Origin of the sequence: Paenibacillus sp. FSL P4-0081 (genome assembly GCF_000758565.1) — a bacterium.
In the GTDB taxonomy this organism is placed as follows: Bacteria; Bacillota; Bacilli; order Paenibacillales; family Paenibacillaceae; genus Paenibacillus_AQ; species Paenibacillus_AQ phytohabitans.
The window spans coordinates 3,918,989-4,034,331 of sequence record NZ_CP009280.1; the positions used below are offsets into that span (position 1 = coordinate 3,918,989).

Annotated in this window: 95 protein-coding genes and 3 pseudogenes (1 of these 98 cut by a window edge); 79 read left to right on the plus strand and 19 right to left on the minus strand. The window is 51.2% G+C overall.

Annotated elements, in window-relative coordinates; all coding sequences use genetic code 11:
* Positions 1–804: 804 nt before the first annotated feature.
* The 10 genes and pseudogenes from P40081_RS38545 to P40081_RS16815 form a co-directional block, all read left to right on the plus strand.
* A pseudogene (locus P40081_RS38545) lies at positions 805–2,118 on the plus strand (right-handed parallel beta-helix repeat-containing protein); the annotation flags it as partial.
* Positions 2,119–2,215: 97 nt separating this feature from the next.
* Positions 2,216–3,193 carry an aldo/keto reductase gene (locus P40081_RS16775; RefSeq protein WP_042141158.1) on the plus strand — a complete coding sequence of 326 codons (978 nt, stop codon included), beginning with the start codon at positions 2,216–2,218 and terminating at the stop codon, positions 3,191–3,193.
* A gap of 184 nt (positions 3,194–3,377) precedes the next feature.
* Complete coding sequence (locus P40081_RS16780) at positions 3,378–4,826, plus strand: spore germination protein (RefSeq protein WP_042137001.1); 1,449 nt, start codon at positions 3,378–3,380, stop codon at positions 4,824–4,826.
* The gene (locus P40081_RS16785) at positions 4,823–5,971 is read left to right on the plus strand and encodes a Ger(x)C family spore germination protein (protein WP_042137003.1); all 1,149 of its coding nucleotides are present in this window, start codon (positions 4,823–4,825) and stop codon (positions 5,969–5,971) included. Before P40081_RS16780 ends, P40081_RS16785 begins: the two co-directional genes overlap by 4 nt.
* Positions 5,972–5,989: 18 nt before the next feature.
* Positions 5,990–7,081 (plus strand): GerAB/ArcD/ProY family transporter, encoded by a 1,092-nt coding sequence (locus P40081_RS16790; protein WP_042137005.1) that lies wholly within the window; start codon positions 5,990–5,992, stop codon positions 7,079–7,081.
* Between the two features lie 94 nt (positions 7,082–7,175).
* The gene (locus P40081_RS16795; RefSeq protein ID WP_042137008.1) at positions 7,176–8,153 is read left to right on the plus strand and encodes an AAA family ATPase; all 978 of its coding nucleotides are present in this window, start codon (positions 7,176–7,178) and stop codon (positions 8,151–8,153) included.
* A 3-nt stretch (positions 8,154–8,156) separates the two neighbouring features.
* A complete protein-coding gene (locus P40081_RS16800; RefSeq protein WP_042137010.1) occupies positions 8,157–9,245 on the plus strand; it encodes a DUF58 domain-containing protein in 1,089 nt (362 codons plus the stop codon).
* A complete protein-coding gene (locus P40081_RS16805) occupies positions 9,242–10,585 on the plus strand; it encodes a hypothetical protein (protein ID WP_042137012.1) in 1,344 nt (447 codons plus the stop codon). Before P40081_RS16800 ends, P40081_RS16805 begins: the two co-directional genes overlap by 4 nt.
* Before the next feature lie 27 nt (positions 10,586–10,612).
* On the plus strand, positions 10,613–11,020 hold the full coding sequence (locus tag P40081_RS16810; RefSeq protein WP_042137014.1) for a MerR family transcriptional regulator: 408 nt from the start codon (positions 10,613–10,615) through the stop codon (positions 11,018–11,020).
* A gap of 98 nt (positions 11,021–11,118) precedes the next feature.
* The gene (locus tag P40081_RS16815; protein WP_052421861.1) at positions 11,119–12,060 is read left to right on the plus strand and encodes an alpha/beta hydrolase; all 942 of its coding nucleotides are present in this window, start codon (positions 11,119–11,121) and stop codon (positions 12,058–12,060) included.
* A 4-nt stretch (positions 12,061–12,064) separates the two neighbouring features.
* On the opposite strand, the gene P40081_RS16820 is transcribed toward P40081_RS16815, so the two are convergent.
* The 3 genes from P40081_RS16820 to P40081_RS16835 all read right to left on the minus strand — a co-directional run bounded on the left by P40081_RS16820 (position 12,065) and on the right by P40081_RS16835 (position 15,760).
* Entirely contained in the window at positions 12,065–12,391 is a 327-nt protein-coding gene (locus P40081_RS16820) for an AzlD domain-containing protein (protein ID WP_042137016.1), read from the minus strand.
* The gene (locus P40081_RS16825; protein WP_042141160.1) at positions 12,382–13,101 is read right to left on the minus strand and encodes an AzlC family ABC transporter permease; all 720 of its coding nucleotides are present in this window, start codon (positions 13,099–13,101) and stop codon (positions 12,382–12,384) included. The genes P40081_RS16820 and P40081_RS16825 overlap by 10 nt, the downstream gene beginning before the upstream one ends.
* A gap of 595 nt (positions 13,102–13,696) precedes the next feature.
* A complete protein-coding gene (locus tag P40081_RS16835; RefSeq protein ID WP_042137021.1) occupies positions 13,697–15,760 on the minus strand; it encodes a beta-galactosidase in 2,064 nt (687 codons plus the stop codon).
* Between the two features lie 144 nt (positions 15,761–15,904).
* On the opposite strand from P40081_RS16835, the gene P40081_RS16840 reads away from it, so the two are divergent.
* The 5 genes and pseudogenes from P40081_RS16840 (at position 15,905) to P40081_RS16860 (ending at position 23,154) form a co-directional block, all read left to right on the plus strand.
* On the plus strand, positions 15,905–16,738 hold the full coding sequence (locus P40081_RS16840; RefSeq protein ID WP_042137023.1) for a helix-turn-helix transcriptional regulator: 834 nt from the start codon (positions 15,905–15,907) through the stop codon (positions 16,736–16,738).
* A 183-nt stretch (positions 16,739–16,921) separates the two neighbouring features.
* Positions 16,922–19,534 (plus strand): hypothetical protein, encoded by a 2,613-nt coding sequence (locus tag P40081_RS16845; protein WP_042137024.1) that lies wholly within the window; start codon positions 16,922–16,924, stop codon positions 19,532–19,534.
* A 48-nt stretch (positions 19,535–19,582) separates the two neighbouring features.
* Positions 19,583–20,272, plus strand: a pseudogene (locus P40081_RS16850) (ABC transporter ATP-binding protein); the annotation flags it as partial.
* A gap of 362 nt (positions 20,273–20,634) precedes the next feature.
* Complete coding sequence (locus P40081_RS16855) at positions 20,635–22,026, plus strand: ABC transporter permease (RefSeq protein ID WP_171719390.1); 1,392 nt, start codon at positions 20,635–20,637, stop codon at positions 22,024–22,026.
* Positions 22,027–22,050: 24 nt separating this feature from the next.
* Complete coding sequence (locus P40081_RS16860; RefSeq protein WP_331281722.1) at positions 22,051–23,154, plus strand: efflux RND transporter periplasmic adaptor subunit; 1,104 nt, start codon at positions 22,051–22,053, stop codon at positions 23,152–23,154.
* Between the two features lie 371 nt (positions 23,155–23,525).
* Here P40081_RS16860 and nagZ read toward each other — a convergent pair whose 3' ends face one another.
* Positions 23,526–24,899, minus strand: a complete 1,374-nt coding sequence (gene nagZ, locus P40081_RS16865; protein WP_042137027.1) for a beta-N-acetylhexosaminidase — start codon at positions 24,897–24,899, stop codon at positions 23,526–23,528.
* Between the two features lie 116 nt (positions 24,900–25,015).
* Here nagZ and P40081_RS16870 point away from each other — a divergent pair, with 116 nt between their 5' ends.
* The 5 genes from P40081_RS16870 to P40081_RS16890 all read left to right on the plus strand — a co-directional run bounded on the left by P40081_RS16870 (position 25,016) and on the right by P40081_RS16890 (position 29,012).
* Complete coding sequence (locus P40081_RS16870) at positions 25,016–25,519, plus strand: ferritin (protein ID WP_039292730.1); 504 nt, start codon at positions 25,016–25,018, stop codon at positions 25,517–25,519.
* Positions 25,520–25,845: 326 nt separating this feature from the next.
* Positions 25,846–26,709: a cation diffusion facilitator family transporter gene (locus P40081_RS16875; protein WP_042137029.1), complete on the plus strand. Its 864-nt coding sequence runs from the start codon at positions 25,846–25,848 to the stop codon at positions 26,707–26,709.
* 160 nt (positions 26,710–26,869) lie between these two features.
* Positions 26,870–27,781, plus strand: a complete 912-nt coding sequence (locus tag P40081_RS16880) for an NUDIX hydrolase (RefSeq protein ID WP_042137032.1) — start codon at positions 26,870–26,872, stop codon at positions 27,779–27,781.
* Positions 27,782–28,114: 333 nt separating this feature from the next.
* Positions 28,115–28,528, plus strand: coding sequence for a bacteriohemerythrin (locus P40081_RS16885; RefSeq protein WP_081969990.1), 414 nt, complete (start codon positions 28,115–28,117; stop codon positions 28,526–28,528).
* Positions 28,529–28,595: 67 nt separating this feature from the next.
* Positions 28,596–29,012 carry an HIT family protein gene (locus P40081_RS16890; RefSeq protein ID WP_042137034.1) on the plus strand — a complete coding sequence of 139 codons (417 nt, stop codon included), beginning with the start codon at positions 28,596–28,598 and terminating at the stop codon, positions 29,010–29,012.
* Between the two features lie 40 nt (positions 29,013–29,052).
* Here the strand turns inward: P40081_RS16890 and P40081_RS38550 are convergent, their stop codons facing one another.
* Entirely contained in the window at positions 29,053–29,682 is a 630-nt protein-coding gene (locus P40081_RS38550) for a hypothetical protein (protein ID WP_197074368.1), read from the minus strand.
* A gap of 207 nt (positions 29,683–29,889) precedes the next feature.
* Between P40081_RS38550 and P40081_RS16900 the strand changes: the two genes are divergently transcribed.
* The 7 genes from P40081_RS16900 to P40081_RS16930 all read left to right on the plus strand — a co-directional run bounded on the left by P40081_RS16900 (position 29,890) and on the right by P40081_RS16930 (position 37,503).
* Positions 29,890–31,080 carry a metallophosphoesterase gene (locus P40081_RS16900; RefSeq protein ID WP_042137037.1) on the plus strand — a complete coding sequence of 397 codons (1,191 nt, stop codon included), beginning with the start codon at positions 29,890–29,892 and terminating at the stop codon, positions 31,078–31,080.
* Between the two features lie 866 nt (positions 31,081–31,946).
* Complete coding sequence (locus P40081_RS16905; RefSeq protein WP_231575377.1) at positions 31,947–32,549, plus strand: MarR family winged helix-turn-helix transcriptional regulator; 603 nt, start codon at positions 31,947–31,949, stop codon at positions 32,547–32,549.
* A 2-nt stretch (positions 32,550–32,551) separates the two neighbouring features.
* A complete protein-coding gene (locus P40081_RS16910; protein ID WP_042137039.1) occupies positions 32,552–33,388 on the plus strand; it encodes an SDR family oxidoreductase in 837 nt (278 codons plus the stop codon).
* 84 nt (positions 33,389–33,472) lie between these two features.
* Entirely contained in the window at positions 33,473–34,150 is a 678-nt protein-coding gene (locus tag P40081_RS16915) for a response regulator transcription factor (protein WP_042137042.1), read from the plus strand.
* On the plus strand, positions 34,147–35,532 hold the full coding sequence (locus P40081_RS16920; protein ID WP_042137043.1) for a sensor histidine kinase: 1,386 nt from the start codon (positions 34,147–34,149) through the stop codon (positions 35,530–35,532). The genes P40081_RS16915 and P40081_RS16920 overlap by 4 nt, the downstream gene beginning before the upstream one ends.
* A 172-nt stretch (positions 35,533–35,704) precedes the next feature.
* Positions 35,705–36,829 carry an ABC transporter permease gene (locus P40081_RS16925; RefSeq protein WP_042137045.1) on the plus strand — a complete coding sequence of 375 codons (1,125 nt, stop codon included), beginning with the start codon at positions 35,705–35,707 and terminating at the stop codon, positions 36,827–36,829.
* Positions 36,826–37,503 (plus strand): ABC transporter ATP-binding protein, encoded by a 678-nt coding sequence (locus P40081_RS16930; protein WP_042137046.1) that lies wholly within the window; start codon positions 36,826–36,828, stop codon positions 37,501–37,503. The genes P40081_RS16925 and P40081_RS16930 overlap by 4 nt, the downstream gene beginning before the upstream one ends.
* 122 nt (positions 37,504–37,625) lie before the next feature.
* Here the strand turns inward: P40081_RS16930 and P40081_RS16935 are convergent, their stop codons facing one another.
* Positions 37,626–38,048: a VOC family protein gene (locus P40081_RS16935; protein WP_042137047.1), complete on the minus strand. Its 423-nt coding sequence runs from the start codon at positions 38,046–38,048 to the stop codon at positions 37,626–37,628.
* Positions 38,049–38,342: 294 nt separating this feature from the next.
* Positions 38,343–39,497 (minus strand): YARHG domain-containing protein, encoded by a 1,155-nt coding sequence (locus P40081_RS36435; RefSeq protein ID WP_052421862.1) that lies wholly within the window; start codon positions 39,495–39,497, stop codon positions 38,343–38,345.
* Positions 39,498–39,907: 410 nt separating this feature from the next.
* Between P40081_RS36435 and P40081_RS16945 the strand changes: the two are divergent.
* Together P40081_RS16945 and P40081_RS16950 are read left to right on the plus strand one after the other, a co-directional pair.
* Positions 39,908–41,117: pseudogene (locus tag P40081_RS16945) on the plus strand (IS110 family transposase).
* A 589-nt stretch (positions 41,118–41,706) separates the two neighbouring features.
* The gene (locus P40081_RS16950) at positions 41,707–42,378 is read left to right on the plus strand and encodes a WD40/YVTN/BNR-like repeat-containing protein (protein ID WP_156118634.1); all 672 of its coding nucleotides are present in this window, start codon (positions 41,707–41,709) and stop codon (positions 42,376–42,378) included.
* Positions 42,379–42,430: 52 nt separating this feature from the next.
* Here the strand turns inward: P40081_RS16950 and P40081_RS38555 are convergent, their stop codons facing one another.
* The gene (locus P40081_RS38555; protein ID WP_156118635.1) at positions 42,431–42,583 is read right to left on the minus strand and encodes a hypothetical protein; all 153 of its coding nucleotides are present in this window, start codon (positions 42,581–42,583) and stop codon (positions 42,431–42,433) included.
* A gap of 42 nt (positions 42,584–42,625) precedes the next feature.
* Between P40081_RS38555 and P40081_RS16955 the strand changes: the two genes are divergently transcribed.
* The 8 genes from P40081_RS16955 (at position 42,626) to P40081_RS16990 (ending at position 56,169) form a co-directional block, all read left to right on the plus strand.
* A complete protein-coding gene (locus P40081_RS16955) occupies positions 42,626–43,960 on the plus strand; it encodes a WD40/YVTN/BNR-like repeat-containing protein (RefSeq protein WP_042137051.1) in 1,335 nt (444 codons plus the stop codon).
* A gap of 158 nt (positions 43,961–44,118) precedes the next feature.
* Positions 44,119–47,121, plus strand: a complete 3,003-nt coding sequence (locus tag P40081_RS36440; RefSeq protein WP_052421863.1) for a glycosyl hydrolase — start codon at positions 44,119–44,121, stop codon at positions 47,119–47,121.
* Positions 47,122–47,263: 142 nt separating this feature from the next.
* Positions 47,264–48,226 carry an ABC transporter permease gene (locus tag P40081_RS16965; protein ID WP_042137054.1) on the plus strand — a complete coding sequence of 321 codons (963 nt, stop codon included), beginning with the start codon at positions 47,264–47,266 and terminating at the stop codon, positions 48,224–48,226.
* A 76-nt stretch (positions 48,227–48,302) separates the two neighbouring features.
* A complete protein-coding gene (locus tag P40081_RS16970; protein WP_042137056.1) occupies positions 48,303–49,202 on the plus strand; it encodes a carbohydrate ABC transporter permease in 900 nt (299 codons plus the stop codon).
* A gap of 72 nt (positions 49,203–49,274) precedes the next feature.
* On the plus strand, positions 49,275–50,918 hold the full coding sequence (locus P40081_RS16975) for an extracellular solute-binding protein (protein WP_042137058.1): 1,644 nt from the start codon (positions 49,275–49,277) through the stop codon (positions 50,916–50,918).
* A 138-nt stretch (positions 50,919–51,056) separates the two neighbouring features.
* Positions 51,057–52,622, plus strand: a complete 1,566-nt coding sequence (locus P40081_RS16980; protein ID WP_042137060.1) for a response regulator — start codon at positions 51,057–51,059, stop codon at positions 52,620–52,622.
* Position 52,623: 1 nt separating this feature from the next.
* Positions 52,624–54,342 carry a cache domain-containing sensor histidine kinase gene (locus P40081_RS16985; RefSeq protein WP_042137061.1) on the plus strand — a complete coding sequence of 573 codons (1,719 nt, stop codon included), beginning with the start codon at positions 52,624–52,626 and terminating at the stop codon, positions 54,340–54,342.
* Between the two features lie 42 nt (positions 54,343–54,384).
* Positions 54,385–56,169 (plus strand): glycoside hydrolase family 36 protein, encoded by a 1,785-nt coding sequence (locus P40081_RS16990; RefSeq protein WP_052421864.1) that lies wholly within the window; start codon positions 54,385–54,387, stop codon positions 56,167–56,169.
* Between the two features lie 117 nt (positions 56,170–56,286).
* On the opposite strand, the gene P40081_RS16995 is transcribed toward P40081_RS16990, so the two are convergent.
* Positions 56,287–57,162 (minus strand): LysR family transcriptional regulator, encoded by an 876-nt coding sequence (locus P40081_RS16995; RefSeq protein ID WP_042137063.1) that lies wholly within the window; start codon positions 57,160–57,162, stop codon positions 56,287–56,289.
* Between the two features lie 197 nt (positions 57,163–57,359).
* Between P40081_RS16995 and P40081_RS17000 the strand changes: the two genes are divergently transcribed.
* Positions 57,360–58,457 carry a YeiH family protein gene (locus P40081_RS17000; protein ID WP_042137064.1) on the plus strand — a complete coding sequence of 366 codons (1,098 nt, stop codon included), beginning with the start codon at positions 57,360–57,362 and terminating at the stop codon, positions 58,455–58,457.
* Between the two features lie 37 nt (positions 58,458–58,494).
* Here P40081_RS17000 and P40081_RS17005 read toward each other — a convergent pair whose 3' ends face one another.
* Together P40081_RS17005 and P40081_RS17010 are read right to left on the minus strand one after the other, a co-directional pair.
* A complete protein-coding gene (locus P40081_RS17005; protein WP_042137066.1) occupies positions 58,495–59,349 on the minus strand; it encodes an SDR family oxidoreductase in 855 nt (284 codons plus the stop codon).
* A gap of 138 nt (positions 59,350–59,487) precedes the next feature.
* Positions 59,488–60,165 (minus strand): GntR family transcriptional regulator, encoded by a 678-nt coding sequence (locus P40081_RS17010; protein WP_039292670.1) that lies wholly within the window; start codon positions 60,163–60,165, stop codon positions 59,488–59,490.
* Between the two features lie 210 nt (positions 60,166–60,375).
* Here P40081_RS17010 and uxaC point away from each other — a divergent pair, with 210 nt between their 5' ends.
* Positions 60,376–61,785, plus strand: a complete 1,410-nt coding sequence (gene uxaC / locus P40081_RS17015; protein WP_042137067.1) for a glucuronate isomerase — start codon at positions 60,376–60,378, stop codon at positions 61,783–61,785.
* Between the two features lie 428 nt (positions 61,786–62,213).
* Here the strand turns inward: uxaC and P40081_RS17020 are convergent, their stop codons facing one another.
* Positions 62,214–63,047, minus strand: a complete 834-nt coding sequence (locus P40081_RS17020; RefSeq protein WP_305954236.1) for a helix-turn-helix domain-containing protein — start codon at positions 63,045–63,047, stop codon at positions 62,214–62,216.
* A gap of 159 nt (positions 63,048–63,206) precedes the next feature.
* Here P40081_RS17020 and P40081_RS17025 point away from each other — a divergent pair, with 159 nt between their 5' ends.
* The 11 genes from P40081_RS17025 to P40081_RS17075 all read left to right on the plus strand — a co-directional run bounded on the left by P40081_RS17025 (position 63,207) and on the right by P40081_RS17075 (position 74,373).
* Positions 63,207–64,370 (plus strand): Gfo/Idh/MocA family protein, encoded by a 1,164-nt coding sequence (locus P40081_RS17025; protein ID WP_042137069.1) that lies wholly within the window; start codon positions 63,207–63,209, stop codon positions 64,368–64,370.
* A gap of 70 nt (positions 64,371–64,440) precedes the next feature.
* Entirely contained in the window at positions 64,441–65,217 is a 777-nt protein-coding gene (locus P40081_RS17030) for a sugar phosphate isomerase/epimerase family protein (protein WP_042137071.1), read from the plus strand.
* Complete coding sequence (locus P40081_RS17035) at positions 65,214–66,302, plus strand: Gfo/Idh/MocA family protein (protein WP_042137072.1); 1,089 nt, start codon at positions 65,214–65,216, stop codon at positions 66,300–66,302. Before P40081_RS17030 ends, P40081_RS17035 begins: the two co-directional genes overlap by 4 nt.
* Positions 66,303–66,340: 38 nt before the next feature.
* Complete coding sequence (locus P40081_RS17040; RefSeq protein WP_042137074.1) at positions 66,341–67,366, plus strand: Gfo/Idh/MocA family protein; 1,026 nt, start codon at positions 66,341–66,343, stop codon at positions 67,364–67,366.
* Between the two features lie 171 nt (positions 67,367–67,537).
* The gene (locus tag P40081_RS36445; protein WP_052421865.1) at positions 67,538–68,119 is read left to right on the plus strand and encodes a TetR/AcrR family transcriptional regulator; all 582 of its coding nucleotides are present in this window, start codon (positions 67,538–67,540) and stop codon (positions 68,117–68,119) included.
* Positions 68,120–68,141: 22 nt separating this feature from the next.
* On the plus strand, positions 68,142–68,576 hold the full coding sequence (locus P40081_RS17050; protein ID WP_042137076.1) for a GNAT family N-acetyltransferase: 435 nt from the start codon (positions 68,142–68,144) through the stop codon (positions 68,574–68,576).
* A gap of 95 nt (positions 68,577–68,671) precedes the next feature.
* Positions 68,672–69,184 carry a peptide-methionine (S)-S-oxide reductase MsrA gene (gene msrA, locus P40081_RS17055; RefSeq protein WP_039292646.1) on the plus strand — a complete coding sequence of 171 codons (513 nt, stop codon included), beginning with the start codon at positions 68,672–68,674 and terminating at the stop codon, positions 69,182–69,184.
* A 343-nt stretch (positions 69,185–69,527) separates the two neighbouring features.
* Positions 69,528–70,886: a glycoside hydrolase family 64 protein gene (locus tag P40081_RS17060; RefSeq protein ID WP_042137078.1), complete on the plus strand. Its 1,359-nt coding sequence runs from the start codon at positions 69,528–69,530 to the stop codon at positions 70,884–70,886.
* Between the two features lie 77 nt (positions 70,887–70,963).
* Positions 70,964–72,154 (plus strand): cell wall-binding repeat-containing protein, encoded by a 1,191-nt coding sequence (locus P40081_RS17065; protein ID WP_042137080.1) that lies wholly within the window; start codon positions 70,964–70,966, stop codon positions 72,152–72,154.
* Between the two features lie 130 nt (positions 72,155–72,284).
* Positions 72,285–72,998 carry a response regulator transcription factor gene (locus P40081_RS17070; protein WP_231575378.1) on the plus strand — a complete coding sequence of 238 codons (714 nt, stop codon included), beginning with the start codon at positions 72,285–72,287 and terminating at the stop codon, positions 72,996–72,998.
* Positions 72,988–74,373 carry a sensor histidine kinase gene (locus P40081_RS17075; protein WP_042137084.1) on the plus strand — a complete coding sequence of 462 codons (1,386 nt, stop codon included), beginning with the start codon at positions 72,988–72,990 and terminating at the stop codon, positions 74,371–74,373. The genes P40081_RS17070 and P40081_RS17075 overlap by 11 nt, the downstream gene beginning before the upstream one ends.
* Here the strand turns inward: P40081_RS17075 and P40081_RS17080 are convergent, their stop codons facing one another.
* Together P40081_RS17080 and P40081_RS17085 are read right to left on the minus strand one after the other, a co-directional pair.
* On the minus strand, positions 74,374–75,051 hold the full coding sequence (locus tag P40081_RS17080; RefSeq protein ID WP_042141169.1) for a DUF1796 family putative cysteine peptidase: 678 nt from the start codon (positions 75,049–75,051) through the stop codon (positions 74,374–74,376).
* 231 nt (positions 75,052–75,282) lie between these two features.
* A complete protein-coding gene (locus P40081_RS17085; protein ID WP_042137086.1) occupies positions 75,283–75,768 on the minus strand; it encodes a DUF6803 family protein in 486 nt (161 codons plus the stop codon).
* 120 nt (positions 75,769–75,888) lie between these two features.
* On the opposite strand from P40081_RS17085, the gene P40081_RS17090 reads away from it, so the two are divergent.
* The 9 genes from P40081_RS17090 (at position 75,889) to P40081_RS17130 (ending at position 90,808) form a co-directional block, all read left to right on the plus strand.
* On the plus strand, positions 75,889–76,554 hold the full coding sequence (locus P40081_RS17090) for an HAD family hydrolase (protein ID WP_042137088.1): 666 nt from the start codon (positions 75,889–75,891) through the stop codon (positions 76,552–76,554).
* Positions 76,555–77,008: 454 nt separating this feature from the next.
* A complete protein-coding gene (thrS, locus tag P40081_RS17095; protein ID WP_042137090.1) occupies positions 77,009–78,922 on the plus strand; it encodes a threonine--tRNA ligase in 1,914 nt (637 codons plus the stop codon).
* A 44-nt stretch (positions 78,923–78,966) separates the two neighbouring features.
* Positions 78,967–79,563 (plus strand): GNAT family N-acetyltransferase, encoded by a 597-nt coding sequence (locus P40081_RS17100; RefSeq protein WP_042137091.1) that lies wholly within the window; start codon positions 78,967–78,969, stop codon positions 79,561–79,563.
* 243 nt (positions 79,564–79,806) lie between these two features.
* Positions 79,807–81,312 carry a hypothetical protein gene (locus P40081_RS17105; RefSeq protein WP_042137094.1) on the plus strand — a complete coding sequence of 502 codons (1,506 nt, stop codon included), beginning with the start codon at positions 79,807–79,809 and terminating at the stop codon, positions 81,310–81,312.
* A gap of 11 nt (positions 81,313–81,323) precedes the next feature.
* Entirely contained in the window at positions 81,324–82,082 is a 759-nt protein-coding gene (locus P40081_RS17110) for a DUF6063 family protein (RefSeq protein ID WP_042137096.1), read from the plus strand.
* Positions 82,069–86,559: a coiled-coil domain-containing protein gene (locus P40081_RS17115; protein ID WP_042137097.1), complete on the plus strand. Its 4,491-nt coding sequence runs from the start codon at positions 82,069–82,071 to the stop codon at positions 86,557–86,559. Before P40081_RS17110 ends, P40081_RS17115 begins: the two co-directional genes overlap by 14 nt.
* 35 nt (positions 86,560–86,594) lie before the next feature.
* A complete protein-coding gene (locus P40081_RS17120) occupies positions 86,595–87,428 on the plus strand; it encodes an aldo/keto reductase (RefSeq protein WP_156118783.1) in 834 nt (277 codons plus the stop codon).
* A 126-nt stretch (positions 87,429–87,554) separates the two neighbouring features.
* A complete protein-coding gene (locus P40081_RS17125; protein ID WP_042137100.1) occupies positions 87,555–89,144 on the plus strand; it encodes a TPM domain-containing protein in 1,590 nt (529 codons plus the stop codon).
* A 194-nt stretch (positions 89,145–89,338) separates the two neighbouring features.
* Positions 89,339–90,808, plus strand: coding sequence for a TPM domain-containing protein (locus P40081_RS17130; protein ID WP_042137101.1), 1,470 nt, complete (start codon positions 89,339–89,341; stop codon positions 90,806–90,808).
* A gap of 117 nt (positions 90,809–90,925) precedes the next feature.
* Here the strand turns inward: P40081_RS17130 and P40081_RS17135 are convergent, their stop codons facing one another.
* On the minus strand, positions 90,926–91,777 hold the full coding sequence (locus P40081_RS17135) for an aldo/keto reductase (RefSeq protein ID WP_042137103.1): 852 nt from the start codon (positions 91,775–91,777) through the stop codon (positions 90,926–90,928).
* Between the two features lie 168 nt (positions 91,778–91,945).
* Between P40081_RS17135 and P40081_RS17140 the strand changes: the two genes are divergently transcribed.
* Positions 91,946–92,395: a MerR family transcriptional regulator gene (locus P40081_RS17140; RefSeq protein WP_042137105.1), complete on the plus strand. Its 450-nt coding sequence runs from the start codon at positions 91,946–91,948 to the stop codon at positions 92,393–92,395.
* Positions 92,396–92,468: 73 nt separating this feature from the next.
* A complete protein-coding gene (locus P40081_RS17145) occupies positions 92,469–93,038 on the plus strand; it encodes a dihydrofolate reductase family protein (RefSeq protein WP_042137106.1) in 570 nt (189 codons plus the stop codon).
* Between the two features lie 141 nt (positions 93,039–93,179).
* Here P40081_RS17145 and P40081_RS17150 read toward each other — a convergent pair whose 3' ends face one another.
* The 3 genes from P40081_RS17150 to P40081_RS17160 all read right to left on the minus strand — a co-directional run bounded on the left by P40081_RS17150 (position 93,180) and on the right by P40081_RS17160 (position 95,419).
* Positions 93,180–93,548 (minus strand): VOC family protein, encoded by a 369-nt coding sequence (locus P40081_RS17150; RefSeq protein ID WP_042137108.1) that lies wholly within the window; start codon positions 93,546–93,548, stop codon positions 93,180–93,182.
* Between the two features lie 131 nt (positions 93,549–93,679).
* Positions 93,680–94,630, minus strand: coding sequence for a helix-turn-helix transcriptional regulator (locus P40081_RS17155; RefSeq protein ID WP_042137110.1), 951 nt, complete (start codon positions 94,628–94,630; stop codon positions 93,680–93,682).
* A gap of 27 nt (positions 94,631–94,657) precedes the next feature.
* Positions 94,658–95,419: a DNA/RNA nuclease SfsA gene (locus tag P40081_RS17160; RefSeq protein WP_042137112.1), complete on the minus strand. Its 762-nt coding sequence runs from the start codon at positions 95,417–95,419 to the stop codon at positions 94,658–94,660.
* 214 nt (positions 95,420–95,633) lie between these two features.
* On the opposite strand from P40081_RS17160, the gene P40081_RS17165 reads away from it, so the two are divergent.
* From P40081_RS17165 to P40081_RS17240, 15 genes are all read left to right on the plus strand, one after another.
* The gene (locus P40081_RS17165) at positions 95,634–96,755 is read left to right on the plus strand and encodes a phosphodiester glycosidase family protein (RefSeq protein WP_042137114.1); all 1,122 of its coding nucleotides are present in this window, start codon (positions 95,634–95,636) and stop codon (positions 96,753–96,755) included.
* A gap of 117 nt (positions 96,756–96,872) precedes the next feature.
* Positions 96,873–97,805 carry a LysR family transcriptional regulator gene (locus P40081_RS17170; RefSeq protein ID WP_039291538.1) on the plus strand — a complete coding sequence of 311 codons (933 nt, stop codon included), beginning with the start codon at positions 96,873–96,875 and terminating at the stop codon, positions 97,803–97,805.
* Positions 97,806–97,820: 15 nt separating this feature from the next.
* Positions 97,821–98,936 carry a 5-methyltetrahydropteroyltriglutamate--homocysteine S-methyltransferase gene (locus P40081_RS17175; RefSeq protein WP_042137117.1) on the plus strand — a complete coding sequence of 372 codons (1,116 nt, stop codon included), beginning with the start codon at positions 97,821–97,823 and terminating at the stop codon, positions 98,934–98,936.
* A gap of 852 nt (positions 98,937–99,788) precedes the next feature.
* On the plus strand, positions 99,789–101,342 hold the full coding sequence (gene lysS / locus P40081_RS17185; protein WP_042137121.1) for a lysine--tRNA ligase: 1,554 nt from the start codon (positions 99,789–99,791) through the stop codon (positions 101,340–101,342).
* A gap of 94 nt (positions 101,343–101,436) precedes the next feature.
* On the plus strand, positions 101,437–102,156 hold the full coding sequence (locus tag P40081_RS17190) for a YebC/PmpR family DNA-binding transcriptional regulator (protein WP_039291545.1): 720 nt from the start codon (positions 101,437–101,439) through the stop codon (positions 102,154–102,156).
* 139 nt (positions 102,157–102,295) lie between these two features.
* Positions 102,296–102,475, plus strand: a complete 180-nt coding sequence (locus P40081_RS17195) for a hypothetical protein (RefSeq protein ID WP_042137123.1) — start codon at positions 102,296–102,298, stop codon at positions 102,473–102,475.
* Positions 102,476–102,665: 190 nt separating this feature from the next.
* Complete coding sequence (locus P40081_RS17200; RefSeq protein WP_042137125.1) at positions 102,666–103,100, plus strand: NUDIX hydrolase; 435 nt, start codon at positions 102,666–102,668, stop codon at positions 103,098–103,100.
* 122 nt (positions 103,101–103,222) lie between these two features.
* Positions 103,223–103,987 carry a TSUP family transporter gene (locus P40081_RS17205; protein WP_042137127.1) on the plus strand — a complete coding sequence of 255 codons (765 nt, stop codon included), beginning with the start codon at positions 103,223–103,225 and terminating at the stop codon, positions 103,985–103,987.
* A 23-nt stretch (positions 103,988–104,010) separates the two neighbouring features.
* A complete protein-coding gene (locus P40081_RS17210) occupies positions 104,011–104,454 on the plus strand; it encodes a GNAT family N-acetyltransferase (protein WP_179093642.1) in 444 nt (147 codons plus the stop codon).
* Entirely contained in the window at positions 104,451–105,623 is a 1,173-nt protein-coding gene (locus tag P40081_RS17215) for an alanyl-tRNA editing protein (RefSeq protein ID WP_042137129.1), read from the plus strand. Before P40081_RS17210 ends, P40081_RS17215 begins: the two co-directional genes overlap by 4 nt.
* 130 nt (positions 105,624–105,753) lie before the next feature.
* Positions 105,754–107,325 carry an ABC-F family ATP-binding cassette domain-containing protein gene (locus P40081_RS17220; protein ID WP_042137130.1) on the plus strand — a complete coding sequence of 524 codons (1,572 nt, stop codon included), beginning with the start codon at positions 105,754–105,756 and terminating at the stop codon, positions 107,323–107,325.
* Positions 107,326–107,461: 136 nt separating this feature from the next.
* On the plus strand, positions 107,462–109,813 hold the full coding sequence (locus P40081_RS17225; protein WP_042137132.1) for an ABC transporter permease: 2,352 nt from the start codon (positions 107,462–107,464) through the stop codon (positions 109,811–109,813).
* 47 nt (positions 109,814–109,860) lie between these two features.
* Positions 109,861–110,637: an ABC transporter ATP-binding protein gene (locus tag P40081_RS17230; RefSeq protein WP_042137133.1), complete on the plus strand. Its 777-nt coding sequence runs from the start codon at positions 109,861–109,863 to the stop codon at positions 110,635–110,637.
* A gap of 22 nt (positions 110,638–110,659) precedes the next feature.
* Positions 110,660–111,340, plus strand: a complete 681-nt coding sequence (locus P40081_RS17235) for a response regulator transcription factor (protein WP_042137134.1) — start codon at positions 110,660–110,662, stop codon at positions 111,338–111,340.
* Positions 111,327–112,613, plus strand: coding sequence for a HAMP domain-containing sensor histidine kinase (locus P40081_RS17240; protein WP_052421867.1), 1,287 nt, complete (start codon positions 111,327–111,329; stop codon positions 112,611–112,613). Before P40081_RS17235 ends, P40081_RS17240 begins: the two co-directional genes overlap by 14 nt.
* Before the next feature lie 98 nt (positions 112,614–112,711).
* Here the strand turns inward: P40081_RS17240 and P40081_RS39780 are convergent, their stop codons facing one another.
* Positions 112,712–112,816 (minus strand): TOBE domain-containing protein, encoded by a 105-nt coding sequence (locus P40081_RS39780; protein ID WP_144026215.1) that lies wholly within the window; start codon positions 112,814–112,816, stop codon positions 112,712–112,714.
* 134 nt (positions 112,817–112,950) lie between these two features.
* On the opposite strand from P40081_RS39780, the gene P40081_RS17245 reads away from it, so the two are divergent.
* The 3 genes from P40081_RS17245 to P40081_RS17255 all read left to right on the plus strand — a co-directional run.
* Positions 112,951–113,793 (plus strand): GNAT family N-acetyltransferase, encoded by an 843-nt coding sequence (locus P40081_RS17245; protein WP_042137136.1) that lies wholly within the window; start codon positions 112,951–112,953, stop codon positions 113,791–113,793.
* 35 nt (positions 113,794–113,828) lie between these two features.
* Positions 113,829–114,008: a hypothetical protein gene (locus P40081_RS17250; RefSeq protein WP_042137137.1), complete on the plus strand. Its 180-nt coding sequence runs from the start codon at positions 113,829–113,831 to the stop codon at positions 114,006–114,008.
* A gap of 390 nt (positions 114,009–114,398) precedes the next feature.
* Positions 114,399–115,343 carry the 5' portion of an aldo/keto reductase gene (locus tag P40081_RS17255; protein WP_042137139.1) on the plus strand. The gene runs 39 nt beyond the window's last position, so the window shows 945 of its 984 coding nt (coding positions 1–945); the start codon lies at positions 114,399–114,401; its stop codon lies off the right edge, out of view.

The window sequence follows — 115,343 nt, forward strand, 5'->3', positions numbered from 1 at the left end:
CAAAGGGAGGAACGCCATGGCGTATAGCTGCTGCACTTAGACAGACAAGTTTTCGTTGGAATTGCAACCGTAATGCAAACGCTGCAAATGGTTATTAAATAATCCAATACTTTGGAGGTTAATGTTAACGTGAAAATAAAAAAGCGATTTACTTATGCTTTAATGATTGCGCTTTCTTCAGTGCTCGTCTTGGGCGGGCTGCAATGGGGCATACCTTCAGCTGCTGCGGCAAGTCTGTTCAATGATGATTTTGAATCCGGCAGTGCAGGCAGCTGGACCAGTACCACAGGTACATGGTCTGTGATTCAGGATGGCAGCTCCAAGGTATATTATCAATCTGCCAGTACAGAAGGCCGCACCTCCGCAGGCAGCAGCACATGGACTGATTATAGCGTGCAAGCGGATGTGAAGGTGGATAACTTCAACGGAAGCAACCGGACTTATGTGTGCGGGCGGTATACGGACGGGAACAACTACTACGCAGCTTCTTTGTCGAACAGCAATGGCGGCACACTCGAAATCCGCAAAAAAGTCTCGGGTTCGAGCACAACGCTGGCCTCCAAAGACTTCGCGGTTTCTACAGGCACTGTGTACACAGTGAAGCTTGAGCTGAGTGGAGATTCAATAAATATGTATGTGAATAATGTGCTGCAATTAAATGCACACGATAACAATTTGACTGCCGGAGGCATTGGCCTTGTTGCTTACAAGACTTCAGTCAAATTCGACAATGTCGTAGTCAACGGGGCAGGTTCCACGGTTCCGACCGCTGCACCATCCGCAACACCAGCAGCGACAGCAACCGCAAGTCCAACTACCGCCCCCACAGCTACTGCGACTTCAGCACCTACGGCAACCCCAGTAAGTACACCAACAGCAACAGTAACACCGAGCACAGCACCAACTCCAGTTCCTACGGTCGCCCCGACGCCAACGGTAACACCGGTATCAGGAAGCCTGTATGTTGCACCCAACGGGGCAGCCGGTAATCCGGGTACAATTGGCAGTCCGACGACACTCTCTTCGGCACTTACCAGAGTGGCTGCCGGAGGAACAATTTACATGCGCGGAGGTACCTACTCCTTCACAGCTCCGGTAACGGTTGAGCGGGAGAACAGCGGAAGCTCCGGGCTGCGCAAGAACCTGGTGGCCTATGGAAGTGAGAAGCCGGTACTGGATTTCTCAGGAGAGACCTTTGCTTCTACTGAGCGCGGCCTGCAGATATTCGGACACTACTGGAATGTAAAGGGCCTTGAAGTGAAAGGGGCAGGAGATAACGGTATCTTCATCGGCGGTAACTACAACATTATCCAGAATGTTGAGGTTCATCATAACCGGGACTCCGGGCTGCAAATCAGCCGCTATTCCTCTACCTTGTCTAACATGGCCGATTGGCCCAGCTATAACCAGATCATCGGCGTGTATTCCCATGACAACTTCGATCCGGATAATGGCGAGGATGCCGACGGATTTGCCGCCAAGCTGACGATTGGACCCGGGAATGTGTTCGACTATTGCATCTCGGCCTGGAACACAGATGACGGCTGGGATCTCTATACCAAATCGGATACCGGCCCTATTGGGGTGGTCACGATCAAGAACAGCATTGCATATAAGAACGGCCAGACCTCGGACGGAAACAGCACAGCGAACAGTGACGGCAACGGCTTCAAGCTTGGCGGTGAAAAGATTGCTGTCAATCACATCGTGTTGAACAGCATCGCTTTTCAGAACAAAAAACACGGGTTCACCTACAATAGCAATCCAGGTTCCATTCAAATGACCAATAATACCTCGTGGAGCAATGGTCAGAGCAATTTTGCCTTTGATACAGGAACTCATCAATTTACGAATAATCTGAGTTTTGCCGGCGCTTCCAGCGATAAGACCAGCGGAACGGACATCCTCAGCACCAATGTATGGTGGAAAAGCAATGCCAGCACCAATGCCAAAGGCCTAAGCGCAAGCAGTAGTGATTTTGTCAGTCTTACACCTTCGGTCGTGAGAAATGCGGACGGTTCGTTCAGCCTCGGCAGCTTTCTGAAGCTGGCCGCCGGAAGTGATCTGATCGGATCAGGTACGCCAAGCGGTACGAACATCGGCGCTACGTTTCAATAAGCCGGATAACAGGACGGATTTCCATTTCCGGCCGGCAGCGGTATACTATAATCGGTTTCATAGGATCTAATTTGCTATAGGGAGGATGCTGCCGATTATGGAATATGTGAAGCTGGGAACAACGGGACTGGATGTATCACGGATTTGTCTGGGGTGTATGAGCTACGGGGTGCCGGAACGCGGAACTCATCCCTGGTCACTGAATGAGCAGGAGAGCCGGCCGTTTATCCGCAAAGCGCTGGAGCTGGGCATCAACTTCTTCGATACGGCCAACATTTATTCTGACGGTACCAGCGAAGAGATTGTCGGACGTGCGCTCAAGGATTTCACCTCCCGTGATGAGGTAGTCATTGCTACTAAGGTGCATGGTAAAATGCGCCCGGGCCCCAATGGCGGAGGCCTGTCGCGTAAGGCTATTATGAGCGAGATCGACCATAGCCTGAAGCGGCTGGGGACGGATTATGTGGATTTGTACCAGATTCACCGCTGGGATCCGTCGACACCGGTTGAAGAAACGATGGAAGCGCTGCATGATGTGGTGAAGGCGGGCAAAGCACGCTACATCGGAGCATCCTCGATGTCTGCCTGGCAGTTTCTGAAGGCACTGCATGTGGCGGAGCGGCACGGCTGGACACGATTCGTATCGATGCAGAATTATGTAAATCTGCTGTATCGTGAGGAAGAACGGGAAATGCTGCCGCTGTGCAAAGCGGAAGGGATCGGAGTGATTCCCTGGAGTCCGCTGGCCCGCGGGCGGCTGACCCGGGACTGGCAGGAGACGAGTACCCGATCGGAAAGTGACCAATTTGCTAAGCTGCTGTACTCCCGGACGGAGGAAGCCGACCGCCTTGTGGCGCTGAGAGTGAAGGAGATTGCTGAAGAACGGGGTCTTCCGCGTGCCCAGGTTGCACTAGCCTGGGTCCTCCAGAAGAAGCCGGTCACAGCACCGATTGTCGGAGCGACCAGCATGAGCCATCTGGAGGATGCTGCTGCAGCGGTATCGGTCACGCTCAGTCCGGAAGATGTACTCCGTTTGGAGGAGCCTTATATTCCTCATCCTGTGATGGGCTACTAAGGACAGATACAGCAACGATAATACACCGTTTAATGAAGGAGCCGGGATGATCCGGCTCCTTTTTTAATGAAATTTATATATTTTGGGGCCCGCATAGTGGGGCTATTTGCGCTTAGGGGGCATAAATTCAGGGTGTTCTGGCACACTAAGGAAGATTCTCTATAACCGGAAGGAGGCAGGCAGGGTGCCGGACAAGAATATACTGGAGCTCATCAAAGAACAGCTCACGGATTGCAGCGATGCTGTATACCAGTCGATACATGTGTACGGACACGCCTGCATGCTGATCTATATACCTGCCATCGTGGACATGCTCAGCCTGCAGGAGTTTGTTGCCAGCCCGCTGAAATCAGAGGCTAACAGTGAACCGGACTGGCCGCAATTCATGGAGCGTCTGGACCGCGGCTCAGCCTTTGCCATTCCTTATATGAAGGCTTTTCATCCGGACAGGGCCGTGGAGCTGATTGTCAGCGGGAATCCGGTTCTCTGTATTGAAGGACTGCCGTATGTCTATTATTTCGAAATTACCCAGTATCAGAAGAGGGCAGTGTCCGAATCGCAGAACGAGCTGGTGGTCATTGGACCCCAGGAGGCTTTTATCGAGGATGTTCAGACGAATCTGTCCTTGCTGCGGCACAAGATCAAGCATGCCGATCTGAAGACCAAACATTTCTCGATCGGCAGATACACCAAAACCGATGTATATCTGGTTTATATCGAAGGGCTCTGTAAGCCGGAAATCCTGGCTGAAATGGAAGAGAAACTAAATAATCTCTCAGTCGACGGAATTCTGGGCATCAGCTATTTGGCTGAGCATATGCGCCAGGGGCATTTTTCACCTTTTCCAATCTATCAATATACAGAACGTCCCGACTCTGTAGCCGCATCGTTGATGGAGGGCAGAATCAGCATATTGCAGGACGGTACCCCGTCGGCATTACTGGCACCTGTAACTTTCTTTGCGCTCCTGCAATCCTCTGAGGATTATTACCAGAACTTCTATGCCGGCAGCTGGATCCGGCTGGTCCGCTTCTTTTTCTCGCTGATATCGATGATTCTGCCTTCTTTATATGTGGCGATCACAACCTTCCACGCACAGATTATTCCGTCCAACCTGCTGATCACCATTGCTGCCGCCCGTGAGAATATCCCTTTCTCCGCACTGACGGAAGCTTTGCTCATGGAACTTACTTTCGAAGCACTGAGAGAAGCAGGGACCCGCATTCCGAAGCCGGTTGGCCAGACTGTCTCTATTATCGGCGGTATTGTCATAGGGCAGGCTGCGGTACAGGCGGGAATTGTCTCAGCACCCATGGTCATTGTAGTTTCCATTACGGGTATCGCCTCCTACATCATCCCCCATCTTGAGCTTGGATTGACCTTCAGGCTGCTGCGTTTCGTGCTCCTGATTCTGGGGGGGACGATGGGACTGATTGGTGTCTTCATCGCCGTTTTTATCATATATGGCCATCTGGCTAATCTAAAATCGTTTGGCACTCCCTTTCTCCAACCGGTGGCTCCGCTGGTTCTGGAAGACTGGAAGGATACCGTGGTCCGTGTTCCGTCCCAGTATATGACGGAGCGCAGCTCCTCCTATACCGACAGGAAGAATAAAAGGAGACAGAAGCAATGAAGCCCCTCAAGCTGATCCTTGTGTTAGTGCTGCTTTTGAATCTGACCGGCTGCTGGTCCAAGCTGGAACTCGACGAATTGACCTTTGTATTTGGCTTGTTTATTGATGTTGGTGAGGAACCCGGAACGGTTGAGGTGACTATCAGTTCGCCGCTCCCGAACCGTCTGGATTCAGGCGCACAAGGGGGCGCGGCTGGAGACGGAAAGAGCTACTCTATGGTATCCAAGACTGCACCGACCATTCCGGAAGCTATCCTGCTGATTCAGAAGGATTTGTCACGCAAAATGGAGGCTTCACATCTCAAGATTATTGTACTGGGCAAACAATATGCCAAGCAGGGGATAGGAGATATGCTGGAATGGTTCCAGCGGCAGCCTGAGAATTCTCTCGGAACCTATATTATGGCTGCTCCAGGCAAGGCTAAGGAGATCCCGATGCTGACACCGGTCTTCGAGCAATTGCCCGATCAGGTGCTTAATAATATGGCCAGGCAAAAGATTCTGTTCAGCACAACAATCAGAGACTGCATACTGTCGGAATCCTACCATATGGGCTATGCCATGAATTATTTATCTTTCGGCAAAAAAAGTGAAACTTCCGAGCAGGGGAAAACGGAATATTGGTGCGGGGTAGACGGTGTGATGCTGTTTCAGGATAAGAAGATGAAGGCCATACTGAAGGTGAAAGAGGGTAGAGCCTTGGCTTGGGCAGCAGATCATTATGTTCAATCTGTAAATTCGTTTGCTTGGGATGATGACGGCAAGGGGACTGCCACTGCGTATTTTCTGAATGACAAAACCTCCTCCTCTGTCAAGATGACTCCTGAAGGGCCAGAATTCCATGTGAAGCTAAAAGGCCGGGCGAGTATAACCTCCTTCAAGGATTCCAAACAACGTAAAGCGGACCAGCTCAGCCATCTGCTTAAGACCAAACTTCAGGAGAAAGCGGTAAAGGAAGTTTCGGAGACGCTGGAAAATGTGCAGAAGGCGGGAATAGATGTACTTCAGCTCGGTATGCTGCTGGAATGGAATTATCCGGAAGAATGGAAACGTCTGCGTGATCACTGGGAGGATTATTACAGCAGGGAGGCCCGGATCAAGGTGACAGCTGATTTTAAAATTGCGGATTTTGGTTCGGAGAAATAAGGGGGCGAAGGAGGAAATATGCGGACATCTAAATGGCAAATGACTCGGTTCTCGATTGTATACCTTGGCTCTCAAAGTACGATGTTTCTGATTCCCGGTCTCATTGAAACCTCATCCTATCAAGGATGGATAAGCCTGATTCTTGGCGGTTTCCTTGGGCTGATTCTGTTATATTTCACGATCATGGTGGGAAAGCTCAAGCCGGGAATAGGCTGGGTTGAGTTCGGGGCAGAAATTATGGGGAAGTGGCTGCATGGAATCATAGTGATTCTGCTCTTGTGCTGGTGTATTTATTACGTATCATATGATATACACAATTTCGCACTGTTCTTCGGAGGCAATTATTTGCGCGGAACTCCCCCGCTTTTTATTATACTTGTTGTAGGTCTGGTCATTATGTACACCGCTCATCTGGGTTTTGCCTCTATGGTGTATATGTCGGAAGGCATTGCTCTGATCTGCATTGTCTTCGCCATTCTAAGTACGTATTTATTCATCCAGCATGCAGAATATTCTATGCTTCCGGCATTTATCCATTATCATGACCCGCGCATCGTCATTAAGGATTCGATTACGGTGATGTCCTGGTTTGGCGAATGGGTTGTGTTTCTTTTTGTTGCCCCGGAGCTTAAGATCAGCAATAAGATCATGAAGCCACTAAGTTTGGGGGGGATCACTGTGATACTGATTGTTCTGATAGTATGGCTTATGACCATGCTGAATTTCGGCCCGTATCTCGGGAAGGAACTGCAGTTTCCCTTCCTGCAGATGATCCGCAGTTCCTCGAATGATGATCTCCTGGGAAACTCTGATCCGATTCTGATTGGCATATGGTCGTCCTCAATGTTCATTCACAGCTCTTTTATGATCTATGTTGCTTATAAATGCGCCTTGTATCTTACCAGACAAAAAGCAAAAAAAATTATGATTCCGCTCCTGACGGTCTGTTCCATTACAATTGCATTTGTATACTCGATGAATGTGGCCGTATATTACCACAATTATTATTCTTTCAATACGAGTATTTTTTGGCTGATTGTGGAGTTTATACCGGTGTACTATTTTATCGTAGCATGGGTACGCTCGAAGTCCGGCAAGCAGCTGAAATGACTGTTGATTCTCCCAATTATATAATGTAGACGCTTTCTGGTATGATTAAGCTATAGTACATACCTTTTTTTGGAATAGGATGGTGTCATTATACATGAATCTTCAAGAAGCATCTGCTCTAATTGAATCGATAAGGGGAAATTTGGCTAAGGTTATTGTCGGAAAAGAAGATGGTGTAAACCTGCTGCTGACAGCTTTGCTCGCAAATGGTCATGTACTCCTGGAGGATGTGCCCGGAACAGGCAAAACGCTGCTTGCCAAAACACTCGCCCGCTCGCTGGACTGCACATTCAAGCGGATTCAATTCACGCCCGACCTGCTGCCTTCTGACTTAAGCGGCATCAACTACTACAACCAGAAAAGCGGGGAATTTCAATTCCGTCCAGGTCCGGTATTCGCCAGTATTCTGCTCGCTGATGAGATTAACCGGGCCACTCCGCGTACCCAGTCAAGCCTGCTGGAATGTATGGAGGAGCGGCAGATTACCATCGACGGTGTGACTCATGAGCTGCAGCGGCCGTTTCTGGTCATCGCCACGCAGAATCCGATTGACAGCCAGGGGACGTTCCCGTTGCCGGAGGCACAGCTCGACCGGTTCTTAATGCGGATTACAACAGGGTACCCCACATTTAATGAAGGGGTTCATATTCTGCAGCGGTTCCGCCAGAACAACCCGCTGGAGGATACCGGTGCGGTTGCAGGTGCAGAGGAAATTCAAGAGATGCAGCGGCTTACCGCTGGTATTAATGTAAGTGATGAACTGCTGGCGTATATGATCAGTGTGGTCGAGGCTACACGTAAATCTCCTGCTGTCCGGCTGGGTGCGAGCCCCCGGGCAGGCTTCGCCCTCCTGCGCGCTTCGCAGGGATATGCTCTGATTCAAGGGCGGAATTATGTACTTCCGGATGATATTAAGGCCGTGGCCGTTCCGGTGCTTGCACACCGGCTAATCCTTCAGCGCGGACCCGGAGTCCGCGAGGGGCAATCGGCTGAGGTCGTGCTTCAGGTGCTGCGCGAGGTGGAGGTTCCGGCGGAGGCTGCTGTCCTGTCCAGAGGCGGAAGGGTGGAATGAGCCATGTCGCTGCCGTGGTTCATTGCAAGCACGCTGTTTCTGCTGTTATTCGTCTCTGCTATATACGACCGTAACGCGCTTAAGAAGGTCACCTATACCCGCTATTTCTCGGCCAAGGCCGTATATGCAGGAGAACAGGTGGAGATGGTCGAGGAGATCATGAATAAGAAGCTGCTTCCGCTGCCTTGGCTGCGTCTGGAATCCAGTATCGCCCGGGGGCTTGAGTTCGGCTCCCAGGAGAATCTGGGCATCAGCAGCGGCGAGATCTCACAGAATCATGTCAGCCTGTTCTTTCTCAGGTCTTACCGCCACATCAAACGCCGGCATAACGTGATTTGCCGGGAGCGCGGATTGTTTCTTCTGGAGACCGCAACCATGACCACGGGGGATCTCTTCGGGATGAGCCGCAAATCGAAGACCTTCCCGCTGCAGCTGGAGCTCCTTGTCTACCCGGGGCTGCTTCAATTTCATGAGCTTCCGCTGCCGGTGCACAGCTGGCTCGGCGAGCTGCCCGTCAAGCGCTGGATTGTAGAAGATCCGTTCCTTACCGCAGGTACCCGCGAGTACAGTGCAGGGGATTCCCTGGCTTCGATCAACTGGAAAGCGACAGCCCGGACAGGAAGCATGCAGGTGCATCAGAAGGATTACACGGCCGATTCACGGCTTGTAATCTGCCTGAACGTGGAGATCAGCGATTCCATGTGGCGGACCGTAACCGATGTGGAGCGGATCGAGCTAGGCATCCGGTATGCGGCGACCGTGGCTGAATATGCCATCAGCCATGGCATTGAGACCCGGCTGCTCAGCAACGGAAGGCTGGACGGCGGCGGGGCAAGAGATCCGGTGGATACCTGGCCGATATCACATGCTGAAGAATTCCTTGGCATGCTGGCCAGACTGAATCTGGACAGAACATTGCCAATGAGCAGGCTGATGGAGATTGAAGCAGAGAAGGATGAAGGCGATACGGATTATCTGATCATTACCTGTCACCGGGGGCCGGAACTGCAGGATGCCGCTGCGGTATTGAGCTTCATGGGGAATGGAGTAGAATGGCTGGATATTCCGGAAGAAGGCGGTGCAGCGCTATGAAACTCCGTTTCTCATCTTCATTCCAGGCCAACCTTGCGCTATGGATTACTGCCTTCATAGACTGGCTGCTGCTTCTGCCCCTCTGGCTGGCGCTGCAGACTTATCTGCAATCCGGTGAAGCAGCGGTTCGGTGGATTTACCTATTACCGCTGCTGGTTGCAGGCGGTGTACTGCTGCGGCATAGATGCAGCCGGTTATGGCAGCAGCTGCTGGCGGCGCTGCTGCTGGGTCTCTTGACCGGACTGATAAGCAGCACACTGACACTCCTGGGCATACCGCTGGTAGCGGGTGCCGCAGTCTGTGCGTATCTTGGCATGACTACAGCTTCACGGGTGAACCGGTTCAGAATCTATCTGGCCGGAATCACAATCTATTTCATTGGTTCAATAGCCTTCTCCCAGATTCCGGAGCTTCAGGCTAATGTGACTATATTAACCTGGAGCGGAAGCTTATGCCTGGTGCTGGCACTGATTGACTCCAACAGCAGCCATCTGCGCTACAGCTCCTTAAACAGTGATTCTGCACGTCTGCCTGAAGGCCTGCGGCGGCATAACCGCCTGTATCTGGCGGGATTCATTGTCCTGGCGGCAGTCCTGGCGGCGGGCGGCGGCAAAACGGTGGGTATGCTGCTGTGGAATGCGGTGAGGCTCTTCTTCACCTGGCTCAGCCGGCTATCCTCCGGTGCAGAGGAACCTCCGCCGGAGGAGGCTCCTCCACAAGCCATTCAGGAATTCCCGGCAGCGGAAGCCGGTGAACCTGGCATTCTGGCCGCAATTCTTAACATTGGCTTCTATATTATAGGTGCAGCTGCAATAGTTGTGGTGCTGTATTACGGAGTACGCTGGCTATACAGAAATACCGGTGGACTGCTCCGCAGAGCAATGGACTGGCTGTTGACAGTGCTGCGCAGAGAATCGCCTGCAGCTGCTGCCGGTTATCAGGATGAAGAGACCAGCCTGTTCACTTGGGAGCAGACCGTTCAGGGCTTCAGGGATTACTTTCGTACCAGGCTTACACCATCCAGCCGCCGGGACCGGTGGGAGACGATGGACGGAAGCCGGGCACGCATCCGCTGGCTCTATCGTCATTGGCTCCGCGCCAAGCATACTGACGGGTATGAGGTGAAGGCATATCTGACCCCTCAGGAGACGGCTGCCGATGTGGCAGCATGGTCGGAAGGACAGAAGCGGCAGCGCAAAAACCCGGTTAGCGAAGGGGAAGCCTATAACCGCCTGCTTGCATTTTATAATAGAGCCAGATATGCAGATGAGGAACAGTCAGACCTCACTGAGCTCTCTGCTGAAGAGATTACGGCACTTAAAGAACAGTTGAAGCTGTAGCTAATCCTGCAGGAAGGAGAAATAGGGATGACCCCATATTTACGAGGCGAGCTGGCCAAAGAGGCCGGAGTAAACATAGAAACGCTCAGGTATTATGAGAAATACGGGCTGATTCCGCAGCCTCAGCGCACGTCCAGCGGATACCGGATGTATCCGGAGGAAGCGCTGGAAAGGATCGCTTTTATTCAGAATGCGAAAGCTTGCGGTTTCACTCTGCGTGAGATCAAGAAAGCTTTGGTCAAATCTGCAGACGGCAGTATCGGAATACCGGATTTTATTACAGTTATTGAGAGTAAAATGGCTGCTGTTGATCTGGAGATTGCCAAACGGCACAAGACCCGCACAAAGCTGGAAGAATTGAAGAGCAGCCTCCTTACACAGGACAGGCATCCGGGTGTTCAGGAGACTCTTGATATCTTGAACATGAAAGGCTGAACCGGCGGGAATTTAATCTGAGATAGCCACTTGACCCTGTACTCCGGTACAGGGTTTATATTGAGTCTATGAACGATTAAGAGGAGGAATGAACCGTTATGTTATGCCCTAGTGTTACTCCAGCCGGACAGCTGCAGGCCATTTCCAACCAGTTGAAGCACAATAAACCCTATCCGGGACAACCGGCCCAAGAGATCCGCGCTGCCCTTGCGGAATCCGCCGGACAACTGCCTGTGCTAAACGGTGTGCAGGTTGAGCAGGTAAAGACAGAGAGATTCAGTGGGGAGTGGGTCAGAACTGGTGGGAAAAAGGATGCGCATTGGGATACAAAGGTAATTCTGTATTTCCACGGCGGAGGGTTTGTGGCCGGCAGCTGTGCAGTCTACCGGGATCTGGCCGCCAGGCTCTCGGCCGCCAGCGGAATTGCGGTGCTTACTGTGGAATACCGGCTGGCTCCGGAATTCCGTTATCCGGCTGCGGGTGAAGATTGCCTGTCTGCGTACCTGTGGCTGCTGGACCAGGGCTTCAAGCCCGGGCATATCATATTTGGCGGAGATTCCGTAGGTGCCACGCTTGCCCTTATGACGCTGATCTCTCTGCGGAATGAAGGGAAGCCGCTTCCGGGCGGCGCATTCCTGCTCTCGCCTCATGGAGATCTAGTTCATTTGGACGGAGAGTCTTATACGAGCCGGGCGGATAGAGATCCGACCGGAAGCCGGGAGACTAATCAGCGTATTCTGGAAGATTATCTTGGGGAGTATGCCGGGGAAGCTCCTGCACTATTATCACCGCTGAGACAAGACCTCACTGGATTGCCGCCTCTGTTCATTCAAGTAGGTGATCACGAGGTTCTGCTGAGCGATGCCGAGCGGCTGGCCGGTAAGGCACTAGAGGAGGGGACACCCGCCAAGCTGGAAGTGTGGGAGAACATGTGGAGTGTGTTTCAGATGCTGGCTGCGCTGCTGCCTGAAGCGCAGCAGGCGATTCATCATATTGGCGAATATGTAAAAGAGACGCTGAAGCTGGAAGCTGAAGTATAAGGGTTTAAAACAGTAGGCGCAGCAGCATCAGCGCCAGGATGCCGGTGACTACGGTTCCGAGCAGGCTGCGGGTTTTGACGGCTACCCAGAAGGAGGGCAATGCCGCGATCAGCTCCACATTCGTGGAAAGGCCGGCGAACCTGCCGTCTGTTACGAATAGTTCCTGGGCGACCAATGCAGCCATTACCGCAATCGGTACAAAGCTTAACCAACGCATCCCCCAGTCCGGAATGGAGATCCGGCTAAGCAGCATAAGCGGAAGAACGCGCGGGATGAAGGTAACGAGTGCAGCGCCCAGGATAATGAAGAAGATGTCCAGTCTTATTTCCATTGTTCAATCACCATTCCAATCGTAGAGGCTATAAGAGCTGCCGCAATTACGCCCATGCTGGGCGACCACAGAATAGAGACCAGAACGGCAACAATGACAGCTATGAAGCCGACGGTAATGTCCAGCAGATATTTGCGCCGTGCCATGACCGTCAGTACCAGCAGTCCGATGAACATGGCGGGCAGAGCGAAATCCAGCCCCCACTTCTCCGGACTGGATATCCACTGTCCGAGGAAGGCGCCGGCGATATTGGCCAGGAACCAGTTCAGATAGGCTGTGATATTAAGCCCGTGCATCCATTTCTCGCTGATCCGCTTCCTGGAGGCGCTCTTCTGGATGGCTACCCCGAAGGTCTCATCGGTAAGCAGTGATCCAATCAGCAGATTGCGCAGCGGATTCAAATGGCGGAAGTACGGCGATATCGCCGCGCTCAGCAGCAGATGACGCAGATTGACCAGCAGAATTGTGATGATGATGCTGGAGGCGCTGCTTCCGGCCGCAATCATTCCTGCGGCGATAAACTGGGCTGATCCGGCATAAAGAATAATGGAGATCATGGCAATTTCGGCAATGGAGAGGCCGGCAGTTTTCTCCACGACACCTGCTGCAAAGCCAATGCTTAGATAGCCGAGCAGAGTAGGGAGGCAGTCTTTGACCCCTTGCAGGAAGGTGTCATTCCCCTCCGGTACCTCTAGGGCATCCCGCTGCAGGCGGCCATTCGCCGGAGACTCCTGTTGTATGAATTCTGGCTTCACGGATTCACTCGCTCCTCTATATTCCAAACTATTCATTTCCAAGCTATGTATAGCATCACATATAAACTTGTAATAACCGCTTTGGTAAACCGCTTGCTGAAGATTTGACAATGACCGGTCACGGTATATCAGGTATGCTTAATTGTACTTTGTACATCTAAATCATCTGATTTACTAGTGTTTAAGCGTTTAGTTGTATTTCTTGCAATTAAACTGCCCTATGTAGAGGGGTGCTCGCCCATTCGGGCAAATTTAGTTGTACAGACTACAGTTATAAGAGGCAAACATGCTTTTTCTCTGTTTTTTAATTGCACATAATACAACTATCACTAACTTCCACGTTGAAACTGAATATGAATTTCAGTTTTTAATATCTAATAATTCACAGCGAATTGCAAGGAAATTCTATATTTCATATGCTGCAATGCCCTCGCTCGTTTCGGTACCGGGCAGCTTGCAGCAGCAAAAGGGTTCCGCTATCCACAGAGCAATCAGCGGCGGCGGAACCCTTTTATATTGATTTAGTCATGCCTGAGCTTAAAAGGAATTGTTATTCCAGCACCAGAACGCCATATCCATCCAGCGTATAACTTCCCGTGAGGGTTTGCCCGCTTAGCAGATCCGTTCTGGATTCCTTAAGCACGATCTCTGCCGGTTCTTCACTATAGTTAAGCAGGAAGGTGAGTCCTGCAGCGGCATCTCCCTCAGAAGCGCGGATCTGCAGCTCAATCTCCGGCGGCAATTCCAGCCATTCGGCAGCTGGTGAATTCAGTCCCAAACTTCCGATCATTTGCAGCACGGCCTGCTCATTGAATACAGCCCCGTAGTACCAGACTTCCCCCTTGCCGCGCTTGTTGCGGGTTACCGCCGGTTTGCCGGCATAATAATCGGTAGCGTAGGTTCCCATAATCTCGACACTGTCCTCTTCCACATGAAGAATATCATTGAAAGCATCCGCACCCGTAAGCGTCCCTGGATTATTCGTCCAACGGATCGAGGTAGGCTGACGTGTTCCTTTGACCATAGTGAACTCTTCCACGGTTACACCGCACATCTCCTGGGCTGCTCCGGGAAAAGGCCGCATATAACATTGTCCGGTGGTATCCTTGTATCCGGTGCGGCAGCCGAAGATCAGCTTCCCGCCTTGCTGTACATATTGATCCAGCAGGGCCGCTGTGTCGTCACTCATAATGGCCGGATGCGGGTAGACCAGCACCTCGTAACGCACAAGCTCCGCAAGCGTTGTATTGCTGCGCATATACAGAACATCATTGGGGATATGCTTCCGCTGCAGTGCCTTGAACCATTCCTTGTTGCTCTGCCACATGAATGGCCCGTGCCAGATGTCATATTCCCCGTCCCACTCATTATCATAATCCCGCACGATGGCGATATTAGCCTGAGTCCGGCTGCCGATGAAGGCTTTGCCGATCTTTGCCAGCTCCTTGCCGATCAACTCAGCTTCCTTCACGCGCCGGTTAGGCTGGTTATGATAGTCATTCAAGCCGTGCCAATAGATTTCGTTCCCCATAGTAGCTGTCCGCCAGCGGAAATAGAGCAGCATATCCGCACCATGGGCGATAGACTGGTAAGTCCACAGCCGCATCTGCCCGGGCTTCGGAGAAGGCATATCCATCCGGTTGACCCAACCGCCGGGTCCCGACTGCTGTTCCATCACACAGAAGTTGCTGCTGACCGAGCGGACCGCAGAGAGTGACAGTCCCCAGCCGCGGTCACGCAGCGGGTTCACCTCTGCCGGATCATAGTAAATGGTCGAGAATTGCGGATATGAATCATAGCTGAAGAAGTCCAGCAGCTCGTCATTCAGTTCATGGCTGTCCAGATGTCCGAATAGGCCGTTCGTAGTCACCCACTGGTCAGGTGCCAGTTCACGGAGGATATCCGCCTGGATTTTGGCAAAATAAATCGTGTTATAAGAGATGAAACGCTTCTCATCCAGTGCCTGATGCGGATTGGGCTGGTTAGGCGAGGGGGTTGGCCGGGTCAGATAGACCTGTGACCAGCGGGTATAGGTCTGATTCCAGAACACAGTACCCCAGGCTTCATTCAGCTTATCCAGTGTCACATATTTATCCTGAAGCCACGTCCGGAAGGCAAGATGGTCACTCTCCGAGTAGAACACATTTACCTCACAGTTCAATTCATTATCGATCTGCCAGCCGGTCACTCCGGGGTGACTGCCGTAATGCTCTGCAAGCTTAGTCACAATTCTGGCGCAGAGCTCACGGTATTTGGGGCTGCTGTAATTATAATGACGGCGCATGCCATGCTGCATCGTCACACCTTCATGAGTCACATTTAATACCTCAGGATATTGCTCGGTTAGCCAGGCGGGCGGAGTGGCAGTAGGTGTTCCCATAATCACCTTCAGCCCGTAGCTGTGCGCCAAATCTATAGCACGGTCAAACAGGCCGAATTGAAATTGACCTTCTTCCGGCTCAAATACCGACCAGGCGAACTCGCCCAGACGTACAATAGTGAATCCGGTTTCAACCATACGGCGGTAATCATCCGCCCACATGGATTCAGGCCAGTGCTCGGGATAATAACAGACGCCAAGCTCGAATCGTTCTGCAGCAACAGGTTTCTTCATAGTAACCTCCAAGTGTAAATATATGCTTTATAGTTGGTACCAATCTATTGTATTATCAGCAGTGTATACACTTATATAACATAATATTGCTATTATATTACTATATTGCGTGCTTGATTCAAGGCGGAGAGAAGAGGGGATCGTATGAAAAAGCATTATGTTCTACCGCAGCCAGCGTATGCCCATTATGTATGTTATCCGGAGATGCTGGGCCATTACAGCGACTTCCCGCAGCATGCGGAGCGCAGAAGTGAAGGTTTCCTGGGCAGCTATAACCTTCATATGGTCTTTGGCGGAGAAGGGTATGTGTTCCAGGAAGGGGAACGGATATCGATGAAGCGGGGGAGCGGGTTTCTGTTCCCGCGGGGGGCTTACCAGCAATACGGTTCTGATCCGGGCCAGGCCTGGAATGTGCGCTGGGTCCATTTCGCCACAGCTTTATCTTTGCCGATGCTGGAGGAGGCGGATCACTCCCGCGGTTATTTTTTTACCTTCGATCCCGGAACGGGCTATGAGCCGGTCTTCGAGGAGATGTACAGGCTAAGTGCGGCTTATGAGACCCGGAGTGAACCGCGTCTGTCTACCCTGCTCTATGAGATTCTTGTGACGCTGATGCAGAATTCTGAGCCGCTGCACGGGTCGGTACCGCTGGAGATCAGACATTCCATCCGGCTCACGGCCGACAGGATACACAGCGAATGCGAGCGGCCCTGGACGCTGGAAGCGATGGCCCGGCTTGCCGGTTACAGCAGCTATCATTTTCTGCGGCTGTTCCGGAGCATAATGGGCAAGACGCCGAACCGTTATTTAAGTGACTGCCGGATGGCCCGTGCCAAGCTGCTGCTGGTTTCGACTGAGCTGTCTGTCGCGCAAATAGCGCTGCAGAGCGGTTTTCACCAGTCGAGTTACTTCATTAAGGTCTTCAGACAGCTGGAAGGCATGCCGCCAAACCAGTACAGACGGCTGTTCAGCTCATAGAATCATAGTGTAGCCGAAACAATATTAACAAACTTTGTTACATTATCAGCGCTTTTTGTGCTGTACTTGACATGTTTTTGCTTGAGAAGGTTACAACCGGAGGCGAAGGGTTACAAAGTGGATACAATTTCCACGCTGTCTGCAACTATAATATTGCTAGTAAATACATCTGGAGGGAAATAAATGAGAAAGTATAGAGTTACATATGCTGCTCTGCTCGTGAGTACGCTTGTAGCCGGCCAGCTGGCCGGCAGCATCGCTGCCCCCGTTGCCGCCGCAGCCGCAACATCAAAGAACGCGGCGGCACCCGCCGCTGCACCAGCATTCAAATTCAATTCCGTTCCGCTGGGAGCCGGGGTGACTGCAGTCCTTGAGAACGTGAACATCTGGAGTCAGACCGGCGGAAATATCGTATCGTATACGCTGAAATATACCAATTCCGGTAATTCAAGCGCGAGTCTGCTGAAATATTTCTCACGGGTTGTAACACCTGGCGGTTCAGTGCTTCCGGGGAATCCGGTAGGAACGGATGCACTGAAGAAAAAAGTCGGCGCGAAAGAAAGTCTGAGCGTTACCTACTATGTAAATGTGGGACAAACTTCATCCTTGCAGGGCCTTAAGATCTCCATGCTGGTCTGGGACGCCAAGGCGAAGGGGTATCTGAAGCAGACGGGTTCTTACGCAGTTCCGGCGAATTACTCTACAGCTGCAGCAGCCGGTACAAGCCTGAATACCACCATGAACGACATTCCTGTTACAGCCAGTGCAGATTCACTGCAGCTCTACAAATACGGCGGCAAAGTCTATGCCAAGGTTGGACTCAATCTGACCAATAAAGGAAATAAGGTGCTGGGGGATCCGGGGTATTCTGCGTATCTGGTATCCGCCAGCGGGACTTCCTTTGAGCTTGCGTTAAGCAGCACGCAGGCAGATTACAAGATTCAGCCGCAAGAGAAGCGGAGCATCTATTATCTGGCCGAAATACCAGCCTACCTTAAGACGGATAATATGAAGCTACAATTTACGCAAAAGGATGAAACTACGAAGCTGGAGCTGCCGAAATCGGCCTATAAGCTTCCAGCGGCCACATCACCTAATCTGGTCGTCGGCAGCGGCGTAGTCAAAAAAATCATCGTGAACAGCAATACCATAGAAACGCTGATACGCAATGCCAATGTATATTCACAGGATGCAGATGCGGTATGGACTTTTCAGATGCAGATCAAGAATACCGGCAACAAAGCAGTAACGCTGCCAAGCTATGAGCTGGCGGTCAAATCCCAGAAAGGCACAACCTTCCCGGTGAGTGCGAAGGGGTTAAGCGGAGTTACACTCAAGCCGCTAGAGACCAAAATCATTCCGCTGACGGTCCGCGTACCGCTTGAAGTGGAGCAGTCCGGCCTGCAGCTGCTTATGATCGAAGCGGTTGGCGCGGATAATATAAGCGGGCCTGATTCATCCGGGACCAGCGAGGGAGCGGGAACTACCGGTACTCCGGGCACACCGGCTCCAGCAAGTCCTGTGACCGCGACTACTAAGATGATTTTCCCTGTAGCCTACTTCGTAATCCCCTATGCGCTTCGTGCTGATGTGATGACCGGCCAGGAGTATATGACGACGAATTCATACGGTTCATTCTCTTACAGTATTCAATCTCTGCAGCGTTACCCATGGAGAGATGATGACATTGTAGCTGCAAGACTGAGAATCACCAACACACAGACTGTGTCACTTACGATCCCGGAGCTGAAGGGTTCAATCAAGCTTGACAATGACAGTCTGCCCGTGACTACGGAGTTGTACATGGACAACAAGGAATCATCGGTGCTAGCCCCAGGTAAATCGGTGGAATTGTATGTACTTGGCAAAATAGCCTACACGTCAGAGTTCCGGGACATGCGGGTTGCCTTAAACGGCACACAGAATTCGGAAAGTGTTCCGTTCCTGGATCTCAGTGTCAACAACTCGATCAACAGTATCCCGACCATTGCGCAGGGCAAGAGCTACACTATAAGCAAAAAAGGTAAAGCGGCAAGTTTGAAGGAGAACAAAACCACTGTATATGAAGGAGAGAATTACAATCTGGTCTACACGGAGCTTCTGCTGAGCAGTGAAGAGAAGCGGCAGAGCAAGATGGCCCGGCTGCAGGCCTACTACAAAACCAAAGATGGACAATATTTTGAAGCAAGCTCCAGCCAATCGGATAACAGTGCTTCTCCAGGCGCCAAACAGCTGGTAGTATTCTGGACCAAGCTGCCCAAAGCTGCTGATATCGCGGACATTTCACTCTACCTGGGTGCCGGTATCAACGGAGGCAAGCTAATTGAGAGTAAAGAGGAAGCGACCGGATTTGTGGATGTGGCTGCGCTCCAGCTGAATCCGCAGGGTAATGTACCTGCTAGTACACTGGCTTCGACTGTGTTATATCCGTATACAATTTCCGTGCAGAGCTCTGAAGGCAAGCATCTGAGGTCATCGGATACCCTTGATATTACGATCAACTATGGCTTGAAGCGGGATAACCAGTATGATGCGGGAGCGCTTGAACATAAGTTGATTCTGCAGATTACCGATCCGTTTGGAATCTCTACAGAGAAGACACTTACACTCGGAACAGATCTGACCGAAGGAACCAACAACCAGTATTCGCTCTCCATCAGCAGAACCCTGTACAAAACGATGGGTGGAGGGGCCTACTCCCTAACATTCTATGATGAATTCCAGGGTGAGCGCATAAAGCTGGGCAGCCAGGCTTATGCAGTCACCAATGTGAATCCGGTCAAGCCTGAGGAATGATCTTCATAAATCAAACTAAATATACCGGTTAAAAAAGGAGCAGCTTCCATGTTGCGTGTTGAAGATATTACGCATTCGTACAAAAGCGGTAATGAATGGACATCCGTTCTTCATAAAATCAATTTTGCCGTCAAGGAGGGGGAGATGGTTGCACTACTGGGCAGTTCGGGGTCCGGCAAGTCGACGCTTCTTAATCTGATGGCCGGCTTGATGAAGCCTACGGAAGGTCATATCTACATTGCCGACAAAGACATTGTGAAGATGGGCGAGAACAAGCTTGCCGAGTTCCGGCGCAAGCATATCGGATTTATCTTTCAGGCGTATGAGCTGATTACCAGCCTGACTGTCCGGGAGAATGTAGAGCTGCCGCTTGTATTCCAATCGGTGTCTCCATCCGTCCGCAAGAAGAAGGCGCTCGCCCTGCTGGAGCAGGTGGGCATTCCCGACAAAGCGGATTTATTCCCTTCCCAGCTCTCCGGGGGACAGCAGCAGCGGGTCAGTATTGCCCGGTCACTGATCACAGAACCGTCGGTCATCTTTGCAGATGAGCCTACGGGGAACCTGGATTCCAAGACCGAGGAGGAGATTATCAGCATTCTGCTGAATCTGAACCGTACGATGAAAACCACGTTTATTGTAGTTACACATGAATATAAGGTGGCGGAACAAATGCAGCGGATCTTTACGCTCAGAGACGGCTTCCTGATCACTGAGCAGCAGACAGCTGCGAAAGCCGGGCAGAAGGCAGCTGTAGAGGTAGAGACTGAAGAGCAGGCAGCTGCAGAGACTGAAGAGCAGGCAGCTGCAGAGACTGAAGAGCAGGCAGCTGCAGAGACTGAAGAGCAGGCAGCTGCAGAGACTGAAGAGCAGGCAGCTGCAGAGACTGAAGAGCAGGCAGCTGCAGAGACTGAGGAGCAGACAGCTGCAGGTACTGAAGAGCAGACGCCTGGTGAAGCTGAGCAGCAGACGCCTGGTGAAGCTGAGCAGCAGACGCCTGGTGAAGCTGAGCAGCAGACGCCTGGTGAAGCTGAGCAGCAGACGCCTGCTGAAGCTGAGCAGCAGATGCCTGGTGAAGCTGAGCCTGCAGAGGGAGGGAAGCCGTGAAGATCAGAGATATTTCACGGATGGCCTGGGAACAGGTCAAACGGCGCAAGGTGGTTACAGGTCTATGTATGACCGGGATTTCCATCGGCTGCGCAGCAATTATCGTGGCCTTGAGTGTGGGCCAATCTGCTCAAGTCTATGTGACCGAACAGGTGAACCAAAGTTTCAAAATGGACGAAATTATGGTCTCGCCGGGCGGGGGAATTCCTTCAAACGGCAAGGGCGGCAGCGGAGGCGGCGGTTCTGGAGAGGTGAATGAGAACCTCGACCCGGGCAAGCTGACGGACCAGAAGCTGAAGATTATCCAGGGACTGAATCATGTGAAGGCCGCTTCACCTTTTCAGGAGGCAGGATATCTGCAGCTGGTGACGATCGACAATAAGATTGCTGATGTCAGGATCATTGTCGCCGATCTGCAGATGCTGACGGAATACGATCATAAATTCAAGCAGGGCGGAGCGAATGGTCAGCCGGGAACGATCGTGCTCAATTACGGGGCGACGCTGGGCTTAATCGACTTGGAGACCCGCCAGAAGCTTTATGAAAGTATGGGCAATGATCCGTTCAATCAGGATATTCAGGAGCAGTATAGAAAACTATCGGTCCAGCCCTCCGAGCTGTACCGCAAGCAGATTCAGATTCAGGCGCAGGACTATAGCACAACAACACCTGCAACGAAGCTTAGCTCTCCGCTTCAGGTGGGCGGCATTCTGGAAGGAGCAAAAGGGATCGACGATATGCAGGCTTCGTATGACAAGATTATGTATATATCACCTGAAACTGCAGCGCAGCTCTCCAAGGAACTGGTATTTGATAATTCCACCACCAGTGTCCTCAATCTCCCGGAAGAGGGGAGCTATAACGCAGTTACAGTGAAAGTGGATGATGTGGCGAACATCAAGTCAGTCGAGCAGATGATTCAGAAGCTGTCACTGAACGCTCAAGACAATCTGTTCCAGCAGGAAATGCTGAAGGAACAATTTGACATGATTAAGATGGCAGCACTCGGCATCGGTGTATTTATTCTGATCATCGCCTCGATCTCCATTATTGTGGCTATGACGATGTCGACCCATCAGCGTCGCCGGCAGATTGGCATTATGAAAGTCCTGGGGGCTAACATGGGTCAGATCCGCAATATGTTTATTACAGAAGCCGCGCTTCTGGGATTGCTGGGCGGACTGCTCGGTGTCTTGTTCTCCTATTTAATTGTCATGGGGCTAAATAAGCTGGTCGGTTCGGCAGGCGATGGGATGAATTTCTTCATCCCGCCGATGAATTTGCCGATCGGGATATCCTTTGCCATTATGACCGGAGTTCTGTCCGGAATCTATCCGGCCATCAGCGCCTCCCGAACCGATGCGTTGACCGCCATTAAACGAGATTAAGCCTAAGCTAGAAAGGAAGCCGAAATGATGAAGAGGACTCTAAAGAAGAGCCTGAAGTGGATCATAATCTTAGGTATCATCAGTACCGCAGGTTATCTGGGGTATACCAAGTTCTTCAAGGGCAAGGAGGCGGCAGAGCTTCCGCCGGAAACGATGCAGGTAATCAGTTTCCCGGTAACGGAGGAGACGCTGACCAGCTCGATACAGGTAAAAGGAAGATCGCAATACCAGCAGGAGACGCTGGTGTATGCACCGTTTGCCTCTAAGGTGACCGCCTGGAAAGTAGAGAACGGGGCACAGGTCAAGAAAGGGGACGTCCTTTTTACCCTGGATCAGAGTACACTCCGCAATGAGATTGCGACGGCAGAAGCTGCCAACCGCAAAACGAAGCTGGAGGCGGAGCTGAACGCTTTTGTCAGCCAGCAGGAGGATGATAGTGCGGCTCCGGCCGGTACGGAAGCGGAACGGCTGAAGGCGCTGGCTGCCCAGGAGGCTGCGCGTCTGAACGACGAGCTGAATCAGGTGAATGCGGAGATCCAGGCCAAGGAGCTTGCGGATAAAAAAACGAAGCTGAACACGGCGGTCTATCATGCACCCGATAACGGCATCTTCCTCTACGACAGCAGTACTGAGCGTCCGCAGACGGTTACAGATAACCAGTACATCGGCAAGATCGTTGATCTGAACAAGCTGGAGTTCATTGCACAGGTCGGAGAGCAGGATATCTTCCGTATCAAAAAAGGGATGAAGGTACAGGTGAAGATGACTGCGATGAAGGATCTGATCCTTAATGGGGAAGTAACCGAGGTATCCAAATTTGCGACGACGACCACCGGCCAGAATACGGCTGGGCAAATCCCGCAATTCGAAGTAGTTATCTCCCTGCAGCCTGACGAGCATCTGATCGGCGGCCTCAGCCTCAGCGGTGACATCGAGACCTCGCGTAAAGAGAAGGCGGTAGTGGTCTCCAGTATTGCCGTTGTCCATGAAGGTGATCTGGCTTATGTCATGCTGGACAAAGGGAATGGCCAATATGAGCGCACGGAGATCAAGATTGGCATGGAAACGACAGAGAAGACTGAAGTACTCTCGGGCTTGAAGGCTGGGGATACGGTAGTTCTTCAGTAGTATAGCAGCAGTGAAAAGCCCCAAACCTGGTTGATTGCCGGGTTTGGGGCTTTTTTTAAATATAAATTACAGGCGGAGCGCGGCGGAAGATCTAAGTGGAATTAGTACATCTAATTTGATGTCACGGGTACAATTCCTGGAAACAGTTGGATAAACAACACTTAATCAGACCGAATTCTGCTAAAATCCTTGGGGCTAAGTGGATTAATTGTACTTTTTCCAACTGCTTCCCTGAAGCGCATGGTTTCGGCAGAATTAAGTGCCTTTTTTCCAACTCTGCTGGTTCACACCTCTCGCTACTGCATAAGGAATAAGCTTCACTTCCCCAGAGCGTATAAATTGTTGAGAGTGGTACCGATTCCGCTTGTTAACTATTTGTTCTGCTGAAATGGCTTACGCCAGGCTTTGATATCGCTGTTCAGCCCGGTAAGATCGGGGACGGGGACTGCCTGATCGTTCAGCTCATATTTGGCTTTCAGTGCAAGAATGCGGTAGACACTTTCATCAATCCGTGCCTCTGTGATCGTACCGTCCTTCACGCTGCTGAGCAGAGCGGCCCGCACCGCCTGCTCATTCTTGTACTCGTGGGCGACCAGCAGGATATCGCTGCCGGCCCGTACAGTATCGACTGCAGCCGCAGCGAGGCTGTAGTTCTTGACGATAGCGCCCATCGTAAGATCATCGGTTATAATGACTCCCTTGAAGCCCATCTCTCCGCGCAGCTGCTCACCGATGATTACTTGGGACAGGGAAGCAGGTTTCTCAGGGTCCAGCTTCGGATACAGGATATGGGCTACCATTACAGCATCTGCCTTCTCCTTAATGGCCGCCTGGAAAGGCAGCCATTCCAGCTTGGCGAGCTGCGCCTCTGTTTTGTTAATTACCGGCAGCTCCAGATGGGAATCGACGGAAGTATCCCCATGGCCGGGGTAATGCTTCACTACAGGCACAATTCCTTCAGACTCCAAGCCCTTCATTTCGGCGATGCCGAGGCGGACTACCAGATCTGCAGTGCTGCCGAAGGAGCGGTCGCCAATAACCGGGTTATCCGGATTGCTGTTAATATCTAGGACAGGTGCGAAATCCATGTTGAAGCCGGAGGACTTCACCGCCCGGGCCAGAAGTTCGCCCATCGTTCCGGCAGCGGCAGCACTATTCTCTTTCCCTACTGCTGCATTGGAAGGGAACACTGCATATTCATCAGGAAGTCTGCTCACCTTGCCGCCTTCCTGGTCCACGCTCATGAACAGCGGGGCAGGATTGCCGTTATTGCTCTTCTTCAAGGCATTGGTCAGACTGACCAATTGCTTCAGGCTGCTGATATTATCGGAATAGAGGATGATTCCGCCTACCTTGTCTTCGGCAATCATCTTCTGTGCGGCTGACTCTGCCGTAGTTCCATCGATTCCGACCAGCAGCATCTGCCCGATCTTGTCCTCCAGTGTCATTCCGGCTAGCTTCCGGGAGATAACGTCATTACTGTCTGTACTGTTTGCTGCCGAAGCAGGAGTAGCAGAAGGCTGGACACTGGCTGCAGGTGTTTCTGCTGCTGTTGCTGCCGGTGTAGTCACCGGAGCAGAGGGAGAAGCTGATGCCGGTGCCCGCGAAGGACCCGTGCCTGCCTGTGCAGAGCTTCCGCTTCCTTCACAACCGCTTGCCAGCAGAAGACATACAACGGTTGTCAAGAGGAGGAGCGGGTGCTGATGCGGGGTCGACTTATATTGCCGTGGGCTGAACCATTTCATTGTTGAGATTCGTCCTTTCGTTTGCTGATTGGCGGGTAGGAATGATAAGATGAAGTAGATTTTACATAAGAACTGCTTACTGTGTACACAAATGAGAAGGATGAGGTGACCTGTCAATGAAAGAACAATTAATGAACACGCTTAATGAACAGATGAATTTCGAGTTCTACTCCGCTCATGTATACCTGGCGATGGCCGCGTATTGTTCCGGTGAAAGTCTCGACGGATTCGCCAACTTTTTCCTGGTGCAGGCTGAAGAAGAGCGGTTCCATGCGATGAAAATCTACAAATTCCTCAATGACCGTGACTATCGTGCCACCCTTGCCGCCCTGCCGGAGCCGAATAATGAATATTCATCCATGCTGGATGCGTTCGAGCATGCCTTCGCCCATGAGCAGCAGAATACGAAGAAATTCTATCATCTGGCTGATTTGGCCCTGGATGAACGCGAGCATGCTACAATCTATTTCCTCAAATGGTTCATTGACGAGCAGGTGGAAGAAGAAGCGCTCTTCAGCAATATTATCGCCAAGCTCAAACGGATTGAAACGGACAGCAATGCCTTCTATATGCTGGATGCCGAGTTCGCCGCCCGTTCCTTTACACCGCCGGCGGAATAATATGATTCCGGACTTGTACCTTTCGTTTGCTTTTACAGCGGATGCCTCCTTTATAAGGAGGGTATCCGCTTTTTAATGCGGCTGCCGTGACCGCTTCCTATTAGTTAGACGATGTTTGCAATGAAAAGTTACTGGGTTCTGCAGCAGGGAGTTGTGCTCAATGTTGAACCGGGGCAAACAATGTTGGGCGAGGCAACATACTTCCGGCTCCGCAACTCTATTTGGCGGGGTTAACTCTTGCGCCGTCCGGCAACACTGTTTCTCTAGACCCACCCGCTATTCAGCGTGTAGTATGGAACAATACTATTATTTGGAGGTCCTTTTTCTTGGATAATTACAGCGATATCAAGCAAAGTGAAAAAGGGGCTTGGCTTAGTCTAATGGCCTACATACTGCTATCTGCCGTCAAATTGTTCATCGGCACTGTTTCAGGCTCGCAGGCATTACTTGCGGACGGACTGAATAACAGCACCGATATTATTGCTTCCATAGCAATTTTGACAGGCCTGAAGATTTCCCGCAGACCCCCGGATTCCAATCATAGCTATGGTCATTTCAGAGCAGAGACAGTTGCTGCATTGATCGCCTCCTTCATAATGATTGCTGTAGGCTTTCAAGTGCTGTATCAGGGTATCAACAAGTTCATTCAGCCTTCACTGGAAACCCCTGATCTAATTGCCGCGTGGACGGCAGCTGCCTGTGCTGTGATTATGATCGCTGTGTTTAGGTATAACATCAAGCTTGCCCGCAAATTGAACAGCAATGCGATGCATGCCGTTGCGCAGGATAACCGTTCGGATGCGCTCGTAAGCGTGGGTGCCTTCATTGGTATCATCGGCTCACAGTTCGGCATTCCGTGGCTTGATCCGCTCACCGCTACCATTGTCGGTCTGCTGATCTGCAAAACTGCTTGGGATATCTTCCGCAAAGCCACTCATGACCTGACAGACGGATTCGATGCAAGTGAGCTGGAGTTAATGAAGCAGACGGTATCGGAGATTGAAGGCGTAGAGTTAATTAAGGATATCAAAGCCCGCATTCACGGAAACAATGTACTAGTGGATACTACGGTACTTGTGGATTCCAGGCTGAATGTGGTGCAGAGCCATGACATTACGGAAGAGATTGAAGATCAGTTGAAGGACCGCCATCAAGTAGCTACGGTGCTTGTCCATATTGAACCCTTGTGACGATAAAATATTATTTGACCGGTCGTTCTCAATATGGAGTACATATATATATGGATTCAACACCTTTGTACTTGACGCATTCCTCGGCAGCAGGTATATAATAACGATATGTTATTAACAATGGGATAATATTAAGATATTCCTATAAAGGAGCCTGCCAATGTCTAATCAACCCGTCACTGATTACAACGGTCTAACCGAGGAGCAGTTCCTGAAGACTTATGACGCCGGGAACTATGAACGTCCGTCTGTTGCTGTGGATATGCTGATCTTCACCGTAATGGAGGAGCAGCAGGATAATTACCGCAAGCTGGCGGAGAAATCTCTGCAGCTTCTGCTCATACAGCGCGGTGAACATCCTTTTCTGGGACAATGGGCGTTGCCTGGAGGATTCGTGGGGATCCACGAAAGCGTTGAGGAGGCAGCCCGCCGGGAGCTGTACAGTGAGACTAATATCGATAACATTTATATGGAACAGTTATATACCTGGGGCGATGTTCAGCGTGATCCGCGGATGCGGGTGATCAGCTGTTCTTACATGGCACTCGTGGACCGCAAAGCCTTGACTGTACAAGCAGGGGATGATGCGGCAGCAGCCGCCTGGTTTGAGGTTTCCTACAATATCCTGGAGACCCGCCGCGAAGATTTGGAGCAGGAGCAGGGTATCCGGCTGGAGACATTTGTGGAGATTATTCTGCAGAATGAACAGGCGAGGCTCAGCGGTGTGGTCAAGCTTACCGAAACCATCCGGGGCCATGTCCGCCATCTGGACCGTGAGATTGTCCGGAGCTCGGGATTCTCTTTTGACCATCTGATGATGGTACAGGCTGCAATCGAACGCTTGCGCGGCAAAGCTGAGTATACCGATATTGTGTTCAATCTGATGCCGCCGCTGTTCACCTTGTCCGAGCTTCAGCGTGTGTATGAAATCATCCTTGGCAAAGAGCTGCTCGCCGCCGCATTCCGCCGCAAGATTGCTGAGCGGGTAATTGAGACGGATGAGAGTACCCGCGATGCCGGACACCGCCCATCGAAGCTGTACAGATACAACCTGGAGTGGAATCTAACTTGAGAAGGCGAAATACAGGTTTACTGCTAATATAGCGGCTAGTACAAGCCAGGCCACGGGATGAGCAGGATTTAAGGTCCAGCCGATTCCGGATACTTTTCGGGTAATAAGAGGTTTTGAATATCTTTTGCTGAACATTGTATGTCACTCCTTCGGGTAGAACAGGTTAATGACTTAGCTATATCGTACTCCTTCCATAACAAACTGCAACGCCAATTCTGCAGAAAGTTGTTTTCTGCTGTCGTGTGATGTTGTTAATAGAAGTTTTATGCGGAAAAGCGGACAATGAATTATGCTTTTCATTATGTAATTTATGGAAAAGGGTAAGGTGAGTCAATGATTAACTGGAAGGATTCATATGACATCGGAGTAGAGAAGATTGACTGCCAGCACAGACAGCTGCTTGTGAAGCTGAATGACTTTTTTGAAGCGTGTACCAACCAGCAGGGCAAAGAGAAGATCGAAGAAACACTGAAGTTCCTCAAGGACTACACCGTGGAGCATTTCGGCAGTGAAGAGCAATTGATGAAGGACATCGACTTCCCTGAACTGACAGAACACCAGAAGACGCATGCTGAATTCGTACAGACCGTTCTGGATCTGGAAGAGAGCATTAAGACCAAAGGGGTATCCGTATTGTCAACAATCAAGCTTAACCGTACTTTGACTGACTGGCTGATTAATCACATTCACAAATGTGACAAGCTGATCGGGGACTGTATCGCTGCAAAAGGTAACAAAGCCGTTTAACTACATAATCCGGAACACGAAGATGCCGCAGGGCATTTTCTTTTTTTAGAGGGGAGAGAGGCGCAATATGGAATGCCTGGGATGCAGAATCGCTAATGGTATTGAACCAGACCTGAACATTATTTTGGAAAATGAACTTATCACTTGTGTACTTGATATCGCTCCGTTCAATGAAGGGCATACCCTGATTCTTCCTAAAAAACATTACCTGGATACCGACGAGCTGGACCCGGAAACCGCGCATGCGGTTACGGATGCTTCGCAGAAGGTTACTGCGCTGCTCAAAAGCCTGTACAAACCGGACGGAATCAGAATTTGTGCTGACGGCGGTAAATTTAATGATCTGACCCATTACCATATGCATGTTGTTCCACGCTACGAGGGTGACGGATTGGCCTGGAGTGAGCCCTTGCATCCGGATGGTGCAGAGACACGGCTAAAGGAGACTAAAGCGAAAATTCTGAAAGCGTTAAGTGAAGTATAAATGGAGCCTGTTGGGCTCTTTTTTACTGTGCGTACACAGCTTAATAATCTTCCAGCAGCAATTCTTTATCCTCAGGCAGAAGTTTTGCAGCAAACGCTGACGGATCTTGTTGGTTGTGCTCGATCGAATCAACAACCCAAGTATTATTGCTGTGTGTATAGCTAATAATCATTACTCCATCATCGTCTAGCTTATGTTCACTCGTTGCCACCTTTTGCTGATCAGAGTAATTAAACTCCATGAAGTAGGGATCAATTTTTCCCACATCGCTTACTGTACTTTCTCCGATGGTGATCTTGCTGAAGCTATCCAGACTTAACAAATGCGTTAATCTCCATACGTCAGAAACATAGCTGCTGCTCATGTACATTATAAAGATATGACTGCCGTCAGAAACATTTCGTATTTCATAGGAATAGCCTTTCATGCGTCTGGTAATATCGGCTTTTCCCAATTGCTTCTCAATTTCTGCCTTATGAAATGCAAAAGACATGCTCGAACGAATGGAATAGGGGATATTTGAAACGGAGCTTTTGTTAAGGTCTATTGGAGTGGTTTGTATATTTGCACTTGAATCACTGCCGGTTAATACGACAATCAGAATTAATAATGAAATGAATAGAGAAATCTTTGAAAAAGCCATAAACGAAATCTTAAAAGAGTGATCCAAGGAAATCCTCACCTTTCTCCCGCTTAACGTAAATAGTTACTCAAGTGTTACATAGAACGGATTCGTTTTTATTCAGCTAAGTTCCTGCATGTGTCTAAGATTTTTCATAGTGGCGGAGCACAATTTATACCTCACTAATACTTTGTGATATGATCTGAAGTAGATATTATAGAAACTTACCTTAAGGGAGTGAATAGGGTGAAAAACATGCGCATGCTGGCTTCGGGAATTATCATGCTTCTTGTGCTTGGACTTGTTAATTTCTACATTGGATGGCATCTGTGGGTTCTGCTCCAGGAATGGCTGCCGGGTATTCATGCTGCTGCTTACTGGCCTGTCTTTCTTGTGATTGCCTTCTCTTATATTATTGGCAGAGTTCCGTTGCCGAAGGCGCTTAAGCCGGTTGGCCGGTTGTTCAAGGTGGTCGGCTCCTATTATTTGGCCTGTATGGAGTTTGCCGTGATTCTGCTGCCGCTGACCGATCTGGTATATGGAATGCTGGCGCTCACCGGTGTGGGCCTCTCGGCGTTTGTTACCGAAGCTGGAGCTACTGTGCTGGCACTGCTTGCCGTATTCCTGCTATGGGGTTCACGCAATGCCTGGAGTACAGTGGTGCGGAGCCACAGACTGAAAGTCGATAAGTCTATTGGAACCAGCGTTCCGCTGACGGTAGCTGTCGCCTCTGACCTGCATCTGGGCAACATTGTCGGGAACCGGCATTTACGCCGGATGGTCACGGAGATTAATGCGATGAATCCCGATATCGTCCTTCTGGCCGGAGATGTGCTGGATGACAGCATTGAACCTTTTATCCGCAATGGAATGGACCAGCAGCTGAAGCAGCTTAAGGGACGTTACGGGGTCTATGCTGTGCTGGGGAATCATGAGTATTATGGCGGTTCGATTGCGCAGTACACTGAAGTGATGAATAACATCGGCATTAAAGTTCTGCAGGATGAGGTTGTGGAAACCTCGGGAGTATATGTTGTGGGCCGCAAAGACAAGACGGCGGAGGCGATGGAAGCGGGCGGACGGCTCAGTGTAGAGGCTCTGCTGGACGGACTTGACCGCACGAAGCCGATTATTATGATGGATCATCAGCCGACCGGCTTCGAGCTTGCTGCGCGGGCTGGCGTGGATGTACTGCTGTCGGGACATACCCACCGCGGGCAGATTGCTCCGAATCACTGGATTACGAGACGCCTGTTCGAGCTGGACTGGGGTTATCTGCTCAAAGACAAGCTGCATGTCATTGTCTCCTCCGGCTACGGAACCTGGGGACCGCCAATCCGTCTGGCCAGCCGCTCTGAGCTGATTAAGCTTGAGGTTGTTCTGGAGGGTAGTATGAGCTATAACGAAGAACCTGTGACATCAACGGCTAAGGCGGTACTGATCTAAAAGATCGTCTAGTGGAGGCAACATAATTGTATGTGAGTCAGCTACTGTGTTCTGTACCATTTACTGGAACTGTACCATTTACTGGAACTGTACCATCTATCGGATGTGTACCGTCAACTGGAACTGAACCATCTATTGGAACCGAGCCATCTATCGTAACTTGTACCTTTTACCGTACTCCGTGTGCCTTCCGCCAAGCCCCCTACCTTCGATTGAAGGATAGGGGGTTTTATGTTATGCGAAAAACGGAACATAGCAGGCCTGATCCGATCAAGCAGGTAAATCCTGCAGAAAGTACAACAATTCAAATTCGATCTCGCTAATTTACCGGGAATCTTGCACAAAATACAAAATTTCAGTCGGATAACCCGCTGAATCGTAAGAATTGTTGTAAAAAGTACAACAATAACCAATTTTACAAGTTAATATAGGATAAATCTTGCATTTAGTACAACAATCCAGGCTTAGTCCGGTTAAGTCACCAGTAATTCTGAGCAAGAACGAATGAATAACCAAACGCATGTCCAACCGAATGCCTAAACCAACCGAGTACTGAAATCGTATGATCAAACAAGTATCAAAACTGCATGTCCAAACGCACACCTAAATGCACGCCTAAATGCACAGTTAAACGCACACCCAAACTATGTGTCTTTAAAATGGCTTTTAGTATAAACCCACACCTGCCGGGGGTGCTCTGATGTCAACATTTTGACAATATGAGCTGGTTGAGTTATTCTCTACATAAATATAGTTAAGCTATTAACTAAATTGAGGTTGCGGCGTTAAGAGGCGTTAAGCGGTGTTATGTCTCGTTAAGGGGCGATGTTTCCGTTAAGTGGGGTTATGTCTCGTTAAAGAGCGATATGGACAAAACTTTGAATGATAGAATGGGTGATCAAATGGGTGAGCGGATGAATAAACCAGCCGACGAACTATTGAACGGACTGATGGATGATTCTATGAATGGACTTATGAATGACCGAGTAAATGATCGGCTGGATGCACGGATGGATGCTTTGCAAAAGTATGTGCTGGAGCTGCCGCTCCACAATGAGGTTTTCTTCGCTATGGTGGGAGCGACAGCCCATGCAGTAGCCGTATCCGAGAAATACTGGCAGGCTCAAGGGCTGAACGGGGCAAGAATCCGCGTACTGGTTGAGATTGCGAAGGACGGGGGAGCGATACTCCCTTCACTGCTCGCAGAGAGAATCGGTGTAACCAAAGCCAATATCAGCCTCATGCTCACTCCGCTGGAGAAAGACGGTTATATCTCCCGTGCGGATCATGCCAAGGATGGACGCAAGACGGTGATTTCGATTACTGAAGCTGGCCGGGCCTTGCTGTCTGAACAGCTGCCTGGAAACCGGGAAGCTGTTGCCGGCGTGATGAAGCGTCTGGATGATACGGAGCTGCACCAGCTGCTGGGTCTGCTGAACAAATTGAGCGAACATACAAGGGAGAGATAATAATGAAGATTATGATTACTGGCGCCACCGGACAATTGGGAAGTCTGATCATAGAAAATTTGCGCAGCCGTATCCCCGCAGAACAGGTTGTAGCCGGAGTACGGAAGCTTGAGCAGGCGGCGTATCTCCAGGAGCAAGGCGTAGAAGTCCGTTATGCCGATTACGATGTGACGGAATCGCTGGATGAAGCCTTTCGCGGAATTTCCCGGCTGCTGCTAATCTCCAGCTCGAATACGGATGACACCGTCCGTCTGATCCAGCACAAGCGGGTTATTGATGCTGCTAAGCGAAGCGGTGTCGGACATATTCTCTATACGGGTTTTGCTTTTCCCCGGCAGAGATCTGAGCAGAGCAAGCCGGACAATGTGCACACGCTAACCGAACAGGCGATTATAGAGTCCGGACTGGAATATACTTTTTTGCGCAATGCCTTATACATTGATTTCGTAGGAGTGCTGGGGTTGAAGGAAGCACTGTCCAGCGGGGAATTGATAACCGCTCCGGGTGAATGGAAGTTCAATTCGGTAACACGTGGAGATCTTGCGCTGGCAACTGCGGCTGTGCTTAGTGAAGGTGAGGCAGGCAATCATATTTATGAGCTGGCCGCTGCACATACCTGGGATTTTGCAGATCTGGCTGAAGTATTAACCGAGGTTGCCGGGAAGCCGGTGGTACACCGTCAGGATGCCGCAGTTCAGCACTGGATCTATGCTTTTATGAGCAAGCTGGATACCTCATCCACTTCAGGAGATTTGGAACGGCTAATGGGGCGTCCTGTCACACCGCTGAAGGAGAGCATTATGCCTTTTATTGAGCTGCCGGAAGAACGGATAATGTAGAAATGGACTAAGGCTTGTCTCGAAACTGGTTTGTTGCTAGTATGATGTCATTGAATTCGGCAAGCCCGGAGGGAGAGCTTACAGTTGAAAAAGATTATAGTAGCCGACGATGATGTCCATATCCGCACGCTGCTGCGGCATGTCTTGACGAGAGAGGGGTATCATGTCCTGGAAGCCGGCGACGGCCGGGAAGCGGTAACCCTGATGCAGGAGCAGACAGTGGATCTCGCGGTGGTGGATGTGATGATGCCGCACATGGATGGTCTGGAGCTATGCTCGTACATAAGGGAAACTTACGATATTCCGGTGATCCTCCTGACGGCCCGCCAGCAGCTCAGCGACAAGGAGCAGGGGTATCTGCGCGGGACGGATGATTATGTGACCAAGCCTTTTGAACCGGAGGAGCTGCTGTTCCGCATTAAGGCACTGTTCCGCCGTTATTCGATTGCCTCTGACGACAAAATCCGCCTGAACTCACTGGTGATTGACCGTAAGAATTATGAGATCATTGACGGGAATGAGGTGCTTTTGCTGCCGGTGAAGGAATTCGAGCTGCTGGCCCAGCTGGCGCAATATCCCGGACGGCTGTTCTCGCGCAGTGAGCTGATCGAACGGGTCTGGGGTGCGGATTATGAGGGGGATGAGCGGACGGTGGATGTGCATATCAAACGGCTGCGCCAGCGGTTCAGCGACTACCAGAATGATTTCACGATCCGCACCGTACGCGGGATTGGCTACAAAGTGGACATGGTGAACACATGAGATCGCTGTATGTAAGAATGAGTATTGTGTTCTGCTCGGTTATAGTGATCAGCAGTGTACTGGGGTTCCTCGTTTCCAATCTCTATTATCAGGCCAAAATCAAACCGCAGAACGATGCCAAGCTGACCAAAATGGCCATAGGCTTGCAGCAGTTCATTCAGGACCACCCGGATGCGGTGGAAGAGTATCTGCTGAGTACAGCCTCGTTAGGCTACAAGATGTATCTGTCCAATGACAACGGCGATGAACAATTTTACGGCCAGCCTTTCCGCAAAAATGACCTGCAGGAGGGGGCGCTGCAAAAGGTGCTGGCGGGGGGGATTTACCACGGAGTCGGTAATTTCCCCAGCTCAGCGTTTATCACCGGCTTCTTCGATAATCAGCTCAGTAATTCGATAGGTGTACCTGTTCAGATCACCGGACAGACTTATGCATTGTTCATGCGTCCGGATGCTGAGGTGCAGTTTGGCGAACTGCGGATCTTTTTTGCCGTGCTGATTGGCGTCATTATCTTATTCAGCCTGTGGTTTATGCTCATTACAGTATTCCATGTGGTGAAGCCCATAACGCGTCTGACCGAAGCTACGCTCAAAATATCCAAAGGCAGGTACGATATCAAATTATATACCGCCCGTCGTGATGAAATCGGCCAGCTGGCCTCCCATTTCATGACGATGAGCCGGGAGCTGGAACGGACAAACCGGGCGCGTCAGGAATTTGTCGCCAATGTCTCGCATGAAATTGAATCCCCGCTGACGTCCATCCAGGGTTTTGCCCATGCGCTCAAAGACGGTGCGCTGCCCGAACCCCAGAGGCTGGAGTACCTGTCGATCATTGATGAAGAGAGCCGCCGGCTATCCGTGCTCAGCAAGCAGCTGCTCACCTTATCCTCACTCGACTATGAAGAACATGCCCTGCAGAAACGAAGCTTCGACCTCCGTGCCCAGCTCCGCCAGGTCATGCAGATTATGGAATGGCATCTTACAGAGAAGGAGCTTGCGGTCCGGCTGCACGTAGCTGACATTACACTGGAAGGCGACCCTAACCTGCTCTATCAGGTATGGATGAACCTGGTCACGAATGCCGTGAAGTATACTCCGGCGGGCGGCACAATCAGCATAGCGGCACGTGCAGACGATCATACGTGCACTGTAACGGTGACGGACAACGGTGAAGGGATTCCTGCGGAGCAGCTGCCGATGATCTTCGACCGGTTCTACAAAGTGGATCAGGCGCGCACCCGTGACAGCAACAGCAGCGGGCTGGGGCTCGCCATTGCACAGAAGATTATTCAGGCTCATAACGGTACGATCGAGGCGGCAAGTACAGTTGGAGAAGGGACTACCTTTAAAGTCTCCCTGCCCTGCCACAATACAGATTGAGCAGAGGTATAGTAACAGATGAAAGCAGCGGAAGTCCAACATTCACCGTAGTTGCGCTTAGCATCAGTTATGGAAAGTCTATAGTTCAATCTGTATAATGTAATTCTTTATTCATACTCCGTTCATTTTCATCCTCTAAACTGTGGATATACAGATTAGAAGGAGTGGTTATATGTTTTTGGCTTTACGGGAGATGAGGCACTCCAAAGCACGCTACAGCCTCATAATGGTGATTATGCTGCTGGTTTCGTTTCTGGTTCTGTTCGTAACGGGCCTGGCCAGAGGACTTGCCTATGCGAATATCTCGGCACTGGAGAATATGCCTGCGAATTATTTTGTCGTGCAGAGCGACGCTGACCATACGTTTAGACGTTCACAGTTAGGCGAATCGGAGCTTGCAGCAGCCCGTGCGGTAGCCGGGGAGGCGAAGGCAACTCCGCTTGGCGTGCAGACCAGTACTATTACTGCTGCCGATGCGGATGTGAAGGCGGACATTACTTTTTTTGCCGTAGATATGGCGGGTATGCTGGCTCCTGAAGTGACGGAAGGTGCTGGAATCACCAATGAAGTTCAAGGGAGTGCCGTGGTAGATTCGAAGCTGGAAGAGTCCGGTGTCACGATCGGCAGTACAATAAGTGATCAGGCAACAGGCATGAGCTGGACGGTTAGCGGTTTTGTGAAAGACAGCTCTTACAGCCACACTCCGGTGGTATATATTAACCAGCTGGATTGGCAGGCCATGAAGCAAGGGGCGGTTCAGGGCGGCAGCTCAGACAGTACAGGCAATGCTCCTTACAACGTTATCGCGATAAAAGTATCTTCTGCACAGGCATCTGAAATTGCCGGACAGCAGCAGGCGGTAGAGGTGATTACCCAGAAACAGGCGATTTCCAGTGTCCCCGGATATGCGGCTGAACAGAATTCACTGCTTATGATGATAGCCTTTCTGTTCATTATTGCTGCAGTTGTACTTGCCGTATTCTTCTACGTCATCACAATCCAGAAGACCAGCCAGTTCGGTATTCTTAAGGCAATGGGTACCAAAATGTCCTATTTAGCCTGGAGCGTAGTCGGCCAAGTCCTGATTCTGTCTGTAGCCAGTCTGGCACTGAGCCTGCTGCTTACGTTCGGAATGAATATGGGGCTGCCGGATGCGATGCCGTTCCAGCTGGACGGGCAGACGATGATTCTGACCAGCCTGCTGTTCATCGGAATGTCGCTGCTGGGTTCACTGATTTCTGTAGCAAGAGTAGCCAAGGTGGATGCCTTGGAAGCGATAGGGAGGACTGGAGCATGAGTGCCAAATTAATCATGAAGCAAGTGACCAAAACCTACGGGGACGGAGACGGGGCAATGACTGTTTTGAATAACCTGGATTTTACGGTGAACGAGGGTGAATTCGTAGCAGTACTGGGGCCTTCGGGGTCCGGCAAAAGCACTTTTCTCTCTGCCGCCGGTGCTCTGCTCACCCCAACAAGCGGGGAAATCTTCATCGATGGTGAATCGCTGCGTGACAAAGACAAAGGGGCTTTGACGGAGCTGAGGCTGCAGAAGATCGGCTTCATGTTCCAAAGCGCACAGCTGCTGCCTTTCCTGAAGGTGGAGGAACAGCTGCTCTATGTTGCCAAGCTGGCTAAGCTCACCACGAAGGAAGCCAAGGTTCGGGCAACCTATCTGCTGAAGCGTCTGGAAATCTGGGAGCGGCGCAACCAGTATCCCGAGCAGCTGTCCGGCGGTGAGAAGCAGCGTGTGGCCATTGCCCGGGCGTGGATGAACAAACCGGCTATCCTGTTCGCAGATGAGCCGACAGCGAGTCTGGATTACAGCCGCGGAAGAGAAGTAGTGCGGATGATTGCTGACGAGGTGCGGAGCGAAGGCAAGGCAGCCGTCATGGTAACGCACGATGACCGCATGCTGGAGTGGTGCGACCGTGTGCTTCATCTGGAGGATGGCGTGCTGGTTCAAGTTTAGGTTAGAACTTGGATGGTTAGTTAGAACTGAATCCCGGGGACGGGGTTCAGTTTTTGTTAGTTTGGAAATTGGATGATCTTCGTTATTAGTGAAACTCTAGAAGAACTCTAAATGAAAAGGTATCACCGAACTCGTTTGGAAATCGGATGATCTTCATTCATTTCCAGTAGGTCCCACAAATTACCGTATAAATCTTTGAATACAGCAACTATTCCATAAGACTGTTCTTGGGGCTCTCTAACAAATTCTATCCCCCTGAGAACCATTTCATTATAATCTCTCCAAAAGTCGTCGGTGTTTAGAAATAGGAATACCCGGCCACCAGTTTGGTTGCCAATAAACAGCTCTTGTTCAGGTTTTGATGCTCTAGCAAGTAAAATTGTAGTGCCGACAGAACCCGGAGGGGAAATCACTACCCACCTTTTATCTTGCTCTGGCTGATAGATATCTTCAACTAAGGTGAAATTCAACTTTCTTGTATAAAATTCTATCGCTTCATCATAATCTTTAACCACCAAAGCAATATGTACAATGGACTGAATCATTTCTAAATCATCCTCCAATTCAAGTAGTATTATCTTATTACATCGGGAAGAAGTTAATCAAACTATCCTCCGCCCGTCATTTGTCTAACCTTCTGGAATAATAATGAACTTGGAAGAGTTAAACGGCCCGTTCTTTGAACAAAGGGAGCTGACCATGTTGATCGGCTGCCTTCTGTTATTGAGCTAACGTTCTCCGTTAGTTTAACGGTTGATTCTCGTCAATCCGTCACCAGTGAGATTAAATAAATGTTCATCTCTACTTGTAGCAACGGGTCCTATGCCGAAATACTCCGTCTAATCATATAATATTAGCCCGTCAAAAAAAATACTATAGTCGACGTACTCATCACCCGTGGTGTACCAGACTTCCTTACCCGTGCTAGTCTGAAGCTTGATATGGCCCTGCTTGTCGTCACCCAGGAATTTCACGTTGTCTCCTGCTTCCAGGGAAAAGGCTTCGTCCGTGCCATCTTTATGAAACTGCACGGCAATTTCCTTTTTGATCGTTAAAGGCGTCGGTGGTTCCATCGGATAAAAATCCTGTTGCTCTTCATGGAGAGAATGTTCGGCATCCAGACGGAATACCAAATTACGGAACCAGGTCTGAAAGTTATTGCTTTCTTTTGCGCTGACCACTCTCCCATGGCCGTCATACATTGAGCTGTGTGCCGAGAAATCGGGAAGCTCACCTATTTGCTTGAGGGTTTCGCCGTCATAGGCATAGAAAGATGTTGATCGTAAAGAGACCATCTGCGAATCCATTTGAAGTGCAATCTCGAAATATGGATCGTCAATATCCAGATCGACAATATCCACATAAGGAAGCAGCTCACTGTCCACCTCCATCGTGATGTTATTCACTTTCAGCTTGAAGACCCCTAATTCCGTTTCCGGCGGTATTAGCTGGATATCTTCTTCACGACCATCTCCGTTCAGATCCACTTTCATCTTCTTCTGTTTAAAGCCCGAATCACCTATGTAACCTCGTAAATGGACGTCATCTGTATGAGAAGGTTCGAGCTTATAGCCAGCGTATTTGGCTTCGTAGTCACGAAGTAGCGCAACGTTCTGTTTCTCAATCGGGCTAAGATGCTCCTTGTAGGCAGAGTCTGCATGATACCAAGGCTTGGCGGCAAAGTAGTCCTTCAAATCCTTCTGTTTAAATACATACCCGTGCCTTGCAAATATCTCGTTGCGCGCAAGCTTCAGAATACGGTTGTCCAGACTGCCGATCTTTTCAGGGGACAGCAACGCATTCGAGCTGTCTTTCAAAATATACTCCCGTATTGCAAGTGCAACAGTAGAAGGAGCCGCAGTTGACTCTTTTGCCGCAACTAGATCACTGACCGCTCCTTCAGCGGCTTTCTCTTTTTCCGCATAAGTACAGCCAGAAATGATTAATGACAGGGCAATTACCCCATATGTAAGCCGAAACTTCCGAAAATCCATTTTGTTGACCCACTTCGTCATAGGAATTTGATTTGATAATCGCATTTAAATATACCATAAAGTGGTATTTAGCGTATAGGAAAATGAGCCTTCCACTTCTGAGAAATCCGCGAATGTTTGTATCGCCTTTTGATTTGAATGTTCGCTATCCTGCCCGTTCGTATTATGAGATCAACCAGTTCTTTCTGGTTGATCCTTTTTTCATTTGCATAGAGGATTAAAGTAGCCTGGTCGAACGTACCTGCCCGTGGGACTTGATCCCGAGCGCTATAATGTTCACCCTACTTGTCATGACCATGATTGAGGCTGGTTGGGACGTAAGATCCCGTATAACAAGCGATGCTATGGAGCGACAAGAAGAACCGTAGGGATGCCGGTGAATTTAAACTTACAGGGAGAGATGAGATGAAATGAATCCAGTTGTCGGTCTAGATATTTCAAAAGAAGAAAGTCATGGACAAGCCTTTTTAGCGCGCGGAAAGCTCTTCAGAGGGACATTCCACTTCGAGCACACTCGTGATGGCCTAGCAAATCTACATCAAGTTTTAAAGGACGTTGAATCGGTATCCAAACAACGTCCTTTGCTTATTCTAGAAGCAACAGGACATTACCAAAGCCCTGTTGTTCAGTTCTTAGAGGAACATCACTATATTTACATTGTCATTAACCCGCTAATCTCCAATCGGCTTAGAAAGTCTCAGCTTCGTAAAGTAAAGACGGATGCTGCTGACGCTTACCTATTGGGTGAGTTGTACTACAGGGAAGAGTTTGAACCTTTTAAGAAAAGAGGTGTGCAACTTCTCAATCTGCGCTATCTTACAAGGCAATATGAGACTCTTTCAAAGATGTGTGTATCGACTAAACTGCAATTCCAAGCTGTTTTAGATCAGGTTTTCCCGGGTTATAAAGGCGTGTTTGGAGCTATGTATTCCGGTGTTTCACTGCGGTTTTTAAGTGAATTCCCAACCTCATATTTAGTTTTACAGACGGATGAAGATACACTTAGAGCTAAGATGAAAGAACTGCTTTCTTCGAAACGGGGGCGTTCAGAGGACTGGATTAACCAACGGGTTCAACGATTAGTAGATGCGGCAAAACAAAATCCATTTCAGCAAACCATGTATGCAAGTCATTTAATCAATATGAGAGTTCTTATTACCCTTATTCTTCAATACCAAGAGCATCTTGCTGAACTGGAACAGAACATAGATGCTCTGGCTGAAGAAATTGAAGAGTATGAATTAATTCAGTCGATTCCCGGGATTGGGCATAAAATTGCTGCAACAATTTTATCCGAAATAGGAGAAGTCGAACGATTTGATCATCCTAAGAAGTTAGTCGCCTTCGCAGGCATTGACCCGAGTGTCTTTGCTTCCGGTAAGTTTACAGCGACTCGAAACCGAATCACGAAACGTGGTTCCAGGCAGCTGCGTTACGCACTGGTGATGGCTGTTCAGTGTGGACTTATACGCTCCCGAAATATGCGAATCAAAGCGTTCTATGAACGTAAGAGAGCTGAAGGAAAACCACATAAAAGTAGCTCTAATCGCATGTGCAAATAAACTCGTCCATTGGCTCTATGCGATCTTAAAAAATAAAAAGGAATTTCGTCCAATTTAAAAAATATTATTGGCATAACCTTCCAAGACACAAAGAAAATTGGAGGGTTTTTTGGCATGCCTCATTTTAACTATACCACATGATTTAGAATCACTTTACTGGTAATGTTGACAAGCTATTAGCTGGTATAGTCTAATGAAACACCTGCCCGGGGCGATGTATGCGAAAAATTGAATACAATGTGCTTCTACGAAGGTAATCGAGCCAGATGTATGCGAAAAACCGAATATAATGAGCTTCCGTTAAGGTAACCGGGCCAGATGTATTCGAAAAACCGAATACAATGAGCTTCCGTTAAGGTAACCGGGCCAGATGTATTCGAAAAACCGAATACAATGTGCTTATACGAAGGTAACCCGGCCAATGTATGCGAAAAACCGAATACAATGTGCTTCCCCGGATGCTGCTCCCTAATAAGTCTGAATGACAGTAATGTAAGGTGAACTTGCCCTTGAATTTGGAAAAGAAGCAGCTTTGTACTGCGATTCACATTCCTTGTTCAGCGGTAGATATCGTTGCTGCCGGGGATGCCGCTCTGGTCAGCTCCAAGTTATGCTTAGAAGAACTGGAGCGAGGGGGAGAAGCTGACATGGGAAATTCATTGAATCTGCCAGGTGTCTTGCTGCCGGCGGCGCTGGGCGGAGGCGGTTATATTACCGGCCTGCTGCAGCATCCGGCGGACAACCGTGTATTATATGCCCGCTGTGATGTGGCGGGCGTCTTCCGCAGCAGTGATGGCGGGGAGAGCTGGGAGACCCTGAACCGGGGGATGACCCAGGCTTACCACCATCAGGTGCAGAGCTTTGCCATTAGCTGTCATCACCCGGAGGTGATGTTCCGCTGCTGCGGCGAAGTGAGGAGCAGGACCTTCTACGGCGCGGTGCACAAATCGGCAGATGGCGGGAACAGCTGGTATGAGGTCTGCGGCGGGATGGGCTTCTACGGCAACGGGCCGACCCGGATGTACGGGGAGGTCATTGCCGTAGATCCCTTTCATCCCGGTATTGTAGCGGCCGGAGGGTATACCGGCGGACTCTGGATCAGCAGGGATGAAGGAGAGAGCTGGGAGCAGAGCAGCCTTCCGGAGGAGCGTTTCGGGTGTGTAGCTTTTCACCCGGATCAGCAGGGTATGTTATATGCCGGAACGATCAGCGATGAGGAGCTGAATATGGATTATGCCGATCCGGGGGAGTACGGCATATTAGGACTGCTGCAGGACCGCCCGCGGGGGGAAGGCGGGCAGGCTGTATCTCAGCTGTGACTCGGGACAATCGTGGGAGCTGCTGGTTGAAGGTCCCAGCTTTGCCGGGCTGTCATTCGACAGCCGGGACCCGCAGCGGCTGCTGGCCGCCTGCATCTGGGGCGGCATCAAGAGCAGTGCAGACGGAGGGCAGACCTGGCAGTCTGCCGGAGAAGGTCTGCTGAAGGGAGAGCAGCGGTACGGGACCCTTGTCCAGGATTGGCATGTCCCGGAGCGCTGGTATACAGCACCTGATCTGCGCCCGCAGATGCAGGACATCCCGCCGATACCGCTCTATGTTACAGACGATGGCGCGGAGCGGTGGAGACTGCTGCATCATCACAGGGGTAATGATTTAAGCGGCTTTCCGGCATACATGGACAGCTTTAACGGAGGTTCACGGGCTTCTGCTGCCGGCTGGGCGATCTCCAAGATTATCGTAGACCGGTTCACACCAGGCCGCCTCTATCTCTGCAACTGGTATGGGGTAGCCTACAGCGGAGATGGCGGAATGACCTGGCGGGCCGGGCAGTTCCGGGGGCTTGAGACCACCTGCATGGAAGCGGTGGTAGCAGATAAGCTGCAGCCCGGCAAGTTTTGTGTCACCATGGCGGACCATTCTCCGAAGGTGACCGAGGATGGCGGTCTCTCCTTCCGCAATCTGCCCGGACTGTCCGGCTATTCCGGAAGCTCTGCGGCTGTTAATTCCGCAGCAGATCCGGGATTGTATCTGTACGGCCTCATCGGCCACGGCAATACAGCCTGTATCGCTGTATACCACGATGGTGAAGACCGTGCCCGAGCAGCTTTAACACTGGGTCCCGGGTTATTCGTGCAGGCTTTGCGTGAGGACGGCAATCAGCCGGGCACCTATTATGCCTATGTGGACGGGGCAGTCAGTGCAGGCGCAGGAATCTACCGGTCGCGGGACGGCGGCACTTCATGGGACCGCACAGCTTTTCGGCCTCCGGCTTATGTGGAGACACTTCCGCATCAGAAGCGCTGGATTGAAGCCGAGCTGCTGTCCGTTGTAGTCTATCAGGTTAAGAATGCCTGCGGGTCCAACCAGCTCATGGATACGAATCCGCATCTGGCAGGACAGCTAATTGCCGGAGAAGCCACGGAGGGGATTTGGCAATCCTCAGACCATGGGGACACCTGGGATTTCATAGGAGAGGGGCTTCCTTTTCAGCTTGGCGGCCCGGCTTCAGTACTGAGCGCAGTGGCGTACTCTCCCTCCTGTCCGGGGACAATCTATACGGGGTTTATTTCGGAAGGGCTATGGCGCAGCAGTGACGGCGGACAGAGCTGGCACAAGCTGTTTCCGGTTATGGCAGGCAAGCTCTTCAATGTATCAGCACTCTGTGTTGGGCGGGGTGAACACGGAGAGGATGTGCTGATATCGGCCAGCGAACCGATGGTCCGGACCTCCACAGAATCTGAAATGGCCTGGAGCCGGGATGGGGGAGATACCTGGGAGGAGTGGGAGCATGCCCCGCTTGGAGCTGTCCGCTGGAAGGGGATTGCGCTTGATTGTGAGGTCAGACAAGTGCTTGCCGTCACCTGCGGCAACGGTGCTTTCCGCGGGACAATCAGCCTGTAGCGGGTATTGCTGCTTTTAACTGCGTTGTCATTGCTGAAACACAGTTTTCGTTGCTGCGGGTTCTTGTTGAGTCTCAAGGAAAACGCTTACATTTGATGGGCCGGACGATGTAATCATCGAATATAATCCGGCTCTATTCAAATGGAGGACTGAACAAAGTGGCTGCACGAACGAGCAAAAAATGGTTGCATGGTTGCCTGGCCCTCGCTCTGTTTGTTGCATCAATTCTCCTGCCGCCAGCGGTATCTTATTCGGCAGGGGAGAATCTGCTTGGAAATCCCGGCTTCGAAGCGGGAGATGTGTCGTGGGAGAAATGGGGGAGTCCGGTGGTGACAACCGCCGAGAAGCATGGTGGCACGAAGAGTCTTCAGGTGAAGCGGAATACAGGCGGGGCATCTGCGTCCGTAGCAGTGCAGGAAGGTAAAACCTACAGGGTAGGCTTGTGGGTCAAATTCGCAGGAACGGGAGTGACGAGTGCGGCGATCGATCTGGATGCCTTCGGCAGTCAGCAGACGAAGCAATATCTCTATTTCTCCGGTTCGACCCAGTGGGAGTATAAGCAGCTGCTGTACACACCGGCTCCCGGGGTGCAGTACATCCGTTTCTCCTTCTGGAACAGCACCAGCAAAGATTACTATATTGATGACGCTTTGATCCGGGAGAATGTTGACATTGAACGGCCGTCAACTCCCGGAACCTGGACAGCCGAGCATGAGCCGGATTCACTTAAGCTGACCTGGGCGGGCTCTACAGATGATATGGCGGTCGAATCTTACCAGCTGTCTTACAAAAAAACAGAAGACTCCGGCTGGAATACCTTATCGGTTCCCCATCAGGAGACCGTCACATCATACACCTATACTTTGCAGAATCTTGATCCATTCTCTGTGTATGCCATTATGCTGCGTTCCAGAGATACGGCCGGCAATACTTCCGGTGCTGTGATGGGGATGGAGGCGACACCGGGAGTGAATCTGCTCACTAACGGCGGTTTCGAAACAGCTTCGATCAGCCCGTGGACCGAAACGGGAACAGTGCAGACAACAACCTACGGAACATACGCTGGACAATATGCGGCGCGCCTGACGGGCAATTCGGCAATCAGAAGCGAGGAGATTCCTGTGGACGGGGAGGGCTCTTATCTGGTTTCCTACTGGACCAGGTCAGCAGCTGTACCCCCGCAAGCATCTACCGTAAGCCTCAGTGTCTATCAGGAATCCTCTGAAACTGAGCATCCGCTGATCACAAATACTGCTTCGGTATGGGCACGCTCGGAGAATCAGCTGCGGACAACAGGTACCACCGAATATATGCAGCTGACAGCAAAGAATCAGACAGGGACGGATCAGTTCCTGGATCAGGTATATATCGGCAAGCTGCCGGAGCTTCCAGAGGACCTTGCACCTGGGGCGCCAGCAGGGTTTACCGTGAACCGTGCTGATGGGGTGTCCGCAGATCTGGAGTGGCTGGCAGCTACGGGTCCTTTTGGTGTGAAGAATTATAGCATTACCTTCAAAAAGGCGGCGGATACTGAATGGAGCAGTATAACGGTGCCTTATGTTCCTGGTCAATCCTTGTATGCCTATAAGCTGGAAGGTCTGTCACCTGAGAGTCACTATGAGGTGAAGGTGACAGCAGTCAGCGAAGGGACGGCAGTGTCGGCGGCGAGTTCACTGGAGCTCACTACCGGCAAGATGTTCCCGGTGAATCCGGGAGCGTCGGAGGAAACGGCAGCACTTCTGGACCGGCTCTATGCCACGGTTGGCAGCGCCGTGTATACAGGCCAGCATAATTATTATGAAGCGCCATCCCTTTGGTATGATACAGCAGCAGAATTAACCGGATATTATCCGGCGATCTGGGGTTCGGATTTCGCCTATTATACCGGCGGGGATTTCAGCGCCCTGCGCCAGGCCATGATTGACGAGGCGATCAACAAAGGTCATACGGGCAGCATTATTACCCTGACGTATCATGAGCCCCGTCCTATGGATTCTGCCACCGCCGGATGGGAAAGTGTCACAGGAGATGTAACGGCAGCTCAGATGACGGAGATTGTTACTCCGGGGACTGCACTCTACAATCAGTGGGCTGCTCAAGTGGATGAAGTTGCAGGATATCTTGCCCAGCTGAGAGACGAAGGCATTCCGGTGCTGTGGCGGCCTTATCATGAGATGAATGCCGAATTCTTCTGGTGGGGCGCGCGGCCGGAGCTGTTCAGGCAGCTGTGGGACAATATGTATGACCGTTTCACCCATCTGCATGGTCTGGATAATCTGATCTGGGTATGGAGCCCGAATGCCGAGAGCTCATGGGCCTATGATTCTGCTCCTTATTATCCCGGTCATGATGCCGTAGATGTGCTGGCGATGGATATCTATAACAACGATTACCGGGATACGTATTACAACAAGCTTGTGCAGCTTAGCGGCGGCAGACCGATTGCTATAGGAGAGAACGGGGAGCTGCCGGACATGGATATGCTGATGGAGAAGCAGCCCCGGTATGCGTATTTCATGACCTGGTCACAATATTTGACCGACAAAAATTCACTCAGTGCCATTCAAGCGCTCTATAGCAATCCGCGTGCACTCCATAACGGCGAAACAGGCAACGGCCCGTATGTACCGCCGCCTGCGGACAGTTATCTCATTGATGATTTCGAACAGTATGGCAGCTCGAACAGCAGCCTGCGTGCCAAATGGCAGCGGAATGTCTCCGGTAACCTGGCAACGGTCACGCTGGACACTTACCATCTGAACAGCGGTACCTACGGGCTTAAGCTGGACTATACGGTAGGCAATCCCGGCTATGCGGGGTTATACCGCAGCATGGGCAAGGAATGGCCGGGGATGGAAGCCATCTCCTTCTGGCTGCAGCCGGATGGCTCGAACCGGCAGCTTGCGGTTCAGTTTCATGAGACGAACGGTGAGGTATGGGAAGCGAGTATTCCGGTTCAAGGCACAACTCCAGTGCTTGTTAGCATTCCTTTTACCGAATTCCTGCGGCCCGGGTGGTCTACCGGCGGCAACGGCGTCATCGATCTGGGTTCCATTAAAGAGTTCGCCTTCTATATTGCCCAAGGCAGCGGGACACAGGGAAGCGGAACACTGTATATAGACGATGTAAAAGCTATCAAATTGCCCGTGGAGGAAGAATAAGCCCACTCTAACTAACTCTAACTAACCAAAGTGAACCCTAAAAAAATCTCCGTTGCTGGACCACAGTTTTCGTTGGCTGCGCTACTGGTAGCTCCTTCCTGGAGATCATAGAATGAAGGTGTAAAGCAAAGAAACAGGAAGGATGACCAATGTGGAAATCGAGCGGAGATTGCCCGTCCGGAAGAAAGGAAACGCAGTATCCTGGTGGAATAACTGGATCAGACAATGGGATCTTCAGCTGATGGTAGTGCCTGCTTTGATCTTCATCTTTATTTTCAGTTACCTGCCCATGTACGGAGTTCTAATGGCTTTCCAGGATTATCAGCTGTTCGGCGGATTTTTACACAGCCCATGGGTGGGCCTGAAGCATTTCGAGGCTTTCTTCAATTCCCCGGACTTCTGGAGAGTCATGCGCAACACGATGGTGATCAGTCTGCTGAAGCTCTGCTTCGGCTTCCCGGCACCGATACTGCTGGCGCTGATGCTGAATGAAGTCCGGAGTATGATGTTCAAGCGGGTCGTGCAGACCGTCAGCTATCTGCCGCATTTTCTCTCGTGGGTGATCGTCGGCGGTTTCGTAGGCTCGATGCTGTCGACTGATAATGGAAGCGTTAACATGCTGCTGATGAGTCTGAATCTAACATCTGAACCGATCAGCTTTCTGTCTGTGCCGGAGTATTTCTGGGGTATTCTCGTAGGGACGGGGATGTGGAAGGAAATGGGGTTTGCCGCCATTGTCTATCTGGCTGCCATTGCCGGAATTGATCCGCATCTGTATGAAGCCGCTTCCATCGACGGGGCGGGGAGATTCAAGCAGATCCAGCTGATCACACTGCCTTGTATCCGGCCCGTCATTATCATCTTCATGATTCTGGCGGTGGGCAATATTCTTAACGCCGGGTTTGAAGATATTCTCATTCTGGCCACGAATCCGATTCTCCGTGATGTGTCGGATGTGATCGATACCTATGTGTACCGGATGGGGATTCTGAATAACCGCTTCTCATACGCGGCAGCAGCAGGGTTGTTCAAGGCAGTTGTCAGTGTAACACTGCTGGCGCTAGCCAATAAAGCAGCCAGAAAAATGGGCTCCAGCCTATGGTGAGCGAAGCAGCCTCAAAGCGGTATAGATGCAGAAATGTTCATGAAATCAGACTCTGCGGGGAAAGGGGTTACAGGTTATGATGAAGCTGTCAACGGGGGATAAAGTGCTGCAGCTGTTCATTTATATCATTCTGATCCTGCTGGGCTTCGTCACCCTGTATCCCTTCTGGAATTCCCTGGTTATATCTTTCAATATGGGCTCGGATACATCGCTGGGCGGCATCACGTTCTGGCCCCGGGTTCCAACGTTTGATAACTATGAGGTCGTCTTCCAGGACAGCCGGATCGGGCAGGCGTTCATGATATCCATTCTGAGAACGCTAACCGGGACGATCCTGTCCGTGCTGTTCACAGCCATCCTGGCTTACGGGCTATCGCGTCATGAGCTGATCGGGCGCAGGTTCTATATGGTCTTCTGCATTATTACAATGTATTTCAGCGGCGGCTTAATTCCTACCTTTCTGCTGCTGCGGGAGTTTGGCATGATGGACACCTTTTGGGTTCTCGTTATTCCCGGGTTAATCAGTGTATATAATATGATTATTTTTCGGACCTTCTTTCTTGGCCTGCCGGCGGGACTGGCGGAGTCGGCACGGATTGACGGCTGCAACCATATCGGTGTGCTGATCCGCATCGTCCTGCCTATATCGGGTCCCGTTGTGGCCACCCTGTCCCTTTTTACCGCCGTCTATCACTGGAATGACTGGTTCTCAGCCAGCATTTATATTAACGACCCCAGCCTGATTCCGATCCAGACGCTGCTGAAGCAGATCCTGAGCTCCAATATTGTGACTGATCAGCTTCAGTCCGTCGGCAATGCAGCAGCCCAGGACCGTCTGGCTCTGGTGCAGTCTGTCACCACCAAGTCGCTGATTATGGCTACCACTATGGTGGCAACGCTGCCAATCATTATGGTGTATCCGTTTCTGCAAAAATATTTTGTCAAAGGGGTACTCATCGGTTCCTTGAAAGAGTAGCGCAGATTTCTTGAACTCACATGTAGAGAGGGGTTACTTAATTTGAAACGGACGACCAAACGATGGACACAAATGACGGTTGTATTATGCACGGTGCTGCTGATGGCCGGGTGCGGCGGAGGGAATAACGCAGCAGTTCAGAGTACGGCAGAACCCGGTAAAGAAACGGCGGCAGCCACTGCTGCAGCGGAAACGGCGGTACCCGCAACTTCGGAGGAGCCTTCCACAGACGAAGTAAGTACAGTGAAGCCGGTAACCTTCAGCTATTACAGCAATTATGACTGGGATACTACTGAGCAGTGGGGCGCCGACTCAACCACACGCTGGATTGCCGATACCCTGAAGGTCAACATGACTCCCGTTCAGTCAAGCGGCGCTGCCGAGACGAAGTTCAGCACCATGATTGCTTCAGGCAGTCTGCCGGATGTCATTATGACGGACCGCGGTGCAAGTGTCGAGCGTCTGCGGCAAGGCGGAATGCTGGTGGCACTGGATGATTATCTCGACAAATATCCGAATCTTAAGAATAACGCCGGGGAAGCCACACTCGGTATGCTCCGCTCAGACGACGGCAAGCTGTACCAGTTCCCGAACTGGTATACCTCAAGCCCCAACGGCAACGGCGGATGGATCATCAACAAGAAAATTTATAAAGAGCTGGGCTCGCCGAAGCTGGAAACCTTTGATGATCTGTATGCCTATCTGAAGCTGGTGAAGGAGAAATACAGTGATGTTGTTCCCCTCGAGGTTGGAGCCAAAGGCCGGGGCATTGATACCATGTATGGCGGATGGGCGGAGAACAAACCTTATCTGACGAGAGCTAATCCTGTAGGCAATGAACTGAAGCCGATCTTTGAAGATCCGATTTTCATTGAGAACATGCAGTATGCCAGCAAGCTGTTCCGCGACAAGCTGATTTCACAGGACGTATTCACACAGACCGGAGACCAGATTAACGAAAAGCTGAAAACGGGCCGCGTTGCAGTATACGTGGATGGCGATGTGGTCAATCCGGGCCGGGGAGCGGACGGTGCCCTGAAGGCAACCGATCCGGAAGCGGGCTACGAGATCATCTGGCCGATCCACAAAGCCGGCCTGGATGCCACCAAAATCACTCCGAATAATTACAATTCCCTCGGCTGGAATGTGCTCGTGATTACGAAGAATGCCAAGGACCCTGAAGCGATCTTCTCATACCTGGACTGGTTGACCGGGGAGGAGGGCCAGCGTATTATCAACTTCGGACGTAAGGGGCTCTACTGGGATGAGACTGACGCAGATGGAGTACCGATTCTGAATGCCGGGGGACTTAGCACAGAGCAGGCAGGGAAAGACAAGGAAAGAATCGGCCGCTTCAACTGGGTAGGCAACACGACATTCATCGATCAGACCAAAGCCAAGATGGATGCGCAGCTGCCGGCTGACAAGCAGAACTGGACAACGCTGGCCCAGCAGAAAGTGACCTGGAAGACTTCCCGGAACTTCACGGAATTCGTGAACCTTGATCCGCTTCCGGATTCGGAAGAAGGAACCATTGCTACTGCCGTTAACGATATCTATCAGGAGGCATTTGCCAAGACGCTGTATGCCAAGAGTGATGAAGAGGTGCTGAGCCTTATTAACAAAGCGAATGAAGACGCCTCAAAAGCGGGTTACGGCAAGCTGCTGGCATACCAGACGGAAAGATGGCAGAACAACCTCAGCAAGATGAAATAACAATAGAGTCTGCCTGGGGCGTGGGGTATACTGAAGCCAAGTATACCCCATTATTTGGGAAGGGGCTGCCTTCCGCCTTATGGGGATAACCTCCGCTCTTGCGCCTTGGCAGCAAGCGGGTCCGAAGGAGGGGATGGAATGTATAAGGTGCTGCTGGTTGACGATGAGCTGCTGGATCTGAAGGGTCTGCAATACTTCATGAACTGGGAAGACATGGACATGGAAGTGTGTGCAGCCGCAAGCAGCGGCTTCGAGGCGCTTGAAGTGCTGGAAGCACAGCAGGTGGATATTGTCGTCACGGATATCAAGATGCCGATTATGACCGGGATGGAGCTTGCCCGCAGAGCACTTGAGCTGAATCCGAAGCTGAAGATAGTTTTTGTCAGCGGCTATGAGGATTTCCAGTATGCCAAGCAGGCCATTTCCATGAGTGCCTGCGGTTATGTTCTGAAGCCTGTGGACGATGAGGATATGCGGCGGACGTTGATTGATGTGAAGGAGGCCCTGGACAAGGAACGGGCGCATAGCCATCTGGAGCATTATTTCTCGGAGTCGGAACCCCTGCTGAAGCGTGAGCTGTTCATGCAGCTTCTCGATGGAACACCGGATGAGGACCGGGTATTGCCGCTGCTTCAGCGCATGGGGATTGCTTGGCAAAGATCCCGCCTGTACACCGCTCTGCTGGAACCGGATGACCTGGCCTGGAAGCTGAACGGCTATAGTGAGGAGGCCCAAGCGGCAATAGAGCGGCAGCTGAGCCTGTCTGTTGAACAGTTCTGTGCGATGGAACGGATTCAGGTCTGCAGACTGGATCAGTTCCATTTTGCTCTAATCCTTGAAGAACGTGTTGACCATGGACGGTTAAGGGAATTCATTCATCATGCGGTCAGCGGAACTCCGCTGACAGTGACCATAGGAGCAGGACCGCTGGTGAACAGTCTGAAGGAGCTGCATTACTCCTTCCAGCGGGCCAAGGAAGCCCTTGGATTGAAGCTGTTCCTGGGCAAAGGCAAGCTGATCCTGCACACGGATGCCAGAGGGCCGGTTACGGCTGAAGCCAAGGATCTTGATGATATTCTCCAGGCCTTGTTTCAGGCCATGTCCTCTTACCGGCTGGTTGCTATCGACGATTGTAATGAGGAGCTGTTCGTGTGGGTAGGTCATATGGAGACCAAGCTGGAGATCTATCAGCTGTTTCTGCATGTGGTGTCGAAGCTCGATGCCTATTTGCATACGATTAATGAGGACTTCTACGAGGTGCTCGGACTGGACCGGAAGCATCTGAGCATTCTCTATCATTTCGAGACTACCCAGGATATGAAATCCTGGCTGCGCCGCCGTATGTTCGAGCTGTCGGAGCATTTGCAGCGCAAACGGCAGGGCAAGAAACGCAAGCTCGTGCAGGAGATTGAAGCTTATATAGAGGAACGTCTGGAGCATAACGTGATGCTGCGGGATGCTGCCAATCATTTCTCCTTCTCGCCTAATCATCTGGGGCAGATTTTCTACGAAGAGAAGGGAATTTATTTCTCCGATTATGTCTCTTTAAGACGGCTGGAACGGGTGAAGCTGCTGCTTGGTGACCCGAAGCTTAAGGTTTATGAAGCTGCCCAGCGGGTCGGCTATAAGAATCTGTCCCATTTCAGCAAGCAATTCAAGGATTATTACGGAGTCAGCCCGGGTGATTATAGGAGACATCTGTAATATGCGGCGCAGATGGAGTATGCCTTACGGATACAAGCTGATTCTCCCTTATGTGGTCTGCCTGCTGCTAGCTGTGGGTACAGTGGGCTTGTTTGCTTACAGTCATTCCGTGAACTCGCTCAAACAGAAGACGCGCGAGAACATCCAAGGCACACTGCAGCAAATGCGGGATAACATCACCTACCGTACGGATAATATTGAACGTATCTCCAGCACTCTCTATTACAACTTCAATCTGCAAAGTGCACTGCGGCGTTATGAGCAAGGCTGGTACAGCTATGAGACGATGACTAAGACTCTCATGCCTACGCTTGAGAATCTGCTTAATTACACGGCAAGCAATGTCGGGTTATCCCTGTACCTGGAGAATGATTCTATTCCTGAACTATACTACAGCGAGATTGGACCCAATCCTCTGCTCTCGACCAAGCGGTATGAGATCTTTCATCTGCAGAGAATCCGGGGAGAAGACTGGTATCATGACCTCGTGGCGCCGGAAGCTAAACCGGGTGCTGGTCAATGGCGTCAGATTCTGCGCGATGAAGAGAACAGCAATATCTCACTGATCCAGAGGATGGATGATATCCAGAAGCAGCGGAGCATCGGTCTAATCCGGGTAACGGTGCAGATGCGGGATCTGCTGGATTCGGTGGATTACCGCAAGATCGGCGAATATGCCACTCTTATGGTGACTGACGGGAGCGGCAGGGTGGTGCTGGAGTCTTCACCGGAGGGTGCGGAAGTCGCCAGCCTGCAATCCGCCGGCAACCTGCTGCAACTGAGAGAGCCGCTGGAAGGCATCGGCTGGGAGCTGCAAGCCTATATTCCGAACAGCCTGTTCGATGAAAGTGCAAGCGAAGTGCGGAGAATGACACTGCTGGTCTGTCTGGCCAGCGCACTGGTTCTGGCCTGTCTCGGCATCGGAGTATCCAGCTATTTCTCCCGGCGGATTCAGAAGATCGTCGGATCGCTGAACGCTTTTCACGATGGAGACTTTCACAAGAGAATTAAGTATAAGGGCAATGACGAACTGGCACAGATTGCCGTAGCCTTCAACCGGATGGGCAGCAATATCGAAGAGCTGATTCACAAGAATTATGTCGCCAATCTTCAGAAAAAAGAAGCGGAGCTGGAATCGCTGCAGGCGCAGATCAATCCGCATTTCCTCTACAATACACTCTCCTCGATCAATCGTCTGGCCCAGTTCGGAGATATTCAGAAGCTGCACACCCTTGTTCAGGAGCTGGCCAAGTTCTACCGTTTGTCTTTGAACCGGGGAGGAATTATCACAACCGTGGGCAATGAAATTGAGCATGCCAAAGCTTATATTGCCATTCAGGGCATCAAATACGGGGAGCGGATGTCGGTATATTACGATATTGACCCCGGGGTGCTGGAGTATGCGACGGTGAAGCTGATTCTCCAGCCGATGATTGAGAATGTGCTGGAGCATGCCTGGTTCGGCAGCACCATCGGAATCCGGCTGGTGGCGGAGAAGAGGGAGGACAGTATCATATTCAAGATTATAGACAATGGGGTAGGCATGAATGCGGATACCATCCGGCAGATTCTGGCCCCTGAGGGGACCCGGATCGGCTACGGCATCCGTAATGTAGATTCCCGGATTAAGCTGCATGGAGGCAGTGAATACGGAGTGCTGATCGCCAGCCGTTCCGGAATCGGCACCTGTGTGCAGATTTCTATTCCCTGCCGGTTATAACCGTATAAGCAGTCAATCGGCTACAAAGGAGTTTTGACCTTATTGAAGACCATTCACACAGGAGATTACGAGATCCTTCTTGAAGGAAGCAGTCCGGACTTTCAATCTCAGCTTCATGTGCAGCGCGGAGTAGATGGCGTTGCCTATGCCATCCTGACACTCAGTGCTCCCGCTCCGGCAGCTCCCCCCAAGCTGACGCTTCGCTGGAGCTGCCAGGCCATTGATATTCAAGGAATGTGGCATCCGGCAGCGGAACGAAACAGGGGACTGGTTCCCGACTGGCGGGAGGGGTTCCTGTCCAGATCCACTTTCTCTGCACCGGTTGTCAGCCTGTATGGCAGCAGGGGGAACAATGCTCTGACCTTTGCCTGCTCAGACGTCTTGAATCCGCTGGAGCTGCGTGCGGGGCTGAATGAAGAAACGTCCAGCTTTCAATGTGCTGTAACGTTGTTCGCAGGCGATGTCTTTCCCATAACACATTATGAGCTCATCCTGCGGCTGGATTCCCGCAGCGTTCCGTACTATGAAGCACTGGGCGCAGCGGGGAAATGGTGGGCAGGCTTGAAAGGGAGTGAGCCGTCCCCGGTTCCTGATACCGCAAGGGAGCCGGTGTATTCCACCTGGTATAGCTTCCATCAGCAGCTGAAGCCGGAGACCGTAGAGCTGGAGTGCAGACTCGCAGCTGAACTGGGCTGCGGCGCGGTAATTGTGGATGACGGCTGGCAGACGTCAGATGAAGCCCGGGGGTATGCGTATTGCGGAGACTGGAAGGCCAGCCCGGACAAAATCGCGGATATGCAGGCTCATATAGCCCGTGTCCATGACCTTGGCATGAAATACCTGCTGTGGTATGCCGTGCCGTTCATCGGCAAGCATAGTGAAGCCTGGCTGCGCTTCAAGGATAAGTTACTCTACTATAGTGAGAGCTTCGGAGCAGGCGTGGCCGATCCCCGTTATCCGGAAGTCCGGGAATACTTAATTTCCTTATATGAGCAGGCATTGCTGGATTGGGATCTGGACGGCTTCAAGCTCGACTTCGTGGATAGCTTCTATGTGGAAGGGCATGCAGCCGGCCAACATGATGACAGAAAGAACGGCAGGGATACAGGCTCGGTTCCGGAAGCCGTCGATCTGTTGTTAAGCGGAATCCTCTCCCGCTTGCGGCAGCTGAAGCCGGATATTATGATCGAATTCCGCCAGAATTATACCGGACCGCTGATGCGCAAATACGGCAATATGTTCCGGGCAGCAGATTGTCCAAACGATGCACTTCAGAACCGGATGCATACAATCGATATCCGGCTGATCTGCGGGGATACCGCGGCACATGCCGATATGCTGATGTGGAATCCGGAGGAACCGGTCGAGGCAGCGGCATTGCAGTTCATTAACATTCTGTTCGCTGTGCCGCAGATATCCGTCCGGCTGGATACTCTGCCGGAGCCGCATAAGGCTATGCTGGGCTTCTGGCTAAGCTTCTGGCGCGGGCACCGGGATGTATTGCTGGACGGAACATTGGAGCCGGTGAGTCCCGAGCTGCTGTATCCGCTTGTCATCGCCCGGACCGCGCAGAAGTGGGTGTTTGCCGCTTATCATGATACAGTAATCCCTTTAGCAGGGGAGTTGCCCGGGCTGGTTCTGGTAATCAACGGGACGCTGAACCCGCGCCTGGTACTGGAGCTGGAGCGCGATCCGGGTCTGCTGCTCGTAAATATCCGCGACTGCCGGGGAACTGTTATTGCGGACCACAGGCTGGTGTGGAAGAAAGGTGTGCATGCACTCGAGGTTCCGCCGGCAGGGGTAATCATGATTCGCCTGCCAGAATAGCTGAATAATTGATCTTACAAGACGCCCGGTCCCCCACACATATTCCAGTGGGGGGCCAGGCGTCTTGAAGCTGTTCTGGTCTGGCTACTGCCAGTTGATTAATGGGAGCAGAGTAAATCAATCCAGCAGCTTCCCGATAAAGACCCGCATAGCCAGTGTATCTGGAGCATGCTTCTGCCGGATGATCCGGAAATCCCTTTCAGTCAGCGTATGCCTGATTCTTAGTTCACTTAATTCGCCGCTGGCCAGCTCTTTGCGTACAATCCATCTGGACAGCAGGGACAGTCCAAGTCCGGCGCTGACCGCTTCCTTGACACCCTGGCTGCTGTTGAATACATAGGAGCGTTTGGCCTGAATACCTGATTCCTGCAAAAAACGGTCGCTGAAAGCCCGGGTGCCGGAACCCGGTTCCCGCAGCACCCAGACTTCATTATGCAGCATCTGATCCTCTACAGCGAGTTCACTGCTTAGCGGGTGAGCGGAGGGCGCGACCAGAATCATCTCGTCCTTCATATACGGGATAATGGACAGATCAGAGCCCGACGTTTCACCTTCGATGAAGCCGATATCCAGCCGGTTAGACCGGACCGCAGCAATAATCTCTTCCGTATTGCCTATGGTGACCTGGAGACTGACCAGCGGATATTGCCGGGCGAAGTCGGCCAGGCGGGCCGGGAGCACATATTCCCCAATTGTGAAGCTGGCTCCGATCTGCAGGGTGCCGGTCACTTCGTCCTGCAGCAGCCGGATTTCCCGGCCGGCCTCTTCATAATGCATGAGCATCTGTTTCGCATGCTTATATAGAATGGCTCCGGCTTCAGTAAGACGCACTTGCTTGGGGGAACGGTGCAGCAGCTTCACTGCGAATTCGTTCTCCAGATTGCGGATATGCAGGCTGACTCCGGGCTGGGAGAGGTTGAGCAGCTCGCCCGCCTTAGAGAAATGCTGCTGCTCTACTACGGTAACAAAAACGCGGAGCGCATCAGTAATCATAATAATCCCTCATTTATTGAAGATGGATGTAGCTGTAATTACGGTTTTTTACTATTTTAACATAGTGAATTCGCCTAAGCATAAGTATTAATAATGATTGAAATAGCAAACCTGTATTTCACATTCCGTAAGCATGCTTATATAGTAAAGCTATAAAAGCGGTGTTATAACGAAGTAGTGAATGGGGCGCGGGACGGATGAATGGAAGCGGAAGCGGAAGTTACAGATTGCAGCGGAGTAATCATAGATATGTCTACTTTGCCGGCGGGATTGTTGTTACACTCACTCTGGCGGTTGCGGCGAAATATTTAGCCTTGCTGCCGGTCATCGGCATTATGGGCCAGCTGGTGCTGGCCATTCTGCTGGGGATTGGCCTCAGAGCAGTAGCCGGTGTTCCGGAGCAGGCCATGGCAGGCGTACGGTTCTCGGGCAAAAGACTGCTCAGAGCAGGAATCATTCTGCTGGGGATGAGACTGAATCTGGGGGATATCGTACAGGCGGGTCCAAAGGTGGCCGGGATTGCAGCTATTAACCTGGTGTTCACGCTGTTCACTGTGTATGGTTTGGCGCGTTGGCTGAAGATGGACAGAAGACTGGGGCTGCTGACCGCGTGCGGAACAGCCATCTGCGGCGCAGCAGCAGTAGCTGCCATTGCCCCGCAGATCAAAGCGACAGACAACGAGACGGCAGTAGGAGCGGCAACAGTGGCGATTCTGGGAACTGTTTTTACACTTGTATATACGATTCTATATCCATATATGGGCTTAAGCGCTTCGGGATACGGAATCTTCGCAGGAGCAACCCTGCATGAGGTGGCACATGTCATCGCTGCAGCCGTACCTGCCGGGCAGCAAGGCTCCGATCTGGCAGTACTGGTGAAGCTGACGCGGGTAGCAATGCTGGTTCCGGTCGCTCTGATTCTGGGCCTGATAGAAGGCCGCAGGGAGCGGAAGCTACACCGCCGCATGAAACTGTCCGATGGAGCAGAAGAAGGGTGTGCCGCCGAAACGGAAGGAAACCGGGAGCGCAAGAAGCTCCCGGTTCCCTGGTTTATTGCAGGCTTCCTGTTGATGAGCGGCATCAATACGCTTGGAGTTATCCCTCAGCCGCTTGCGTCAGATATGATCACACTTGCCTATCTGCTGCTGGCCATGGCGATGGCGGGACTTGGACTCGGCATTGATCTCAAGACCTTTAGCAGCATGGGGCGTAAGCCGGTACTCGCCGGATTCATAGGTTCGGTATTCATGTCGCTGCTCGGATTTGGGCTGGTACATTGGTTGGGATTATCTTAGTCCAGTGGAACGGAACACATCACATCATAGATCACGCTCAAACCCCTGAGTAAGCCATGAATCCGCCGTCCACAGGCACGGTGATTCCGGTGACGAACCCCGACATTTGCTCATCTGCCAGCCAGAGCAGGGTGCCGAGCAGATCCTTGGGCGTACCGAAACGGCGCATCGGGGTTTGGGAGATGATTTTGCGGGAACGTTCTGTCAGCTCTCCATTACTGTCCACAAGCAGCTGTTCATTCTGAGCGGTTACGAAGAAGCCCGGGGCTATAGCGTTAACCCGTATTCCCGCGTCTGCCAGATGGACGGCCAGCCATTGCGTGAAGTTGTTAATCCCCGCCTTGGCAGCACTGTATGCCGGAACTTTGGTCATTGGCGAAGCGGCACTCATGGAAGAAATGTTGATTACCGTTGTTCCGGTTCGCCCGAGCATCTGCTTGGCGAAGATCTGGGTCGGAATTAACGTTCCGGTCATATTTAAATCAAGGACATTGCGGAACCCGCTTACAGACAGATCGAAGAAGGAGACGATATCCGGATTCTCCAGGTCTCCGTCCGCGAAGGTCTCATGGGTCGTAATTGCCGAAGGCTGATTACCGCCGGCCCCGTTAATTAATAAATCACAAGGCCCCCAGTGCTTCAGAAGTTCATCGGCTGCCTGCTGCACATTGCTGGAATCCATAACATCACAGGCCAGGGAAAGTGCTTGTCCTCCGGTTGCAGTTATCTGCGCAGCCAGAGCGGCGCCTTTGTCCGCAGTGCGGTTCAGAATAGCGACCCTGGCGCCTTGACGGGCTAATTCCAGGGCCATCACGCTGCAAAGTGCGCCGGCTCCTCCGGTAATCACGGTGATTTTGCCTGCCAGTTGAGGCTGTAATGCCAACTCAGACATAGGTATCCAACCCTTCTCTAATGTAAGTATGATCCTAAGTAAGGACTAAGTCTGTTTACTATCGGGCATCATTACCCGCCGGGCGGGGCTTCTATTCAGTTCCCCGGATTCCTTTTTAAATGGACGGCAAAGCCGTTTCTACTTGTAGTACTGCGGGTATTTCTCCATCAGCATCTCCTGATCGGCAATGGTTAATGCCATATGCTCCTGCATCATATGATCACCCTGCGAAACATCATGTGTCTGAATCGCTTCATAGAGGCAATAATGCTGCTGATACAGATGCTCCCAATTATGATCTGCCGTAAGCTTAAGCATCCGGCTGCGGTTCAGATGGACCTTGATCTGCTGGACTACTTCCCAGGTATTCTTCTTGCTGCAGCCTGTAAAGATCAGATGATGAAATTCTTCATCCAGCATGAACATTTCCTTATAGTCCTGATCTTCAATGCAGAGTCTCTGTTTATCCAGATTCGCCTTAAGATCTATAAGATGTTTGGCCTGAAAAGAGCTGCAGGCCTCGCGCATAACCGCCCGCTCCAGATGCTCGCGCATGAAGCGGGCTTCTTCGACGAGGCCGGAATCAATAAGAGAGACAACCGTTCCGCGCTGGGGATAGACATCGAGCAGGCCCTCTTGGGCCAGCCGGACGAAGCTCTCTCTGACGGGAGTGCGGCTAACATTGAATTTAAGTGAAATTTCTTTCTCCGAGATGCTGGTGCCGGGAGGGAGCTCCAACAGCAAAATCTGATTCTTCAAAGAACGATACACGATGTCCCGTGTGGAAACCGCTTGTGTACCGATAATGTATTCCATCGCGTAGCCCTCCTGTTAAGTTGTTCAGAAGCACTACCATACTACCATACAAGTATGGTAGTATGGTAGTGCAAACAGGCAGAAACGGCTAATACCGTCCTTACCAGGACAAATTTCCGCTTCTGCGGAAAAGATAAGAACGTTATATTGCGAGTAGCTTATACATTCTTATCTTCTAAAATACGGTATGACGAAAGGCTGGAGAACACATTGAGTACCTCACCTTTTATTCATGAAGATTGGCTGCTCCTGAACAAAAGTGCACAAACCCTGTACCATGACTATGCCCAAAAAATGCCGATCTACGATTTCCACAGTCATCTGAATCCTCAGGAGATCAGCAGCAACCGCAAGTTCCGCAATATCGCCGATCTGGCGTTATCGGGGGACCATTACAAGTGGCGTGCGCTGCGCTGGCTCGGCATCGATGAACAGCTGATTACCGGGAACGCTCCGGACAAAGACAAATTTATGGTCTGGGCGCGTTCAGTACCCGAGATGCTGGGCAATCCGCTGTACCATTGGACACATCTGGAGCTGAAGCGCTATTTCGGCATCGATGAGCTGCTCTCGGCCGATAATGCGGAGAGCGTCTGGGACCGCTGTAATGAACAGCTGCAAGGAGACGGCATGACTACACAGGGCATCCTTAAGAAGCAGAATGTTGACGTCGTCTGCACAACGGATGATCCGGCTGATTCCCTGGAGCATCACATTCTTATTAAGAACGACAGTGCACTGGAGACCGTTGTTGCTCCAACCTTCAGACCGGACCGGGTGCTGAATATCCGCGATGAAGGTTTTGCCGGCTACGTTGCCACGCTCAGTGAAGCCAGCGGAATGGAAGTTCACTGTTATTCCGAATTCATGAAGGCTGTGACTTCGCGGATCGATTATTTCCACAAGCATGGCTGCCGTCTGTCCGATCAGGCCTTCGGTGAGCTTCCGCACGCACATTCAACCGAACATGAAGCAGCCTACATATTTGCCCGTGCCTTCAAAGGCGAGGAGATCAGCGCCCAGGAGGAACAGAAGTTCCAGAGCTACACACTGCTCAAATTAGGCCGGCTGTATCACGAGCGGGGCTGGAGCATGCAGCTGCACATCGGGGCGCTCCGTAATAACAACTCACGGATGTTCGATGCGCTCGGCAAGGACAGCGGGTTCGATTCCATTCTGGACTTCAATATGGCCCGCAGCCTGAATGCCTTGCTGAATGATCTGGATGCCAGCGGACAGCTTCCGAAGACCATTGTGTATACGCTGAATCCGTCACAATACGAGATGATTGCAACATCGATCGGTAATTTCCAGGGCTCGGGGATCAAAGGCAAAGTGCAGATGGGCTCAGGCTGGTGGTTCCATGATCAGAAGGAAGGCATGCTGCAGCAATTGAAGGCGCTCTCCAGCATCGGCCTGATCAGTCCATTCGTCGGCATGCTGACCGACTCCAGAAGCTTCCTCTCCTTCACGCGTCATGAATACTTCCGCCGGATTCTATGCAACCTGTTCGGCACATGGATTGAAGAGGGCGATCTGCCGCGCGATTATGCTTTTGTGGGCCGGACGATCGAGAACATTTGTTACAACAATGCCGATGCATATTTCGGGATAAAATAGTATGTAGCTACAAAAAGGAACAGTCCTATCAGCCATCATATGGCTTGGGATTGTTCCTTTTTTATTGAGCGCACATGTTATGGTGACTTAAACTCGTGATAACCAATTTGATAATTCGCTTGCTGCGTGGTTGCAGTGACCAGATTAAGTTATGTCCTCATAGGTCCCGCAATTTTTAATTGCACTTTGTACAACTAAATCGCCTGATTTACAACCGATCATCCGTTTAGTTGTATTTCGTACAATTAAATTATCGGTTGTAGCTGGTTATCACCGTTCCGGGCAAATTTAGTTGTACAGAATACAGTTATAAGATATGGGCAGCCTTTATCGCAGTTTTTAACTGCACAATCTACAACTATTATGAAATCAAGTTGGATTTTGAATGCAAGGATAGCGTAAATCATACTCCAACTAACAAATCCCCCCTACTTCGTACTGCTCCGGTAAGCAGAAGGAGAAACGCCAGTAGTCTTCTTGAACACCTTGGAGAAATGGGCAAGCTCCATGCCGACCTGCTCGGCGATATTGGATATGCTGAAGTCGGTGTACGAGAGCTGCCTTTTGGCGAGCTCCATCCGTTTCAGCTGAACGTACTGCATCGGAGGGACGCCGATGAATTTCTTGAAGTAGGGAATGAAGTAGTTCGGATGCAGATGGACGAGCTCCGCCAGCTCCTCCACATCAAGCGGCCGCATCAGGCGCTGGTCAATGTAAGTCAGCACATTCGCCAGCTTCCCCTGATCGCTGGTATGTGTCAGGTCATCCAGGAAATTGCTGTAGCCTCCCGATTCCAGACACAGTGCCAATAGCGTGAGCAGTGAAGCCTGAGTGCGCAGAGTCGCCAGAAAGCCGGTATCCTGAAACAAATCAATCATTTCCGTGAAAATCGCCCTTACCGCATCCGGATCCGGCACATCGCTGATATAGAGCTTATTGGCAGAATGAAACAGCGGCCATTCCCCGATCTGCGCATCAAAGTGACAATAGTAGCGTGTGTAGGGATCATTGGGCGAGGTGTCCGTGGTCTGGGTAGAGCCGGCCGGCATGATCATTAATTGCCCGGGTCTGGGATAATACGCCACGCCGTTGATAATCACCTTGCCTTCGCCGGAATCAATATAGTACAGCCGGTTGAAGGAAGGGGTCTCGTTCGTCCTATTCCATCCGGGGTATCTGCTGGTCAACTGGGCATGCGTAACGGTAACGGTCAGATTCTGCAGCAGGCGTCCGGTCAGATTTCCGCTGGCATACATATTCATAGGTTTAGCTCCTTTACAACGCTCATAAATTCATTATACCGCTTTCATTTATCTAATACATCTTATTTATATACAAAAACACCTTAATTACAGTCATGTTCACCGGAGGCGATTAAGGTTATCCTCATATCATAAACTGTAATAGGAAGTGATTGGGAGATGGAAAAGGTACGATTTGGCATTATCGGAGTGGGCAATATGGGGCGAGCGCATGCGCAGAGCCTGCTGAGTGATATTAAGGGAGCCGAGCTGGCAGCCGTATGTGACACCAGCCCGGAAAGGCTGGACTGGGCGGAAGAGCATTTGCCGGATAGCGTGCAGCGGTTCCTGTCACCGGAAGAGCTGTTCAAGTCCGGGACCATTGATGCTGTGCTGATTGCTACACCGCATTATGACCACCCGCCGCTCGCGGTTGAGGCACTGGGTTACGGGCTGCATGTTCTGATTGAGAAGCCAGCAGGCGTGTACACCAAAGCTGTTCAGGAGATGAACGACGCTGCTGCGAAGTCTGACCGCAAGTTCGGCATTATGTACAACCAGCGGACCAACCCGCTCTATCAGAAGCTGAGAGAGCTGATCAAGTCAGGAGAGCTTGGAGAGATCCGGCGTACGAACTGGATTATCACGAATTGGTACCGCTCTCAGAGTTACTATGACTCCGGCGGCTGGCGGGCGACCTGGGGCGGAGAAGGCGGCGGTGTACTTCTTAACCAGGACCCGCATCAACTGGATCTCTGGCAGTGGACGACCGGAATGATGCCGAAGCGGGTACGGGCTTTTTGCCACTTCGGGAAGTACCGCAATATTGAAGTTGAGGATGATGTGACTGCCTATGTGGAATATGAGAATGGCGCAACGGGGCTGTTCATCACCACTACAGGGGAGGCACCTGGAACGAACCGGTTCGAGATCACAGGCGACAACGGTAAAATCGTAATCGAAGACGGCAAGCTGACGTTCTTCCGCCTGCGCACACCGGAGCCGCAATTCAATGCTGAATTTACCGGAGGATTCGGAGCACCCGAGTGCTGGAAATGCGAGATTCCGGTAGCACCAGGTGATGGGGATCAGCATAAAGGCATTATGCGTAATTTCACCAATGCCATTCTCCATGACGAGCCGCTCCTGGCGCCTGGCGAAGAGGGGATTCACGGATTGACTCTTTCCAATGCGATGTACCTGTCAGCGTGGACGGATAACTGGGTGGACCTGCCGATCGACAGCGACCTGTTCCACGAGAAGCTGATGGTGCAGGTGCAGAATTCTACTTTTCAAAAGGCACCCGTCAGCCAGAAAGCGCTGGATGTATCGGGAACCCACTAGCATCACTCTTTAATCTGCAGGTATAGCATCATCTAACCAAATCAAACTAATCTGGGAGTGGATGAATGAAATGGAACGTTCAACGATTGCCGCACAAATGTATACCTTACGTGAATTTACCCAGACCCCGGAGGGGTTAAGAGAAAGTCTGCGGAAGGTGAGCGAAATTGGCTACCAGGCTGTGCAGATCTCGGGAATTGGCCCGATGGACCCTAAGCTGGTGAAGGAGTATGCGGATGAATACGGTTTGAAGATTTGTGCAACGCATGTCCCCTGGAACCGGCTGGTGAATGATCTGGATGCGCTTGCAGCTGAACATAAGCTGTGGAACTGCAAGTACATCGGCCTTGGCGGACTACCGGCAGAGTATCAGACCAGCCAGGAAGGATACCGCACCTTTGCCAAGCTGGCATCCGGTATTGCGCGTACCCTGAAGGAGCAGTATGGCCTGCAATTTGTCTATCATAATCATGATTTTGAATTTGAACGTTTCGAAGGTATGACTGGTATGGAAATTCTGCTGCAGGAAAGTGATCCGGAGGTGTTCGGCTTTGAGCTGGATCTGTACTGGGTTCAGGCAGGCGGCGGCGATCCTGTAGAGTGGATTCATAAAGTGGAAGGCAGAATGCAGGCCGTGCATTTCAAAGATATGACGGTTCTGTCGCGTAAACCGATTTTTGCCGAAATCGGCCAGGGGAACATGAATTACGGAGCGATTATTGAAGCCTGCCGCAAGACAGGTGTGGAATGGCATATCGTGGAGCAGGATGTGTGCCAGCGTGATCCGTTTGAGAGCCTGGAGATTAGTCTGAACTATCTGCACGCCAAGCTGGAGGTTGAGGCATGAGCCGCAAGGATGGGATGATGTATGCCCCTGTGCATGAGGCCAAGCCTGTGGTGGGGCCGGGTGAATTCGTAATTGCCGCACTGGCGCTGGATCATGGGCATATTTACGGGATGTGCAACGGGCTTGTGGAAGCAGGAGCACAGCTGAAATGGGTATACGATCCTGACCCGGAGAAGGTAAAAGTGTTCCAGAACACCTATCCCGGCGTCCGGGCCGCACGCTCGGCTGAAGAGATTCTCGAAGATCCTGAAGTCCGGCTCGTAGCGGCGGCGGCTATTCCGTCAGAGCGTGGTCCGCTGGGTCTGCGCGTCATGGCACACGGCAAGGATTATTTCACGGACAAAACACCGTTCACCTCACTCGATCAGCTGGCGGCAGCACGGACTCAGGCGGAACAGACGAAGCAGAAATACATGACTTATTTCAGTGAGAGACTGCATGTGGAGAGTGCTGTGTATGCAGGTCAGCTTGTGCAACAGGGTGCGATCGGGCGTGTACTTCAGGTAATTGGAATGGGGCCTCACCGGTTAAATGCTCCGAGCCGGCCGGACTGGTTCTTCCAGCGTGATAAATACGGCGGCATTCTCTGCGATATTGGCAGCCATCAGATTGAACAGTTCCTCTTCTATGCCGGCTGCCGCGATGCCAAGATATTGCACAGCAAGGTAGCGAACTATAACAATCCGTCATACCCGGAGCTGGAGGATTTCGGTGATGCCACGCTGGTGGGCGATAACGGGGCAACCCAATATTTCCGCGTGGACTGGTTCACTCCGGAAGGATTAGGGACCTGGGGCGATGGCCGGACGATTATTATGGGCACCGAAGGGTATATCGAGCTGCGCAAATACAGCGATATTGGCCGCTCCAGCACGCCTGACCATGTCTACTATGTGGACCGTGGGGGGGAACATTATGAGCATGTGGCCGGCAAAATCGGCTTCCCGTTCTTCGGCGAGCTGATCATGGACTGCCTGCAGCGTACAGAAAATGCCATGACCCAGGAGCATGCCTTCAAGGCGGCCGAACTATGCCTGGAGGCGCAGCGGCAAGCGCTCAATCTGACCCCGGATACTCTCAAATAGTTGCATCACAGCTATCAGAAGAACGGAAGGTGTATAAGATGAATCCAATTGGAGCAGCGATTATCGGCTGTGGTGCGATTGCTCCGCTGCATGCCAGGGCCATTGCTTCTATAGATTATGCGCGGCTGCTGGCCGTGGTGGACAGTGATCCCGTTCAGGCAGCGCAATCCGCCCAGGATTACGGATGTGAGGGCTTGACGGATTACAAGCAGCTTCTGGAGCGGGCAGATATCGGAATTGTCCATTTGTGCACGCCCCATCATCTGCATGCAGGGATGGCGGTGGAACTGCTGAAGGCCGGCAAACATGTATTAACCGAGAAGCCGATGGCGCTGGATGTACCTTCAGCCCGGTTAATGCAGGCAGCAGCGGATCAAGCGGAGGGGCAACTCGGTGTAGTCTTCCAGAACCGTTACAATGACCCTTCGGTCCGGATCAGGACGATGATAGATTCCGGCGAACTGGGAGCCCTCATTTGTATGAAAGGGGTGGTTACCTGGACCCGGAGTGAAGATTATTACAAGAATAGCAGCTGGAGAGGCCGCTGGGCTACTGAAGGCGGAGGTGTGCTCATCAACCAGACTATTCATACTCTGGATCTGCTGCAATGGTTCGGCGGTGAAATCTCTTCCGTGAAGGGCAGTGTTACCACTGATGTGCTGAATGATGTTATTGAGGTGGAGGATAGTGCACATGCCTGCATCAGCTTCAAGAATAAGGTGCGCGGACTCTTTTACGGAACCAATGCTTATGGGGTGAATTCTCCCGTTGAACTGGAGCTGGTCTTCGAGCAGGGAACGCTGCTGCAGCGTAGGGATTGCCTGTATCTGTTGAAGGACGGGCAAGAGACGCTGCTCAGCGAACCGGCAACCGGCAGCACCGGAGGTAAATCGTATTGGGGGACCGGACATTCACGGTTAATTCATGATTTCTATGCCCACATCCGTGATGGCCGAAAGTTCTGGATTGACGCAGCAGAAGGCATTAAGGCGCTGGAGCTGATCGATGGAATCTACAAGTCCTCGGCGGGCAGAACGGGTCTGACGGCAGGACAGTATGTGTAGTACTGGACATGTGTGAGATCATACATTCTTGATAGCCAGGGAGAAAGGATCACGTGCTGTGATCCTTTTTTTTGCGTGCTGTAACGGGAATACAAGGCAGGTAACCACCCAATTGACAAATTATAATCTGCATGTGATAATTACCTGACGATCGTCAGGGGGGCTGAAGAGATGACTGCTAACGCGATACTGCAGGCTGCATGTTCACAATTCGCCGAGAAGGGCTTTGAAGGAGCATCATTGGCCGGCATAGCTCAGGCAGTAGGGATTAAGAAGCAATCCATTGCCACCTATTTTCCGAAAAAAGAAGATTTGTTCATGGCCGCCTTCGGCGAAATGGCCCGGCATTACTATGAATTTCTTGAACAGCTGTATAAGGGCCTCAGGGATACACCTATAGAGATGAAGCTGCGTGAGATTATGTATAAGAACTATTATTACAAAGTGGAGCACCCGGTATTGACCGCATTCTATAAAATGGCCGTGCAATTTCCGCCTCCTTTCTTCCAGGACTTGCTGGAGGCGCAGATTGCGGGGATGGAGCAGCGTTCCGCTGTATTGTACCGGGCGATTTTTGAGGAAGGCATGAACACGGGGATCATACGGCAGCAGCGGGCAGATAGTCTGCTCTCGGCTTATTACTGTTTGCTTGACGGGATCGCCATGCAGATGTTTTTTTACAAGCAAGAGGAATTTGAACAGCGCCTGGAGGATATCTGGGGGATTTTCTGGGCGGGCATTAAGCAATCTTAACCGGAAAGGGAGGCAGGATAATATGCGTGTAGACAAGGTTACGAATGAAGCAGGATTACAAGAGGCATTCCGGATCAGACGTGAAGTGTTTGTGGAGGAGCAGGGCGTACCGCTGGCTGATGAATTTGATCATTATGAGAGCCAGGCAGAGCATATATTGGTGTTTCATGAGGCGGAGGAGGCTCCAGTAGGGACAGCCAGATTGCGGGTTGTGGACGGATGGGCCAAGCTGGAGCGGATTTGTCTTCTGGCCCCGTACCGCCGAAGCGGGCTAGGGTCCGTAATTATCGGCACACTGGAGGCAATGGCTGCAGAGCAAGGACTCCGGCAAGCCAAGCTGCATGGCCAGAAGCAGGCCGAAGGCTTTTATCAGAAGCTGGGCTATGAGACTTCCTCGGCTGTCTTTATGGAAGATGGAATCCCCCACGTCATTATGGTTAAAAGCTTGCAGGTCTAATCTCTCAAATTGACTTTATGACCAGCAGGCCTTATCTTCAGTACATGTGTTAATATATGAATTGCAGATGAGAGACAGGGAGAGGGATTAAGCTTATGGAACAGGCAATGTTTGCCGGAGGCTGCTTCTGGTGCATGGTTACACCGTTTGAAGAGCTTCCCGGAATTCACGGAATTGTATCGGGGTACGCCGGAGGCACGGTAGAGAATCCTACATACGAACAGGTCAAGACAGGGACAACCGGTCACTATGAGGTGGTTCAGATTACGTTTGATCCGGCACTTTTCCCCTACGAGAGACTGCTGGAGCTGTTCTGGCCGCAGATTGATCCGACGGATGACGGCGGACAGTTTCAGGATCGCGGAACACAGTACCGGACAGCGGTATTCTACTATAATGAAGAGCAGCGGCTGGCGGCTTTGGCCTCCCGGGAGCAAGTGGCGGTCAGCGGCAGATTTGAGCTTCCTGTGGTGACGGAGATTCTGCCTGCACCCCATTTCTATCCGGCTGAGGACTATCATCAGGACTATCACAAGAAGAATCCGAAGCATTATAAAGAGGACCGTGAGCAATCCGGACGGGATACCTTTATTTCGCAGCACTGGTAAAAGCGGAAAATGAAATAAGGTTAGAAAAGCCTTTAATCACCTGGCATCTGGGGATTGAGGGCTTTTTGCTATTTTTGCAGCGCTCTAGAGGTGAAACGGAAGAAATTAAGTCATAAAACCAAAAAATGGGAACCTAAATCCGAAATTCCGAGCCTACTAAATGAAGATTTGCCCTACTATAATCATATTTGTAAACGCATACAATTATACATGATTCTGGCTTTGATCCGGGGAATGGAGGAGGGTGGAGGCTTTCTGAAATGCTGAATGATCTGTCTGTAGCTTCCGGTTGCCAAAGGTAATGATTATAGCAATGCCAATATAATTAAGGAGGAATATTACGATGCCTAAAAAATGGCTAATGTCCATGCTTGCGTTCGTGCTTCTGCTCTCTTGCCTGCCTTTCTTTGGTTCCAAAGCTGCCGCCGCTGATTATACACAGGGAGTAGATTTGTCGGGAACTACAGCGACAATCTGGTTCAAATCTACAGTAAGCACCAGTTGGGTGGATGTACATTACAAGGTCAATTCCGGAACGCAGCTGAATTACCGTACAACCTACAACAGCAGCAAAGCCCGATATGAGCAGGTGGTCACAGGCGTTGCCAGCGGAACCGTTCTCACCTATTTCTTCACGTACAACAATGGAACACCGGCATATGATACCGGCTGGTTTACGTATACCGCCGGAACGGCGCCGACCACCCCGCCTGGGGGTTCCTCTGCTTCGATCTATTCCATAGCCGCCTCTTCCATTCCCACCCCGCCGGGAGGTTCCGTGTCGGTGAAGGTCATGAACGGCACGGGCGGGGCCTATCCTGACAACCAGATATATTGGGGGGTGATCGGCATCAATCCGGCCAACGGCAAATGGAGTTATCTGGATCTGAGCGGCAATCTGCTGCCAATCTCTAATGCGCTGAATGATGCCTCCGGCCATCTGACCAAAAACGGCGTGAATTACGCGAATATCTACCATACCGTAAGTCAGGCTTCCTGGGTAACGATGCCCAAAATCACCTCCGGCCGCATGTTCCTCAGCGTAGGCACGCCGCTGTACATCAAGACTTATGATGACGGCTTTGCCGGACCGGATATTGATAATCCTACCGATCCTAACCGTAATCTCTATTTCGATTTCGTTGAATTCACGGTGGATGCTACAGGCTATCACGGCAACACGACGCGCGTAGATGCCTTCGGATTTCCGATCCAGCACCGGCTGGTTGGCCTGTATGGAGGCTATGATAAAACCGTAGGCGAGCTGGAATCGGAGACACGTGCCGGAATCTTCAGCAAATACCAGAATGAAGTGCCATCCGCCTTTAAATCACTTGCTACGGATCAGGCACCTTACCGTATTATCGCTCCTGTCCATGGATCGTTTAAAGCCGGCGGGGCCAACAGCAATTATTTCGCAGGTTATTCCAGCTACAGCACCCAGGATATTCTCCGCAATGATGGCTCGCTCATTGATGCTGCCACCAGCGCTGCCATTAACCGCCATGTCTACACCTCCGGCAACTGGAACAATGTCGCGGACTATTACAAAGCGGCTCCAGCCAATTACTATGCGAAGTTCTGGCATGATCACAGCATTAGCGGGCTGGCCTACGGCTTCCCTTATGATGATGTCAACGGCCAAGCGGCCTATCTCGAAGTCGGCGATCCCAAAGGCCTGATTATCCGCGTGGCCTGGTAAGGAGCTTCATTCTTTCTACACATTTGTCCTGTACACTTCTAGTTATTCGCGAGAGCAACTGAAGTGGAGGGACAATAATGAAGAGAAGACTACTGACGGCGACCTTTATCCTGCTGCTTGGAGCAACATTGGCGGGTTGCAGCCCGGGCGCGGATAACAAGGAAGAATCAAGCGCTATCACTGCACAAACAGCGGTAACTACACCTTGGATCGCTACCAAGAATACAACACGGATCAACACCTCTGACCCTGTTCAGGCGGCTGTGCTGGTCTCCCGGACCTTATGGACGGCTGAAACGAAGAGCAACCGGCCATCGTCTGTAGTCCTGACAAGTGTGGATAACTGGCAGATTGCCGCAGTAAGCACGGACCTGATCCACCATCCGAGCAACGGGCCGGTGCTCTTTTTCACCAAAGACGGTGTGCCGGATGAGACTCTTACTGAATTGAAGCGGCTGAAGCCGCTTGGTGCGGACGGCAATGACGGCATTCAGGTTGTAATTGTCGGGCCATCGTCTGAAGCTGTCGAGACTCAGCTCAACTCGCTTAATCTGAAGCTGGACAAGATTGAAGGGGATGATCCAGCCGCAGTGGCAGGCGCTGTTGATTCTTACTATGCAAAAGTGTCAGGCGAGCTGCCGCAGAGTGTAATTATCGGCTCGATGGATAGTCCTGAATATACCCTCCCGGCTGTGAACTGGATCGCTCATATGCCGGAGCCTTTACTATTTGTGGAGAAAAGCGAAATCCCGGCTGCAACAGCAGACGCGCTCAAGGAACGCGGCGGCAGTGCAGCAATCTATATTCTCGGTCCCCAATCTGTCATTTCAGCAGATGTGGAGGAGCAGCTTAAGCAATACGGAACGGTTACGCGCATAGCGGGTGAGGATCCTTATGAGAATGCCATTGCCTTTGCCAAATTCAAGGATACGGCAAACGGATTCGGCTGGGGAATCACTACTCCCGGACATAACCTGTCCTTGTTGACTACGGATTCAACGATGCTGGCAATTGCCGCTGCCCCCTTCTCCCATCTGGGCAAACACGCGCCGCTGGTCTTCATGAAGCAGGACGGATTGCCGGATTCTCTGATGAATTATACGATGGAGCTGCAACCTAAATTCAAGGATTCACCGGCTGAAGGCCCGTATAATCACGCTTGGCTGACTGGCGATGCAGAAACGATCAGCGCCGCGGCGCAGAGTGAGATCGATGACATGCTGGAGATTTCCTCCGCCTCCGGTGATAATCCGCACTCAGGGCATTAGAAGAGCAAGCCGGCAGCGGCACCCGCTGCCGGCCTCTTTATTTATATAACAAGTAAGAAGGCAAAGCCGTTTCCACTTGGGTATAATGAATGCACGAACTATTAACCAGTCCACGAAAAGGGTGAACGGCTTGTCCAAATCTCAAATACTTATAGTAGACGACGAATGGAATATGCGGAATTTGCTGCGTATATATCTGCTGAACGAGGGCTTCACCACCAGGGAAGCGGCCACGGGGCAGGAAGCCATCCGCATGGCGGGGCAGCACGCGTTTGATCTGATTCTGCTCGATGTGATGATGCCTGACATGGATGGCTGGCAGGTCTGCCGTGTAATCCGGGAGCAGAGTCATATCCCCATCCTGATGCTCACCGCGCGTTCGGAGATTAAGGATAAGGTGCAGGGTCTTGGCATCGGCGCAGATGATTATCTGACCAAGCCGTTTGAGCCGGAGGAGCTGCTGGCCCGGATACATTCGCTGCTCCGCCGTTCTGCACTGACGCAGTCACTGGCGCCCCGGGAAGAAGTACTGGAGTATCCCGATTTGCGGATTTACCCGGAGGCACGAGAGGTGCGTGTACAGGGCCAGAACGTTGATTTTACGTTAAAGGAGTTCGATCTCCTGGCCTTGCTGGCGCGCAGCGGACAACGGGTATTCACCCGCGATGAGCTGGTCGAACGGCTGTGGGGCAACGATTACGGCGGTGAAACCCGGGTCATCGACACCCACATCAAGAATATCCGCGAAAAGATGCAGAGAGCGGGCCTGGCGTATAATCCGGTGCAAACGGTATGGGGCCTCGGGTATAAATTCCAGGTCACGGGTAGTCCGGATGAAACATAATATCATCGGCTCCAAGCTTGGGCTGGTCATTATGTCCGTATTCCTGATCGTGCTGCTGTCGCTGGGCATGGTGATCGACAGGATGTTCACCAGCTTCTATTACAACGAAATGCAGACGGAAACGGAGGAGCTGGCCTCCCATTTCACGGTCATGGCCCAGTCCAAGGAGTCCACGACCAGCCAGATGATGACGACGTTTGCTGAATTCTCCAATGTCAGTATATTTAACATTCTTCCTGATGGCCGTACGAATCTGCATTCAGGCGTTCACGATTCTGCGGACCGGGCGTTCATCCGGACCGGTGATCTTACAGACATTTTTACCGGCAAAACAGTCAGCTTCCTGTACAAAGATCCAGCGGGGCACCGGTATTTCGTCACTGGACAACCTATCACAGGTGAGGATGGGGTCAGTTCGGCGCTGTATGTAATGTCCTCTACCACGAATATGGAAGAATCGCTGGCTTCAGTGCGCAATATTCTGCTGCTCGCGGGGATTGGCGCGTTCACTTTGGCGCTCGGCATCACCTGGATCATTGCCGTGGTCCTGTCCCGTCCGCTTCTGCAGATGCAGAGAGCCACCCGCAAGATCGCCGCCGGTGAACTGGAGACACGCCTTACCATCCGCGGCAAGGATGAGATTGGTTTCCTCGCAGGAGCCATTAACGATCTGGCCGTTGACCTGCAGCGTTACAGGGATACCCGCCAGGAATTTCTGGCCAATATCTCGCATGAACTGCGGACACCGATTACTTATCTGCAGGGGTATGCCAAGGTAGTGAAGAGCGGGTTATATGAGACGGAGGAAGAGAAGGGGCTGTATCTCGACATCATCGATCAGGAAGCACACCGGCTGCAGCATCTGGTCGATGACTTGTTCGAGCTGGCTAAGATGGAAGAGGGCAGAATTCCGCTGAACCTGGAACAGGTCAATCTCAGACAGATCGTGGATCAGGCGGTCCGCAGGGTGGAATTACCGGCGAAGGAGAAAGGTCTGCTGCTGACAGCTTCGTACGATGACGGGCAGGAGGTAAGAGTATTAGGCGATGGCAAACGGATGGAGCAAATCGTGATGAATCTGCTGGAGAATGCTGTCCGCTATACCGAAAAGGGACAGATCAAGGTGAGTCTAAGATTCACTCCGGACTCAGCAATATTTGTTGTGGAGGATACGGGAATCGGTATTCCGGAGGCAGAGCTTCCCTTTATTTTTGACCGTTTTTACCGGGTAGAGAAATCCCGCTCACGGCAATACGGAGGCTCCGGCCTCGGTCTTTCCATTGTGAATAAGCTGGTCGAGCTGCTCGGCGGTACGATTGTGTTTACAAGTAAGGTGGGCGTAGGAACACGCTGTGAGGTTGCTTTTAGGAGATAACTAAGAATGATTTAGACTTATACCTTGCAGGATGTAATCCCAATTCGCATAATCATTCATATCACCGGGCACTTCCAGAACGCAGACATTGCCGATACCCCATTCCGCTTCTCGTGTTGCACTAAGGCCGGGTATAGGATTAAGAATGAGGATTGTAAATTTCTTGTTATTTAATAGCTTTGATAAAATCATATGCAGCTCCAGTACCTGTTCAGCGCTTGCAAACCATCTGACAAATAAACTATCGTCGCTGCTGAGCAGACTGTTCCAGAACCGGCCGATCCGGTATTCCAGCTTCAGTCTGTAGGCGGGATAGGAAGCGCTCCAGCCCTGACCTGTAATAATCGGGAAATCGTGGGCGGAGATGATGTTATACAGTGAGTCCCGTATGAAATAAGATGGTGACAGATTGTTCCTGGAATGATCCAAATACACGGGATCTCCATCATCCAGCAAAAAATGGGTCTCATCCAGCGGATGCAGATTTCTGAAATCCATAAAGTTCCTGAACTCATTCTTTAGTAGCCGGTTGACATCGGCCAGTGAATACGAAATCATCCAGTCTAGAGGCATTGAGAATTTCCGTAGACCGTATCTCTTCAGGTTAATTGCCGGCGCACAAGATGAACCTAAGCTGACGATCAGTTCATAGTCCTTTTTGACGTCTTGTAGTTTCATGAATTCACCCATCTCTATCCAGTCTCCATCGTTAGTAAATCATATACGCGATGCTCCGGGATTGATTGGACGGATGAGACAAAATTCAGCAGCACACATGCTTCGGATAGCTGGTAGCAATCTCATTCTGACGGGTTTGTGCGTAATGAAAACCAAAAGGCGCCCGGGCAGCTATTTCTATAGCCTCCCCGGACACCTGTCAATCTTTTATAAACTTAGGTGACTCAACTCTTAGTGGTTCATTCCAGCCATTCCGCCCATAATTTCCGGATTCACCATTCCGAAGATCATCGCGATGTGGGCAACAACGAGGAAGCCGCTGATTAGCAGGAAATGTAGCTTAAGCTTACTCTCTTCACTGCGTTTGCGGGCGATGAGACCGAGATCCAGCAGGGCCAGAGGCAGCAGGAAGATGACTCCGCTCAGATAAAAGCTTACCGCAACCACATCCACCCAGGTGTGCCATTCGCCATTTGCGGTGAGCGGGATGAAGGCGGTAGGGAACAAGTACAGGAAAACTCCGGTGAAATAGAGTCCGGCAAGAATACTGCATACCCGGTTGAACGCTCGGAGCGGCCCGTTCAGCTTCTTGGTGAACAGAATAATAAACTCTGTAACCGTAATCGTCTCGGCAAAAATCACGGGAATCGCCATAAAAAGAATCAGATTCCATGGCTGATTGTCCGCCAGCAGGGACATATAATGCGTCATGTTCATGTTACATCCTCCAGGTTCAAATATAGCTTACATAGTGATGTTAGTAGACAAGTGTGTGGAAAGTATGAAGAAAGGAAGGTATGATGAACAAAGTTAAACAGGAAGGGAGCACGAACGGAAGTGAAGGACGCGTTGCATCATATTTTATTTGATCTGGACGGCACATTAACCGATCCCAAAGAAGGCATCACCAAATGCGTGGAATATGCGCTGCACAAGCTAGGGATCGAGGTGGAGCATCCTGACCTGCTGATCCCGTATATCGGGCCGCCGCTCTATGATTCTTTTGTTCAAATCCAGGGGCTGACACATGAAGCTGCCCTGCAGGGTGTGGACTTCTACCGGGAGCGTTACCGGACGCTCGGCATGTTCGAGAACAGTGTGATTCCAGGCGTTCCGGAGTTACTGGAGAACCTGCGGAATCAGGGATTCAGCCTGTATGTGGCGACATCCAAACCCACGGTCTTTGCTGAGGAAATTCTCCGCCATTACAAGCTGGATCACTTCTTCAGGTTCACCGCTGGCAGCAATCTGGACGGGACACGCTCGAAGAAGCGCGAGGTGATCCAGTATGTGCTGGACCAGAATGATATTCCTGCCGCACAGGCGCTGATGATCGGGGACCGGGAGCATGACATTATCGGGGCGAAGGCCTGCGGTGTGCCTTCCATTGGCGTGTTATTCGGCTACGGTTCGGAGGAGGAATTATCGGCTGCCGGAGCGGATTATATTGCTGCTACGGTTGAAGAAACGGGTATGATTATTTCGCGGATTTCAAGTGAATGATATTAACGGATAGATTGCCGGGGGACAGCGGCATACAACTATTTTTTCACCGCAGTATTGACTTTTAGCGAAGGCATTCAGTATTATGTAACCAAGCAACACCATATCTAAGGCAATGACCAGAGACAGGATATCCTCCCAGGACTGACCAGAGAGAGAAGTGCAAGGTGAGAGCTTCTTACAGAGACCAGCCGGATGTTACCCCTTTGCAGCCGTGACACTGAACCCTCCTGCTGTTAGTGAGGCTGTAAATGCCACCGCCCCATCCCCGTTAACGGATGCCATGAGGATTGTGCTTATCACGTTTCCGCCGAACAGCCGGGGGTCCGTAGATACATAGTCGAATTAGGGTGGAACCACGAGCTTAGACGCACTCGTCCCTTTCCGGGATGAGATGCGTTTTTTTGCGTTCAAATCACACTAACAGAAACCTGAAGAAATGGAGGCCACAATCATGGAGATTCAAGTGAAACTGCCGGATGGAACAATTAGGAGGTATTCGCGTAACACCACAGTTGCGCAGGTTGCGGAGTCAATCAGTGCAAGTCTGAAGAAGAATGCGGTAGCCGGTAAAATCGACGGCAGGCTCGTTGACCTTGATCACCCGGTTGAACAGGATAGCCTCGTTGAAATTATAATGGCGGACAGCATTGAGGGTCTAATGATCCATAGACATAGTACTGCTCATCTGATGGCCCAGGCTGTCAAACGGATCTACGGGGATCAGAATGTTAAATTGGGTATCGGTCCGGTCATAGAGGATGGATTCTATTACGATATTGATATAGCACGGCCGTTGTCCGTGGAGGATTTGGGTGCGATTGAGCGGGAAATGGAGAAGATAATCGGAGAAAATCTGCCGATTCTGCGCCGGGTTGTCAGCAGAAGTGAAGCGATGGAACTGTTCCGGCAGCTGGAGGAGCCCCTTAAGCTTGAACTGCTCCGTGACCTGCCGGAGGATGCAGTGATCAGCTTGTATGAGCAAGGTGAATTCACTGATCTGTGCCGGGGGCCGCATATGCCGTCAACTGGCCGGATCAAGGCCTTCAAGCTGCTTAGCGTAGCGGGAGCCTACTGGCGCGGGGATTCAGATAATCAGGTGCTCCAGCGGATATACGGAACTTCATTCTTCAAGAAATCCCAGCTGGAGGAGCATCTCCACATGCTGGAGGAAGCGAAGAAGCGTGACCACCGCAAGCTGGGCAAGGAACTTGGGCTGTTCATGTTCTCCGAAGAAGCGCCGGGCATGCCGTTCTATCTGCCGAAGGGCATGATCATCCGTACAGAGCTGGAGAACTTCTCGCGTGAATTGCAGAGGTATAGTGATTACGATGAAGTCCGTTCACCCCTGATGATGAACAGAAGGCTATGGGAGCAATCCGGACACTGGGATCATTATAAAGACGAGATGTATTTCACAAAAGTGGATGAAACAGATTTTGCGCTCAAACCGATGAACTGCCCCGGACATATGCTGATCTACAAGAACAGCCTTCGTTCCTACCGGGAGCTGCCGATCCGGATTGCTGAATATGGCCAGGTCCACCGCCATGAATTCTCAGGGGCGCTGAATGGAATGATGCGCGTCCGCACGTTTTGCCAGGATGATGCCCACCTGTTTGTCCTGCCGGAACAGATTGAGGATGAAATTAGCCGGGTGCTGGAGCTCATTGATCAGATGTACAAAGTATTCGGTTTCGAGTACAAGGTGGAGCTGTCCACACGTCCGGATGATTATATGGGGGCTGAAGAACTCTGGGATCAGGCGGAGCTGTCGCTCGAACGCGTGCTGAAGAACAACGGGATCGAGTATCGGGTGAACGAGGGGGATGGCGCTTTTTACGGGCCCAAGATCGATTTCCATGTCCTTGATGCCTTGAAAAGAAGCTGGCAATGCGGTACAATCCAGCTGGATTTCCAAATGCCGGAGAAGTTCGATCTGACTTATATTGGTGAAGATAACGGAAAGCACCGTCCGGTAGTCATTCACCGTGCTGTATTTGGCTCCATTGACCGGTTCATGGGCATTCTTACAGAGCACTTCAGCGGAGCATTTCCGCTGTGGCTGTCTCCCGTGCAAGTCAAGCTGCTGCCTGTATCCGGGGTTCATGCTGATTATGCCTTCGAGGTTAAAGAGCAGCTGCAGGCGGCCGGACTGCGGGTTGAGCTGGATGCGCGGGATGAGAAGCTGGGCTACAAAATCCGTGAAGCGCAGCTGGAGAAAGTGCCTTATATGCTCGTACTCGGAGATCAGGAACAGAACAACGGTACAGTTTCCGTACGGGGCCGTGCGGAGAGTTCACAAATATCGCTCAGCGTACAGGAGTTCATTCAGCTGCTGGCCGGCCAAATCGCTGAGCGGAAATAAATTGCTTCATTAAATAGGTAATCAAAAGTCAGGAGGGCTGATACATGATTTCGAAGAATGCTGAGCAACTGGAGGGCGGCGTGATCAGGCTTGTGCCCCTGATGGAAGAGCATAAGCCGGAGCTGGTTAAGGTGCTGAACGATCCGCTGATCTGGGAATATACCTGGAGAAGGATCAGTACAGAAGAGCAGGTAGGACAATTGATAGACGCGGCATTGGTGAACAAGGCCAAAGGTACGGATATCCCTTTTGTCATCATTGAGCAGGCTTCCGGCCGGATTGCCGGCACTACACGGATCATGCATCTGGACCGGACGCACCGCAATGCAGAGATCGGCTGCACCTGGATTTCGCCGGATTACTGGAGAACCGCAGTGAACACGGAGTCGAAGTCGCTGCTGCTGCAGTACTGCTTCGAGGCACTCGGATTAATCCGCGTTAACTTCTGTATTGTCAGTACCAACCTCCGGTCGCAGCGGGCGGTTGAACGGATTGGCGCTGTCCGGGAAGGCGTGCTGCGCAAGCAGCGCCTCACCTCTAACGGCATGGTTATGGATAATGCGCTGTACAGTATCATTGACGACGAGTGGCCTGCGGTGAAGGCTAATCTTGATTATCTGTTGAATGTGAAATATAAGTAGCTGCATCCATCCGGGTGCCAAAGCGAAACTTAGAGGGGTCCCATTGCGGGCTCCTCTATTATTTTTTGCAAATAGCCATATCTGAGAAACATTGATATAATAGAAAGACATGAGGATAGAAACATACATTCCCCGATATATCGTTTATCGTAATCCTAGCCCATACTTCACCCTTCGGGGCAGATGTGGGTTTATGTTATGTTGTGAGGTAAATTATGAAGTGATGGCGAGGTTGGCTGGAGCATGAACTGGAATGACTTTGGAGAACGGAATAAACGGCTGAATCCCCTATGGAGTCTGGGGGCAGGCATGAATCTCGGCGAGCTTCAGCCTTATAAGGAAATGATTGCTCTAAGCGTGCTGCTGCAGGTCTATTATCTGGAGCTGGAATCGAATGAGCAGAGATCCAGGGAGGACCTGGTCGAATTGACGTGGAGCTCGCTTGAACGCTTCGGCATCGCGAGGCTCGGAAGTCCGGAATCGGTGGAACGGCTGGTGGACGGGCTGCTGTGGAGCGGAAACGGCGGGGATTTCGAGGCCAATTATTACGATGATCAGTCCCGTCAGATGGCGGTGCAGAAATACAAATATTTCACAGTGGATGAAGATGCTACCCGGACCAGCTGGGAAGAGAACGGGACCACAATCTACCGGCTCTCCGAATATGCGATGGAGCTGATCTTCATGAGCCATGAGATCATTGACGAATTTCAGATCAGCATCAAGCTGCTCGAGATTCAGATGCATATCAAGCATGGACGGGTAACGAGGGCGATGCAGGATGTGAATGAACTGATCTCCCGGGTGCGGAAGATGACGCAGCAGCAGCAGGAATACCGCAATGCGCTGCGCCGCAATCCGAAGCATATCTTCAGCGAATATGGCGCTCAGCGGCACCAGCGGCTGGAGGAGATTCACCAGCAATTTGACGAAGAACGCAAGCATTTCGATAATATTCACCGCTCGCTGGCCCGGCTGGCCAATGATGAGAAGGATGTCATCGACTTCAACGAGCTGCGGCTGCTCTCCGAGCGGGTCGAACTCTCCCGTCGGGTGCATGATGAGCTTGCCGAAGTGGTACTTAGCATTTTTGAAGCGGAAACCAATCTCAGGCTCAACTTCCCGGAGCTGTTCTGGGGTGCCGCCGGCTTCAACTTCCGTACCCATGTCTGGGAGGAATGGGTGAAGCCGGAAGGGTTGCCGGATGGAGACAGCATGGAAACTCTGATCAGCGGGCTATTCTCTCCCAGCCAAGACTTTATTTATCCGCTGGCCTGGGCCTGGGAAGAGCAGGATGTCGGCTTCCTGCCTGACGAATTGCCGGACGACCCGGATGAAGCCGGGGAGGAGGAAGAACTCCACTATGTCCCCAAAAGCATACCGTGGACCGAGGTGTCTGAGCTTTGGCTGCCGGTCTTCGCCGGACTGGCAGAACAGGGAAGCTTTACATTCTCGGCAGAGGCTTTCACGGAGGATGAACAGCGGCGCTGGGCGGTTACTCCCAATGCGGTGGACCTGTGGGTTCAATTTTTCCATACCGAAATTAAGGTGCAGGAGCAGGAAGCGGAAGGTCACGGCGGGGCCGACGAATGTCAGAAGCTGATTGGGCGTCTGATCGCGGACCACCCGGAGCTTGAAACCTTGCGGGGCAAAGTGCTGCAGACCAGGATTGCTAACGGGCAGCAGGACAGCATCCGCTGGCCCGGCCTGGAGATCAGTCCTTATACCATTACTATAGTAGAGAAGTGAGATGATTCAGCATGAGTTATTCGTTAGAGCAAGTACAACAGGCTTCACGGCTGTTCTTCGACCTGCTTCGCCGCAAGGTGATATCACTTGATGATCCCGCTGCGGCCGAATGCCTGCAGGATACCGTTGCTTATGATGCCTTACAATATGTAGCCAAGGAAGCCGGCTGCCGGATTATGAACTCCGGGCATCGTCTGCACCTGCTCGTGAGTCCAATGGGTTCCGGCTTTGCCAGTAACTTCACACAGCTGCGCAATAAATATTCGCGCATAGAACGCAAGACGCATCTGCATATCATCAACGTAATCATTCTGGTGTTCCTGGCTGAGATGGATCAGGATGAACAGCATTTCAAGCCGGGTCAGGACAGCATGTCCTACATACAGCTCTCGGATCAGGTATCCGCCCTGTTCCAGACATGGATGGACATGGACGAAGACGGCAGCTTCAGCAAGCAGTGGCGGCTGGATATTCAGGCGATGCACAAAGTATGGAGCAGCCTGTATATGCAGACCAAAAGCCAGGAGGAGGGCGATTCGCTGACCCGCGGCGCCGGCTCACGGATCGGCCTGATCCATGAGGGGATGAAGCTGCTGGAGGAAGAGCATCTGGTATTCATCTCCGAGAATGAGAAGCGGATTTTCCCCCGGGAAGAGCTGTATGAGCGGATGCGTTATCTCTATCATGATGTGGACCGCTATAAGGAGCTGAAGGCCCTGATTGGCCGGACACTCAGCGAGAAGGAGGAGGAAGCCCATGCCGCGCATTGAGCGAATCCGCATCGCCGGACTTAAATATGAGAAGATGCTGAAGAAATATGAGGATATGATCCTCGACCTGTGCAATGAGGAAGGCCCGTCCAACACGCTGATTACGCTGATGAACGGCGGAGGAAAGGGCGTGCTGCTGCAGTCGATATTCCAGCTGCTGATGCCCAAGGCTGCCTGGGGTAAAGATAATGAGAACCAGGTAGAAGCCTTCTTCCATAATCACAAAAAACAGCTGAAGCCCTATACGTTCCACGTTGCCATCGAATGGCGGCTGGACGAGCCGGAACGGACGGAGTACATAACCACCGGAATCGCAATGACTGCCCAGAACTCGGTGGATCAGCTGGAGATCAAAGTAGATTATCTGCTCTATGCGCTGCTCAATTATGATGAGAATGCGGAGCTTACATTGTCTACCCTGCCGCTCTATGATCACGAGCTGAACACTCCGGCCAGCTTTGAAGCGATTCAGCAATTTGTCCGTGAGCGGCGTAATGAGATCGTTGCGTATGGCAGCCACAGCTCGGACCTGAAGAAATATTATGCTTTTCTGGCAGACCGGGATATTCATATTGATGAATGGCGGAATATGCGGAGAATCAACGGCGAGGAGGGCGGAATTAAAGGCTATTTCCAGAAGAATGATGCCTTCACCAACCATAATCTGTTCGAGAAGCTGATTATTCCGGAAATCGGGTCCAGTCTGAACGGCAGCATGCGCGAGGATGAAGGCTCGCTTCAGCGGATGTTCATAGATTCTGCTACGGTTGCACAGCGGCTGCCGATGCTGGAGCAGAGAGAACGGGCTTTTGCCGAATTCACTTCACTTGCCGCCCCGCTCTACGAGGCTGTCAAGCAGGGGACGGAGGCTGACCGCAGCTTTCAGGAAACGGAATTGCTTGGACGGCAGCTGTACACCGTGATCTATGATGAGCTGAAGAATGCCGAAGACAAACGCCGCAAAACTGCGGATGAGTTAGCCGGGCATTATCAGGAAGCGAAGCAGCTGAAATTTGAGACGGATAATCTGAAGTATCTGAAGCTCAAGGAAGAGCGTGATCGCAAACAGGATGATTTCAAAGCGGTCTCGGATAATCAGGCACGGGCTAAGCAGCGGCTGGAGGAATCGAAGATCAAGGAAAAGGATCTTGAGGTTGCCCATTATTTAGCCAGACGCAGACTGCAGATCCGCCAGATGGAGCAGTGGCAGAAGGAAATTGAAGCCATTGAAGGCTCCCTTGCGATGAAGGAGCGTCAAGAGGTTATCCAAGCGGCCAAGCAGGAGCTTCGCCTGCAGTGGGATGAGGTCTACCGGTTGTGGCAGGCGCGAATGCTGTTCTTCAGCGGCCGGCAGCAGGCTCTGGGTGCAGAAGAGGCCGTTCTGCGCAAAGGCCGGGAGGCATTCCTGCTTGAATTCGGCGGACTTGAGGGCAAGATTCATGAATTGACGGCGCTCATCCGCCAGTATACCGAAGATCTGGGAGTGTTCGCTTCCCGCCACGGGCAGGAGGCTGCCCATTCACCGGCAGCCGCCCTTCAGCGCACGCTGATTGCAGCCAGAAGCATTGCCGAGAATATCGTTGTCCTGAACGAGCAGCGCAAATCCGCAGAAGAAGAGAAGCTTGCTCTGCATACCAGACATACACGGCTGACTGAGAAGCTGCTGGGGGCTGCAAGCCAGGCGGAGGAGCTTACGGACCGGATTGAAGGCCAGATGGGCAAGGAGTCACAGCTCTGGTCACAGCTCGTAGTTCTGCTGGAAATGTATGAAGAACATCAGCTGCTCGGGACGACGGCATTGTTCGAGGCCCAATCACTTATCCAGGAACGGTTCATCCGCAGGCTGGATGATGCCGAGCAGCAGACGAAGCGGCTCAGACGGGAATACTATAATCAATTGCTGGATGTAGAGCTGCAGCAGGAAGCCTATTGGCTGCCTAATAATGATATCCTGATAGTGAAGGATGCCCTGGATGCCCTTAAGATCAGCTCCATGATCGGTAGTGCATATCTGAACGACCAGTCTTACCTGGTCCGTGAAGAGGAGCTGGAACGTCACCCGCTACTGCCTTACGGGCTGATTGTAACGAAGCGTGAATCGGCTAAGCTTCAGCCTGAGCTGCTTCAGGAGCTTCTGCTCAAATCGCCTGTCCCGGTCTTCGTGCGTGAGGAAATGGCGGATGCCACAGGAGCTTCATTCCTGCTGCTCTCCCATCAGGGGCCACAGATGGTGCTGCAGCCGGAGCGTTTCCTGGACTGGAAGCAAGGGATCGCCTCCCGGCTCAAAGAGCGGGAAGAAGAGCTGCAGGATACGGAAGGGTATCTGGCGAAGCTGAAATCAGCCAGACAGGAGTATGACCGGCTGCTCCAGAGTGAACACACCGTAAGTCTTCGGGCCAGACAGAAGGTATTAGAGACCCTGCAGCAGGAGCTTGGCAAGAGTCTGAATGAGTTGAACGCTGAAATGTCGCTGAATGAAGAGACTCTATCCGGAATTTCCAGAGACCTGGCTGTCAGTGAGGCCGAGAAAACCGAGCATGAGGCCAGGGCAGCGGCGCTGCGTGAGTGGGCGGAGCGTAGCCGGAAGCAGGAGCAGGATTACAAGGACAAACAAAAGTCAGTTGAATTGAAGACAGGCTTAAGCAAAGAGATTGCCGTTAAGGAACAGCAGCTGACACATTTAAAGGCAGATATGGACAGCCTCGCCCTGCAGCGTGAGAAATGGCTGGGAGAAGCTAAATATTCCTTGTTCCCGCGGCTGCAGAACTGGTTTCCGGAGATCCACTTCCCAAGTGAACATGGCGGTGCTGCACAAGATACTGTGCAGGAAGAAGCAGTGCCGGATGAGGCTGTACAGGATAAGCTGCTGCAGCTGCTGAGTACCGTGGAAAGTCTGCAGCAGTCCCTCAGCCAGAATGAGCTGGAAATCCGCACACGGACTGCCCAGATCAAAGCGGCAGGGCAACAGCTGGTTGAACTGGAGGCAGCAGTACAGCAGGTCGATGACGGATGGCAGTCCGCACCTGAACCGGACGATTCGCCCGAGGTTATTCAGTCGGCCAGAACGCGCCAGAAGAGTGACACGGGAATTCTGGATGAGGATTATCAGCATATCCGTGATTCCTACATCCGTTGTATGGCGGAGCTGGATAACCTGCAGAAGGAGCTGGGCAAATCCGAGAAGGCCATCAAGGAGAAGCACGAGCGTGCTGTAGAGCTCTGGCATGAGCCGCTGGCGCAGAAGGAAGAAGAGCTCAGTGCGCGCTTCCGAGAGAATGAGTATTTGCTGAATACAAGCAAGCAGGCGCTTGCCTCTATGGATATATGGCTGCAGACACTCTCCAATCAGAGCAAGGTCATGGATACCCATGTCGAGAGCCGCGTACAGCTGCGGGATGTGCCCGAAGACGTGCAGCTGGATGTGCGGGAGAACTGTGAGCAGCTGGTTGCAGATTGGCTCCTGCGCAGCAAGGAGAGTCGCAGCCAGCGTGCGGAGATCTCGCGCAAAGTCAAAGAAGAGAAGACAACACTCAGCGGCAGACTGGCCAAGTCCGGCTGGAACGCAGAGCTGGAGACCAAAATTCAGGATCGCCTGAACACGGTTCACTGGGATGATTTCTCGATTGCACTGCAGGTACTGGACTCCATGCTCCAGAGCTCACGTGATCAGATTGAAAGTATCCGCAGTGACAAGGAAGATATGGAGCTGTCGCGCAAGCTGTGGGTAGGACGTGCCGCGAAGCGGGTCGTGCAGATTACCGACATTCTCAAGCGGATGGAACGCCGGATGATTATTCATAATGAGAACGGGCATGCCTTCCCGCTGGTCCGGCTGAATTACAAGAATATTACCGTTCCGAGAACGACAGATGACATCGAACCGCTGGTCAGTGAGTATTTCAACCGCTGCATCAGCAGCCTGCTGGAGAAGTTCCCGAAGATCGAACAGGTTCCGGCTTCCGCAGTCAGAGAGCTGATTAATGACGGGCGGATGGTGTATGCCGCGCTGCAGAACCGCTTCCCGGTGCTCCAGGTATATAAACCGGTGACCGAGAATTATTTCCTCTACGCAGCACCGGAAGAGTACCATTACTCGGATTGGGAGGTCATTAACCGCGGGGCGCTGGATGAGGCCGTCGGCAGCGGCGGTCAACGCCAGTCGGTTCAGCTGCTGGTGGCGATGATGATTATGACCCACAAGCGCGTCAACCGTGAGAATAAAGGCTGGACGGTCTTCCTGTACGATAATCCGTTCGGTGAAATGGTCTCCAATAACGTGCTTGATCCGGTATTCGAGATTTCCAAGGCGCTGAAGTTCCAGTGGCTGATCGTTACGCCGCCGGAGCTGGTGAAGAATGATGTCAGCATCCGCTTCGGCGTGTACTGGCAGCTGTATTTTGGCGGTGATAAAGGAGATGCACTGGATTCAACCCTGATTAAGGGGGGCCGCAAGCTGATCCCTGCCTCATTGTTCTAGCAACAATCCAAATTATATAGATGGGTGGTATTCTTATAATGATGAATCTAAAATCGGCAACGAAGTTAGCTAACGGTGTAGAAATGCCTTGGTTTGGTCTGGGAGTGTTCAAGGTCCAGGAAGGTCAAGAGGTTGTGGATTCTGTCAAAGCAGCAATTAAGGCCGGATACAGAAGCATTGATACAGCAACTGTGTATGGTAATGAAGAGGGAGTCGGCCAGGCGATCCGTGAATCCGGGGTTGCCCGCGAAGAGCTGTTCATCACCACCAAGGTATGGAATAACGATCAGGGGTATGATTCTACGCTGGCGGCATTTGACCTGAGTCTCAGCAAACTGGGATTGGACTATGTAGATCTGTATCTGGTGCATTGGCCGATCCGAGCCAAATATAAAGACACCTGGCGTGCACTTGAGAAGCTGTATGCGGATGGCAAAGTCCGGGCGATCGGTGTCTCGAACTTCCAGATAGATCATTTGGAAGATCTTTTAACTGAAGCTAACGTGAAGCCAATGGTTAACCAGGTCGAGCTTCATCCGCTGCTTAGCCAGCTTGAGCTTCGTGAGTTTTGCCGGGCGCAGGGCATCCAGATTGAAGCGTGGGCTCCGCTGGCCCAAGGCCATCTGCTGGACAATGCGGTGATTGCTGACATTGCGGCACGCCATAACAAAACGCTGCCTCAGGTCATCCTGCGCTGGGATCTGCAGAACGGTATCGTGACTATTCCTAAGTCGGTCAAGGAAGAGCGGATTATCGCGAATGCCGATATCTTTGATTTCGAGCTGTCAGAGGATGAAATCAGCCGCATTAATGCGCTGAACAACAACCAGCGTTTTGGATCGCATCCGGACAGATTTAACAACGAGTAACCTCCGGGCAGTCTCTTTTGAATATTTACTAGATTCGGACATAAGTATAAAGGGAATGGAACTATATCCCATTGTGTGCTTAACCGATATAGTAGAGTAGAGATATGAGTAGCCGGAGGGGTATTAATGTATGGGAAAACTTTAAAAACTGCGCTTATCGCTATCCTGATGATCCTGCTACTGCTGCCGCTGGCGCCAAGCCGCACGGAGGCGGCTGTTCGGGCACATTCGGAGTCCTTTTATGTGAATGACTTCGCGGAAGTCATTGATCAGAAAACAGAGAATTATATGGTCAATTATGGCGTGAAGCTGCATCAGCAGACCGGTGCACAGGTTGTACTGGTAACAGTGGATTCTACAGGCGGAACATCGATGGAAGATTACGCGACTTCGCTGTTCAATGCATGGGGAGTCGGCTCGGCGGATAAGAACAACGGAGTCCTGCTGCTGCTCTCCACCCAGGATGATGATTACTGGGCGGTACCGGGCAAAGGTCTGGAGGATACACTGAACGACAACGTGTTATCTCAGATTCTCTCGGAGTCACTGGAGCCGGATTTCGCGGCGAAGAACTATAGCGCTGGTGCGCGCAAAACCTATGGATCATTAATTCAGGAGCTTGGCGGAATCTATTCGGAGCAGGTCGGCTCCAAGAACTATGTCGCAGACAATGCCGGAGTCTTCAAGCAGGTAACGAAGGATTATCTCAACCAGTCCAGTAACCGCTATGCGGCAACGACCGGAAGCGGGATCTATGTAGTGACTGTCAAGAATTCCGGTGATACTAGCCTGCAGGATTATACGTATGCGAAGTTCGCCGGCGTAGCAGCTGGACCTAGGGATGTAATGCTGGTGCTCGATATCGGCGGAGATAATTATCATGTCCTTCAGGGTAAGGATATCGACAATCTGTTGACTAATGATATGATCGGCGGGATTCTGGATACTGCGCTTGAACCGAAATTTGCGGCAAAAGATTACGCCGGCGGGGCAACCGCTACGGCGAATGCCTTCTACAACTTTTTCCTGGCTAGAGCGGATCATAGCCAACAGTCTGCAGTTCAAAGCGCTGAGTCTGCGGAGGTAAACACGTTGCCGGCAGCGGACAACCCTTCGAAAGTGCAGGTGCGCACGTATCCAGCCTCCAGCTATGATCCGCTAGACAAAGATCCGGTTGACCATTTAGACGGGAGTGCTATTATTCTTTGTTTTCTAATATTGGTGTTGGGCTTCAGCGTATCCGCCTCGCGCCGCAACCGGAATATTGCCCGGTACGGAATCGGAATTAACCCGCATCACCCCGGCAATATACAGCGCTATGGTGTTTGGACGGGGCAGCAGGATTATGGCATCAGGCGTAGGAGCTATACCCAAAGAAGCTATACCCAAAGAAGCCATAACCAAAGAAGCTATAACCAGCGGCCTCAACCCCGCAGCTCATCGTCCCGTAATGAATCACGGAGCAGCTTCTGGGGCAGTAATTCGGGAGGCGGAGGTTCAACAAACGGCGGGGGCTCGGGCCGCTCTTCCTCCTCCAGTAGAGAAACGAATCATGGAGGCGGAGGCTCGTCAAGCGGAGGCGGCTCAGGCCGTCATTCCTCGGGATCTTCCAGCAGCAGCGGAGTGGGCCGCCACTCCTCTGGTTCTTCTGGGGGCGGCAATTCCGGCGGAGGCGGCAACGCAAGTGGCGGCGGTGGTGTAGGCAGACACCGGTAATCTGTTCTTTTCAATTCTTATATCTGTAATAGTCTGACTAGAGACAGCACAAATACAACGGCAGCGCCTCCCCTTTTGCGGGCTGGCCTGCCATTTTTTTGCTTCATACATAAGTACAACCGGAATGGAACTATATACCATAATGTGCGTAACCGATATAGTATAGAAGAGATATAACTAGCGGAGGGGTACGAATGAATCGTAAAAGTATACTAGCAGCGTTTACCGTCATCCTTATGATCCTGCTTCTGCTGCCGCTGGCGCCAAGCCGGATGGAGGCAGCTGTTCCCGCTCATTCGGAGTCCTTTTATGTGAATGACTTCGCGGGCGTAATCGATCAGAAGACAGAGAATTATATGGTCAATTACGGCGTGAAGCTGCATCAGCAGACTGGTGCTCAAGTTGTGCTGGTGACGGTGAATACTACGAACGGAACACCGATGGAAGAGTATGCGACCTCGCTGTTCAATGCATGGGGAGTCGGTTCGGCAGATAAGAATAACGGAGTCCTGCTGCTGCTCTCCACCCAGGATGATGATTACTGGGCGGTTCCGGGCAAAGGCCTGGAGGATACGCTGAACGACAATGTGTTATCCCGGATTCTCTCGGAGTCGCTGGAGCCGGATTTTGCCAAGAAGGATTACAGTGCTGGCGCGCGCAAAACTTATGGTGCGTTAATTCAGAGTCTTGGCGGAATCTATTCGGAAACTGTCAGCACCAAAAACTATGTATCGGATAATGCCGGGGTCTTCAAGCAGGTAACGAAGGATTATCTGAACCAGTCCAGCAACCGTTATGCGGCAACGACCGGAAGCGGGATCTATGTAGTGACAATCAAGAATTCCGGTGATAAAAGCCTGCAGGATTATACGTACGCAAAGTTCGCCGGTGTAGCCGCAGGGCCTAAAGATGTGATGCTGGTGCTCGATATCGGCGGAGATAATTATCATGTATTACAGGGCAAGGCAATCGATGGAGTCTTGACCAATGAACGCATTGGCGGAATACTGGACACGGTGCTTGAACCCGGATTTGCCGCAAAAGATTATGCAGGCGGGGCAACCGGGACGGCGAACGCGTTCTATAGCTTCTTCCTGGCCAGAGCAGATGCCAGCCAGGAGGCTGCGGCGGCGGGTACCAAATCATCCGCTGCAGCAGCAACCAAATCACCTGTAAAATCGAACATTAACGGTAAACCGAAACCTGTCAGCGCATCTACAGGATTAAAGATTATGGGAGTGTATCTGATAATCATTGCTCTATTCAGTCTTGCTGCTTCCGGCCGCAACCGTTTAATTGCCCGTTTCGGATCAAGGCTTAATCCGTTCAACCAGCAGAATATGAACCGCCTCGTTACCAGGTTCGGCTCAGGTTCTACAATGAGACAGAGGCGGCACCGCCGTCATGAGCGGCATCGGAACGAAGCCTTGAATCACAGCAGTTCGCAGAGAAGCTTCTGGGGTAGCAATGAGGGAGGCGGCGGTTCATCAAGCGGAGGCGGAGTAGGGCGCTATTCCTCTTACGAGGATGAAAATGAGGGGGATGGCGGTTCTACCAATGGTGGTGGAGCGGGGCGTTATTCTTCCTATGATGACGATGACGATAATAATTCCGGCGGAGGCGGCAGTGCAAGTGGAGGAGGCGGTGTAGGCAGACACCGGTGATTGGCTGGAGTTGCAGACTAAGAAAATAATGAAAAAAGGACAGTGGCCGTGCGGCCGCCCTGTCCCTTTTTCATAGATAAAGATAAAGATGTGATGAGCTTACGGTATGATCAAGGTTTACAGATCGACTCTCAAGGTGCCCAGCATCTTGACGAACTTCGGATCGTGATAGGATAAGAAGAGGCTATCCCGCGTATCGAGGGCGGTAATTTGTCCGATGTCATCCGCGCTCAACTCAAAATCGAAAATATTGAAGTTTTCCGCGATCCGCTCTTTTCTCACTGATTTTGGAATCACAACGATACCACGCTGAACAAGCCAGCGCAGCACGACCTGGGCGACGGACTTGTTGTGCTTTTCAGCAATTGAAGCCAGTACTTCGTTGCCGAACATGTTGCCCAGTCCTTCAGCGAACGGCGCCCACGACTGGTGCTGCACGCCCTGATCTTTCATAAAAGCAGCGCTCTCGGCCTGCTGGTAGAACGGGTGCGTTTCGATCTGGTTGACAGCGGGTACGATTTCGTTATGCACAATGAGGTCCATCAGACGGTCGGGCAGGAAGTTGCTGACACCGATCGCCCTGATCTTGTTCTCACGGTACAATTCTTCCATCGCACGCCAAGCGCCGTAGTAATCCCCGAACGGCTGGTGAATAAGGTATAGATCGAGATAGTCCAGCTGCAGCTTATTCAAGGATTTGGCGAACGCCAGCTTGGCACTCTCATAGCCGGCATCCTGAACCCAAAGCTTGGTCGTGATGAACAGCTCCTCACGCTTCACGCCGCTACGCTTGATTGCGCGTCCGACCGCTTCCTCGTTGAGGTAACCAGCCGCTGTGTCAATGAGGCGGTATCCAGCCATCAGAGCTTCATATACGGCGTTCTCGCATTCTCCAGCATCCGGGATTTGGTAGACACCAAAACCGATGATCGGCATTTTCACACCATTGTTTAAGGTTACGTTTAGCATTATAATTCCTCCAAGTATTCAGATGTGTAACAGCAAACGGTGTGTATCCGGAAGAAGGATACTGCAGCGGGGGTTCCACTTCCATCCGAGTTGCATTACAATAAGCCTATCGCCTTCGTGTAACACGAAGTCAAGCGGTCTTATCATTTTTTTCAAGGAGGATCACACATGCATACGGTCAAAGAAGCCGCCCAGATTACTGGACTCACTGAGCATGCTGTACGCTTTTACACCGATAAAGGGCTGGTGCCCAGCGTACAGCGAAACCAGAATAATATCCGGCTGTTCGATGAAGAATCGATCAACTGGCTGCATGGCGTCAGATGTCTCAAGCAATCCGGGATGACGATTGAAGTTATCAAAATATACATCGGTCTCTGTCTCGAAGGAGATTCGACCCTACCGCAACGCAGTGAACTCATAATGAAGCATAAAGAAGCAGCGCTCATTAAGCTTGAAGAAGCCAAACGGCATATAGCCCATCTGGAACAAAAAACTGCCCTATATCAGGACATTCTGGAGCACGGTGCACCAGATACGACCAATCCCCGCAACTGGGCCGAAATTCAGCATATGCATGCTGACGTATTTTACTCGCCCGCTGTCCGGAAGGCGTGATATGCTCAGAACGAACGGATTTGCACAATATTATTATCTTTGAAGAGAATTCGAAATCGGAGGAGAAGCAAACATGAGAAAACTCGTATTGTTCATGCATGTGTCACTGGACGGGTATGCATCGGATTCGAATGGAGGACTAGATTGGATTCCGTATAACGAGGAATTAGAGAAATACGCTGAGGAGGTCGTAACCGAGGTCGGCTCTCCCGTATACGGACGCACGACATATCGGATGATGGAGAGCTACTGGCCCTCGGTGCTGGACGATCCGAATGCGTCGAGGCACGATACGGAGCATGCCAAATGGCTGCAGGATGTTAAGAAGATCGTTATTTCCGGCTCGATGGACATTGTGGAATGGAACAATACGATGCTGATCAAGGATAATATCGCAGAGGAAATCAAGGCGCTCAAGGGACAGCCTGGCAACAATCTCGTTATCTTCGGCAGCCCGGGGGCGGCGAAGACGTTGCTTGAGCTCGGTCTGATAGACGAATTCCTGCTGACGATTTGTCCGGTCATTTTGGGCAGTGGGAAATCAGCATTCCACGATGACGGTGAGAAAATCAGGCTCAAGCTGCTGTCCAGCCGAACGCTCAAGTCGGGCATTATCGCGGCCCGCTATGAGTTGGAGAAATAGCCTTGCCGTACAAGGTGTTCCACTTAGCTTGACCATTCGCCGGCATGAAAAAGCTCCCCTGACAGTAACAGGTTGTATGATCTCACCTGTCTACCATATGGGGAGCCTATCACTAGTTATTAAGCTGAATACTTTTGCGTATTAGCCTTTACTGTGAAGAGTAACCTGATAACCGTCCGGGTCGGCAAATGAAAAGGTTCGCCCGAAGGGTCCGTCTATTGGTGCGGATGTAATTGTTACGCCTGCTGCAATAAGCTTGTCGTGGATGTCTTGCGTATCAGGGGCATGAAGCCACAGAGCGACACCAAGTCCAGGTTGAGTCCCTGCACCGAGTTCTGTTCCAGGCATTAGGTCACGAAGAGCAAATGCTATAGGCTTGGTATCAAAGACTACAGCATGAGGTGGTCCTGCTTGAGAGCGTACCAGTCCGAGATAGTTTTGATAGAATTCCGCAGAGCCTTCAAGATTGCTCACCTGAATTGAAATGAAGTCGGGTCCAATTGCTGACATAATAATGTCCTCCTGTTTATGTTATTAGAATAATCATCTGACTCGCCATCGCCTCAAAATCAGCATTTGCAAATCTTCAATGTACTATTCGTATGTCTTGATTATACAAGCCCCCTACTGCCAACAGCATGTCAGTAGCGTTCTTTCATTTTTCCGATTTCTTCTCTTATCCGGTTTTTGAAGGATTCAGGTTCAGTGACTACTACATCTGCCCCCCATCCAAGCATCCAGCTCAGCAATTCTTCCGGCTCGTGGACACGAAAAGTGACATGGTAACCGTCCTCTTTAGATTCGGCAGTCTCCATATAATAGTTATTAGCTTCTTCAACTCTATCTGTGATGTCTGGATTAAAAATGGCACAGACCCGTATGCTGCGGGTATCCTTCGGCCGGTAGGACTCAAGGTTGAAGTTATCGGGAGTCTGAAACGTATCCTCAGTCACGGTAAGGTCACTGATCCGGGAGACCCGAAAATGGCGGATATCCTCCCTTAGGTCGCAGAAAGCAAGTAACAGCCAGCCATTCTGCTCATCATGTGCCAATCCGTATGGCGATACAGTTCGCACATTTACCCGGTTCCCACCAGCTTCAGCCACCCGCTTGTGATAGGTTAAACGAAGTTTCTTGCCCTCCAGCATGGCTTCACGAATGATTCCCAAGTTTACTTTCTCCCGGGCCATTTTGACCTTTTCATCCCTTTGAAGCAACCGGATGCTCCCTTGTATTCGGGTTGTCTCTTCACGCATGGGCCGGGAAAGAATGGCTTCTATTTTTCTTCGGGAAGAACGGGCACTATTGCGATAAGTCGGATTAAAACGTTTCTCTATGAATTCAGCTCCAAGAAGAAGTGATACTGCCTCTTCTGTGGTAAAACTGATGGGTGGAAGAAAATAGCCTTCCATTAAGGAGTATCCTAATCCTGTCTCACCGATGATGGGAACTCCCGCTTCACTCAGAGCCTGCATATCACGATAGATCGTTCTTACACTAACACCTAAGACCGCTGCTAATTCATCAGCCGTATGCAATTTGCTTCGCTGTAGTTCCATCACAATCGATAAAAGACGCTCTGTTTTATTCAATGGAAGCTGCACTCCCTTGTATAGAATTCAACCCTTGATCATATCTTTCGTGGTTTCAAAATAACGTATGAGATTTACTTCAGTAGGGGTTATTTTGAAATTAACCTGCCACACTTCAACCCCTTGGTTTATTGATGATTGCACGGAATTCCGGATATAGCTGCTATACTTCCCGCCCGATGAGCCCATATATTTAGAACTATCATAGATGAAACATACCAACAGGATTGCTTTGTCATTTTTATTTAAACTATGGGCCAGTTCCCCAATATGTTTTATGAATCTTTCAAAGGAAGTGAAGCTGCTTCCTTCCTTAGTTTCGATATGATCCTTAACCTCGACCTGTAATCGCGTAAGGGGTGTTTTGACCTCAATGTAAGTATTTCCTACAAGAAAATCAAGTTTGGAGTTGCCGACTTTTTGTTCTCTTTTTATTGCTTCACCATTATTCACCATACCAGAAAGCTGGCCGCTTTTAATAAAATGCTCTACATATCTATTTGCTGCATTCTGATTGATTCCTATCCATGATTTAGTGGCATTGGATGGTAAATCAACTGATATGGCCTCCACTGTATAAAGGGTCTTTCTTGATAAATTATTGCTTAGTGAAAGCAGGCAAGGAACATCACGCAAAATGATGTCACCAATACGGCCTGTCGTGGGACAATGGCAATCATAAATGACTCCGTCAACCTCGACTTCCATAATGAACCGGTTACGCCGTCTGCAAATCACACCTTCAATGAGAGGTGTTTCAAAAATAAATGGATTGTTATTAGTTTGCATAGTAAGTTCTCCTCTGTAATCTCTTTCAGCAATTATACAAAAATGCTACTGACAACGGAATGTCAGTAGCCACATGGATGAGTTAGAAAATAACAGATAATGGGCAGAGAATTGACCAAACTGAAACTTTTAAACTTCTATATTGGTCTATTATGAGATATGTGAGTTTATAGAAGTATACAACAAAAGGTTTGTTTAGGGAGGATATCTAGAAGTGAATTCTTCATCATTACCGCAACGTTCCACTGTCCGCAAGAAGAAAAAACCGGCCCGTAAGCGCAAGAAAAGGGGCTTTTTCCGTACAGTCTTCAGAGTATTTATGTTCTGCCTCATCCTGCTAATTATAGCCGGAGGCTGGCTCTACCTTGCACCGTCTGCCCAGAACACCCGCTATCTGATCGCCGATACACTGATTACGACTCAACACCGGTATATGGCCAAATATATTATTGGCGAAGATGAGCTTAAGAACCGCGTCAGCGAATATACAGAGCGGTTTCAGGAGATGGGCAATGAGGTAGACACCCATGTGATTGAGCCGGAGCCCGTGGTCCCGGAGGATAAACCGCTGGTCGAGATTGAAAAGGTTACTGGCAGCGGGTACGCAGGTTATGTGATGATTGTTAACGATCCGAAGAAGGTTCGCCTCGGTGTACCTAATAAGATCGGTTCAGGGGAAAAGGTATCCAGTATGGTGGCGCGGACAGGGGCAATCGCCGGGGTGAACGGTGGAGGCTTCGCCGACCCGAACTGGAAAGGTAATGGCTTCAAGCCGATCGGACTGGTCGTCTCGCAAGGGAAGCTGTACTATAACGGACTTGGCGGCAAGAAGTCTACACAGATTGTCGGCCTCGATAAAGAAGGCAAAATGATTGCCGGAAACTATACGTTAGATGAGCTGAGCAAGATGGGTGTGCAGGAGGCGGTTACTTTTCAGCCGCGGATTATCGTGAATGGCAAAGGCCAGATCAAGAATGCCGCTGAAGGCTGGGGGATCGCCCCAAGAACGGCTATGGGCCAGCGGGCGGACGGTGCACTGATCTTCGTGGTCATCGACGGGCGGCAGCCGGGCTACAGCATCGGGGCGAACCTGTATGATGTGCAGCAGATTATGCTAAAGCAGGGTGCTGTGATCGCAGCCAATCTGGACGGGGGATCATCCACTGTACTGGTGAAGGACAACGAGATTCTTAACAAGCCTTCTTCACAATACGGGGAGCGTTATCTGCCTACGGCATTCCTGGTGTTTGAGAATCCCGAGCAGGCGGATATCAAGAATATCTGGGAAGGACTGGATCCGTCCAAAATCGATGCAGGCAAGAAGCGGACCCAATAACTTAGCTTTTCACGCTGCATAATCCCTAGTAGATTGGGCGCGGCAAGGTGTGATAGGATAACTATTAAATTCTTATTTGTAGCATAGGTGAATTCCTTGATCAGAGGGGGAACAGGTTTGACATTGCAGCAGCTCCGCTACGCAATTGAGATTGCGAACAGCGGCTCTATGAACGAAGCGGCCAAAAGGCTATTTGTGTCACAGCCCAGCCTCTCGAATGCTATCAAGGAGCTGGAGAGCGAGCTTGGCATTACAATCTTCGAACGCAACAACCGGGGGATCAGCATCTCGGCGGAAGGCATGGAGTTTCTGGGCTATGCCCGGCAGATTATTGAACAAACGGAGTTTATGGAGAACCGCTATACCGGCAAGAAACGCAGTCCGATCTACTTTTCGGTATCAACGCAGCACTATGCTTTTGTTACGGACGCATTTGTGAAACTGATGAAGGAGAGCAAGATAGCGGAATACAATTTCAGCCTGCGGGAGACACAGACCTATGAGATTATTGAGGATGTTCGTACCCTGCGCAGCGATATTGGTATTCTGTATATCAATGAGAGTAACTATAAGGTAATGAACAAGCTGTTCAGCGACGGTAACCTGAAGTTTACACCGCTATTCAATACGAATCCGCATGTATATGTGCGGGCAGGACATGTGCTGGCCGGCAAAGAAAGAATCACTATTGATGATATTCTTGCGTTTCCTTATATTACTTTTGAGCAGGGGGATAACAATTCACTGCACTTCTCGGAGGAAATGCTTAGCTTCACACAAATTGAGAAGAATATTAAAGTTACCGACCGCGCCACACTGACTCATCTGCTGCTCGGAAGTGATTCGTATACGGTAGGCACAGGAATAATGGCCTCTGAGCTGAATGATGCGGGACTGGTCACTATTCCTTTTGACAGCAAAGAGGTGTTCTCTGTCGGCTGGATTGCCCACAAGGACCGTAAACCGAGCGAGATTATGTCGGGGTATATTAACATTCTGAATGATCTGGTGTCGGATAATTATTTCGAGCTTGAATCATTCTTACTTTAACAGCAGGAGGGACGTATGAGTAGTCCAGTTATCGGATCGACAAGAAATGCACCGCCCTTTCGCTATGACATTGTCGGAAGCTTCCTGCGGCCAGAAGCGCTCAAAGCAGCGCGCAGCCTGCATGCCCAAGGTACCATGACCGCCGGGGAACTGCGTGAGGTTGAGAACATAGAGATTGCCAAGCTGCTCCAGCAGCAGAAATCCCTGGGGCTGCATGCCGTAACCGATGGCGAGTTCCGCCGCTCCTGGTGGCATCTTGATTTCTTCTTCGGGGTACAGGGGACGCAGAAGATCACGCTCGGGCCGCCCGGCAGCTCCAAGGAACCGGTGAACCGGGCCGAGAGCTTCAAGATTACCGGGAAAATCGCATTCGGCGACCATCCTATGGTGGCAGATTTCAGCAGTTTGCAGCAGATGGCCGGAGACACGCTTGCCAAAATGACGATTCCCTCACCGGCGCTGTTTCATTTCGTGCAGGATTATAACGGAAACGAGGTCTACTCGGATGCCGCAACGCTGTATGGAGATATCATCGGGGTGTACCGGGATGCGATACAGGCCTTCTATGATGCCGGCTGCCGGTATCTGCAGCTGGATGATACCACGTGGGGTACACTCTGCAGCGGCAAACACCGGGCGCATCTGCGCAGCAGAGGCGTCGATCCCGACCAGCTGGCGAAGGACTATGTCCGGCTGATTAATGAGAGCATCGCTGCGCGCCCTGCGGATATGACGATTGCGCTGCATGTGTGCAGAGGTAATCTCCGCTCGACCTGGTTTGCTGCCGGGGGGTACGGGCCAGTTGCCGAAGAGCTGTTCGCTGGCGCCGAAGTGGACGCGTTCTTCCTGGAGTATGACAATGAACGTTCCGGTGATTTCGAACCGCTGCGCTTTATTCGTAACCAATTTGTTGTGCTGGGGCTGGTGACCACGAAGCATGGCGGCCTGGAGAACAAAGAGCAGCTCAAAGCCCGGATCGCCGAAGCATCACAATACGTGGATATTAATCAGCTTTGTCTCAGCACCCAATGCGGCTTCGCCTCCTCCGAGGAAGGGAATATCCTGACGGAAGAAGAACAGTGGGACAAGCTGCGGCTGGTGATTGAGACGGCGGATGAGGTTTGGGTGTAGAAGGTATATGCTGCATAGAGAGCGGGGTTGTACGAAGGGGTGACCTGCTCTCTTTTTTGAGGGGAGATATAAGATATATGCTTCGCCAGGACCTGATTGGATGGGGGGTTGACCACCACCTTGGGCCAAGCACCACGCGCCGGGATGAGGACCCGGAATTAGTTGGATTTAATCCACTTGCTGATGAACAAATGGTCCCTGTCAAGGTAGCAGTTGGAAAAACAACACTTAAATGATCATCTTTCACCCAGAGCAGCAAAAATCAATAGTATTAGATGTCATTTATCCACTTGCTTTCACTATTCCTTCAGAAATGGGGAAATTAAGATACGTTTTTCCACTTGCTTATCGTGCGAGGAGGTACCCTAACAGCTTCCACACCGGTATCTCCCAAGGGGGGGACTGTTCCCAGTTAATGCTTTGTTATTGACAGAACCCAGCTCCCGCAGTACACTTGCAAATAATTACTTACATACACACAAGCGATGAAGAGAAGAGTAGGCAGGCGGCAACGTTCACAGAGAGCTCCAGAGTGGTGAAAGGGGGCAGCGAAGCGTCTGATCTGAAAAAAGTCTCTGAGCTGCATACGGAATTGGGCACGGCGCCCAAGGATACTATGCCGGGATCTCCCGTTACAGAGATAGGGTATAAGCGTAATGGCCGTACCCGAAGAGGCGGGCCTGGCAACATGTCCGCGAACAGAGGTGGTACCACGAAGCTTATTCAAGCTCTCGTCCTCAAGATAACAATCTTGAGGGCGGGAGCTTTTTTGCGTTCCCGGGCGGCCGGGCGTCGTGCCAAGTCAAACAGGCTCCACATGAACTCCATACTAACAGTAGAGGTGATTTGCCAATGCATTGGGCAGAAAAAATTGCAGGCCAGTTAATAGAAAACCATCCGGAGCGGCAGACTTTTGTATGTGCATCGGGGATCAGTCCGTCCGGATCGGTCCATATCGGAAATTTCCGCGAGATTGTGACCACTTCGTTTGTAGCCAAAGCGCTGCGGCGGGCGGGGAAGGAGGTACGGTTCATTTTCTCGTGGGATGACTTTGACCGGTTCCGGAAGGTGCCGAAGCTTGTGGACCCTGCGTTCGGACAATATATAGGGCTGCCATATTCGCAGGTTCCCTGTCCGCATGGCTGCCATACTTCGTACGCGGCACATTTCGAGGCGGAGTTTGAGCAGGCGCTGCAGGCATTTGAGATCGAGCCTGAATTCATCTATCAGAGCCGGGAATACCAGTCACACCGATATAATCCGGCAATCCTGCATGCCCTGCGCCACCGGGAAGAGATCTACGATATTCTGATGTCGTTCAAAACTGGCGAGAGCTCTGCGGAAGAGCGGGCAGCTTTTTATCCGGTGAACGTATACTGCGGACGGTGCGGAAAAGATGTGACAACGATTCACAGCTTCGATGACAGCGCAGAGACCGTGGTGTACAGCTGTAAGTGCGGTCATGCCGATACCATATGTGTTCCTGAGGCTGACAACCTGAAGCTGCACTGGAAAATCGACTGGCCGATGCGCTGGAACATGGAGCAGGTGGTGTTTGAGCCTGGAGGACGTGATCACTCGTCTGAAACCGGAAGCTATAATGTGGCCGCAGTGATCTCGGAGCGAATCTTCGGGAACCCGCCGCCGATGTATGTGCCTTATGAATTTATCAGCATTAAAGGCAGCTACGCCAAAATGTCCAGCTCTTCCGGGCATAATTACACACCCGATGATCTGCTGAACATATATGCCCCGGAGAATATCCTGTTCCTGTTCGCCAAATACCAGCCGAATGCGGCTTTTCATATTGGACTGGATGAGGATGTGCTGCGCAATTATGCGGAGTTCGAGCGATATGCTGCTGGAGTTCATGCCGGAACATTAACGGGTGATCTTGCGGATGCGCTGGAGTTATCGTTGCTTAGCGGCTCTACCGGAACGTCCCCGAGCTTCAGTCAGGTGTCCAGTCTGCTGCCATTAATCAACTTCGACCGGGAACTGCTCCGGGATATTCTCACCAAGAATGGGGAGAAGGCAGATGAGCATCAGCTGCTGCTGACGGCGGACCGGGCGGAGCACTGGATCAGAAACTGGATGCCGCACAAGCTGATTACGGTCAATTCTTCGCCGGACTTAGCCTATTATCATACACTGGACGCGGCAGAGCTGAAATGGCTGCGCACCCTTTGCAGTCTGCTAAGAAACTGTGAGCTGGATGAAACGCAGAGAATGACCCAAATCTACGCCATCTGTCATCATGAGGACAAAAAAACAATGCGGACTCAGCAAAAAAGGCTGTTCACCATTATCTATCAGCTGGTTCTGAGTGCGGATGAAGGCCCGCGTCTGCCGATGCTTATTCAGGCTGCGGGGACGGAGCGGATGCTGTCTTTACTGGATTTATGAATGGAGCCGGACGGCCCTTTACGGGATATATCGAACAGAGGTATAATGTACAGGACTGTTTTTAATCAAATGTTGGAAAGCGAGCGGTAACGATATGGGTCGTAAGTGGAATAATATTAAGGAAAAGAAAGCATCCAAGGATGCCAATACAAGTAAGGTCTACGCCAAGTTCGGTGTAGAAATCTATGTTGTTGCTAAGAAGGGTGAACCTGATCCCGAATCCAACCGTGCACTGAAGGTGGTTCTGGAACGGGCCAAAACTTACAATGTGCCGAAGGCGATTATCGACCGCGCACTTGAAAAGGCAAAAGGCAGCGGCGACGAAAATTACGTGGAGCTTCGTTATGAAGGCTTCGGGCCAAGCGGTTCGATGATCGTGGTCGATGCGCTGACGAATAACGTTAACCGTACAGCTCCGCTGGTACGCTCCACCTTCAGCAAGAACGGCGGCAATATGGGTGTCAGCGGCTCGGTAACGTATATGTTCGATCCGACAGCGGTAATCGGTGTAGAAGGCAAAACTGCGGATGAAGTGATGGAGCTGCTGATTGAAGCAGACCTGGATGTCCGTGATGTGCTGGAAGAGGATGAAGCAGTGATCGTATATGCCGAACCCGACCAGTTCCACGCTGTACAGGAAGCTTTCCGCGGCGCAGGCATTACGGAATTCACCGTAGCCGAGCTGACTCTGCTTCCACAGAATTATGTGGCCCTGCCTGAAGATGCACAGGCGCAGTTCGAGAAGCTGATTGACGCTCTCGAAGAACTGGACGATGTGCAGCAGGTCTACCACAACGTGGATTCGGAAGAATAGAATAAGCTGCTTTGCTAAGCGGATAAGCCTATTTCGGGCTTGTCCGCTTTTTTACTTCTGCCATGCTGTGTATATTCTATACCGATCTTTGCCAAAATAAACCGAACCGAGCAGCACACTACGTAGAGGAGGCAATATAGTGGAGGAATTTACAACACCGGATAAGAACCTGGTTAATACCGTCAAGGAGCTTGATCAGGACCCGGTCACCAGCCAGGAAGCACAGCAGATGGAACAGAAGAAGAGTGACATCCGCAAGGAATCCCTGAGGGATGACAAAACGACCTATAAGAAAAATGAGCAGAATACGTATAAATGATTTGTTCCTGAAAGTGAAGCAGGGGCTAAGCGGGCGGTGAGGGCAACCTCACCGCTTTTTAGCATTGGATGAAGCTGACAGTACTCTTTCAGTCTGACAAAGCTCACCCTGGTATGCTATAGTCGATTGTAAATATGCAAACTAGCGTTCTCTTTAATTGGTTGGCTGATCAAACAGGAGGAATTAATAAATGGAACCTTTCCGGTTGTTGAGTGTAGTCCATGTATTTCTGATCAAGGATGGGCAGATATTGCTACTGCGGCGCTCGAATACAGGGCATCACGATGGAGAATACGGTCTGCCTGCGGGCAAGCTGGAAGGAGGAGAAGAGCTTCATTCCGCCGCCATCCGTGAAGTCCGGGAAGAATGCGGAGCTGTTATCGCGCCTTCTGACCTTGAAATGCTCGGAGCGATGCATATCCGGATTTCCGGAAATGAACGGATTGATTTCTTCTTCAAAGCGGAGCATTGGAGTGGTGAGATTAGCAACACCGAGGCTGATAAATGCGATGATTTACGCTGGTTCCCGCTGGATGATCTTCCGGAGAATATCATCCCTTTTGTGCAGGAGGCATGGAGCATATTCAGAGACGGTGTCTGGTTTGCTTCACATGGATGGGCGTGACAGAAGTAACCAGAGCCGAGCGCAATTTCACAAATCTATGGTGCATCCCGCCAAAATTGTGTATGCTGAATGAAGTTTACTGAAAACAAATGTAAAGTACATAGCAGGGGGATTTCCGCAGGATGGAAGATTGGACGATTGGCATGGTGGCAGTATTGGTGCTTTGCGGTTTTTTGGCCGGATTAATTGACTCTGTGGTAGGCGGGGGAGGACTGATTGCAATTCCTGCACTGCTGTCTGTAGGGATTCCGCTTCCTCTGCTCCTGGGCAGCAGCAAATTAGCCGGGTCCATGTGCTCGCTGACCAGTACGGCCTCTTTCGTGCGCTCCGGCAAAATCAATTTCAAGCTGGTCCGGACACTGATTCCGTTGTCCATTATAGGTGCGGTGGCCGGTACACTTACCGTCCGCCAGGTGCCATCAGAGTTTCTAAAGCCGCTGGTCATTGTGATGCTGGTAGTGATAACGGTCTATACTTTGTTCAAAAAAGCATGGGGAGACGTATCCACCTTCTCCGGCAGCAATGGCAGAACACGGCTGATCGGGATTATCGCGGCACTGGTCATAGGCTTCTACGATGGTTTCTTCGGACCGGGAACCGGATCTTTTCTGATCTTTGCTTTTCTGATGATGGGCTTCGAATTTGTTACGGCCGCCGGCAATGCCAAAATGCTGAATTTCGCCAGCAACATCACGAGTCTGCTTACGTTTATTGCCCTCGGCTCTGTCAGCTATACCCATGGGCTGATCCTGGGCATTCCGATGGTGATCGGAGCTATTGTCGGCTCCAGAATAGCTATCCGCAATGGAGCGGCTTACATCCGCCCGCTATTCATAACAGTTACTGTTATATTGATCGGCAAGCAGATATGGGATACGATGCATTAAGTACATATAATGGAGTGGATGAGATGGAGATCAGAATCATACAGAAAGAAGAAGCATGGAAACTGAGGCATGAAGTGATGTGGCCCGAGCGTGAGCCGGATTACATCAAGCTGGCGGATGATGAGCTGGGCGTGCATTACGGGCTGTATCTGGGAGAACAGCTGGTGTCAGTGTTATCCCTGTTCATTAATGGTACAGAAGCACAGTTCCGCAAGTTTGCTACGCTGGAGCTGGAACAGGGTCTGGGCTACGGCAGCAGACTGCTGCAGACCGTACTGAAAGAGGCAGAGCAGGCAGGGGTACAGCGGATCTATTGCAACGCAAGAACCTACAAAGCGGGCTTCTACAAGAAATTTGGAATGCAGGCGACAGAAGAAGTGTTCAGCAAAGGCGGCAAGGACTATGTCGTAATGGAAAGGTTCTTCACGCCCGCTGAAGACGACAAACAGAAAGGAGTTTACCCATGACTAAGAAGCTGTATTATGAATCAGCTTATTTGAATGAATGGAGTACAACTATAAGCGGAACCTTAGAACGTGAAGACGGGATCTATGTGACGCTTGCGGAGACAGCCTTCTATCCCCACGGGGGCGGACAGCCTTGTGATACAGGGTACATAGGTGAACTTCCAGTGCTGGATGTAGTGCTGGAAGATAATGAGGTGCTTCATAAGGTAGCGCAGCTTCCTGCGCATACAGAGGTTAACTGCAGAATCGACTGGAACCGGAGATTTGACCATATGCAGCAGCACAGCGGACAGCATCTGCTGTCGGCGGTCTTCCGTGATTTGTACCAGGCCATGACCCTTAGCTTCCATCTAGGAAGTGACTATGCCACGATTGACATCGGGCTGCCGGAGCTGTCTGCTGCGCAGATGGCGGAGGCTGAACAGGAGGTCAACCGGCAGATTTACCTGAACCGGAGCATTGTCAGCTACTTCGTAACAGCAGAAGAAATGGCCAGGCTGCCGCTTGTGAAGCTGCCTAAGGTGACAGAGGATATCCGGATTGTTGAGATAGAGGGTGTCGAACACAACGCCTGCGGGGGGACGCATGTAGCTTCAACAGGAGCCATCGGCATGATCAAGCTGCTGCGCTCCGAGAAGCAGAAGGGCAACACCCGGATTACCTTCAAATGCGGAAGCCGCGCACTGGATGAATTCAATGACAATGTACGTATTCTGGGGCAGCTGTCAGCCAGGTTCAATACGGGTAAGGACGAAATTATCGACCGGTTTGAGAAATGGGAGCATGAGCAGAAGCTGGTGCAGACTGAACTGGCTGCGCTTAAGGAACAGAATGATATCTATCTGGCCCGGGAGCTATTATCCGCCATGGAACCAGGCAGCCGGGTGATTACGCATATCTCCGACACCAGAACGCTGAAGGATTTGCAGAGTCTGGCTGTGAAGCTTACTGCGCTGACCGACCTTCCTGTTCTGTTGCTGAGCGCGGTGGAGAATAAGGTGGTACTCGCCCGCAGCGGTGCTGCGGATCTGTCCTGCGGGGCCTTCTTCAAAGCCCATCTCGGCGAATACCAGGGCAAAGGCGGCGGCAGCGACAAGCTGGCCCAGGCCGGCTTCCCGGCTTGGGAAGCAGCAGTGGCGTTTTATGATTTTGCCCAAAAACAACTCTAATTTCAAGTGAAAAGGCCGCAGATCGCGGCCTTTTGTGTAATCGGAGAACGGGAATACGGATTTAATGTTATAATCACCTCTGTGTGCGGATAGATGAATTCTGATGTTATGAACCAGAGGGGCGATAGGTTTGAGTGTAATACGTATGGAGAACGTGACTAAGAAATATGAGGATACATTGATCTTCAGAGATATCTATTTCCGCGTAAGCAAAGGTGAACGCATAGGTCTAATCGGACGCAATGGTGCAGGTAAATCAACGGTATTCAAGCTGATCATGGGACAAGAACAGCCTACGGCCGGGAACGTGGAGCTGGACCCGAAGGTTAAGATCAGTTACTTTTCCCAATTCTCGGAGCTATCCGGGTCCTTATCTGTTCAACAGGAGCTGGAACTGTGCTTCGGGCAGGTGACGCTTATCGAACAGGAGCTGCATCAGATCGGGGAACAGCTTGGGCAAGTAACGGATGATAACCAGATGAATACCCTGTTAGAACGGCAAGCGGAGCTTTTTGAACAGATGGATCATTTGGATGGCTGGAATGTCTCGGTGGAGATTAATACGGTGCTCACTAAACTGGGATTTGATGAGAGATCACGGCATCAGCCTGTAGAGGAGTTATCAGGAGGGTGGCGGAACCGCGCGGCACTGGCCAAGGTCTTAATTGAGGTGCCCGATGTCGTATTGCTCGATGAACCTACCAACTTTTTGGATATGGAAGGAATCGTATGGCTCGAGCAGTGGCTGCACCGTTTCACCGGGGCGATGCTTTTGGTCTCACATGACCGGCAGTTTATTGACAGGGTAGTTACACGGACCATAGAGATCGAGAATTATCATTTTCAGGAGTACGAAGGCAATTATACCGATTATGTTCAAAAAAAGAAGATGCGCAAAAAGGTGCTCGACCGTCAGTTTGAATGGGAAGAAGAACTTCTGCTTATGGAGTCTGAAGCCATTGATACCCGGGGCCGTAAAAAGTCTCCCAAAGACCGCCTGTCGCGCAAGCTGACGGAGATCAAAAAGCGGGTGGAGCCGCATCCGGTGAATGTCCTGATTACCGATATTTATAGCAATTTGCGTTTTCCGGACAAGCTCGGTGAAGTGAAGGGAATTGGCCAGACGTATGATGGCCGGACTATCTTCCAGAACATTAGCTTCGACATCCAAAAGGAAGACCGGATGGTCATAGTCGGCCCTAACGGAAGCGGGAAATCGACGCTAATCAAGGTGTTGACGGGTCAGGAGGAGCCGGATTCCGGGGTTGTGACCTGGGAGCGAGGTGTCAGTTACGCGTATTTCAATCGTATGTGGGACGAGCTTGATCCTAAAGATACAGTAAGTCATGCGGTTAATGTGTATGGTCTGGGACTCGATGCGCCGCGGAAAAAAGTGAACAAATTCCTGTCTATGCTGCAATTCTCTGAAGTGGATTTGAGTAAAAGGATCGGACATCTATCCGGCGGCCAGCAGGCCAGAGTAGCGTTAGCGAAATGTCTTCTCTCCGGTGCTGCTGTGATCATCCTGGATGAGCCTACCAATCATCTGGACCTGACCAGTATTCAAGTGATGGAGCAGGCACTCATTCATTTTCCCGGAGCGGTAGTTACGGTCAGCCATGACCGGTTCTTTATTGATAAAATAGCGACGAAGATGCTTACCTTTGACCCGGAATCGGGGATCTCGGAGCAGGACGTTTAGGCTGGAAGCAAGCAGAGAGCTATGGATCATTCCGTAGCTCTTTTTTTGCGCGGACTTCTTTTGCAGCGACTTAAGGATTATTTAATAATTGACCCGCTATACTCAGGACAGAGCTTGACGAAAGGAGAACAACATCGTGTTCCTGAAAATACTTAAAAAAGATCTGCGGCGTAAAAAAGTGATGAATACCGTTCTATTGGTACTCATTATTCTGGCTTCAACGCTCGTAGCAAGCAGCTCCAGCCTGATGTATTCGACGTCCAGTGCCCTCGACAGCTTTATTGACAAGAGCCGTGTGGCCGATCTTAATATCACACTGGCGGATAATCCCGAATATAACGGGGCGGTCCAGGACTGGGTTCGGAATGAGAAGAGAGTGGAGACGGCGTATACGGAGAAACAAATCAGTCTTTCACTGGAGCAAATCAAGATGCCAGAGGGGCGTACCAGCTTTTCCGGCAATACAAGTCTTGTACTGTCCGCCATCCCGGAACAGGTGAACCTGATCTTCGGCGCAGATAATGAGCCCTATACCCTTCAGCAAGGGGAAATTGGACTGCCTACGAACCTGATGCTGACTAGCGGCATCCAAACTGGAGAGCGGATCAGCTTCCAGCTGGAAGGGATTACGAGAACTTTTACCGTCAGCGGTTACTTCAAGGATGCATTTATGGGTTCGAATCTGCTGGGCCTCAAACGTCTGATAATCTCCACAGAAGACTTTAACGAAATTGAGAAGACGCTGCCGGAGAATTCCCGCGTGAATTTATGGAGTTTCAACGCTGTTCCGGGTATCGAGCCTACTGAACTGTCCGGAGCCTTTGCCGGTGCGGATCTGCCGATTAACTTCGAGGTCGACAAGTCGCTCGTTGCGATGTCCTATATGACAGACCGGATCATCTCCGCAATGATGTTTGCGATTAGCCTGTTCCTGATCTTCATTGCCTTTCTTACCCTGCGCTTCACGATTGTCTCTACATTGCAGGATGAGTACAAGGAGATCGGTGTGATGAAGGCGATTGGCTTCAGGAACCACGCGATCAAACAGCTCTATTTAACGAAATATATGGGGCTGTCCTTGCTTGGCGGCATCATCGGACTTGGAATCAGTCTTCCGCTTACAGGGCTGATGTCCGGCAGGACTTCGCAGTATATGATTCTGCCGGGCGGCAGTATCAGCATCATTATATCCGCGTGCAGTACTGTAGCCATTATAGGTTTCATTCTGCTGTTCTGTTTGCTCTGTATGCGCAAGATTAACAAGGCTTCCGCCATTGACGCCATCCGGCAAGGCCAGACAGGAGAACGCTTCAAGGCTTCCCGCAGAATTCATTTACATAAAAGCCGCTACCTGCACACCGCATTCTTCCTGGCGCTGAGCGATGTGCTGAACCGGTTGAAGAGCTACACTTCACTCATCCTGACTCTTGTCCTGAGTACAGCGATCATCCTCATCCCGGTTAATCTGACCAATACGATCGTTACCCCTAAGTTTTTAGAGTATTTCGGCACAGTCGGGGCGGATTTCTATACCAAAACGGAAATGACTGAGAAGTCTGTGGATGAGATCCAGCGGGAAAAGGCGATACTCAGCCAGAGCTTCCGCGATAAAGGCTTCGATGTCTCGCTCACGGCCAACTATGCGCTCCTGATCAAATATATCTCAGATGACGGTCAGGATAACCGGCGCATCAACGCCCAGAAGAATGATCAGGATGAGTCCATTCCATATCTGGAGGGCACTGCCCCTATACTTAAGAATGAAATTGCCATAACGAGCATCATGTCCGAGAAGTACGGTAAGCAGGTAGGGGATACTATTGAGTTTGAAATGGATGGCAAGCAAAGCACTTTCATGATAAGCGGACTGTTCCAGAGTATCTCTAACGAAGGTTATGGCGTCTGGATTGCACGGGATTACAACCCGAAGGTTATATCAGCTTACCTGTTTTCTGGTAATATCCATGCCCCGGAGGAGCAGAAGGCTGAAATTATTAAGGACATTCAGAGCCAAATCAGCGGACTCAACATCAAATCGGGGATGGAAATGCTGGGAGAGACTACCGGAGGGTTCATGAGCCAGCTGCGCAGCCTCAATGCACTGCTCACGGCGATTATCTGCATTATTACGTTCTTTATTACGAGTCTGTTCGTCAGGTTGATGATTACGAAGGAAGTACACGGCATTGCGGTCATGAAAAGCATCGGCTTCACGAATTCAGCCATCCGGCTGTGGCAGGTACTGCGCATTCTGATTATCATGGCTGCCTCATTAATCCTTGGGGTGATCGCAGCGAATACCCTTGGAGGACGTCTGCTCGGCATCATCTTCAGGATATTCGGTCTGACGAAGCTGGACCTCGTCATCATTCCTCTTCAGGTCTATGTCTTCTATCCGCTCCTGATGCTTGCTGTCGTCATGCTGGCGGTATACACCAGCTGCGGACAAATCAGGCGCGTGCAGATCTGGAATATGAATAAAGAATGAGTGAGTATTAGCGAACTGCAAACAACTACCCAAGGAGGAATACAGAAATGGCAGCCGTACTGGAAGTAACCAATCTATGCAAAACCTATATTGTAAACAAAGGACAGAATAATGTCCTGCGGAATATTAATCTTACGCTTCATGAAGGAGAGTTCGTGTCCGTAATGGGACCGTCCGGATCGGGCAAATCAACGCTACTCTATACTGTCAGCGGGATGGACCGGCTCACGGCGGGGGAAGTGGTGTTTGACGGGCAGAGCCTCTCACAGCTCTCCGAGAAAGAGATGGCCGGGCTGCGCCTGCATAAGATGGGGTTCATCTTTCAGCAGATGCATATGCTGAGCAATCTGTCCGTTTATGATAATATCATTCTATCGGGCTATCAGGCGCTATCCGGCAAAGGAAGCGGGCGCAGCCGCAGCGATGTCAATCAGTACGCCGATGCTCTAATGCGGAAGCTGAATATAATTGAAACTGCGGCACATGACATTACAGAGGTATCCGGGGGACAGCTGCAGCGGGCCTGTATATGCCGGGCGCTGATTAATGAGCCGGCGATGCTGTTTGCCGATGAGCCGACAGGTGCGCTCAACTCAAAAGCAGCCCAGGAAGTAATGAATGAGCTGTGCCGGATCAACCGTGAGGGAACAACCGTTATGATTGTAACCCATGATGTGAAGGTCGCCGCACAGAGCGATAAGGTATTATATATGGTGGACGGAAATATTCAGGGCGAGCATGTCCTGGGCAAATATTCGCCGGAGCAGGGTTCGAGGGAACGTGAGCGCAGCCTGACGGGCTGGCTGATGGAGATGGGCTGGTAACAAGCAGCAGGAGGAGATAGCCGTGGCGGATATTCTGATCATTGAAGACAATGCGGAGCTGGCGGAGGTGATTAAGGATTTTTTGCAGGTGGAGGGTTATTCTGTATTCATTGCAGACACCGGAGAAAAGGGACTGGCATATCTGGAAGTACACGCGGTCAAGCTGTTGCTGCTCGATATTATGCTGCCGGAGCTTGACGGCTTCGCCGTCTGCAGACTCGCCAGAGAGAAGTTCAATTTGCCGATTCTGATTATGAGTGCACGCCATGGGGATGACAATAAGATTATCGGTCTGGAGCTGGGTGCAGATGACTATCTGGAGAAGCCTTTTTCGGTCAACCTGCTGACAGCCAAGGTCAAAGCACATCTGCGGCGCAGCTATGAGATGAACGATGATAAGCAGCTGCTGGCTGATGGAGACCTTACAGTTAACCGGACCTCGATGACGGTGTATAGAGGCGGGCAGCCGCTCGGGATGACGGCCAAGGAATATGAGCTGCTGGTGCTGCTGATGAATAACAAGGGAAAGGCTCTGCGCAAAGAGTGGCTGTTCCAGCAGGTATGGGGAGCAGACAGCTTCAGTGAGCCTTCTACGCTGACGGTACATATGAATAAGCTGCGGGACAAAATCGAACTGAACCCCAAAGAGCCGAGGCGGATTGTAACCGTCTGGGGGGTAGGATACAAATATGAAGGCATTTAACCGGCTGATTCTCTGGACATTACTCGCCGGGTTCATCGTGATTGCCATTCTGAATGGATATGTATCCTACCGGGAAGTACGGGAGCCCGGCAAAGCTTACCGGGTGGAGATCAACCGGATTATTGATCAGGTGCAGCGCGGGGTGCTGCCGGAAGAGATTATACTTACTCCGGGAGATTATACATACGTTAACGGATTAAGCTGGATAGATCAGGGGGCGGAAGCACAGGCTGTTGAGCGGTTTTTTGCCGGAATAGGTGTAGCGGATTCATACGAATTCACGGTCAAACCTGTCTATCTGGAGCAGCAGCTGACAGGGTATTTAAGGTTCTCATACCGGTTGCCCGGTGCGGATCACAGCGTGTTCCTGATCCTGAATGTGTTCCTGCTGGCGGCGCTTGGGGCGGTGACTGCACTGCTGTTCTATATCCGGAGGCAGATCCTGCAGCCGTTTCACACCTTACAGGAGTTGCCTTACGAGTTATCCAGAGGCCAATTAAATACAGGCATGAAGGAGCACCGGAGCCGGTTCTTCGGCCGTTTCGTATGGGGGCTGGACCTGCTGCGGCAGACACTGGATGCCCAGAAGCAGACCAATCTCCGCCTGGAAAAAGACCGCCAGACGCTGGTCGCCTCCCTGTCACATGAGCTCAAAACACCAGTCGCCGCAATCAGGCTGTACGCCAGTGCCCTAGACGGCAGCCTCTATGACAGTGAAGAGAAACGCCAAGCGGCCGCCAGGCTGATCGGCCGGAAAGCGGAGCAGATGGAGCAGCTGATCGGGGATATTATCACGGCCTCGGTCTCCTCCCTGCAGGAGATGGAGGTCGTGCCGGGAGAGTTCTACATCAGTGAGTTGATCAGGAAGGTTGTCCCGGGTCATAAAGAACGGCTGGAGCTGCTGAAGATAGAGCTGAAGGTGGGGCCTTATCAGGATAAGCTGCTGCTGGGTGATCTGGACAGGCTGTTTGAAGTGCTTAATAATCTTATCGAGAATGCGATAAAATACGGCGATGGCGGTACGGTCAGCATGACCTTCCGGGAAGAGGAGTACCGCCAGCTCATCGTCATTGAGAATTCAGGCGAACCGCTATTGCTGGGCGAGCTGCCCCATATCTTCACCAGCTTCTGGCGCGGCTCCAACGCGGACGGGAAGCCGGGCAACGGTCTCGGCCTATTCATCTGCAAGCAGCTGCTGGTGAAGATGGGCGGCGACATCTTCGCAGAGCCGCTGGAGCAGGGGATGCGGTTTGTGCTGGTGCTGCGGTATTGAACCTAAAAGACCTGATCGGCGGAGGATCGCCGGATCAGGTTTTTTGGCGTGCGGGCGTGTATAGGCTATGCGCATACCCGGCGTAAGCTGAAAGCCGGTTATGCCATCAGCAATACGGAGGAAGCTTTGATAATTGCGGTAACAGGAGAGCCTTCCTTCAGTTCCAAATCGCGCAGCGCTTCAACTGAGATGATGGTAGAGATATAGAATACCGAGTATAACTAAAAATTGCCAAATATATCGATAATCCACAAGTGAATTGCTACCATTGTCGACAAATAGCATAATAGAGTATTATTGTAAACGGAAACATGGATTGTATTGGAGGTTTAATGCGATGATTGAGCTGAAATTTGAGAATTATCCTGCGGCTGAAGTTTTTTTTGCCGATAAGAAGCAGCATATTCCCGCATTGTCAGTCTTGCAGGGGAATTATCCCGGACGGGTATTTGCCGATGATGCAGCTGCACCATCCCTTGCCGTGGTATGGGCTACGGGGAGATGGATGTATGCTGCCGGAGATATCAGAACAGAGCTGAACAGGATGAAGCTGACAGCATTTTTGCAGACCCAAGTGATTCCGGATTGCCGGCGGCGGCAAAAGAATTGGTTCGAGATATACACGGATGATTGTGATGCATGGACGGCATTATTTAAGCCCGGATATGCCGGACTGCAAGTATATAGACATATGGAATCGGTATATGAGTTCAATCGTGCAAGGTTTAATCCGCCTGAGAGTAAGGTTACGGAAGACGCTTCAGGCAGCGGCGTGACCGTTGACTACAGGCAATTTCCTGTTCTGGAGGAGCATGAAGATGATATGTCTGACATACATAACCGCTTCAGCAGCCTGACAACCACCGGAGCTGTGGTGAAGGTAGAGGGTCAGGCAGTCTCTGTCTGTAAGCATAACGGCTTCACCGATAACAACAGATATTTCATTGATGTGGATACATACTCAGAAGCTGAGCGCGGCAAAGGATACGCAACGCTAGCCGCACGGTCACTGATTAGTTATTACCTGGACAGAGGCCAGCTTCCGTTGTGGGAAACCACACATGAGAATACCGCGTCACACAGGCTGGCATTGAAGCTGGGATTCGAGCCTGTGGAGAGTTATCCGGTGTTTGCTTTTGTCATGGAGAGCCAGGAGCTTAAACTTCAGTCACCGGGGTAATATACAATATAATCCAGTGACAGGAGGAGAGTATTATGAGAACTTTTGGCAGAGGGATGTTGTATTCCATTATCGTGGTAGTCATTCTGCTGGCTATTTCGTTCATTATTGGAGATACCGTCACACTTCCCTGGTTTGTCTTCATTCCTTTGGTTCTGCTTGTATGGGGCCTGGCCTTCTATCAGTCGAGAAATGAGGACCGTTCTACCGGATAGAGCTATAATGTTGTGCCGGGATTTAGTGAAAGGCTGTGCTCCGCTATAATGGAGGCGGTCTTTTTTATTGTAAGCAATTCTATGTTGCATTTGGTCAAGAAAGCCAGTGTTGTATGAAGCGGACTGAGAGGACCCTATTTCGTGAGGAAACCACCTTTTGAGGATGAAGCGGACTGAGAGATTCCGTTATCTGGTTAAATCGTGCCCCAAATGCACAGTATCGAGTAATATAAGCGATTCTGAGTCCGATTAGTCTGAGATTAAGCACGGGCGGTATAGCTATACAGAGACTGGACCTTCTCGCGCAAACCATTCATAATAATAAGGTCAGTTGTTAACGGTTCCATAGGGTTTATTACACTAACTACACTCATAAACGGAGGTTCTACGATGAAATACCGCAAGCTGGGAAATACAGGTTTGTCAGTAAGTGAAGTCAGCTTTGGCACTTGGGCAATCGGGGGGGACTGGGGCAACAGCAGGGATGAAGACGGGCTTAAGGGCTTACAGCTGGCTATGGAGCAGGGCGTTAATTTCTTTGATACTGCCGATGTATACGGCTCCGGGCATGCGGAAGAGCTGCTGGCCAAGGCAACCAAAGGCAAGCAGGATGAGATACATATTGCTACGAAATTCTGCCGTGCCGGTGATATTCATGATCCGGAGAATTACTCTGCGCGCAGAATAAGCGAATATTGTGAACAGAGCCTGCGGCGGCTGGAAAGGGAAGCGATTGATCTGTATCAGGTTCACTGTCCGCCTATGGAAATTCTGCGGGATGGCAGTGTCTTCGGGGCCCTTGACCAATTGAAGGCCGAAGGTAAAATCCGCCACTACGGTGTAAGTGTAGAAACGATAGAGGAAGGACTGCTCTGCCTTGAATATCCGGGAGTAGAGGCGCTTCAGGTGATCTTCAATCTGTTCCGCCAGCAGCCGGCGCTGGAGTTATTACCGCGTGCGGCTGCCCGCGGCGCAGGGATCTTGGTGCGTCTGCCGCTGGCCAGCGGTCTGCTGACCGGCAAGTTCAAGGAGACCAGTACCTTCCAGGAGAACGACCACCGCAGCTTCAACGCGAACGGCGAGCAATTCAACGTTGGTGAGACCTTCGCCGGACTTCCGTTTGTTACCGGAGTGGAACTGGCCCGCAAGCTGGAGTGGATTGCTGAAGGACGCGGCAATATGGCCAGAGCGTCCATGCGCTGGATTCTGGACCATCCCGCCGTCAGCTGTGTGATTCCGGGCTTCAAGAATGAAACTCAGGTAGCGGATAATCTCGCTACACTTGAAGCTCCTTCCTATAGTTCAACTGAAATGGAGCGCCTGAGCGCATTCTAT

Excerpts from the sequence above, each read along its gene's own strand:
- P40081_RS17130 (WP_042137101.1), top strand. The coding sequence starts at position 89,339 with ATGAATCGTAAAAGTATACTAGCAGCGTTTACCGTCATCCTTATGATC.
- P40081_RS17030 (WP_042137071.1), top strand. The coding sequence starts at position 64,441 with ATGGAACGTTCAACGATTGCCGCACAAATGTATACCTTACGTGAATTT.
- P40081_RS16805 (WP_042137012.1), top strand. The coding sequence starts at position 9,242 with ATGAAACTCCGTTTCTCATCTTCATTCCAGGCCAACCTTGCGCTATGG.
- P40081_RS16810 (WP_042137014.1), top strand. The coding sequence starts at position 10,613 with ATGACCCCATATTTACGAGGCGAGCTGGCCAAAGAGGCCGGAGTAAAC.
- P40081_RS17085 (WP_042137086.1), bottom strand. The coding sequence starts at position 75,768 with ATGAACATGACGCATTATATGTCCCTGCTGGCGGACAATCAGCCATGG.
- P40081_RS16845 (WP_042137024.1), top strand. The coding sequence starts at position 16,922 with ATGAGAAAGTATAGAGTTACATATGCTGCTCTGCTCGTGAGTACGCTT.
- P40081_RS16880 (WP_042137032.1), top strand. The coding sequence starts at position 26,870 with ATGTCTAATCAACCCGTCACTGATTACAACGGTCTAACCGAGGAGCAG.
- P40081_RS17060 (WP_042137078.1), top strand. The coding sequence starts at position 69,528 with ATGCCTAAAAAATGGCTAATGTCCATGCTTGCGTTCGTGCTTCTGCTC.
- nagZ (WP_042137027.1), bottom strand. The coding sequence starts at position 24,899 with ATGAAATGGTTCAGCCCACGGCAATATAAGTCGACCCCGCATCAGCAC.
- P40081_RS17230 (WP_042137133.1), top strand. The coding sequence starts at position 109,861 with ATGGCAGCCGTACTGGAAGTAACCAATCTATGCAAAACCTATATTGTA.
- P40081_RS17240 (WP_052421867.1), top strand. The coding sequence starts at position 111,327 with ATGAAGGCATTTAACCGGCTGATTCTCTGGACATTACTCGCCGGGTTC.
- P40081_RS17075 (WP_042137084.1), top strand. The coding sequence starts at position 72,988 with ATGAAACATAATATCATCGGCTCCAAGCTTGGGCTGGTCATTATGTCC.
- P40081_RS17115 (WP_042137097.1), top strand. The coding sequence starts at position 82,069 with ATGCCGCGCATTGAGCGAATCCGCATCGCCGGACTTAAATATGAGAAG.
- P40081_RS16795 (WP_042137008.1), top strand. The coding sequence starts at position 7,176 with ATGAATCTTCAAGAAGCATCTGCTCTAATTGAATCGATAAGGGGAAAT.
- P40081_RS17160 (WP_042137112.1), bottom strand. The coding sequence starts at position 95,419 with ATGCAAACTAATAACAATCCATTTATTTTTGAAACACCTCTCATTGAA.
- P40081_RS17010 (WP_039292670.1), bottom strand. The coding sequence starts at position 60,165 with ATGGAATACATTATCGGTACACAAGCGGTTTCCACACGGGACATCGTG.
- P40081_RS36445 (WP_052421865.1), top strand. The coding sequence starts at position 67,538 with ATGACTGCTAACGCGATACTGCAGGCTGCATGTTCACAATTCGCCGAG.
- P40081_RS36435 (WP_052421862.1), bottom strand. The coding sequence starts at position 39,497 with ATGGATTTTCGGAAGTTTCGGCTTACATATGGGGTAATTGCCCTGTCA.
- P40081_RS17190 (WP_039291545.1), top strand. The coding sequence starts at position 101,437 with ATGGGTCGTAAGTGGAATAATATTAAGGAAAAGAAAGCATCCAAGGAT.
- P40081_RS17215 (WP_042137129.1), top strand. The coding sequence starts at position 104,451 with ATGACTAAGAAGCTGTATTATGAATCAGCTTATTTGAATGAATGGAGT.
- P40081_RS17050 (WP_042137076.1), top strand. The coding sequence starts at position 68,142 with ATGCGTGTAGACAAGGTTACGAATGAAGCAGGATTACAAGAGGCATTC.
- P40081_RS17145 (WP_042137106.1), top strand. The coding sequence starts at position 92,469 with ATGAGAAAACTCGTATTGTTCATGCATGTGTCACTGGACGGGTATGCA.
- P40081_RS16975 (WP_042137058.1), top strand. The coding sequence starts at position 49,275 with ATGACGGTTGTATTATGCACGGTGCTGCTGATGGCCGGGTGCGGCGGA.
- P40081_RS17150 (WP_042137108.1), bottom strand. The coding sequence starts at position 93,548 with ATGTCAGCAATTGGACCCGACTTCATTTCAATTCAGGTGAGCAATCTT.
- P40081_RS16785 (WP_042137003.1), top strand. The coding sequence starts at position 4,823 with ATGAAGCCCCTCAAGCTGATCCTTGTGTTAGTGCTGCTTTTGAATCTG.
- P40081_RS16890 (WP_042137034.1), top strand. The coding sequence starts at position 28,596 with ATGGAATGCCTGGGATGCAGAATCGCTAATGGTATTGAACCAGACCTG.
- P40081_RS16925 (WP_042137045.1), top strand. The coding sequence starts at position 35,705 with ATGTTTTTGGCTTTACGGGAGATGAGGCACTCCAAAGCACGCTACAGC.
- P40081_RS17200 (WP_042137125.1), top strand. The coding sequence starts at position 102,666 with ATGGAACCTTTCCGGTTGTTGAGTGTAGTCCATGTATTTCTGATCAAG.
- P40081_RS17105 (WP_042137094.1), top strand. The coding sequence starts at position 79,807 with ATGAACTGGAATGACTTTGGAGAACGGAATAAACGGCTGAATCCCCTA.
- P40081_RS16815 (WP_052421861.1), top strand. The coding sequence starts at position 11,119 with ATGTTATGCCCTAGTGTTACTCCAGCCGGACAGCTGCAGGCCATTTCC.
- P40081_RS17040 (WP_042137074.1), top strand. The coding sequence starts at position 66,341 with ATGAATCCAATTGGAGCAGCGATTATCGGCTGTGGTGCGATTGCTCCG.
- P40081_RS17100 (WP_042137091.1), top strand. The coding sequence starts at position 78,967 with ATGATTTCGAAGAATGCTGAGCAACTGGAGGGCGGCGTGATCAGGCTT.
- P40081_RS17110 (WP_042137096.1), top strand. The coding sequence starts at position 81,324 with ATGAGTTATTCGTTAGAGCAAGTACAACAGGCTTCACGGCTGTTCTTC.
- P40081_RS17025 (WP_042137069.1), top strand. The coding sequence starts at position 63,207 with ATGGAAAAGGTACGATTTGGCATTATCGGAGTGGGCAATATGGGGCGA.
- P40081_RS16985 (WP_042137061.1), top strand. The coding sequence starts at position 52,624 with ATGCGGCGCAGATGGAGTATGCCTTACGGATACAAGCTGATTCTCCCT.
- P40081_RS17065 (WP_042137080.1), top strand. The coding sequence starts at position 70,964 with ATGAAGAGAAGACTACTGACGGCGACCTTTATCCTGCTGCTTGGAGCA.
- P40081_RS16955 (WP_042137051.1), top strand. The coding sequence starts at position 42,626 with ATGCAGGACATCCCGCCGATACCGCTCTATGTTACAGACGATGGCGCG.
- P40081_RS16775 (WP_042141158.1), top strand. The coding sequence starts at position 2,216 with ATGGAATATGTGAAGCTGGGAACAACGGGACTGGATGTATCACGGATT.
- P40081_RS16950 (WP_156118634.1), top strand. The coding sequence starts at position 41,707 with ATGGGAAATTCATTGAATCTGCCAGGTGTCTTGCTGCCGGCGGCGCTG.
- P40081_RS17135 (WP_042137103.1), bottom strand. The coding sequence starts at position 91,777 with ATGCTAAACGTAACCTTAAACAATGGTGTGAAAATGCCGATCATCGGT.
- P40081_RS17140 (WP_042137105.1), top strand. The coding sequence starts at position 91,946 with ATGCATACGGTCAAAGAAGCCGCCCAGATTACTGGACTCACTGAGCAT.
- P40081_RS17020 (WP_305954236.1), bottom strand. The coding sequence starts at position 63,047 with ATGAATATGTATGCCAGCGGAAATCTGACCGGACGCCTGCTGCAGAAT.
- P40081_RS16790 (WP_042137005.1), top strand. The coding sequence starts at position 5,990 with ATGCGGACATCTAAATGGCAAATGACTCGGTTCTCGATTGTATACCTT.
- P40081_RS16800 (WP_042137010.1), top strand. The coding sequence starts at position 8,157 with ATGTCGCTGCCGTGGTTCATTGCAAGCACGCTGTTTCTGCTGTTATTC.
- P40081_RS17250 (WP_042137137.1), top strand. The coding sequence starts at position 113,829 with ATGAGAACTTTTGGCAGAGGGATGTTGTATTCCATTATCGTGGTAGTC.
- P40081_RS17210 (WP_179093642.1), top strand. The coding sequence starts at position 104,011 with ATGGAGATCAGAATCATACAGAAAGAAGAAGCATGGAAACTGAGGCAT.
- P40081_RS16905 (WP_231575377.1), top strand. The coding sequence starts at position 31,947 with ATGGACAAAACTTTGAATGATAGAATGGGTGATCAAATGGGTGAGCGG.
- P40081_RS17205 (WP_042137127.1), top strand. The coding sequence starts at position 103,223 with ATGGAAGATTGGACGATTGGCATGGTGGCAGTATTGGTGCTTTGCGGT.
- P40081_RS17245 (WP_042137136.1), top strand. The coding sequence starts at position 112,951 with ATGATTGAGCTGAAATTTGAGAATTATCCTGCGGCTGAAGTTTTTTTT.
- P40081_RS16995 (WP_042137063.1), bottom strand. The coding sequence starts at position 57,162 with ATGATTACTGATGCGCTCCGCGTTTTTGTTACCGTAGTAGAGCAGCAG.
- P40081_RS17005 (WP_042137066.1), bottom strand. The coding sequence starts at position 59,349 with ATGTCTGAGTTGGCATTACAGCCTCAACTGGCAGGCAAAATCACCGTG.
- P40081_RS16970 (WP_042137056.1), top strand. The coding sequence starts at position 48,303 with ATGATGAAGCTGTCAACGGGGGATAAAGTGCTGCAGCTGTTCATTTAT.
- P40081_RS17080 (WP_042141169.1), bottom strand. The coding sequence starts at position 75,051 with ATGAAACTACAAGACGTCAAAAAGGACTATGAACTGATCGTCAGCTTA.
- P40081_RS16920 (WP_042137043.1), top strand. The coding sequence starts at position 34,147 with ATGAGATCGCTGTATGTAAGAATGAGTATTGTGTTCTGCTCGGTTATA.
- P40081_RS16835 (WP_042137021.1), bottom strand. The coding sequence starts at position 15,760 with ATGAAGAAACCTGTTGCTGCAGAACGATTCGAGCTTGGCGTCTGTTAT.
- P40081_RS16840 (WP_042137023.1), top strand. The coding sequence starts at position 15,905 with ATGAAAAAGCATTATGTTCTACCGCAGCCAGCGTATGCCCATTATGTA.
- P40081_RS38555 (WP_156118635.1), bottom strand. The coding sequence starts at position 42,583 with ATGCCAATCCTGGACAAGGGTCCCGTACCGCTGCTCTCCCTTCAGCAG.
- P40081_RS16930 (WP_042137046.1), top strand. The coding sequence starts at position 36,826 with ATGAGTGCCAAATTAATCATGAAGCAAGTGACCAAAACCTACGGGGAC.
- P40081_RS17125 (WP_042137100.1), top strand. The coding sequence starts at position 87,555 with ATGTATGGGAAAACTTTAAAAACTGCGCTTATCGCTATCCTGATGATC.
- P40081_RS16980 (WP_042137060.1), top strand. The coding sequence starts at position 51,057 with ATGTATAAGGTGCTGCTGGTTGACGATGAGCTGCTGGATCTGAAGGGT.
- P40081_RS17175 (WP_042137117.1), top strand. The coding sequence starts at position 97,821 with ATGAGTAGTCCAGTTATCGGATCGACAAGAAATGCACCGCCCTTTCGC.
- P40081_RS16910 (WP_042137039.1), top strand. The coding sequence starts at position 32,552 with ATGAAGATTATGATTACTGGCGCCACCGGACAATTGGGAAGTCTGATC.
- P40081_RS17035 (WP_042137072.1), top strand. The coding sequence starts at position 65,214 with ATGAGCCGCAAGGATGGGATGATGTATGCCCCTGTGCATGAGGCCAAG.
- lysS (WP_042137121.1), top strand. The coding sequence starts at position 99,789 with ATGCATTGGGCAGAAAAAATTGCAGGCCAGTTAATAGAAAACCATCCG.
- P40081_RS16885 (WP_081969990.1), top strand. The coding sequence starts at position 28,115 with ATGATTAACTGGAAGGATTCATATGACATCGGAGTAGAGAAGATTGAC.
- msrA (WP_039292646.1), top strand. The coding sequence starts at position 68,672 with ATGGAACAGGCAATGTTTGCCGGAGGCTGCTTCTGGTGCATGGTTACA.
- P40081_RS16935 (WP_042137047.1), bottom strand. The coding sequence starts at position 38,048 with ATGATTCAGTCCATTGTACATATTGCTTTGGTGGTTAAAGATTATGAT.
- P40081_RS16870 (WP_039292730.1), top strand. The coding sequence starts at position 25,016 with ATGAAAGAACAATTAATGAACACGCTTAATGAACAGATGAATTTCGAG.
- P40081_RS16900 (WP_042137037.1), top strand. The coding sequence starts at position 29,890 with ATGCGCATGCTGGCTTCGGGAATTATCATGCTTCTTGTGCTTGGACTT.
- P40081_RS16965 (WP_042137054.1), top strand. The coding sequence starts at position 47,264 with ATGACCAATGTGGAAATCGAGCGGAGATTGCCCGTCCGGAAGAAAGGA.
- thrS (WP_042137090.1), top strand. The coding sequence starts at position 77,009 with ATGGAGATTCAAGTGAAACTGCCGGATGGAACAATTAGGAGGTATTCG.
- P40081_RS16820 (WP_042137016.1), bottom strand. The coding sequence starts at position 12,391 with ATGGAAATAAGACTGGACATCTTCTTCATTATCCTGGGCGCTGCACTC.
- P40081_RS16860 (WP_331281722.1), top strand. The coding sequence starts at position 22,051 with ATGATGAAGAGGACTCTAAAGAAGAGCCTGAAGTGGATCATAATCTTA.
- P40081_RS17000 (WP_042137064.1), top strand. The coding sequence starts at position 57,360 with ATGAATGGAAGCGGAAGCGGAAGTTACAGATTGCAGCGGAGTAATCAT.